This window comes from Granulicella sibirica (assembly GCF_004115155.1).
GTDB classification, from domain to species: Bacteria; Acidobacteriota; Terriglobia; order Terriglobales; family Acidobacteriaceae; genus Edaphobacter; species Edaphobacter sibiricus.
Genome location: NZ_RDSM01000006.1, coordinates 1 through 111,315 on the forward strand (window position 1 = coordinate 1; position 111,315 = coordinate 111,315).

General features: G+C 56.2%; 121 protein-coding genes (1 of these 121 only partly in view). 68 read left to right on the top strand and 53 right to left on the bottom strand.

The window, feature by feature from the left end:
• From GRAN_RS25945 to GRAN_RS25820, 4 genes are all read left to right on the top strand, one after another.
• Positions 1-284, top strand: a 284-nt coding sequence (locus GRAN_RS25945) for a hypothetical protein (protein WP_206662838.1), incomplete at its 5' end; no start/stop codon positions are given.
• A gap of 219 nt (positions 285-503) precedes the next feature.
• Positions 504-2,294 carry a methyl-accepting chemotaxis protein gene (locus tag GRAN_RS23295; RefSeq protein ID WP_128915480.1) on the top strand — a complete coding sequence of 597 codons (1,791 nt, stop codon included), beginning with the start codon at positions 504-506 and terminating at the stop codon, positions 2,292-2,294.
• Between the two features lie 29 nt (positions 2,295-2,323).
• Entirely contained in the window at positions 2,324-2,821 is a 498-nt protein-coding gene (locus tag GRAN_RS23300; protein ID WP_128915481.1) for a hypothetical protein, read from the top strand.
• A gap of 248 nt (positions 2,822-3,069) precedes the next feature.
• Positions 3,070-3,462, top strand: coding sequence for an ATP-binding protein (locus GRAN_RS25820; RefSeq protein WP_192898062.1), 393 nt, complete (start codon positions 3,070-3,072; stop codon positions 3,460-3,462).
• A 137-nt stretch (positions 3,463-3,599) separates the two neighbouring features.
• Here the strand turns inward: GRAN_RS25820 and GRAN_RS23310 are convergent, their stop codons facing one another.
• On the bottom strand, positions 3,600-4,118 hold the full coding sequence (locus GRAN_RS23310; protein WP_128915482.1) for a hypothetical protein: 519 nt from the start codon (positions 4,116-4,118) through the stop codon (positions 3,600-3,602).
• A gap of 179 nt (positions 4,119-4,297) precedes the next feature.
• Between GRAN_RS23310 and GRAN_RS23315 the strand changes: the two genes are divergently transcribed.
• Entirely contained in the window at positions 4,298-4,576 is a 279-nt protein-coding gene (locus GRAN_RS23315) for a hypothetical protein (protein ID WP_128915483.1), read from the top strand.
• Between the two features lie 912 nt (positions 4,577-5,488).
• Here the strand turns inward: GRAN_RS23315 and GRAN_RS23320 are convergent.
• Positions 5,489-5,971, bottom strand: coding sequence for a diguanylate cyclase (locus GRAN_RS23320; RefSeq protein WP_128915484.1), 483 nt, complete (start codon positions 5,969-5,971; stop codon positions 5,489-5,491).
• Positions 5,938-8,385, bottom strand: coding sequence for a ligand-binding sensor domain-containing protein (locus tag GRAN_RS23325; protein ID WP_128915485.1), 2,448 nt, complete (start codon positions 8,383-8,385; stop codon positions 5,938-5,940). The genes GRAN_RS23320 and GRAN_RS23325 overlap by 34 nt, the downstream gene beginning before the upstream one ends.
• Before the next feature lie 932 nt (positions 8,386-9,317).
• On the opposite strand from GRAN_RS23325, the gene GRAN_RS27160 reads away from it, so the two are divergent.
• The 9 genes from GRAN_RS27160 (at position 9,318) to GRAN_RS23370 (ending at position 16,972) form a co-directional block, all read left to right on the top strand.
• Positions 9,318-9,671: an NADPH-dependent FMN reductase gene (locus GRAN_RS27160; RefSeq protein ID WP_421800881.1), complete on the top strand. Its 354-nt coding sequence runs from the start codon at positions 9,318-9,320 to the stop codon at positions 9,669-9,671.
• A gap of 255 nt (positions 9,672-9,926) precedes the next feature.
• A complete protein-coding gene (locus GRAN_RS23335; protein WP_128915486.1) occupies positions 9,927-10,238 on the top strand; it encodes a hypothetical protein in 312 nt (103 codons plus the stop codon).
• Between the two features lie 269 nt (positions 10,239-10,507).
• Positions 10,508-10,954 carry a GntR family transcriptional regulator gene (locus tag GRAN_RS23340; protein WP_128915487.1) on the top strand — a complete coding sequence of 149 codons (447 nt, stop codon included), beginning with the start codon at positions 10,508-10,510 and terminating at the stop codon, positions 10,952-10,954.
• Entirely contained in the window at positions 10,951-11,865 is a 915-nt protein-coding gene (locus GRAN_RS23345) for an ABC transporter ATP-binding protein (RefSeq protein WP_128915488.1), read from the top strand. Before GRAN_RS23340 ends, GRAN_RS23345 begins: the two co-directional genes overlap by 4 nt.
• Positions 11,862-12,899 (top strand): hypothetical protein, encoded by a 1,038-nt coding sequence (locus tag GRAN_RS23350; protein WP_128915489.1) that lies wholly within the window; start codon positions 11,862-11,864, stop codon positions 12,897-12,899. The genes GRAN_RS23345 and GRAN_RS23350 overlap by 4 nt, the downstream gene beginning before the upstream one ends.
• Positions 12,900-12,970: 71 nt before the next feature.
• Positions 12,971-13,786 (top strand): hypothetical protein, encoded by an 816-nt coding sequence (locus tag GRAN_RS23355; protein WP_128915490.1) that lies wholly within the window; start codon positions 12,971-12,973, stop codon positions 13,784-13,786.
• A 485-nt stretch (positions 13,787-14,271) separates the two neighbouring features.
• A complete protein-coding gene (locus GRAN_RS23360; protein WP_128915491.1) occupies positions 14,272-15,303 on the top strand; it encodes an IS110 family RNA-guided transposase in 1,032 nt (343 codons plus the stop codon).
• A 166-nt stretch (positions 15,304-15,469) separates the two neighbouring features.
• The gene (locus GRAN_RS23365; protein ID WP_277751252.1) at positions 15,470-15,694 is read left to right on the top strand and encodes a LexA family protein; all 225 of its coding nucleotides are present in this window, start codon (positions 15,470-15,472) and stop codon (positions 15,692-15,694) included.
• Between the two features lie 3 nt (positions 15,695-15,697).
• A complete protein-coding gene (locus tag GRAN_RS23370) occupies positions 15,698-16,972 on the top strand; it encodes a Y-family DNA polymerase (RefSeq protein ID WP_128915493.1) in 1,275 nt (424 codons plus the stop codon).
• Between the two features lie 97 nt (positions 16,973-17,069).
• Here the strand turns inward: GRAN_RS23370 and GRAN_RS23375 are convergent, their stop codons facing one another.
• Positions 17,070-17,582: an ATP-binding protein gene (locus GRAN_RS23375; protein ID WP_128915494.1), complete on the bottom strand. Its 513-nt coding sequence runs from the start codon at positions 17,580-17,582 to the stop codon at positions 17,070-17,072.
• 21 nt (positions 17,583-17,603) lie between these two features.
• On the opposite strand from GRAN_RS23375, the gene GRAN_RS27165 reads away from it, so the two are divergent.
• From GRAN_RS27165 to GRAN_RS23390, 3 genes are all read left to right on the top strand, one after another.
• Positions 17,604-17,777 carry a DUF4113 domain-containing protein gene (locus tag GRAN_RS27165; protein ID WP_128915495.1) on the top strand — a complete coding sequence of 58 codons (174 nt, stop codon included), beginning with the start codon at positions 17,604-17,606 and terminating at the stop codon, positions 17,775-17,777.
• A gap of 225 nt (positions 17,778-18,002) precedes the next feature.
• Positions 18,003-18,299, top strand: a complete 297-nt coding sequence (locus GRAN_RS23385) for a response regulator (protein ID WP_338323469.1) — start codon at positions 18,003-18,005, stop codon at positions 18,297-18,299.
• Positions 18,300-18,485: 186 nt separating this feature from the next.
• Positions 18,486-19,085: a YciE/YciF ferroxidase family protein gene (locus GRAN_RS23390; RefSeq protein ID WP_128915496.1), complete on the top strand. Its 600-nt coding sequence runs from the start codon at positions 18,486-18,488 to the stop codon at positions 19,083-19,085.
• A gap of 135 nt (positions 19,086-19,220) precedes the next feature.
• Here the strand turns inward: GRAN_RS23390 and GRAN_RS23395 are convergent, their stop codons facing one another.
• Entirely contained in the window at positions 19,221-19,733 is a 513-nt protein-coding gene (locus tag GRAN_RS23395) for a YciE/YciF ferroxidase family protein (protein ID WP_128915497.1), read from the bottom strand.
• A 184-nt stretch (positions 19,734-19,917) separates the two neighbouring features.
• Here GRAN_RS23395 and GRAN_RS23400 point away from each other — a divergent pair, with 184 nt between their 5' ends.
• Positions 19,918-20,136: a hypothetical protein gene (locus tag GRAN_RS23400; RefSeq protein WP_128915498.1), complete on the top strand. Its 219-nt coding sequence runs from the start codon at positions 19,918-19,920 to the stop codon at positions 20,134-20,136.
• Positions 20,137-20,150: 14 nt separating this feature from the next.
• Here GRAN_RS23400 and GRAN_RS23405 read toward each other — a convergent pair whose 3' ends face one another.
• Positions 20,151-20,909: a hypothetical protein gene (locus GRAN_RS23405; RefSeq protein ID WP_128915499.1), complete on the bottom strand. Its 759-nt coding sequence runs from the start codon at positions 20,907-20,909 to the stop codon at positions 20,151-20,153.
• Between the two features lie 394 nt (positions 20,910-21,303).
• On the opposite strand from GRAN_RS23405, the gene GRAN_RS23410 reads away from it, so the two are divergent.
• A complete protein-coding gene (locus GRAN_RS23410; protein WP_128915500.1) occupies positions 21,304-21,504 on the top strand; it encodes a cold-shock protein in 201 nt (66 codons plus the stop codon).
• A gap of 372 nt (positions 21,505-21,876) precedes the next feature.
• Entirely contained in the window at positions 21,877-22,101 is a 225-nt protein-coding gene (locus GRAN_RS23415) for a hypothetical protein (protein ID WP_161571136.1), read from the top strand.
• Positions 22,102-22,136: 35 nt separating this feature from the next.
• Here GRAN_RS23415 and GRAN_RS27170 read toward each other — a convergent pair whose 3' ends face one another.
• Together GRAN_RS27170 and GRAN_RS27175 are read right to left on the bottom strand one after the other, a co-directional pair.
• Complete coding sequence (locus GRAN_RS27170; RefSeq protein WP_421800882.1) at positions 22,137-22,799, bottom strand: SEC-C metal-binding domain-containing protein; 663 nt, start codon at positions 22,797-22,799, stop codon at positions 22,137-22,139.
• 128 nt (positions 22,800-22,927) lie between these two features.
• Positions 22,928-23,284: a DUF3892 domain-containing protein gene (locus GRAN_RS27175; protein WP_128915502.1), complete on the bottom strand. Its 357-nt coding sequence runs from the start codon at positions 23,282-23,284 to the stop codon at positions 22,928-22,930.
• Positions 23,285-23,451: 167 nt separating this feature from the next.
• On the opposite strand from GRAN_RS27175, the gene GRAN_RS23425 reads away from it, so the two are divergent.
• Genes GRAN_RS23425 through GRAN_RS23435 form a run of 3 tightly spaced genes read left to right on the top strand, consistent with a single transcriptional unit; the run spans position 23,452 to position 25,357 of the window.
• Entirely contained in the window at positions 23,452-24,057 is a 606-nt protein-coding gene (locus GRAN_RS23425) for a hypothetical protein (protein ID WP_128915503.1), read from the top strand.
• Positions 24,054-24,506: a hypothetical protein gene (locus GRAN_RS23430; RefSeq protein WP_128915504.1), complete on the top strand. Its 453-nt coding sequence runs from the start codon at positions 24,054-24,056 to the stop codon at positions 24,504-24,506. Before GRAN_RS23425 ends, GRAN_RS23430 begins: the two co-directional genes overlap by 4 nt.
• Before the next feature lie 2 nt (positions 24,507-24,508).
• The gene (locus tag GRAN_RS23435; RefSeq protein ID WP_128915505.1) at positions 24,509-25,357 is read left to right on the top strand and encodes an ImmA/IrrE family metallo-endopeptidase; all 849 of its coding nucleotides are present in this window, start codon (positions 24,509-24,511) and stop codon (positions 25,355-25,357) included.
• Between the two features lie 63 nt (positions 25,358-25,420).
• Here GRAN_RS23435 and GRAN_RS23440 read toward each other — a convergent pair whose 3' ends face one another.
• On the bottom strand, positions 25,421-26,512 hold the full coding sequence (locus GRAN_RS23440; protein WP_128915506.1) for an HNH endonuclease family protein: 1,092 nt from the start codon (positions 26,510-26,512) through the stop codon (positions 25,421-25,423).
• Positions 26,509-27,618 (bottom strand): adenine-specific methyltransferase EcoRI family protein, encoded by a 1,110-nt coding sequence (locus GRAN_RS23445; RefSeq protein ID WP_128915507.1) that lies wholly within the window; start codon positions 27,616-27,618, stop codon positions 26,509-26,511. Before GRAN_RS23445 ends, GRAN_RS23440 begins: the two co-directional genes overlap by 4 nt.
• Before the next feature lie 248 nt (positions 27,619-27,866).
• Here GRAN_RS23445 and GRAN_RS23450 point away from each other — a divergent pair, with 248 nt between their 5' ends.
• The 3 genes from GRAN_RS23450 to GRAN_RS23460 all read left to right on the top strand — a co-directional run bounded on the left by GRAN_RS23450 (position 27,867) and on the right by GRAN_RS23460 (position 29,759).
• The gene (locus tag GRAN_RS23450; protein WP_479680606.1) at positions 27,867-28,418 is read left to right on the top strand and encodes a recombinase family protein; all 552 of its coding nucleotides are present in this window, start codon (positions 27,867-27,869) and stop codon (positions 28,416-28,418) included.
• Positions 28,415-28,807 carry a P-loop NTPase family protein gene (locus GRAN_RS23455; protein ID WP_128915509.1) on the top strand — a complete coding sequence of 131 codons (393 nt, stop codon included), beginning with the start codon at positions 28,415-28,417 and terminating at the stop codon, positions 28,805-28,807. Before GRAN_RS23450 ends, GRAN_RS23455 begins: the two co-directional genes overlap by 4 nt.
• Positions 28,808-28,985: 178 nt before the next feature.
• Positions 28,986-29,759, top strand: a complete 774-nt coding sequence (locus tag GRAN_RS23460) for a CPBP family intramembrane glutamic endopeptidase (protein WP_161571137.1) — start codon at positions 28,986-28,988, stop codon at positions 29,757-29,759.
• 177 nt (positions 29,760-29,936) lie between these two features.
• On the opposite strand, the gene GRAN_RS23465 is transcribed toward GRAN_RS23460, so the two are convergent.
• The 4 genes from GRAN_RS23465 to GRAN_RS23480 all read right to left on the bottom strand — a co-directional run bounded on the left by GRAN_RS23465 (position 29,937) and on the right by GRAN_RS23480 (position 33,532).
• Positions 29,937-31,061 (bottom strand): hypothetical protein, encoded by a 1,125-nt coding sequence (locus GRAN_RS23465; RefSeq protein ID WP_128915511.1) that lies wholly within the window; start codon positions 31,059-31,061, stop codon positions 29,937-29,939.
• Positions 31,062-31,093: 32 nt separating this feature from the next.
• Positions 31,094-32,575, bottom strand: a complete 1,482-nt coding sequence (locus GRAN_RS23470; RefSeq protein WP_128915512.1) for a hypothetical protein — start codon at positions 32,573-32,575, stop codon at positions 31,094-31,096.
• A 136-nt stretch (positions 32,576-32,711) separates the two neighbouring features.
• Positions 32,712-33,119, bottom strand: a complete 408-nt coding sequence (locus tag GRAN_RS23475) for a putative quinol monooxygenase (RefSeq protein WP_128915513.1) — start codon at positions 33,117-33,119, stop codon at positions 32,712-32,714.
• Positions 33,116-33,532: a VOC family protein gene (locus tag GRAN_RS23480; protein ID WP_161571138.1), complete on the bottom strand. Its 417-nt coding sequence runs from the start codon at positions 33,530-33,532 to the stop codon at positions 33,116-33,118. Before GRAN_RS23480 ends, GRAN_RS23475 begins: the two co-directional genes overlap by 4 nt.
• 52 nt (positions 33,533-33,584) lie before the next feature.
• Between GRAN_RS23480 and GRAN_RS23485 the strand changes: the two genes are divergently transcribed.
• Positions 33,585-34,031 carry a MarR family winged helix-turn-helix transcriptional regulator gene (locus GRAN_RS23485; protein ID WP_128915515.1) on the top strand — a complete coding sequence of 149 codons (447 nt, stop codon included), beginning with the start codon at positions 33,585-33,587 and terminating at the stop codon, positions 34,029-34,031.
• Positions 34,032-34,448: 417 nt separating this feature from the next.
• On the opposite strand, the gene GRAN_RS23490 is transcribed toward GRAN_RS23485, so the two are convergent.
• From GRAN_RS23490 to GRAN_RS26800, 3 genes are all read right to left on the bottom strand, one after another.
• Positions 34,449-35,114, bottom strand: a complete 666-nt coding sequence (locus GRAN_RS23490) for a DUF4386 domain-containing protein (RefSeq protein ID WP_128915516.1) — start codon at positions 35,112-35,114, stop codon at positions 34,449-34,451.
• A gap of 125 nt (positions 35,115-35,239) precedes the next feature.
• Complete coding sequence (locus tag GRAN_RS23495) at positions 35,240-35,833, bottom strand: DUF4386 domain-containing protein (RefSeq protein WP_128915517.1); 594 nt, start codon at positions 35,831-35,833, stop codon at positions 35,240-35,242.
• 206 nt (positions 35,834-36,039) lie between these two features.
• Positions 36,040-36,171, bottom strand: a complete 132-nt coding sequence (locus GRAN_RS26800) for a hypothetical protein (protein ID WP_277751250.1) — start codon at positions 36,169-36,171, stop codon at positions 36,040-36,042.
• Between the two features lie 167 nt (positions 36,172-36,338).
• On the opposite strand from GRAN_RS26800, the gene GRAN_RS27180 reads away from it, so the two are divergent.
• On the top strand, positions 36,339-36,572 hold the full coding sequence (locus tag GRAN_RS27180; RefSeq protein WP_421800883.1) for a cupin domain-containing protein: 234 nt from the start codon (positions 36,339-36,341) through the stop codon (positions 36,570-36,572).
• Positions 36,573-37,020: 448 nt separating this feature from the next.
• A complete protein-coding gene (locus GRAN_RS23505) occupies positions 37,021-38,625 on the top strand; it encodes an ISL3 family transposase (protein ID WP_128915518.1) in 1,605 nt (534 codons plus the stop codon).
• A 965-nt stretch (positions 38,626-39,590) separates the two neighbouring features.
• Here GRAN_RS23505 and GRAN_RS23515 read toward each other — a convergent pair.
• The 3 genes from GRAN_RS23515 to GRAN_RS23525 all read right to left on the bottom strand — a co-directional run bounded on the left by GRAN_RS23515 (position 39,591) and on the right by GRAN_RS23525 (position 40,993).
• Positions 39,591-39,986, bottom strand: coding sequence for a LysM peptidoglycan-binding domain-containing protein (locus GRAN_RS23515; protein WP_128915520.1), 396 nt, complete (start codon positions 39,984-39,986; stop codon positions 39,591-39,593).
• A 23-nt stretch (positions 39,987-40,009) separates the two neighbouring features.
• Positions 40,010-40,396: a YidB family protein gene (locus GRAN_RS23520; RefSeq protein ID WP_241655127.1), complete on the bottom strand. Its 387-nt coding sequence runs from the start codon at positions 40,394-40,396 to the stop codon at positions 40,010-40,012.
• Between the two features lie 120 nt (positions 40,397-40,516).
• Positions 40,517-40,993, bottom strand: coding sequence for a DUF3761 domain-containing protein (locus GRAN_RS23525; protein WP_128915522.1), 477 nt, complete (start codon positions 40,991-40,993; stop codon positions 40,517-40,519).
• Between the two features lie 340 nt (positions 40,994-41,333).
• Here GRAN_RS23525 and GRAN_RS23530 point away from each other — a divergent pair, with 340 nt between their 5' ends.
• The 6 genes from GRAN_RS23530 to GRAN_RS23560 all read left to right on the top strand — a co-directional run bounded on the left by GRAN_RS23530 (position 41,334) and on the right by GRAN_RS23560 (position 46,597).
• Complete coding sequence (locus GRAN_RS23530; RefSeq protein ID WP_128915523.1) at positions 41,334-42,083, top strand: YsnF/AvaK domain-containing protein; 750 nt, start codon at positions 41,334-41,336, stop codon at positions 42,081-42,083.
• Positions 42,084-42,117: 34 nt separating this feature from the next.
• Entirely contained in the window at positions 42,118-42,621 is a 504-nt protein-coding gene (locus GRAN_RS23535; RefSeq protein WP_128915524.1) for an OmpA family protein, read from the top strand.
• 46 nt (positions 42,622-42,667) lie between these two features.
• Entirely contained in the window at positions 42,668-43,480 is an 813-nt protein-coding gene (locus tag GRAN_RS23540; protein WP_161571139.1) for a YsnF/AvaK domain-containing protein, read from the top strand.
• Between the two features lie 79 nt (positions 43,481-43,559).
• A complete protein-coding gene (locus GRAN_RS23545; protein ID WP_161571140.1) occupies positions 43,560-44,138 on the top strand; it encodes a YsnF/AvaK domain-containing protein in 579 nt (192 codons plus the stop codon).
• A gap of 382 nt (positions 44,139-44,520) precedes the next feature.
• Complete coding sequence (locus GRAN_RS23550) at positions 44,521-45,087, top strand: hypothetical protein (RefSeq protein WP_241655128.1); 567 nt, start codon at positions 44,521-44,523, stop codon at positions 45,085-45,087.
• Between the two features lie 1,045 nt (positions 45,088-46,132).
• Positions 46,133-46,597 (top strand): hypothetical protein, encoded by a 465-nt coding sequence (locus GRAN_RS23560; RefSeq protein WP_128915527.1) that lies wholly within the window; start codon positions 46,133-46,135, stop codon positions 46,595-46,597.
• A gap of 204 nt (positions 46,598-46,801) precedes the next feature.
• On the opposite strand, the gene GRAN_RS23570 is transcribed toward GRAN_RS23560, so the two are convergent.
• Both GRAN_RS23570 and GRAN_RS23575 read right to left on the bottom strand, forming a co-directional pair.
• On the bottom strand, positions 46,802-47,197 hold the full coding sequence (locus GRAN_RS23570; RefSeq protein WP_128915528.1) for a response regulator: 396 nt from the start codon (positions 47,195-47,197) through the stop codon (positions 46,802-46,804).
• Between the two features lie 199 nt (positions 47,198-47,396).
• Complete coding sequence (locus tag GRAN_RS23575; RefSeq protein ID WP_128915529.1) at positions 47,397-48,140, bottom strand: Crp/Fnr family transcriptional regulator; 744 nt, start codon at positions 48,138-48,140, stop codon at positions 47,397-47,399.
• Between the two features lie 228 nt (positions 48,141-48,368).
• On the opposite strand from GRAN_RS23575, the gene GRAN_RS23580 reads away from it, so the two are divergent.
• The 3 genes from GRAN_RS23580 to GRAN_RS23590 all read left to right on the top strand — a co-directional run bounded on the left by GRAN_RS23580 (position 48,369) and on the right by GRAN_RS23590 (position 50,744).
• Positions 48,369-49,988: a PAS domain-containing sensor histidine kinase gene (locus GRAN_RS23580; protein WP_161571141.1), complete on the top strand. Its 1,620-nt coding sequence runs from the start codon at positions 48,369-48,371 to the stop codon at positions 49,986-49,988.
• Between the two features lie 167 nt (positions 49,989-50,155).
• Entirely contained in the window at positions 50,156-50,392 is a 237-nt protein-coding gene (locus GRAN_RS27185; protein ID WP_128915531.1) for an SOS response-associated peptidase family protein, read from the top strand.
• Positions 50,358-50,744 carry an SOS response-associated peptidase gene (locus GRAN_RS23590; protein ID WP_128915532.1) on the top strand — a complete coding sequence of 129 codons (387 nt, stop codon included), beginning with the start codon at positions 50,358-50,360 and terminating at the stop codon, positions 50,742-50,744. The genes GRAN_RS27185 and GRAN_RS23590 overlap by 35 nt, the downstream gene beginning before the upstream one ends.
• 58 nt (positions 50,745-50,802) lie before the next feature.
• Here the strand turns inward: GRAN_RS23590 and GRAN_RS23595 are convergent, their stop codons facing one another.
• From GRAN_RS23595 to GRAN_RS23605, 3 genes are all read right to left on the bottom strand, one after another.
• A complete protein-coding gene (locus GRAN_RS23595) occupies positions 50,803-51,018 on the bottom strand; it encodes a hypothetical protein (RefSeq protein WP_128915533.1) in 216 nt (71 codons plus the stop codon).
• A gap of 926 nt (positions 51,019-51,944) precedes the next feature.
• Entirely contained in the window at positions 51,945-52,919 is a 975-nt protein-coding gene (gene ligD, locus GRAN_RS23600) for a non-homologous end-joining DNA ligase (protein WP_128915534.1), read from the bottom strand.
• 84 nt (positions 52,920-53,003) lie between these two features.
• Positions 53,004-53,498 (bottom strand): hypothetical protein, encoded by a 495-nt coding sequence (locus GRAN_RS23605; RefSeq protein WP_128915535.1) that lies wholly within the window; start codon positions 53,496-53,498, stop codon positions 53,004-53,006.
• Positions 53,499-53,641: 143 nt separating this feature from the next.
• On the opposite strand from GRAN_RS23605, the gene GRAN_RS23610 reads away from it, so the two are divergent.
• A complete protein-coding gene (locus GRAN_RS23610; RefSeq protein ID WP_128915536.1) occupies positions 53,642-54,586 on the top strand; it encodes a DUF72 domain-containing protein in 945 nt (314 codons plus the stop codon).
• A gap of 152 nt (positions 54,587-54,738) precedes the next feature.
• Here the strand turns inward: GRAN_RS23610 and GRAN_RS23615 are convergent, their stop codons facing one another.
• Positions 54,739-55,482: a cyclase family protein gene (locus GRAN_RS23615; protein WP_128915537.1), complete on the bottom strand. Its 744-nt coding sequence runs from the start codon at positions 55,480-55,482 to the stop codon at positions 54,739-54,741.
• Between the two features lie 234 nt (positions 55,483-55,716).
• On the opposite strand from GRAN_RS23615, the gene GRAN_RS23620 reads away from it, so the two are divergent.
• Entirely contained in the window at positions 55,717-56,304 is a 588-nt protein-coding gene (locus GRAN_RS23620; RefSeq protein ID WP_128915538.1) for a DUF4136 domain-containing protein, read from the top strand.
• A gap of 172 nt (positions 56,305-56,476) precedes the next feature.
• Here GRAN_RS23620 and GRAN_RS27190 read toward each other — a convergent pair whose 3' ends face one another.
• Genes GRAN_RS27190 through GRAN_RS23635 form a run of 3 tightly spaced genes read right to left on the bottom strand, consistent with a single transcriptional unit; the run spans position 56,477 to position 58,037 of the window.
• Positions 56,477-56,839, bottom strand: coding sequence for a cysteine hydrolase family protein (locus GRAN_RS27190; protein ID WP_421800877.1), 363 nt, complete (start codon positions 56,837-56,839; stop codon positions 56,477-56,479).
• A complete protein-coding gene (locus tag GRAN_RS23630) occupies positions 56,797-57,105 on the bottom strand; it encodes a cysteine hydrolase family protein (RefSeq protein ID WP_128915539.1) in 309 nt (102 codons plus the stop codon). The genes GRAN_RS27190 and GRAN_RS23630 overlap by 43 nt, the downstream gene beginning before the upstream one ends.
• 26 nt (positions 57,106-57,131) lie before the next feature.
• Positions 57,132-58,037, bottom strand: a complete 906-nt coding sequence (locus GRAN_RS23635; protein ID WP_128915540.1) for an SDR family oxidoreductase — start codon at positions 58,035-58,037, stop codon at positions 57,132-57,134.
• A gap of 220 nt (positions 58,038-58,257) precedes the next feature.
• Here GRAN_RS23635 and GRAN_RS23640 point away from each other — a divergent pair, with 220 nt between their 5' ends.
• Positions 58,258-59,181: a manganese catalase family protein gene (locus tag GRAN_RS23640; RefSeq protein ID WP_128915541.1), complete on the top strand. Its 924-nt coding sequence runs from the start codon at positions 58,258-58,260 to the stop codon at positions 59,179-59,181.
• A 93-nt stretch (positions 59,182-59,274) separates the two neighbouring features.
• Here the strand turns inward: GRAN_RS23640 and GRAN_RS23645 are convergent, their stop codons facing one another.
• The 5 genes from GRAN_RS23645 to GRAN_RS23665 all read right to left on the bottom strand — a co-directional run bounded on the left by GRAN_RS23645 (position 59,275) and on the right by GRAN_RS23665 (position 65,304).
• A complete protein-coding gene (locus GRAN_RS23645; RefSeq protein WP_128915542.1) occupies positions 59,275-59,838 on the bottom strand; it encodes an inorganic diphosphatase in 564 nt (187 codons plus the stop codon).
• Positions 59,839-60,129: 291 nt separating this feature from the next.
• Complete coding sequence (gene malQ, locus GRAN_RS23650; protein ID WP_128915543.1) at positions 60,130-62,268, bottom strand: 4-alpha-glucanotransferase; 2,139 nt, start codon at positions 62,266-62,268, stop codon at positions 60,130-60,132.
• The gene (gene treZ / locus GRAN_RS23655) at positions 62,265-64,145 is read right to left on the bottom strand and encodes a malto-oligosyltrehalose trehalohydrolase (RefSeq protein ID WP_128915544.1); all 1,881 of its coding nucleotides are present in this window, start codon (positions 64,143-64,145) and stop codon (positions 62,265-62,267) included. The genes malQ and treZ overlap by 4 nt, the downstream gene beginning before the upstream one ends.
• 358 nt (positions 64,146-64,503) lie before the next feature.
• Positions 64,504-64,890: a response regulator gene (locus GRAN_RS23660; protein ID WP_128915652.1), complete on the bottom strand. Its 387-nt coding sequence runs from the start codon at positions 64,888-64,890 to the stop codon at positions 64,504-64,506.
• A gap of 198 nt (positions 64,891-65,088) precedes the next feature.
• Entirely contained in the window at positions 65,089-65,304 is a 216-nt protein-coding gene (locus tag GRAN_RS23665) for a cold-shock protein (protein WP_128915545.1), read from the bottom strand.
• A 530-nt stretch (positions 65,305-65,834) separates the two neighbouring features.
• Here GRAN_RS23665 and GRAN_RS26515 point away from each other — a divergent pair.
• From GRAN_RS26515 to GRAN_RS23755, 19 genes are all read left to right on the top strand, one after another.
• A complete protein-coding gene (locus GRAN_RS26515) occupies positions 65,835-66,206 on the top strand; it encodes a Crp/Fnr family transcriptional regulator (RefSeq protein ID WP_277751254.1) in 372 nt (123 codons plus the stop codon).
• Positions 66,207-66,514: 308 nt separating this feature from the next.
• Entirely contained in the window at positions 66,515-67,228 is a 714-nt protein-coding gene (locus GRAN_RS23675) for a Crp/Fnr family transcriptional regulator (protein WP_128915547.1), read from the top strand.
• A 342-nt stretch (positions 67,229-67,570) separates the two neighbouring features.
• Positions 67,571-68,986, top strand: a complete 1,416-nt coding sequence (locus GRAN_RS23680) for an MATE family efflux transporter (RefSeq protein WP_128915548.1) — start codon at positions 67,571-67,573, stop codon at positions 68,984-68,986.
• Between the two features lie 22 nt (positions 68,987-69,008).
• Positions 69,009-70,283, top strand: a complete 1,275-nt coding sequence (locus tag GRAN_RS23685) for a bifunctional PIG-L family deacetylase/class I SAM-dependent methyltransferase (RefSeq protein WP_128915549.1) — start codon at positions 69,009-69,011, stop codon at positions 70,281-70,283.
• Complete coding sequence (locus GRAN_RS23690; RefSeq protein ID WP_128915550.1) at positions 70,280-71,002, top strand: glycosyltransferase family 2 protein; 723 nt, start codon at positions 70,280-70,282, stop codon at positions 71,000-71,002. Before GRAN_RS23685 ends, GRAN_RS23690 begins: the two co-directional genes overlap by 4 nt.
• Complete coding sequence (locus GRAN_RS23695) at positions 70,999-71,922, top strand: acyl-CoA/acyl-ACP dehydrogenase (protein ID WP_128915551.1); 924 nt, start codon at positions 70,999-71,001, stop codon at positions 71,920-71,922. Before GRAN_RS23690 ends, GRAN_RS23695 begins: the two co-directional genes overlap by 4 nt.
• 169 nt (positions 71,923-72,091) lie before the next feature.
• Entirely contained in the window at positions 72,092-73,429 is a 1,338-nt protein-coding gene (locus tag GRAN_RS23700; RefSeq protein WP_241655129.1) for an MFS transporter, read from the top strand.
• 307 nt (positions 73,430-73,736) lie between these two features.
• Entirely contained in the window at positions 73,737-74,318 is a 582-nt protein-coding gene (locus tag GRAN_RS23705) for a DUF4136 domain-containing protein (RefSeq protein WP_128915552.1), read from the top strand.
• Positions 74,319-74,450: 132 nt separating this feature from the next.
• Positions 74,451-75,092: an SRPBCC family protein gene (locus GRAN_RS23710; protein ID WP_128915553.1), complete on the top strand. Its 642-nt coding sequence runs from the start codon at positions 74,451-74,453 to the stop codon at positions 75,090-75,092.
• Between the two features lie 59 nt (positions 75,093-75,151).
• Complete coding sequence (locus GRAN_RS23715; protein ID WP_128915554.1) at positions 75,152-76,372, top strand: zinc-dependent alcohol dehydrogenase; 1,221 nt, start codon at positions 75,152-75,154, stop codon at positions 76,370-76,372.
• A 1,076-nt stretch (positions 76,373-77,448) separates the two neighbouring features.
• The gene (locus GRAN_RS25650; RefSeq protein WP_161571143.1) at positions 77,449-77,592 is read left to right on the top strand and encodes a hypothetical protein; all 144 of its coding nucleotides are present in this window, start codon (positions 77,449-77,451) and stop codon (positions 77,590-77,592) included.
• Positions 77,593-78,046: 454 nt separating this feature from the next.
• Positions 78,047-78,973, top strand: a complete 927-nt coding sequence (locus GRAN_RS23720; protein ID WP_128915555.1) for a glycosyl hydrolase — start codon at positions 78,047-78,049, stop codon at positions 78,971-78,973.
• Between the two features lie 13 nt (positions 78,974-78,986).
• On the top strand, positions 78,987-80,156 hold the full coding sequence (locus GRAN_RS23725; protein WP_128915556.1) for an NAD-dependent epimerase/dehydratase family protein: 1,170 nt from the start codon (positions 78,987-78,989) through the stop codon (positions 80,154-80,156).
• A gap of 41 nt (positions 80,157-80,197) precedes the next feature.
• Positions 80,198-81,301 (top strand): GDP-mannose 4,6-dehydratase, encoded by a 1,104-nt coding sequence (locus GRAN_RS23730; protein WP_128915557.1) that lies wholly within the window; start codon positions 80,198-80,200, stop codon positions 81,299-81,301.
• Entirely contained in the window at positions 81,298-82,629 is a 1,332-nt protein-coding gene (locus GRAN_RS23735; protein WP_128915558.1) for a TIGR04295 family B12-binding domain-containing radical SAM protein, read from the top strand. Before GRAN_RS23730 ends, GRAN_RS23735 begins: the two co-directional genes overlap by 4 nt.
• Positions 82,614-83,732: a glycosyltransferase family 4 protein gene (locus GRAN_RS23740; RefSeq protein ID WP_128915559.1), complete on the top strand. Its 1,119-nt coding sequence runs from the start codon at positions 82,614-82,616 to the stop codon at positions 83,730-83,732. Before GRAN_RS23735 ends, GRAN_RS23740 begins: the two co-directional genes overlap by 16 nt.
• Positions 83,722-84,834 (top strand): CgeB family protein, encoded by a 1,113-nt coding sequence (locus tag GRAN_RS23745; RefSeq protein ID WP_128915560.1) that lies wholly within the window; start codon positions 83,722-83,724, stop codon positions 84,832-84,834. Before GRAN_RS23740 ends, GRAN_RS23745 begins: the two co-directional genes overlap by 11 nt.
• The gene (locus GRAN_RS23750; protein WP_128915561.1) at positions 84,831-85,910 is read left to right on the top strand and encodes a CgeB family protein; all 1,080 of its coding nucleotides are present in this window, start codon (positions 84,831-84,833) and stop codon (positions 85,908-85,910) included. The genes GRAN_RS23745 and GRAN_RS23750 overlap by 4 nt, the downstream gene beginning before the upstream one ends.
• Positions 85,907-86,974: a CgeB family protein gene (locus GRAN_RS23755; protein ID WP_128915562.1), complete on the top strand. Its 1,068-nt coding sequence runs from the start codon at positions 85,907-85,909 to the stop codon at positions 86,972-86,974. Before GRAN_RS23750 ends, GRAN_RS23755 begins: the two co-directional genes overlap by 4 nt.
• Before the next feature lie 6 nt (positions 86,975-86,980).
• Here the strand turns inward: GRAN_RS23755 and GRAN_RS23760 are convergent, their stop codons facing one another.
• The 6 genes from GRAN_RS23760 to GRAN_RS23785 are packed head-to-tail and all read right to left on the bottom strand — an operon-like array spanning position 86,981 to position 92,546.
• Positions 86,981-87,661 (bottom strand): HAD family hydrolase, encoded by a 681-nt coding sequence (locus GRAN_RS23760; protein ID WP_128915563.1) that lies wholly within the window; start codon positions 87,659-87,661, stop codon positions 86,981-86,983.
• On the bottom strand, positions 87,658-88,581 hold the full coding sequence (locus GRAN_RS23765) for a glycosyltransferase family protein (RefSeq protein ID WP_128915564.1): 924 nt from the start codon (positions 88,579-88,581) through the stop codon (positions 87,658-87,660). Before GRAN_RS23765 ends, GRAN_RS23760 begins: the two co-directional genes overlap by 4 nt.
• Positions 88,582-88,620: 39 nt before the next feature.
• Positions 88,621-89,397 (bottom strand): TIGR04290 family methyltransferase, encoded by a 777-nt coding sequence (locus tag GRAN_RS23770; RefSeq protein WP_128915565.1) that lies wholly within the window; start codon positions 89,395-89,397, stop codon positions 88,621-88,623.
• Positions 89,369-90,157, bottom strand: a complete 789-nt coding sequence (locus GRAN_RS23775; protein WP_128915566.1) for a sugar phosphate nucleotidyltransferase — start codon at positions 90,155-90,157, stop codon at positions 89,369-89,371. Before GRAN_RS23775 ends, GRAN_RS23770 begins: the two co-directional genes overlap by 29 nt.
• The gene (locus tag GRAN_RS23780) at positions 90,054-91,268 is read right to left on the bottom strand and encodes a CgeB family protein (protein WP_128915567.1); all 1,215 of its coding nucleotides are present in this window, start codon (positions 91,266-91,268) and stop codon (positions 90,054-90,056) included. The genes GRAN_RS23775 and GRAN_RS23780 overlap by 104 nt, the downstream gene beginning before the upstream one ends.
• A gap of 12 nt (positions 91,269-91,280) precedes the next feature.
• On the bottom strand, positions 91,281-92,546 hold the full coding sequence (locus tag GRAN_RS23785) for an NRAMP family divalent metal transporter (protein ID WP_128915568.1): 1,266 nt from the start codon (positions 92,544-92,546) through the stop codon (positions 91,281-91,283).
• Between the two features lie 1,332 nt (positions 92,547-93,878).
• On the opposite strand from GRAN_RS23785, the gene GRAN_RS23790 reads away from it, so the two are divergent.
• On the top strand, positions 93,879-94,172 hold the full coding sequence (locus GRAN_RS23790) for a hypothetical protein (protein ID WP_128915569.1): 294 nt from the start codon (positions 93,879-93,881) through the stop codon (positions 94,170-94,172).
• A 655-nt stretch (positions 94,173-94,827) separates the two neighbouring features.
• Here the strand turns inward: GRAN_RS23790 and GRAN_RS23795 are convergent.
• The 4 genes from GRAN_RS23795 to GRAN_RS23810 all read right to left on the bottom strand — a co-directional run bounded on the left by GRAN_RS23795 (position 94,828) and on the right by GRAN_RS23810 (position 97,423).
• On the bottom strand, positions 94,828-95,196 hold the full coding sequence (locus tag GRAN_RS23795) for a hypothetical protein (RefSeq protein WP_241655130.1): 369 nt from the start codon (positions 95,194-95,196) through the stop codon (positions 94,828-94,830).
• Between the two features lie 432 nt (positions 95,197-95,628).
• Positions 95,629-96,291: a BON domain-containing protein gene (locus GRAN_RS23800; RefSeq protein ID WP_128915570.1), complete on the bottom strand. Its 663-nt coding sequence runs from the start codon at positions 96,289-96,291 to the stop codon at positions 95,629-95,631.
• Between the two features lie 230 nt (positions 96,292-96,521).
• Positions 96,522-97,085 carry a hypothetical protein gene (locus tag GRAN_RS23805; protein WP_128915571.1) on the bottom strand — a complete coding sequence of 188 codons (564 nt, stop codon included), beginning with the start codon at positions 97,083-97,085 and terminating at the stop codon, positions 96,522-96,524.
• A gap of 113 nt (positions 97,086-97,198) precedes the next feature.
• A complete protein-coding gene (locus tag GRAN_RS23810; RefSeq protein ID WP_128915572.1) occupies positions 97,199-97,423 on the bottom strand; it encodes a hypothetical protein in 225 nt (74 codons plus the stop codon).
• Between the two features lie 393 nt (positions 97,424-97,816).
• Here GRAN_RS23810 and GRAN_RS23815 point away from each other — a divergent pair, with 393 nt between their 5' ends.
• From GRAN_RS23815 to GRAN_RS23850, 6 genes are all read left to right on the top strand, one after another.
• A complete protein-coding gene (locus GRAN_RS23815) occupies positions 97,817-98,287 on the top strand; it encodes a hypothetical protein (protein WP_128915573.1) in 471 nt (156 codons plus the stop codon).
• Positions 98,288-98,451: 164 nt separating this feature from the next.
• The gene (locus tag GRAN_RS23820) at positions 98,452-98,967 is read left to right on the top strand and encodes a manganese catalase family protein (protein WP_277751251.1); all 516 of its coding nucleotides are present in this window, start codon (positions 98,452-98,454) and stop codon (positions 98,965-98,967) included.
• A 574-nt stretch (positions 98,968-99,541) separates the two neighbouring features.
• Positions 99,542-99,823, top strand: a complete 282-nt coding sequence (locus tag GRAN_RS23825) for a hypothetical protein (RefSeq protein ID WP_128915574.1) — start codon at positions 99,542-99,544, stop codon at positions 99,821-99,823.
• Positions 99,824-99,919: 96 nt separating this feature from the next.
• Positions 99,920-100,438, top strand: coding sequence for a YciE/YciF ferroxidase family protein (locus GRAN_RS23830; protein ID WP_128915575.1), 519 nt, complete (start codon positions 99,920-99,922; stop codon positions 100,436-100,438).
• 218 nt (positions 100,439-100,656) lie between these two features.
• Entirely contained in the window at positions 100,657-100,869 is a 213-nt protein-coding gene (locus GRAN_RS23835; RefSeq protein WP_128915576.1) for a cold shock domain-containing protein, read from the top strand.
• A 573-nt stretch (positions 100,870-101,442) separates the two neighbouring features.
• Positions 101,443-101,748: a hypothetical protein gene (locus GRAN_RS23850; protein WP_128915579.1), complete on the top strand. Its 306-nt coding sequence runs from the start codon at positions 101,443-101,445 to the stop codon at positions 101,746-101,748.
• On the opposite strand, the gene GRAN_RS25655 is transcribed toward GRAN_RS23850, so the two are convergent.
• The 3 genes from GRAN_RS25655 to ligD (GRAN_RS23860) are packed head-to-tail and all read right to left on the bottom strand — an operon-like array spanning position 101,745 to position 103,113.
• Positions 101,745-101,915 (bottom strand): hypothetical protein, encoded by a 171-nt coding sequence (locus GRAN_RS25655; RefSeq protein WP_161571144.1) that lies wholly within the window; start codon positions 101,913-101,915, stop codon positions 101,745-101,747. The two genes, GRAN_RS23850 and GRAN_RS25655, sit on opposite strands and share 4 nt — an antisense overlap.
• Position 101,916: 1 nt before the next feature.
• Positions 101,917-102,138, bottom strand: a complete 222-nt coding sequence (locus GRAN_RS23855) for a hypothetical protein (protein WP_128915580.1) — start codon at positions 102,136-102,138, stop codon at positions 101,917-101,919.
• Positions 102,139-103,113: a non-homologous end-joining DNA ligase gene (ligD, locus tag GRAN_RS23860; protein WP_128915581.1), complete on the bottom strand. Its 975-nt coding sequence runs from the start codon at positions 103,111-103,113 to the stop codon at positions 102,139-102,141.
• A gap of 86 nt (positions 103,114-103,199) precedes the next feature.
• On the opposite strand from ligD (GRAN_RS23860), the gene GRAN_RS23870 reads away from it, so the two are divergent.
• On the top strand, positions 103,200-103,376 hold the full coding sequence (locus GRAN_RS23870) for a DUF3606 domain-containing protein (RefSeq protein ID WP_128915582.1): 177 nt from the start codon (positions 103,200-103,202) through the stop codon (positions 103,374-103,376).
• A gap of 171 nt (positions 103,377-103,547) precedes the next feature.
• Here GRAN_RS23870 and mobF read toward each other — a convergent pair whose 3' ends face one another.
• From mobF to GRAN_RS23900, 6 genes are all read right to left on the bottom strand, one after another.
• Complete coding sequence (mobF, locus tag GRAN_RS23875; RefSeq protein WP_128915583.1) at positions 103,548-107,108, bottom strand: MobF family relaxase; 3,561 nt, start codon at positions 107,106-107,108, stop codon at positions 103,548-103,550.
• Between the two features lie 6 nt (positions 107,109-107,114).
• A complete protein-coding gene (locus tag GRAN_RS23880; protein WP_128915584.1) occupies positions 107,115-109,148 on the bottom strand; it encodes a type IV secretion system DNA-binding domain-containing protein in 2,034 nt (677 codons plus the stop codon).
• The gene (locus GRAN_RS23885) at positions 109,145-109,537 is read right to left on the bottom strand and encodes a hypothetical protein (protein WP_128915585.1); all 393 of its coding nucleotides are present in this window, start codon (positions 109,535-109,537) and stop codon (positions 109,145-109,147) included. The genes GRAN_RS23880 and GRAN_RS23885 overlap by 4 nt, the downstream gene beginning before the upstream one ends.
• A gap of 299 nt (positions 109,538-109,836) precedes the next feature.
• Positions 109,837-110,133 (bottom strand): hypothetical protein, encoded by a 297-nt coding sequence (locus GRAN_RS23890; RefSeq protein ID WP_192898063.1) that lies wholly within the window; start codon positions 110,131-110,133, stop codon positions 109,837-109,839.
• Between the two features lie 81 nt (positions 110,134-110,214).
• Positions 110,215-111,222 (bottom strand): TadA family conjugal transfer-associated ATPase, encoded by a 1,008-nt coding sequence (locus tag GRAN_RS23895; protein ID WP_128915586.1) that lies wholly within the window; start codon positions 111,220-111,222, stop codon positions 110,215-110,217.
• Positions 111,219-111,315, bottom strand: the end of a protein-coding gene (locus GRAN_RS23900; RefSeq protein ID WP_128915587.1) for a VirB8/TrbF family protein. It continues 680 nt past the right edge of the window; only the last 97 of its 777 coding nucleotides appear in the window; its start codon lies beyond the right edge, outside the window; its stop codon occupies positions 111,219-111,221. Before GRAN_RS23900 ends, GRAN_RS23895 begins: the two co-directional genes overlap by 4 nt.

A 111,315-nucleotide genomic window follows, 5' to 3' on the forward strand; every position in this document is an offset into this window, starting at 1 on the left:
AGCCTGAAAGGAAAGACACCCAATCAGGTCCACCTCAACCGCCTGCCAGAAACCATGGCAGCCTAACCAAGACAGACCCTCCACCTAAGAATCACCGGAATCTGTTCAAACAAACCGAGCCACCTCTTTGGCTGTTGACGATCGAATTACCGGCCATTTCAAAAGGGTCCGTGGTAGCAAGTGGAGCGCTGTTAATCACTTTAGGCTTTGTACAAGCGTGCAAAAGCTGCTACGAAAGCGTTCGCCGCACCGAGGGCAAGGTGACGCAGGAGGTCGCTGGCTAGGGTGGAGGAGCGATCGAGTTCAGTTAAATGCGAGTAGACCAACAGCCGAAATGCGAATATCGGGCGGGACAAGGCGTCCGGATATGTAAGGTTGCGGACAGATAAACCTACCTAAGGTGTAGAAATAAATATGTTTAAATTTGAACGAATGATGACTGCCTGCCGATAGTTATTGCAGCTAACTATATCGGCGATTGAACGTTCCTAGCATAAGCAAGGGTGTTCTGTCTTAACTCTCTCGCTTTTTGCTTATCTCCTCTGACCTCTTGTTGCGCTGGGCAGTCTTTTTCGCGCTCATCTCTTCACTACGAACGGCGTGACCGGCCTAAACGGGTATCGTTTAGCGCTCGTAGAGAAATTCATCTTGACCGTCACAATGCGTCCCAGTGCTCGCAAGTAGAGGAAATCATGACCATTAGCAGGAAGTTGTACTTATCCTTTGGCGCCGCGCTCTCTTTCACCCTCATTCTCGGGATTACAGCATGGGCCTCACTCAGTCATATCGGGAGTCAGATAAAGGTCAGTTCCTCGAGCACGCACAAGCTTGGGCTCGCCGGTGAGATTGCAACCCTGACCAGCAACATGCTCTCTGCGGAACGCGGAATGGTCTCACGCACTCTATTGAAGGATCAGGACAAGGTCGAGGAATACAACTCCCAATTTCATGACGATGTAGCAAAGCGGCAGGAGATCCTCAAAGAGTATATTTCCGTGTCGACGAGCGAAAAGGCCAAAGGGCTGCTCCAGGAGCTGATCGATAGCTACGATGCGAGGGTTCAAGCCCACGAAGCTCTCTATAGGCTTGCCAAGGCAGGAGATGGTGTTGGAGCTGGCGCGCTGCAGGCCAGCACATTGACTGAGATGGCAAAGGCTACCGGTATCAAAGTTCAGGAGCTCAAGCAGATCGCAACCGGGCAGGTCGCCGAGATCGCCGCCAGCAATCAATCAACAGTAGCGTCCAGTGTGTGGTTGGTCCTGGTGCTGATCATTCTCTCGGCCTGTATTGGTGGGCTTGTTATTCATATCGTGAGAGGCATCAACGAAGCCCTTACGCAAACTGTCGTCGAACTTTCAGAGGGGGCGGAGCAGATAGCAGCCGCCTCCTCCCAGGTCTCCGCCTCGAGTCAGTCCTTGGCACAGGGGGCATCGGAACAAGCAGCATCTCTCGAAGAGACGTCCGCCTCCGCCGAAGAGATCAACTCGATGGCTCACAAGAACACAGAGAACTCGACGCACATGACTAAGCTGGTGGGAGATTCGGCCTCCGAGTTTGTGAAAGCGAACCGTCAACTCGCTGAGATGATGACAGCGATGAATGGAATCAACGAATCGGGCGGAAAGATCGCGAAGATTATCAAAATCATCGATGAGATCGCCTTCCAGACGAACATTCTGGCGTTGAATGCCGCAGTTGAAGCGGCCCGGGCGGGAGAAGCAGGCATGGGATTCGCTGTCGTGGCCGACGAAGTTCGCAGCCTGGCACAGAGAAGCGCGCAAGCTGCCAAGGATACTGCAACACTGATCGAGGACTCCGTGACGAAGGCGGAGGCAGGTAAGACAAAGCTCGGTGGGGTGGTCGCGTCCATCCAACGTATTTCGGGTGAGTTCGCAAGTCTTGGCACGCTGGTGGATGAAGTGAGCCACGGGAGTAAGGAGCAGTCCACCGGCATTGACCAGATCGGCAAGGCTCTCTCGCAGATGGAGAAGGTGACGCAAACTACGGCTGCAAACTCGGAAGAAAGCGCCGCGGCAGCTGAGGAGTTGAATGCACAATCGGAATCGATGAAAGAACTTACGGGACGCCTTAACGGAATGGTTGGCGCCAGGATGAGCTCCAGTATTAATCCCGTCATCTATCGTACAGAGTCACGCTCGAGGGCAAACTCCCCTGCCAAGCGCGCCCCTGCATTGTCTGGACATCTCGCAGCTAAGCTCTCTCCTGCCAAGACAAAGCTAAAGCCATCATCGTCTAAAGAGTTCCCGCTTGAGAGCAACTTTAGCAGCTTCTAGGACCAGAGCTGAGGGTTTAGTAGAACCCCATGAACAGCGAGCCGATGAAACCGCCTGAGATGACTATGAACAATGATCCCATCAACTCGTTCGATAAGCTTGGCGATTTCCTCGCCGAGTCGAGGGATCTGTCAAAACAGGCTCTCGGATTTAGGAAGACGACTGAGTACAAACAGGTCCTGTTCAATGTGAGCCCGCGATTCGTTATCGCAGACCTCTCGCCGCTCGCTTATCTGGATCTTGTTCAGGAAGTTTCTAACGGTCAAGTTCAAGCCGCTGTTGTCATCCTGTATGAGCGTTTACGTCCCTTGCTTGAATGCAAACACAAATGGCTTCCCCTTGGTCCGGACGCGGATAGCCGGATCCTCAGCCTGAACCTTGGTCTATCGCTCGGCACCACAATACACACGTGTAGGTCATGTACGGCATACGGACTTGAAACTGTGGAGGCGTCGCTCCCATTTATTGGAAGAGATGTGGATATGACTATGGGTTCGAGTGGACGGTTGGATCGTAAAGACCCGTAGGGCGCCAGCGCATGGGTCGGCAATAACATTTTTGACGCTCGCAACCAAGTTTTTTTGTCTGTCAGGCCGCGCCACGGAAGTAAAATAAACTTCCTGTTCGCCATCTTCTACCGTAGGCAGACCTATTACGGCTTAGCCGTTCGCGCAAAGAAAGAGGTCTCGATTTGCCGCCCCACAAGACGATTAGGTTGCGGTCAAAGATCTGGCGCGAGTTCGTTCCAGAGCCCAAGTTATGGCAGTGCTGCGCGATGTTTGTGTTCATCACCATCGTGGTTTTTGCATCAGAGATGCTCTTCGTCCGCATCGCGTTTTTCGAAGATCGATGGGCTGTGTGGTGGCCAGGCAACGGCATCGCCATGGGAACGCTATTGTTGATTCGGCGTCGCCACCGGCCTTGGGTTTTGACAGAAGCTCACGAATCGCTCGGCCTTTGGCTCAGTCGTGAAATTATGAAGAGGTGTGGCTCGTCAATGCAGGTGCGGAGCGCCGTGCAACGCGGCACCGTCTTTCATCTTTCTCTCGAGCGTGTAGACCCTGAAAGCAGTGACGGGGAAAAGGGAAAGGGTATCAATGCAGCAAAATCTCATTTGGCCAAAAGTTACCACTTGACCGAGAACTCATCCTTTACCTTGGTCCGCTGATCGCAGGGGCACTGCAGCCAGTCAATCTTATCGAGTATTCGCGAGGCAGAATCAGGATTCTTACCGCGAAAGACTCAAAACCGCCGCGTCCGATTGCCACCGCAGCAAGGACCTCGCCACGAAGTTATACGGCTATCCTATCTAGGGCCGGTGATGACAGCACCATGGTGCAGGGTTAGGCTCACGCTTGCGGTCTGTCCGGCGACCACATGGACCTGCGGCGGCGAAGCGATGAGGCTCTCAAGCCGCTCTTCGGAGAGAGAGAAGTCCATGGCTGCCGCTGCGCCGGGAGTGATGTAGCCAGGTTTGAGCGCTGCCACGAGGTAGTCTCCTTCCGGAGCCTCCATGTGGAAGCTGCCATCCATCCCGGAGGTTCCGTAGACGCGCTGGACGCGCCGATCCCGTTGCGGTGAAAAGCCAAGCGGAATTGGCTGGTTCTGGGCTGGTTTTACATCCGCCTTCGACGGAATTGCAACAATATTTATCTTTGCAAAGCGTACGGGCAACCGTGTCTCGCCGTCGTAGACGAGCCCTGTGACGGAGCCGGTGAGTGCGACAGAGCTTTCGGGAGCTGCCGCTGGCGATTGGGGATGCGCCGAGTCCACGGAGAGGGTTGCAAGAAAAGCGAGCACGAGAATTGGCTTCGAACGGCTCATCGAAGGAGAGTGTACATCCGGCTTGGATTCCGGGTTTCTACTTGCCTGCCCGCTGGACGTACATTCCTGGAAACGACGTGAATCGAGGAAGGGAACTGCGGACCTGCCGAGTCGGTTACTACAACATAAAGGACGTTATGTTGTAGTACGTCCACATGCCGGCTTGGTACCCTGAAGCCATGGAATACCATCTTCTGATCACAAGCGTGATCGAGACCACCAAAGAGGGCCGCGAGCTCAGAAGCAACATCACTTCCGTCTTAGCCGAAGCAGAACTGGGCCAGCAACTCTACACCGGGCAGGCCGATCTGTTTTTCGGCCAGCTTCTCGATGCGTCAGCCGAGCAGATTCTCTATTTCAAGTTCGCCCCCGGAGTGGAAGTTGTTTTCAGGGGCTTACGCTATCAGTTTGAAGAGCTCGCAGAGAGTGGAGCGTTTAAGCTCGTGCGGAGGGTCTGACATGGATTTGGTTCCGGGATCGGCGAGAGTCGACGGGCTTGTCACTCCCGCGCTGATTGCCGGGGCAGAGAAGTGCGCCGCCTGGCGATTTTTCGAGTTTTTCACCTTGAACATCCGCAACCCGAATACGCTGGCAGCGTACGGTCGCGCCATCAGATCGTTTCTGCGCTGGCGTGAGGACCGAGGCATCTCCAAGTTGCACCAGATCCAGCCGGTTCACATTGCCGGCTATGGAGTTCCTGCTGTTCGTTTTCTTCGAATAAACGAGCAAGGCGGATGTATAGGACTGCAGTTCCCGTACCCGGTGGCGAGAAACTTTCTCCACTGCATCTGCCGCTCTCATGCGGGTTCCTTCGTCTGTTTCGAACAAGCAGTGCACCAAAGCAGGGACAAGCCTAGGTATGCGAAGCACCGTCTCAACTACCTGGGCGACGTTTCCCACAGTACGGTGATCTCCTTCTCGCAGGCGAACAAATATGCGTTGAAGTCCGCATGGTAAACATGCTTAGCCCCAACCGCAGCGTAAGTCCTCAGAAATGTGTTCCTTACCATTCAATCCAAGGGCTTCCACTCGCTAGCCTTTCCCTAATTTTCCTAAAGGCAGACCTGCACGGCTCCGGATGCAAAGGTTCTGAAGGTGCAGCCTCGGGAACAACGAGAGCGCCTCGTTGGGGTCACCACACCAAAGTTCAAAATCGCACGGCAAGGCCCGTCGCCCAAACCTATCGCCATCGAAAAGCAATCGCAATAGGCTTTTGCAAGCCCTTTAATGCTGCGTTGTCATCGGCAAGCCTTCCACAAACGTTCGATGCTGTTGAAGACTCTTCGTTTGAAGTGGCTTTGCGGGGGCGAGTCCACCCGCTGAACATCAGCCATCTTCTGGCCTTTACGCCGACAAGCTCTTGGTACCAGTTAATGCGACAGTTCCAGATTTATCTCTTCTGCCAAAATTGATTCGACCGTCGCTGCCACTACGCGATTCCTTCCGCTTCGTTTGGCCGCATACAAAGCTTTGTCCGCCGCGGCCACCAGTGCGTCGGGGGTCATCCAGCCTCCTATTGTTGCCGTTGCGATGCCGATGCTGACGGTGAGAAAAGGGGCGACTGGAGATGCTCGATGTGGCAACTGAAGCGTTTCAATGGCTAGTCGTACTGACTCTGCAAGCTGCTCGGCACTCTCGGCTGAGGTATCCGCGAGGATGACGGCAAACTCCTCACCACCGTAACGCGCGGCCAAGTCCGTCTGCCGTTTGGCCAGGCGTGTTAGTTCTACCGCAACAATGGTCAGATATTTATCGCCTTGCTGGTGTCCCTGCGAATCGTTGAGTGCTTTGAAGTGATCCACATCCAGCATCAGAAGACTCACAGGGAGATAGTTCTTGTCATCCGCGCGCATTCCTCCTCCAGTTTGTGGTTGAACACACGCCGGTTGGCCAACCCGGTGAGCGTATCGGTGAAGGAAAGCCGCTGCAATTCCTGATTTGCCTTGAGTAACTCCTGCGTCTTTTCGTCGACTATTCGTACTAGTTCACGCTCACGCTTCTTCGCGCGCGCCATGCGCCAGCGGATCATCGTCGCTACCACGGAGCAGGGCATGAGCGCGCAAATACTAAGGAACCACCATGACAAGTACCACGGAGGGAGAATGACAAACGGGAACTCGGCCCGATTTCCCTTCCAATCGCGATCGCCGTCCTTGGCTTCCACTTGCAGCCGGTACGCGCCTGCGGCCAATCGGGCAAACTGCAGCTTTCTTTCGGTCGTCTCCGTCCATGCCTGACCGCCACTAAGTCGGTAGCGGAAGAGAACTGCCGTCTGTTTTTGAGCGCCTGGTGTTGCATATTGGGCAGTCAGTGAGTTGGACGCAGCGCCAAAATGTGGGTCGCTCAGACCAGAGACATCCGTCTTCCCCATGATGAGATGGGTAAAAACGACTTCAGGCGGCATCTCGAGTGAATTGCGTGGATGCGACTTGAAGCTGGAGAGTCCTCCGGAGGTTCCGATCCAGACAGTACCGTTGGCTCCTGCGGCAAATCCATGCAGATCGCAGTCGTCCCAGCTCAGCCCATCACGAATGTCATAGTGGCCCCAGCGGGTTCCGTCCCAGGTGTCTACTCCCCGCTCCGTGCCGGCCCACAGCCGCCCCTGTGCGTCAAAATCGAGGAAATAGATTAGGCCGGTCGTACCGGGTCTTTGTATACCCTTGTCGATCTTCATGCCACCAGCGGAGGGTTGCAGACGGTCAATGCCGCCACCAAGGCGATACCCTACCCAGATGACACCATTCCCACCGGCTCCGAGTGCCGATACCTCCTTGTTGCTCAATCCATCGGCGGCAAGGCTCTTCCAAACACCGTTCACGCAATCAAACAGCCCGCCGTCCCCGCCGGCCCAGATGGTACCGTCGCTTGCCTCGGCAATTGCCCAGAAACGGTTCGCGGGCAGTCCAGTGATGCGCGCAAACCGCTCGTAGGGAGCCGTTGACACAAATAACCCAGCTTCTGTAGCCACCCAGAGCCGATGCAGCCGATCAAAGCGCAAGGAGTAAGCGTCTTTGGCGCTAAATCCTTGCTTTTCATCGAACCAAGTCACTCTGCCGTCTGCAGATCGCATACGAGCTGCGCCATGGCCTTCCGTACCAACCCACGCGTCGCCATTCGGAGCGGCCTGAACGCTATGGACGGCGGGACTGCCGAGACTCGCGACTCTTGTCCACGCCATGGCGAAACCCCGCGTCCGACCTAGAAACATCCCCCCTTCCGTGCCGACTAACAGCGATCCGTCGGCGCGCGGCAGTATCTCGTAGACTAGATCGCTACCCAAACCACTGGCGCTGGTATAAGATGTCCAGTCCCCATATCCGCGCCACTGGGCGAGCCCGCGACCCGCCAAACCAACCCAGAGGGAGTGTTGACGGTCCTCGAGGACTGAATAAACGGTTCCTCTGAGGCCATTGGAGCGATCGATCTTCTGCCAGCCGTCATTGTCTCGGAGCAGAAGTCCTTCTGCGGAAGGAAGTAAGATTCGCCCTTCCTCGTCGGTACCGGCGATACCACCAAGGGCATCGACAGGAATAGGCAGATCCGGCCTGCGAAACTTGGTTTTCCCTACTTGCAACTCAAACGCGCCAAGCTTTCGTTCCCACACCCAGACATTTCCGCCGTGATCTTTTCGAATCGTGAGAGTAGAGCGTTCCGGAAGTCCAGAGTCTTTCCCAAAGATCGTTGTACTCTTCGAATCCATGCGACAGAGCTCCAGTCCGCAGCCGTACCAGACTGTGTCGCCATCCACGAGTACTCCAAAAGCGCCCGTCCCTCTAACCTGGGCTGGCTGCGGGATCACTCTGGCCTCAAATCCATCATTGTGGACGGCGATCGAGAGCACCACAAGACCAGAGTCCGTTCCGATATAGGTGTGGCCTTTACCATCCGCTTGGATACCTTGCGCCCAACTCACGGACTTGAAGGCGACGTTGAGCTTTTCGAAGTGGTTGCCGTGCAGATTGTAGAGCCCAAACTTGCCGCCAACGAGCAAGGTGCCGTCGGGAGCCTCGCCCAGTCCTGCGGCTGAGGAGGACGGTATCCCCTGATTGGGTCCGAACTCTTCAAACCGCTCTCCGTCGTAACGAAATATCCCATTTTCAGTGCTGACCCATATAAAACCAATGCGGTCTTGATAGATTTCTCTGATCGTAAGGTTCGTAAGACCTTCGCTGGCTCCGAGATAACGAAAGCCGTATTCCTGAGCCTGCATTATTCCGGTAGCGAATATAAGCAGTGCCAGGACGATCGCGTTTTGGATGAAATTCATTGTGAAATCACTATCGGCTTGTGGGGTTTGGGGGGCTATACGGTCCAGTAACTTTCGTAAGCGCGAACCGCGGGACTGGAACTGAATACTTCTAGTTGCCGGTCCCAAGAAAATTGGGATAACAGCGGCCGCGGAAGATGTCTTCTCCGGCACCCGCTGGCTGAGCGCATCGATCCCCTCCTCTTGAGTCCCCAATGCGATAACATTTAACGCGAGTTGTTAGGGAAGAAGGAGCAGCTCGACGCCTGCGCTCAGGAAGAAGCGCAACGCGATCCGAGACCGAATAAGACAGTGGACTCCCTTCAAAACACAATGCGTGTTCTCCTCGCAGAGGAGAACCTTACATAAGGCGTCTCTGTTATCAGGCGGCTACGGATCACGGGCAGCTTGGCTTTTAAGAAGTATTCGGGACCGCACTGTAAAGGTAACCGCTTCACATGAGTTGGTCTGTCCCTAACATGACTTAGGCATGTACAACTTTATGGGCGAGTGCAGTTCAGATCGGAAGATATCTTTGAGATCACTCTTTGCGCTCCGTCACCCTGTTCCAAGCAAGACCTTTAGTGGAAGAAGCGGTACGTTGATGTCCAAATGGCTTCTCGTTGTTGGCGGAGGCCGATCCGATCGACGCAAGGGTTCTCAAGTATTTTGCGGAACCAGCTAATCCGCCCTGTCGGTCCGGTAAAGGCCCCAAACTGGCGAGCTATCATGCTTGGAACCGAGTCGAGTGGATATACTCGGAGGCCTGCGACTGAAGTCGAATCCGATAACGATATCGGCAATTTCAGGAAGCCTTCCGTGCTCAATCACAAACACTGCGCTCCTGCGGGCGGCGGCGCTTATCGCTCCGTCGCAAATAGATATTATTCTGCACGAAGAGATGGAACAAGTCCCAGCTTTCAATCCTGATCTCGACTTCCCCCCGGTCCCTAATCCCGGTTGAGCGCTTCCGCACCGCATTGCAAGAGGCTTCGGCGGTACTTTTTCCAACTCATGAATATGCCCATGGTCTTCCCGGATCTCTCAAAAACACTTCGGACTGGGTTGTTGGAAGTGGAGAACTGTCCGGTAAGCCAGTCGCACTGATCAACGCTTCAACTCGTGCGGAACTTGCGCAAGCATCCTTAGGAGAAGTCTTGAAGACGATCAATGCTTGTCTTCCTTCGGATACGGAGACAACGCGTACCCTCTTGGGTAGGACCTTCGATGCCTCTGAGATCGCCGAAAATCCCGAGGTTGCAGCTCTCATCGAGTTGTCAATTCAGAAAATTGCAAGCAGCTTGTAGAGCACCCGGATTCCACGACATCGCTCCTTTTGTTGTGAGGCCATATCTGCCTCTTGGGTTCATAAACCAAAGAGCACCCCGGATCGCATTAGAAGATGTATGGAATCAATCTCCAGGGTGCGTCGCATGTAGTCCCGGTAGGGCATCCCCAAATCTTGAGCGTCTGCCTGTTCTTCAATGTGAATGAGGTTGGTTAGCTGCTCAATCGCCCGTCGACACTTCGGTGGGCTCGTCGCTTAGTCATCTCCAGAGGTTATGTTCGCGCGGCCGACCTCCCATCATGTACATACCCGCCGCCAAGCCGAGCGCCTGGAAGATGGAGCGGACGGCGTCGAAGGACGCTACGATCTGGGGAAGCGCTGGAGAATGAGCCCAGAAGACGAACTCGCAAAATCCCTGTGCGATCATAACCAGGATTGTAGGCAGGAAGAAGGCCAGGACAAGCCAAATGAAGCCAGGGTCGTGTGTCTGGCGGTGTTTGCGCGCAGCTACGAGACCGACCAATACGTAAGCGAATACTGTCAACCAAGAGAAAAGATCGTGCAGCATAATCCACCCCGCGTGTAGAGGTTACTCCAAACCGATCTCCCTACGGCAGTGGGCGAGCGGTGCTCCCATCATACTGACTAATTCGATCGTTTCCTTTGCACCGTTAGAGCCTGGAAAGTCCATATAGGCGACGTCGAGGTTTCCGAATCAACGGAACGCTGTCGTATTCGGCTGAAACGGAGGTTTCAGAGAAACAGCCCATAGATCCGGCCAAGAGAACTTGGTTGCCATGAGGACAAACATGCAACCATTTACAAGCGGTACCGTACTGGTGTACTAATACGGTTATGTTGTCGTTGCACATCTCGGCAAGCTCCGGTGTACCCGTCTATTTGCAGCTGGAGCAGCAAATTAAACATAGCATTTCTTCAGGACTTCTCCAGCCGGGCGATCAGCTCCCATCCACGCGCCGCACTGCTGCCGAACTTCGCATCAACCCGAATACCGTAGCGCGCGCTTTTCAGAACCTGGAACGGGACGGCGTGATTCGAACGGTTCCCGGAGGCGGTACTTTCGTGGGGGAAGCAGCCGCAGCAGGCCAAGGTCTTCTCAAGTCTGAGAAACTGCGCCGCTTACGTCCTCTCGCGAACCAGCTTGCTGTCGAGGCAGCGCAGCTCCGTGTTGTTCGCGAGGATGTTGCGAGATTACTGAACGAAGCTTTTGATGCCCTGCACTCTTCAACTGATAGAAGCCGAAAGCCAAAATCAAGCGCTACTGCGGAGACGGATTCATGACCAGCTTTGCTATTCAGACTCGATCCCTAACAAAGACCTACGGACATGGCACCCGCAAAGTTTGTGCCGTCGATGACTTGTCTCTTAATGTGCCAAGCGGTTCTATTTACGGGCTATTAGGCCGCAATAGTGCGGGCAAAACTACTACCATCCGCATGGCTCTCGGACTCGCCCGCCCTACCTCCGGGTCGCTTGAGGTCTTCGGCCTGCACCCTTTTGACGACCCCGATCGAGTGACAGTGCTCCAACAGGTCGGCTATGTGCCTGAAGATAAGGGACTGTCTGTGGGAACCCCACGTCGACTGTTTGAGACCAATCGCGCCTACTATCCTAATACCTGGTCCGACGCGCTGGCTCGCACCCTTATTGAGCGGCTGGAGCTTCCACTTGATACGCCGGGGTTAAAACTCTCTCTGGGAAACAAGACCAAGGCCGCACTGATATGCGCTATTGCTCAGCGCTCTCCGCTCCTGATCCTTGACGAACCCACGATCGGCCTTGATCCCGTCGTCCTTGACACTTTGCTCAGTATCCTTGTGGAAGAATGTACGAGTGAAGGTCGTACGGTCTTCCTTTCCAGTCACCAACTGCACGAAATAGAACGGATCGCGGACTGGATTGGCATCATGGATTGCGGCCATCTTATGCTGGAAGGCCGGCTTGACGATATTCGCGCTCGCTTCCGGCGCCTTACAGTATCCGGCACTTCTTTGCCACAGAGCGGCCCATCCATTGTCTCCACTCGTCCGTCCGGACGTGGCACCGAATACATCCTTCAACAAGATCCTGAAGCATTTGCTGCCGATCTCGCGAGCAATGGTGCCACCATCCTCGACAGCGCCCCACTCTCCTTGAATGACATCTTTCTCGAGCTCTGCCGTACACGAGACGGTAAGGAGGTTGAGGCATGAGCCTTTCGCCACATTTGTTCACCGCAATCGCGCTCTTCAGTCCCATGTACCTATTCATTTTCATCCGCCGCGTGCAGCTGCGGCGGGCCATCCGCATGCAGGAGCTACAGGGCGATAAAGAAACACGTCCATTCACGCCAGGGCGCACCACATCTTCTAGTCGTCTGCTTCACCGATTTACTTTGCCGGAACGCGCTTATCTAAGCGCACAGCGCAATCTGCTGCTTTGGGTCTATGGAGTCATGGCCTACGCATCCTTTGTAGTCCTAGCTAGCAGTCTGTTGCCTGGGAATGTCGATCGTTATGGCCTGCAGCAAAGTCTTCCCGAGCGCGTCTGGTACAGCTATCTCACCGCCTATGGGAGCGCAAGCACTTACCTGAGGATTTTTTCGTTTATCGCGGCAATCGTGGCAATCTTTGGTTTCGTCACGAGCGGACCAGCCTTTCTGCGCACGCGCCCTGTATCGCTACGCTTCTTGTTTTGGGGTCGAGTGGGCGGCATCTATGTAGCTTTACTCTTCGGCATCGCAACTGGAGCTTTGGGCTCTTTCCTAACTCTGCTTGTGGTTCACGGGCCCGTTTGGAAGCATCTGTTCGACGCTGCCCGCGATGTGGCTCCGAACAGTCAGCATCTACCCGCTGCCGTCCACCTCAATGGGCTTCCCGGCACGATGTATATGACGGTCGAGGAAAGCCATCACCTGATGCTTTCGCTTCAGACCTCGGCTCTGCGCCTCGGTCTCGCTCTTATTACGGGAAGTGCGGTGGTGTTCAGTTTTATCGTTGCGGCCTTCGCGCTGCCGCCTCGCTTGTTTGGCACAGCGGCTTTGCGCTCTTTCATCCTTATCATTGCAGTGATCGGTGTACAAGTTGCCGCGATTCTCTCGCCACGTTTGGCTCGTGTGACTTGCACTTTGTTCCTTTCCACACAGCTCGGCCATCCTCCACCATACTTAGGTTTCGTCTTCACCATCGCGCTCTCGTTTATGTTTCTCGTTCTTGCGCAGCAAGCAGCCAAACGTCGTGAATTGTGACTGATCGATGCCTATAGCGGCGTGAAGCTCGCACGCATCGTGCTTCACCAAACATCCTATCGAGGCCTTCCATGCGGATTTCTCCATTTCTGCTTCCCGCTTACAAACCGTTTCTGGTGGCAGCCGTCGTCTGCCTTGCATGCGCACTCTTTGGCATACTCAGCACATCTGCAGGAAGCTTCTGGGATCTTAGCGTCCTCTGGCATACCGCATCTCACCGCAGGGTCACCCCGGCCGACACCCATCTTCTGCTTGGCTCATTGTTTGTAATGGAAGTTCTCGCTGCCCTTATCCTCGGAGGCAGTTCTAGCATCGGTGTCACTAATCTTCCACCGGATACCGCCCGAGCACGCTTTTTGCTCACGCGTCCGAAAAGCCGTTCGAGTGTGTTCCTCGCTCCATGGCTCCTAGCAACGGCAGGCCTCTGCTGCATTCCGGCATTAATCGTGCTCATCACCATTGGTTGGCTCGCGCTCGTGCATGCTCCCGTGCTGGATCATCTTGTCGCTATTGCCCAGATCATCCCGCCCTATGTAGCTCTGAGTGGAGCGCATCCAGGCCTTATCCCCCTGCTTGCCTCATTACACATGGGGGCACGTTACCTCGCTGGCTTTTCACTCGGCATATGCATTGTTTCGCTCTTTCATGCTAAACGCTGGCTCATCTTTAGTAATAACGCGGCGATCAGATCGTGTGCTTCCTTCAGCACCTCACTTATCTACTTCATTCCGGCGTTGATTATGTTTTCTAAACCTGTAGCTTCCGTGCTTCTACTCTTGCCGGGCAGCTTCACTTTACCCTCAGTCCTGAACATTACCCTGCATCTCGGCTTTGCCGTCGTCTTGTGTGTCTTCACGCTACGCTTCATCCACAAGGTTGAGATTTAAGCGCTGCTAAACTTCAATGCCTCTTACGTCCCTTGATCAAGGCGAGCGCGCGGCGCAGCTGATTATGGCTCGGTGCATTCCGGAAAAGTAAGTGGCAACGCCATTCCCATGGGGCTCTTTTCCATATCCTCGATACAGCTGACCGGCCCGGTGGATACTTGATCTGAAGTACGACATCCCCACTAAACGTTTACTGCTGTCGACAATCAGCAGTGCGGAGCTTCAACGTCAGTTTCAATGGAGTTTGGGGGCGCCTCGCCCCGAGAAGATGACGGTCGTGATGCGCAATACTTCCTGCGTGTCGGCAATTGGGAGCCAACGATGAACTGCGGGAAGAAACGAAGAAACAGTCCATTGGGTCATAATCCACAGGGGCAGGGAACAGCGTACTGAGTGAAACGGTCGTTAATGAGATGGTCCGCCGCTAGATTCTCTCTGGGGGGAAGAACGATCTTTGGCAGATTTAACTGAGGAGGATCATCGACATGCAGATTCACTCGATAGGGATTGATCTTGGCAAGACGAACTTTCACCTTGTGGCACTCGGTATTGATGGCAAGGTGCTGATCCGGAAAAAGTTCAACCAGAAGCAACTCATCACGTTCACGGCGAACCTACAGACCACTTTGATCGGGATGGAAGCTTGCTCCGGAGCGCACTTCCTGGGACGAGTGTTGCGGTCGCAAGGTCATGATGTGAAGCTGATCCCGGCCCAGTTCGTGAAGCCATTTGTGAAGGCCAACAAGAACGACTTCCTGGATGCGGAAGCCATTGCAGAGGCGGTCGATCGGAAGAACATGCGCTTTGTTCCGATCAAGACGGACGATCAGCTCGATCTGCAGGCGCTGCATCGGGTGAGAGATCGGTTGATTGCGAGGCGCACGGCAGTGATCAATCAGCTGCGAGCCTTCCTACTCGAGCGCGGGATGACGTTTGCCAAGATGCCGGCCAAGCTCAAGATTGCGATGCCCGAGATCCTCGAAAACGCAGAAGCTAACCTAACCCCTCGCATGCGGAGCCTCGTCAGTCTTCTTTGGAGTGAGTGGAAGGAGCTTGATCAACAGATTACCGTGATGAACACGGAAGTCGAGCAGATCGCCGCCTCAGACCCGGCCTGCGAGAGGTTGCGCAAGATTCCGGGGATCGGGCCGCTGATCGCCACCGCAGTTGTCGCTTCGATCGGCAACGGTGCTGCTTTCCGGAAGGGGCGAGACTTTGCATCTTGGCTCGGCCTGGTGCCCCGGCAGTACTCTACGGGAGGCAAGGCCCGGCTGCTTGGGATCAGTAAACGCGGCAACCCATACCTGCGCAAGATCCTCATCCACGGTGCGAGAGCTGCTGTCGTACGCATGAAGCGAGAACGGTCGTCTTTTGGCCCATGGATGGATGCCCTTCAGACAAGAGCACCCTTCAACGTTGTCGTTACCGCCACGGCCAACAAGCTGGCACGCATTGTCTGGGCGGTACTGTCAACCGGCGAGGAGTTCAGGCCTGGTGGTCGCCTGCTCGTTTCCTAACAGTTTGCAGTTGAACGCTCATCGCGTCCAACTCTAACCCACTCTTCCTCGAAGTCTGCAGCGAACAGCAAAGACGAAAGAACAGTCACAACGGCGTGCTTCAAACCTGATCACTGAAATGGCCATCAAGGCCGTGACGTTTATAAGGTAAGCACGCAGCGGAATTCTGGACGGTGATCTCCTGGTTGTGGATCGAGCAGCAGCACCCGATAACGGCTGCATCGTTGTGGTCGCCGTAAATGGCGAGTACACCGTAAAACGCTTAAGGCGTGGACCTGACTGCATATGGCTCGATCCGGCCAATCACCTCTACCAGCCGATCCGCGTCTCGATTGGCGAGGACCTACACGTCTTCGGCGTTGTGAAACACGCCATCCACACCCTGCGATGAGTCATGACAGAGGTCTTCGGGATAATCGACTGCAACAACTTTTATGTCTCCTGCGAGCGTGTGTTTCGGCCCGACCTCGAAGGCGTGCCCGTCATCGTGCTTTCAAACAACGATGGCTGCGCAGTAGCAAGGTCGGCGGAAGCAAAGGCCCTCGGGATAAAGATGGGAGATCCCGAGTTCAAGATTCGCGACCTCATCAAGCGCGAGAATGTGAAAGTCTTCAGCAGCAACTATGCCTTGTACGGAAGCCTGTCCGGAAGAGTTACGGATACGCTGCTCTCGATGGTTCCGACTATAGAGACCTACTCGATTGATGAAAGCTTCCTGAACCTGGGCGAGTTCCGCGAAAGGGAAGTGGAGCCTCTTGCGCGAGAGCTGCGCGAGCGCGTTCGTCGCTGGGTAGGTATCCCAACGTGCGTCGGCATCGGCACGACCAAGACGCTCGCCAAGGTCGCCAATTTCATTGCAAAAAAACGTCCGCAGTATCTCGGCGTCTGCGATCTTCGTTCCAGCCAAGTGCGGGAAGAGCTGCTTTCGACGGTGCCGGTCGATGAAGTGTGGGGGATCGGTGCAGCGTCGGCGGCGAAGCTCGCCAAGATAGGAGTCCAGACGGCTGCCGATCTCGCTGCTCTCGACCCGGACAATGCGCGGGCGCTGATGACTGTGATGGGGGGCCGTACCGTCTACGAGCTGCGCGGGATCTCCTGCCTGCCACTGGAGCTAATGGAGCCGACCAGAAAGGGAATTGCCGTTACCCGCAGTTTCGGGGCTCCGGTCACAACCAGGCGCGAGATGCGCGAGGCCATAGCAAGCTACGCCACACGAGCAGCAGAGAAAATGCGGCGCTACAAGGTCGCCGCCGACAACATCTTCGTCTTCATGCACACGAACAACTTCAATAATGACCCGTTCTACTCGAATGGAGCCTCGGCACGGTTCGCAGAGACGACCAACGACACCGGGGAAGTGGTCGCCCTGGCCGTGCGCCTGGGCGAGAGACTCTGGCGAGACGGCTTCCGCTATTCAAAGACAGGCATCATGATTACCGAGTTGCTGCCCGAAACCATCCGGCAACCGGCTCTCTGGGGCGATCTCGACCGAGAGAGAAGGGAACGGGCCTGGAAAGCGATGGACAAGCTCAACGCGACCCTCGGGCGCGATACCGTCCGTATCCTCGGTGCCGGTCCCAAGAGTGCCGCCTGGAAGCTCAGGGCAGAGCATCGCTCGCCTCGGTGGACAACGCGGTGGGATGAACTGCCAAGAGTCCGGTCACACTGATAAATGGCTAAATGGATATCCGTTTATGCGGATGATTGGTCAGGGTTTAGGGGGAGGAAGGAATCACCAATAGTTTTTCTTCTTCCGACTATGTGTCTTAAAAATACCTGAGCACATGGGAAGTGCTCTGTTCAATGGAGAGAGAGGTTGTATCCAGGATCTCGTGCCCAAACTCCTTGGCCTCGAGATGCAGGTAGCGGCTCCAACCCCGCATCTGCTCATTTACCAGCTCGGGATGTCCTCGCTCAACGAGCCTGTCATCGCGGCGTGCATCTAAACACTCAACTAAGATTATGCGAGCGTTCTCGATGCCGTGTAAGGTAAGCGCCTCGTGAATGAATTTGATCCTCAATTGAGCCTCAAGAAGTACAGCTTTTCCGGCCTTCAGCTCTTGAGCAATCACTCCGAGCCAATGGAGCGCGAAACCTCTCTGTAAGGGTCCACCAGGTTCGTCCATCGGACCGTAACCTGCAAGGATTTCGTCGGAGGGCAGGCCTATGCGGTCCCCTTGATAAACAGCAATTTCCGGGTGCGATTCTCCGATGGTCTGCGCGATGGTAGTTTTACCCGCCCCAGAAGCGCCAGTCAGAATTACGAACGCCGTCGGCATTGCTCTTCTCCTTGCGCTTGGATGCGTAGCAAAAACAAAGGGAAGGGAAGTGAGATTCGCATTGCGTCCACAAGGATCTACCTCCGCATCCTCGGTGCCGGTCCCAAGAATGCTGCCTGGAAGCTCAGGGCAGAGCATCGGTCGCCACGATGGGCAACGCGATGGGATGAACTGCCGAGGGTTCGTTCAAACTGATAAAACGATATCCTAATATCCGTTTATGCGGATGGGCTTGTCCGTCCCAACAGGCGGCGGTGTAGCGGTCGTTCATCGAGACTAGAATCTGAGCGACCTCGAACTCGATGAACTTCAGGCAAAATACGAAAAGATCAAGGCCGGGTGCATGACTAGAGGCTCGAAAACTGGCCCCAAACAGCCGTAGAATCCACCAATATACTTACGATTGATCCGAGGAGAACGATGAACGACCGGAAAGAGGTGAGGGTTTTCGTGGTCGACGATGAGACGGTGATTGCAACGACACTCACCGCGATTCTTAAACAGACCGGATTTGACGCGGTTGGTTTTACGAACCCCCTCAAAGCGCTGGCCGCCGCCGATGACAAGAGTCCAGATCTCCTCATCTCGGATGTCGTTATGCCCCAACTTTCCGGCATCGATCTTGCGATTCAGCTCAAAGAGAAAGCTCCCGCCTGTAAGGTTCTTCTCTTTTCGGGGCAAGCATCAACTGCCGACCTGCTTACCTCGGCCCGCTAAGGAGGACATGATTTCGCACTCCTATCCAAGCCCGTCCACCCTACTGATCTCCTAAATGCCATTCGAACGCTGAAAAGCTAGGCTCGGTCCGATTGACCGCTTCCTCGGGCGGTTGTTGCGAGAGACAACCCGTCCTTTGTGGTCAGCATATGATGAGAAGGCTTCTAACATCATGGAGATAGACCAATGGCATTGAAGACAGTTTTGATCGACGAATTGCGCGATATGTACAGCGCTGAAAACCAACTGGTGAAGGCACTCCCAAAGCTCGCGAAGGGCTCGAAGAACCCGAAGCTGAAGGCCATCTTCACCGCACATCTGGCCGAGACCAAGGGCCAGGTCGAGCGTTTGAAAAAGGTGTTCGCTGAGCTGGGCGAGAAGCCGACCGGCCAACACTGCAACGGGATGGAAGGCGTGATCGAAGAGGGCAAGGACGCCCTGGAGAAGGACGAAGAGGGCTCCTCTTTTGAAGCTGGGCTCATCGGAGCCGCGCTCCGCACCGAGCACTACGAGATCGCAGGTTATGAGGCCTGCATCTCGATGGCGACGGCTCTGGGATTGCCGAAGATCGTCAAACTCTTGAACTCAAATCTGAAAGAGGAACTCGCCGCAGCCAAGAAGATCACCGCTGCTGGCGCCCCGATTATGAAACTGAGCGCCAAAGAGCCTGAGACTCCGAAGGAACCGAAGTCGGGCAAGGAGAAGTATTCCGCCAAGAAGAGCAAGGAAGACGAGGCGAAAGCGGCACCCGATCTCGTCGGTGAACCTGAACCCTCGGCGGTATAAGCCCTCTGCAGGTCTCTAGCGAACGAATCCAGCAGGACTGAAGTCGTTCATAAACATACAAGCCTCCCGCCCCGGACAGGGCGGGAGGCTTTTGGTTTGAGAAGCAGGCTGTCTTCCTTCGTCGCGGCTGGTCGCCTAAACGGTAGCTGCGACTGCGCTCGCCCGTTGGGAAATCTCTGAAAGGAGATGGTCGGCGTGCTTCTCCTCTGCCAGGGTCTTCTCCAAGGTGGCCGCGTGGTTGGAAAGACCAAGCTGGATGGCCCAGTCGCGGGCGCTGCCGTACGAAGCTATCTCGTAGTGCTCAATTTTCTGAGCCGTGGCGATCAAACCGGCGTCGCGAACAGCACCGGGATCAGTTTCCTTGGTGATGTTTTCACCGGAACCGACGATCGCGGTGAGAATGGGGTCCTTCTTGTCATCCACATCGCCCTCGTTCACATCCCCGATGAGGTCTTCGAGCCGTGAGACGTGAACCTCTGATTCCTGAAGATGAGATTGAAATGCTTGCTTGAGCTGGAAATCATCAGCGTGTTCGATCATGTCAGGCAGACCTTTAACGATCTGCTTTTCGGTTGATAGAAGATAACGGAGTTGGGCCGTATAAAGCTCGCGAAGGCTTTGAAAATCGTTCGGGGTAATGAGTCCCATTTTGTTTCACCTCATTCAGTTTTCGGCATGCTCGTGCCTGCTCTTGAGAAGTGACAAAACGGGGTCAGGTTGTATCGAAAACGCCCAAATGCTTCGTGACACCGTGGGCCCGGCAGCGGCGAGGACACCTTCGTAAAGACCGTTGCATCGAACTGCGAGGAATGTACAACCTGGAGGATTTCTTATGGCCAATGTGTTCGTGGAAGCGCGTCCCAAAGGACGTCCAGAAGGTTCGGCGATCGAAGGTTACGTCGTCGAGGATCACACCGAAAACGTGCTGGGCTCGTTCAATACGCAAGAGGAAGCTATCGCCTGGGCTAAAGCGCATCATCATTCTCCCGTAGTGGCTCGCGTGCGTTATCTGAACGACAAAAAGAAGCCGGATCACTGGCGACCGGCCTAAAACGGCCTACGCACTCAAACAACCGGCGCCTTGCCTGAGAAGATCGGACGCAGGGCTGGCCCGAGAAGGGCGCGCCTGACTTCACTAGCAAGGGGCTCGAAGAGGTTCGCGGTCTCGGGGGAGATGTGAACACAGGAGAACATGAGGATACAGAAAAGGTCCCCCGAGGGAAGGAGACCTCCGAAACCGAGCACGGAATGAATGCCGAAGGGAACGACGAAGCTGGACTGTGCGGGAATGAAATCGCTGTCGAGAGCCTCCTCTACGTGGAACACGCGGAGGGTTTGAGGGGTGGAGGAGCGGCTAGGATTGGGCTCGGGGTTAAGAAAGCTGTGAGGGTCTAAGCCGAACTGAACAACGAGGCGGGCAATCATGGGAGCGCGGGCCAGGATAGCCGTGGAGGCTAGGGGGATAGCCTTATGACCTCGAGAGCCGAAGCGAGTATTCCATTCGGGTTGGTCGCCACGGGTTGCGAGCAGAGTGAGGCACAACACGTCCTCGTCCGATGGGGATCCCCCCAGAGGCCGGAGGGCCACCTCACGCAGGTCGGCCGGAAGATCGCCAAGACGGTGGGTCTTAAAGCAACGGATGAGTGCACAGGCGGGTTTTCCGAAGGGCGTCTGGAAGCTGCGGTAGAGGTATTCGACCACCTCGTTGGCGGCTTCTTCCATGGAGGTGCTTGCCTGCCCGAGGAGGCGGAGCGCGGTGGTGGCGCGAGTTCGCTCGCAAACATCGAATGTGTCGAACTGGAATGTATCTGATAGGCTATGCACGACGAAAAGCTCCAGGTGATAACTGAAAGTCTTCGAGGAGCGAGATTTTATGGTGCCACATCGAACGGCGTTTGGCGAGACTGCGGCGGTTGGATCGTACGATACGAGCCAGGATCGCATCTGACCCGCCCCGTGCCCCTGAACGATCTGAGAGGGAAGTGATTAGCTAGGGATGGTGCGGATTTGCTCAGAATGACGACCGTGATGGCGGCTAGGTTTGATAATTCATTCGGATGATGGTCCTCATAGGCGCACGGCCTGGGCGAAATCAACTTCCGCTCCTTTGCCTCGATGCTATTCTTTCCTCACCTAAGCAGAGAACTGTTGGCCCTGTACAAAACGTTCGGGCCTCAACTCGATCTCGCCAGTAATTTGAACGACCAAAGGACAAGACATGGAGCAGGGAACAGTGAAATGGTTCAATGATGCCAAGGGGTTTGGCTTCATCAGCCGTCAGAATGGCGAGGACGTATTCGCTCATTACTCAGCGATCGTCTCCAGCGGCTTCAAGAGCCTTCAAGAGGGGCAGGCCGTCCAGTTCAACGTGGTCAAGGGACCCAAGGGCTGGCAAGCCGCAGACATCCAGCCGCTCTAGCGTTGATCCGCCTGTCAGCATGAACTGATAAGCCGATATCCATTTATGCTGATAACACTTTGAAGAGAAGGTCCGCGAGTGATTTCTTATTGACGGAACCGTCAAATAAGGCCGATACTTGAAGAGTCAGCGTATGAGCGGAGCGGCGTAAGCCGTGGCGCTGATCCCGCCAGTAATGGTCCCTTCCACAGTGGAGGGATAATCAAGAGGCCCGAGCAGATTCACCCAAAAGCCCCGTTTGGGGTTTTTGGCGTTTTAGACGTGGATTGCTCGATTATTCAGCGTGTTGTGCAGAATGACGTAGAAGTCGATAACCATCCCTTTTGGTCTGCTGCTTCCGTAATTTGCCTCGCGCACATAAGCGCTTTCTACGTGGAGGAAGATCCGCCCCCTGCCTGGTTTCCAGACGCGAAAAAACACTTCATACTCGATTTTGCTCCCATCGCCAGCGATCATTTCGATAGTGAAGAAGTTGCCGTATCCGGTCTGTTGGCACCGGCTCGTTGGCAGTTTCGCAATGATGTCAGGAAGGAGTTTGGAAAGCTCCCAGCGCCCAGCGTCAAATATGCGGCGGTCGCCCTCATGGTCGAAGCCTAGTCATGGATAGCCGTCTAGGTGAGCACTCCATGACGCTAAGTCACTGCACCGGTGAGCTGGAGTTCTAGGGGCCGGTGGCAATCACCGTAAGCCTTATTCAAGCCACACCAACACCTCTGGGTCGGGCTGATCTGCCACAGGTGTTCTACCGAAGTCATCGCTTTCGCAGGTTTTCCAGGCCAATAGCCGGACCAGAAATCCTGCGCTTGGACCGGCCCTTGTGGAAGCTGCACCCAATGAGTGTACGGGGCCTGCTCAATGATTTGCTCGCCAGGCCTGGGCTGGTAGAGAACGATCGTTTGGCCCGCGAACTTTCGGCAAAGCCGTCGCGTTCGCAGCCAGATGAGGTGTTTGGCTACATATTGTGTTAGCTGGTCGAGAAATTGAGTGTAGAAATCATACTCATCACTGAAGACCATCTCAGCGCTTGAAAAGACACATAGGCCCGGTAGAGGTCTACCATTGTGCAATATCGCTTGGTCTCCGCGTGGGTGCGGATGAATTGTTGTATCTGAGTAGTAGGGCTGGAAGCGGGGTTTCAGCAGGTAGGCTCGGGGCATCGCATTGTCCTGGATGCAGAGCATGACCTCACATCGGACATTCATGTTTACGAGAAGCGGATCTGCCCAATGCGTGCCTCGTTCCTGGGATGGTCGAATCACGCCTTCAGATATCCACAGAGGGCGCTCTGCTTCCATGTCACGCAGAATAGAGCGAGCTGGCGAATCGCTCTCAAAAGGTCTTAGAAGGCCACCCCAAGCGACCGCGGTCAGCCCATCTGCTGGCGCATCCACTGGAGAGAACTGTGGATAGTCGGTTGTAAGTGTCACCGATTACCCTTCCACACTTTGCTGACGGCATGTCCTCGGTGGACAGAGACCGGTCGGTATGGCTGTGGAGGTGGTGTTGGCAGGTGATGACACACCGGCAGGCGACCGAGGTTATCGGACTTCACGCCATCACGATGTGTTTCGAGGAACTTGTGATTACCGTGATGCGCAACTCGAACATCCGCCTCATGTCCGCTCGCATCTCGGACCTTGAAATGGAGAGCGCCAGCGATGATGGCTGCAATTGCTTGCTCCTCGGTGTAGTGTTTTTGCGTTCCGGAGACACCATCGGTGCCACCAACCTCGGCGATACTTCCATTTGAAGCATGTTTAATGCAGTTTAGATAGATCATCTGTTTCCGTCCTTTTCGCTGTAGATTTGCATATAGTTCATCGCTGTATGGCAGTTCATCCGGCTTGCCGGTTTGCCCTCACACATAAAGCGGGCGAGCCTCTCCCTTTTCGCCGATGCTCGGCGAAAAACTTCACTTTCGTTCGCTTTATACGTAGGTCGCCTCGCGTGAATGTTGCTGGTACCCAGTCCGTTGACTACAACCGTCTCGCCCAGAGATTGGCAATCCATGCCTGTCTTTTTTTGCGTTTTCTCGCTGTCGACGCTGAGACGAGAGTGATCGATGGGATTGGCAAGTCAGCAACGGACTTTGCTGCCGACACGATCCTCTTGTTTGTTGATGGCCAAGTCACATGCGAAGGCGATGAAGAGGCGGTCTTTGCCTGCCTCCGTCGTGTCATGGAACGGGACATCCTGGATGTGAAACGCCTGAAAACCGTAAGAACGGTCTCGAAGGTGGAGCCCATCTCAGGTTCGGCGTCAAAAGACGGTACTCTGCTCGTTGGTTTGGATGATTTCGCCTCCAAGGATGACGTCGGTGGAACGGTCGAGGACAGTATTTACAAACAGCATCTATATCAACTGCTGGAGAAAGACGAACCCGAACTATTTGAGCTGGTGTTCGCGGTTTGTGACATGAACGCGCTCACTCCGAAAGAAATTGCGGAGGCTATTGGAACCACTCCAAGCGACGTCCAAAACAGAAAGAAGCGCCTGCGCACTTTTGTTGCGAAGAACACGCTATTGAGAACGACCTTGAAGGCATCCGTATGAAGAATCTGAAAACGATCTCCGATCAGGATCGTGCTCTACTAGACCAAATAGACGCGCTCATTGGAAATTCTGAGGTGTCACCGGCAGCTCTCTCGTCTGAAATGACGGCTCTTGGCATAGATCCAAGTGAGCTTCAGCAAGCTGTGTTCCAACGCCTTCGTAAGGTTGCCACGCAGAAGTACTCCTCAATGGGCAATGATGCACCACCGCTAATGAGTGAGGCGCTGAAGCAAACGCGCCCGCTTACAGTTCAAGAAGAGCAAATCGTCCGCTCCGAACGGGCCGCGTCGCGTGTGCAAGATTTCTTGTCGTCTCTCAAGAATGGCGGTCTGTTTCAACAGCCTCTCGCTTATGCCCCTGCCTATCGTAATAAGCAAGAGGACGCGACGGACGATGACGAGCTCTTGCGCGCACAGCAGGAAGATCTCGACAACGAAAGCGAGCGCTAGGTATGACGGAGGAGGCATTGATTGCTGCGGCTCTGAGGAAAGAACTGCAACTGCCTCCTCGGATAGACCTCGATGCGCTTGCAAGAGACTTGAGGCTGAGAATCTTTGAAGTTGATTCCAAGTCGTTTGACGGCGCGTTGCTTCGAAGTTCGCGAAAGCGGGCCGGGAAAATTCTACTTCGAAGAGGGTTCCGAGAAGATGGCAGACGTCGTTTTACGATTGCCCATGAGATCGGGCATTATCTGCTGCATGCAGACATGCAAAAGCCCTGCTCGCCTCTCGTTATTGAAAGCTGGAGGGACAATCAGCCGAGGGCGGAACTTGAGGCTGACACCTTCGCTTCGGAACTTCTTTTACCGACAAATGATGTTGTTGGCTGTGTCGCAAAACGGTGGCCGTCCCTTCAAGTCGTAAGCGACATTGCGAGAACGTTTGGCACAAGCATGATGGCAGCAGCCCGCAAATTTTGCGATGTTGCCCCACAGGCATGCGCCGTGGTTTGGAGCACGCAGCGTCAGATCCGGTGGTTCCATCCGTCCCCGACATTCACGCATTTCATCCGACCTGGGAACGAAGTAGGCTTTGACACCCAAGCTTTTCGTGCTTTTCAGGGCAATACACTTCCGGACGAAATGGAAGAAGTGCCTGCGGAGGGCTGGATCAGCAGCACTTGGCTCCGAAAAGAAGCCGTAGTCTCTGAGCAGTCGCAGTCCGTCCCTTTTTACGAAGGATGCCTATCGCTTGTTTGGGTACGCAGGCCGATTGAGGATCGCCCCACGGAGGAAGATGAACTTTTGCCCGAGTTGGAACCAGAGGGGTTCACTATTTGGCGCTCGAAATGGCCAAGATAGAGGTCCATAAAAAATTTCGAAAGATCTTGCGTACCCAGTCCATCAAAACCCTGTACCTTACTGTTATTTACCGCTCTTTGTTCTGTTGTCGAGCTTGCAGAGCATTTGGCAATTTGCAGACACCGTCTTGCCTCCCTTGCTCCACGGGACTATATGGTCGGCTTCCATCCCGCCTATTTCGAAGTATTTGTTGCAGACAGGACAAATGCCTTTCTGCTTCTCGTATATCGTCACCTGCGTCTTCTGGTCAAACCCACGCAAGTTGAGCGTTTTGTCATTGCCCGTCAGCAGGTACTCGTAAATACCCCTCTTATTGTCCACCTCGTCGTCGCTGATTAGCTCGATGATGCGTTGCTCCAGCGAAGCCGCATTCAGCTTATCGCCCCTGTGCCGGTTGTAGAACGCTCCCCAGTCAAGCCCCTTCATGAGTTTTCGATAAGTCGGGAAGATGCGCTTCACCCACGCGATCACCTCCTGAAAATATTGCCACAACTCCTGTGAGTCGGAATCGAGCTGGTGAAGGCTCATGTAGCCCTCAATCTTGCCCTTAGAAATCCACTCCAGCGCTTGTTCTAAGTAGTCCTGGCGTAGAGGGGTCCCGTTCACATACTTCTCACCAATTTGGTAGGCAGGTCCCGCAGAGCGCGAAAACCACCTCTTCGCGTCTGAGAGCCAGGGACCCGTGTAAATTGCGTTACGCAATTCCTGATCGGTCAGTTTCTCGCCCGCAATGTTGATGATCTTGAACCAAGAAAGCTTTTCGTCCTCCGTTCCATCACACACATAGACGGAGAGTTCGTAGTCGAGAACCTGCTTTTTCTTCTCAGGCGTCAGGTTGTTAAAGAACCTTGGCGAGCCATCAATTTCGACTGAATAGTCACCCATAACGTATTGGCAAATGCTTACGGTACGCTGTTGACCATCCATAAGCTCGAATCCATCGCCTGCTACAGCCCAGTACATCGTATTGAGCGGAAAATCTTTCCTGACGGTGTGGATAACTTCATTCCGCTGGCTCTCTTTGTATATGAACTCGCGCTGGAAGGCCGGGCGAATGTTTAGGAGACCACCGTAGCCGACCACGCCACCTTCAGCGTTGTCCTGGTATCCGTCGGTCAACTCACGGACGGGAATGCCCTTGAGACGAATGTTCAACGTGCGGCCTTCTTTCTAATAACTATTCGGTCAAAAAGGCACCGATAGGTGCCATCACCATTGGGGAGATAGAAACTTCCGCCGCCGCGTTTGGTGTAGGTATTTCTCTTTGCAAACTGATGCATTGGTGATCCAAGCGCGTGGCTCGCGCCGATGATTTCGAACTGATCGGGATTGTACTTCGCAAGAAACGTGATCGGGACCCCCATGGCTCCTTCATAGTCTTCTGGGATATCGCTCACCTTTCCGACCTCGATCGCATCGTAATTTACATAAGTTGGATATGCCTCAGAGCTGTATTTCTTAAAGAGGGCCATCTCTTCATGGCGCTTTGCCAAGTCGAGGTTGGTAAACCAACAAGCATTACCCAAGCTCCGCCATTTTTTGCCGTCTCCATCCACCCAATACCGTGTTTCTCGCGCTTCATAGTGATCGGGAACCTGGAATGCCATGTCTCCGCTTTTATTCCCTAGCCAAAGCCTGTTCCCCTGGATCAGTTTGAAGACTTCCGCGTAGCTGATCGCATTTTGACTGCCGACAATCAGAAACTTCTTGTCCAGGAGAATGAGTTGTGCCAGGAATTCGCGGAACAACGAGAACGGCGGATTGGTGATGATAATGTCCGCCTTCTTCATGAGCTTTATGCACTCGGCGCTTCGAAAATCGCCACCGCCATAAGCGGCGTCGCCTTTGAGTGGGCGCGACGTATTAGCGTCGTTCTTGAGGAGGTATTCCACGTCGGACAAGTCGATCGCTCCATCGCCATTCTGGTCCGGGACTTGGTTAATCTCAATCGCGTATGGTTCGCGGCCTTCCGGCTTGAGGCCTTCTATATCGAAAAGCGGCAAATGAGCGCCAACTATGGATGATTTTGTATAGCTGGTGACGATTAGCTTCTTGAGGCCCAGCTCGTTGAAGTTGAGCGCGAAATATTTAAAGAAGTTGCTTTCGAACGGGTCATCACAGTTGCAAAGGATTGTCTTGCCGCGTAGCTGCGACCTGTAGTGCTTGAGTTCGTTGCTGATGTCTCCAAGCTGAGTGTAGAACTCATCCTGCTTGGCGTCCCGAGCCTTGCTCAGACTTCGATTCTTGATTTTCTCTGCCATTCAGGACTCAGTATAAGCGAACCAAGTGGAACAACTTTGGCGACAGGATGTGTCGAGTGCATGGAGATCGCCGGTGCTTGCTGAAGCGAGGCAATGTCGGACTGCTTCGTTGAGGTATAGCCCAGCATTACGCCGCTCGTGTGACAGATTAGCGTCTCACAAGGGTTCCATTCCTGCTATTGTGACAGAGGATGGTCAGAGCCTTAGAACCTAACGCGACAAAAGGGAAGCGGAGAGCTGGTCAGTTGGTGGGCTACCTTCGTGTCAGCTCATTGGACCAAAAAGAGCTTCGTCAGCTTGAGGGGCAAAAGCTCGACAAGCGCTTCGTCGATAAAGCCTCGGGCAAGGATCTGCATCGGCCACAGCTCGAGCAGCTCATGGGGTACGTGCGCGATGGTGATACCGTCATCTGCCACGCCATGGACCGGTTGGCCCGGAATCTGGATGATCTGCGAAAGATCGTTCTTGGACTGACGGAGCGCGGCGTCCACGTCCGCTTCGAGAAAGAGAACCTTACGTTTACGGGTGAAGATTCTCCTATGTCGCATTTGCTCCTGAGCGTGATGGGTGCTTTTGCCCAATTCGAACGCGATCTAATCCGCGAGCGTCAGCGAGAGGGGATCGCCCTGGCAAAGCTTCGCGAAGGCGCCTATACCGGGCGCAAGCACTCCCTCACGCCGATGCAAGCTAAAGAACTTCGTCGTCGCGTCGTAGCTGGCGAATCGAAGACGGCGCTTGCAGGCGAGTTCGGCGTCAGCCGGCAAACGCTTTACAGATATATAGAAGGGGCGGGGAAGTGACGCGACTGCTGATTGGGAAGGACGGCTTCACGCTTCCGATCGAACTGGTCACGTCGACGCAGGCGATTCTGGCCCGCAAGCGCAGTGGCAAAAGCTATACGGCGTCAGTCCAGGCTGAGGAGCTGCTTCGACACAAACAGCAAATTGCTACGATCGACCCGACGGGGGCCTGGTGGGGCTTACGATCCTCAGCTGCAGGCGATGGGCCGGGATACCCGGTCGTCGTCTTCGGCGGGGATCACGCCGATGCTCCGCTCGAACCGCATGCCGGTCGAATGCTGGCTACAGCACTCGTGGAGCACGGTTTCTCGGCGATCTTCGATGTTGGTCTTATGGTGACGGAAGACCAGATTCGGTTTACCTCTGATTTTTCGAGTGAACATCCGTAAGGACGCTCACAGCCTAACCCACGGTCGGCGCATCGGCGCCGGTCACTGCATACTGACTGTTAGCGGCAGTTGAGTGCGGTATGAGGGGCGAGACCTACAGTAGACGAGACGCAGCTCCCCTTTGTGAAGACTTTCGGTGATGGGCCACGTTAGGTGCTTGTGCGAGGACGAAGTGGAAATGCCAGGGCGTGGACGGGTGCTCCGAGAAGTAGGATGGTTCTACGCGCTGACCTTCGCGTTGAGTTGGGGTGGATGGATGCCGGCATTGCTCCGACAGTGGGGTGTGCCGGGATTCCAAAGTGTCCTTTGGCTTGGGCTGACTGCGCTTGGAGCCGCTGGACCCGCAATCGCAGCGTGGATTGTGGACCGAAGGACGTTCGATAGCTTTCGTCGAGGAGTAGGTTGGCGCTGGCTGCTGACTGCCGCACTCATCCCGGCTGGGCTACTGCTGACGACAAACGGACTTAGCTGGGCCCTTCTGGGCTTGCATCCTCGAAGTGGCGTGCAAGGTTGGCCAATTGTTTGGGTCACGACGATGGCGGTCGGAGCAAACGTATGGGAGGAAGTGGGTTGGAGGGCATATGCGCTGCGACGGCTTGAGACTGTCATGCAGCCGTGGATGGCGGCGATGGTTGTCGGCGTCTTTTGGGGGGGGTGGCATGTGCCGCTTTTCCTATCGGACTGGAGCGGAATGGTGCAGATTCCGTTTGGGTGGTGGGCGTTGCGGATAGTGGCAACATCCGTGATCATGACGTGGATCTTCAACCGTACCGGCGGCAGTCTGTGGGCTGTCACCGTATTTCATGTCGGATCGAACGTGTGGGCGGCTTGGACCGGAGTGTGGTCGCATTGGATGGAGGCGGTAGTGGTTTGGGTGGTGGCGGGTGTCTTGCTTTCGCGCACGGGAGGATGGCTAGGTCGGTCAGGGCATTGCAGAGAGCTAAGCGGGTAGAAAGACAATCACGCTTCTCGGAGGGAGGCTTCGACTGGCGCGAGAATCGCCAATGCGCGTTTCGAGCCCTGTCTAAGTTGGAAACGCCCATTATCCTGCTCTCGCTCGTTGACTCTAACCACCCATATGGAGACCAGAAGAAGCTGACCCTACCTTCAAGAGCGATCAATGGAGACCCTACATGGGCGCGATCGCAAGTCGGCCACTTTCGGTCAACGCACCACAGCGATAGACATCATATGGCCGATCGCCGATCCAGGAATAATACAAAAGCCCCGTGACCCTCTTTTCCTGTGCGAGTTGGCGGAAATCCCCCATCATTTCCTCCACGAGCAGGCCGCGCGCTTTTTCATCCGAAGGACAAGCTTTACTGTTGTTGGCGAATCCCCATTCCGTAATCCAGCAGGGTTTGCTGCCCGGCGAGCATACTGGTTTGACCAATCCCTGAAAGCGCCGCTGCCGATGGACTGCAGAAGTCTTCTCGCCCGGGCCATCTGCCCAAGGATAGGTGTGCAGGTTGTAGGCATCCACCAGTTTGTCTAAGCCATTTGCACGAAAGAACGCAATGGTCGCGCCTACGCTGACCCCGTCATAATTCTTCGGCGTTGGCCATGGTCCTTCCTGCTCGATATCGACCAGGCTTGTGGGAAGCAGCGGCGTGTGCTGGCTGAGCTTTGAATGATCGCGGACCTGCTTAAGCGCAGTTAGCTCCTTTAGGTATTGCAGGTAGCCCTTGGCAACTTGCTGTCCTTCAGGATCGTGATAGAGTTCGTTCAGACCGAGGACTCTGCCTTCGCCGGGCAAACGGAAGTCTGGGTTATTTCCAGCCATATTGATCTCATTCTCTAATTCCAACCCGGCGAGAACAATTCCATTGGCGTCGAGCTTATCCATCACCTGCTGAAAATATTGCCGGGAAAGATCAGGATCGAGGTAGGATAACGGCGGACCTTCCCACATGCCCGGAAAATCCTTCGGACGATAAAGTCGCACGGGAGCATGGGGTGCATATTTTCCGTGGAGGATCAGGACAGTCGCAATATTCTGGGCATAGGCCCGCTTCATAAAATCTATGTTCTTATCCAGATCCTCTTCGATCCCAAACCTGATGACGCGGATGCCTGCGGATTTGAGGTGAGCAAGGCCAGCATCCTGGTCTGCTGCGCTGAATTGCAAGGGATGAACAAAGTTGACGCCACGGACGACGTTCTGAGCAATGGCCGAGCCGAATCCGGACAACAAAGAAAGAGATGTTAGGGTGCAGAGAACTACTGAGAGATCAAATCGTTTACCTGTAGGCACGAATCTCTCCTCCATTTTAACGGTCAGTTTGCTTACTGCTCCAGGACATAGCCAAGTAATCGCTCCGAAGCTCCAAGCTTCTCGCAGTCCGGTTCATTGGAAGCGAAATGGGACTGATCGTTGGAGTTGTAGCAGCGGTAAAGCGGGATCGTTCCTGGTTGCGCTTTCGCGTACACCCAACCCGCTGTGCGCAGGCGTTGATAGTTGTTAGCCTCGCAAAATCCTTTCTCTGCGAGCAGATGGTCGGGATGCCCAGGTCGCTGACTGACGCAATCTTCCAGTTCGACGGAAGGTGTGGCTGCATCGGCAACCGTCATCAGATAGCCGGACTCTTTTTCGAGTGTGTAAGCGATGTAATTGCCGGGAACGGCCGCCGTGGTAGACCAGCGATCACGCAGGGCTGCGTCATACCAACGAGCTAACAACACACCGACTTGCGGAGTCACAGGTTTGCTCGACACCGACACGGTCACATCGCGAAAGACAAGATACTTCTTATCGGCTCCTTCATAAGGGGGCCAATAGGCATAGACCAGCATCCAGGAGTTCGATAGTTGATTGCCGCCTGTCTTGGCGTCGAGCACAACGGGATAGGCATAGACCTCGGATGGATCGGGGCGCTTCCAGATGCCAGGATCCAGATCCAAAAGCGGCTCGGGCATAGGTGTAAAGGTGGTGTGATTGGCAGAGAAGAAAAGTCCTATTCCGCCACGGACCCATCCTAGCAACATCGTCTCGCCGCTAGTCGTCCAGCGGGCGGCGCTTGTGCCAAGACCTCTGCCAAGGGATGTCGCGTCGCCGCCAAGTCCAGGCTGATCCCAGTTACCTTGAAAGAACTTCTTCCAGTTGCCAGGCCCCGGGCTGGAAACTGGAGCCCGGGCCACAATCACCGCGCCATCTCTGGGACGTCCACAGTAAAGATAGTAGTAGCTATCGAAACCGTTCAGTGTAGTGCAATCACCTTCGCCTGTGTTCTTACCTACAGCCGGGGCGTCTGTGCCAGTGATGATCTGTCCTAGGTTTTTCCAGGTCAGGCCATAGTCGGTCGAGGTGGCAAGTGACATGGATTTGTGGGTCTGGCCGATCTGATAGCGGCACGTCGTCTCATCGTGAACGAAGCCGAGGATTACGTTACTGGCAGGTTCCACATGCTGTATCCATTGTCCGCAGGAGTAGTGTGTTCCGGGCTTGCCCGGAGAGAGTACGGTTCGCTCAGGGCTACCCATGTCCCATGGATAACGCCCATCGATAACGCGAGTATCGCCATGGGCATCAAATCCCCGATAGCCTCCGTTCGGAAGTTGAATCTCCGAAAAACGATTGTCGGCGATATCAGCCGCCGGGCCACGCACAACACGCGGAAGACCAACACGAACACGGAGGCACTGCATGCAGAGAGCAGGGACCGGCTGCACATTTGCTGTGCTCTGTGCACAGACGGCGCCGGACAGTAACGAAAGAACTCTCAAAGTGCAGAGAACTCCGAGAACGTAAATCGGCTTGTTTTTCCGCATGCAGTTTATTAGACCCCATCAAGTTGTCAGAGTTTTGGTTGTATTGCAACAAGGGGTCCCTACACCAAACGTCAAAAATCGTACGCTAGCGAATCGAGGCAGAACGGGCAAACTGGCGTGAGCGGCGTTCACAGGACTAATCCTGCTTGAGAATTTGCATTTCTGGAAATTCGATACCGGCATGACCATCCCTGCTCTCGACCATTTGGTTCATTTGATCCCAATAGCGCTGGATCGATGGTGGAACGTGCTCCGGTGCATCGTGGTCTTTCCATCTGAAAAGTTCAACAATGATCGGCTTTCCGCGTTCCTCTCCCTGCATGACAACATGTGGTCCATCGAGAACAAGGTTCTGAGCACGAAGCGCGGCCCAGTACTGAGGCATCAGTTTGAGGAAAGCAGGCACTTGCTCGGGCTTTACCCTGAATGTCGCGAGCACGGTTTCCGGCTGCGTTGACGAGGATTGCGCGCCAGAGTACGCGGGAAGTGACAACGCCGCTCCGACCAAGAGCACCAGATATCGAATTGTCCGATTACAAATCATTTGTTGCTCCTTTCGGCAGTCCTGACCATCTCGCTCATCAGCCCGAGCGTGTTGCCAGCGGGATCTTTGAGAAAGGCCATCCAAAGATCGTGGCTCTTCATCCTTGCAACCAGGTGCGGCTCTTGGGCAAAGCGGACACCACGAGATGCCAAGGTTTGCGCGGTAGCCGTCAGGTCCGTAACGCGAAAGTACACGATGGTGCCGTCTGACGCGGCAGAGTGTTCTCCTTCTCCGATCATGAGTCGTACTGGACCACATTGAAAGAACGACATCTTTCCCGCGTCGAAAAGAAACTTCAGTTCCAGCACATCGCGGTAAAACACTTTTGCTTCTTCCAAGTTCAGAACGGTAAATGCGATCTGCGCAACGTCTTGAAGCACCACAGGTGCGTTTGTTCCCAGTTCTATTTCCATCGCCCCTCCAATCGTTAGCATTGCTAATGAATTATGATGAGAACCGGAGAAGATGTCAACGTTGAAAGAACACGATTCCGACCATCTCGCGGAGCAGCTTCACTCAACGGCTATACGCCTGTTGCGAGCTGTCAGGCGAGCAGACCACTCCAGTGGCTCGACTGCGCCTCGCCTGTCCGCTCTGTCCGTTATCGTCTATAGCGGATCGATCACTCTTGGCGACTTGGCCGAAGCTGAACAGGTGCGACCTCCAACAATGACGCGGATCGTCAACGCCTTAGAGGAGCAGCAACTCGTCGTCAAAGCCAAAGATACGAAAGATGGAAGGATCATTCGGATTGCTGCAACAACAAAGGGCAAGAAGCTGCTTCTACAGGGTCGCGCACGACGAGTCCGCCTCCTGAGTGAGCAGCTTCAGCTTTTGGGAGTGGATGAACAAACGAGGCTTGCTGCTGCTCTTAAGACGCTCCAACATGTGGTCGAACTGATACGTGAATGATTTGTCTCGGCAAGTCGCAATATCGGAAGTTCGGGTGCTGCGGCGACCGAAGACGTTCTTCGGCTTGCACAAACGAACGTATACGCACAGGTGAGGGCAGAAGCCGTAATCTCAGCGATTCGAGTTGCAAAATCCTATCGCGATAGTCTTTCGATCGGTCCGCTTGGCAGTCACTCGATCTACCTCGCTGACCACGCACACACCGATAATCAGCCATCATTCGCTATCTATGTGCCTCCTGCTGCATCTATCGATTGCTGACACACTGATGGTCCCTTCCTGGAATCAGCTCTTTGGAAATAATCCAAAGGGCCGGGGCAGCGTACTGCTCTGAAACGGTGGTCAGTGAGTACAAAAGTTCGGTCTAGGCTTGAACAGATGTGAGCGTTATTCCTCTGATGCGATTGTCATTACTAATCATGCTGTTGCTCCTACGCCCTTGCGGATCAGCCATACTCCCAGAGGAACCTCGTACAGCAGGATCGGAAACCAAAGCCAGTTCACGACTCTTCCCGGCAGAAGGGTGGCCACGTACAGAGGCACACAAACCAGCTGCAGCCCTATCGTAACGACACCGGTCCATGCCATCCAGCGAGGAATCAGCCGTCCCGCGAGTAGAAGGTAGGCGAAAAGGAAGCCACCTACGACAAAACAAAACTGACCAAAAAGATCATCCGGCCGGTTGAAAATCTCACCCGCGATCGCGAGACACCCGGCGCTGCTTGCGCACAATGGGTTCCAGGCCGTCGCCAGCTTCATCAGTTCCAGTTTGCCGAGGAGCGGCACAAAGCCGGCGAGCCCTTCGCCGAAACGGAAAGCCATCGCAAGCAATGCAACGGTTACGTCGACCGTCCGGGATAGCCGGTACAAGGTCACGGCCAACACCACAGCACAGACAATCTGCAGCAGGTCGAGAAGAACGGTGACCTGAGCGATGGCGATCGTGCGGCGCAGGGTGGACAGCATTTGCGAAGTGTCTGCTCCCGCAGTGGTCTTTCCGGAGAGAACCGCGGCCGACATCGCGAAGACGATGTAAGCGAGGTAGGCATAACCTGCCAATTTGCCTTCTGCACGTTGCGTCATCGCCGCTCCTCAGTCAAGAACTCTGGGTCCTGTATGCGCCATCCCCACCCGAGTAGCCAAACCATAAATATCAGCTCCGCCGCGAAGACCGCTTTGAGGGAATGCAAGTTTGCATCCGGGAACAGTTAGATGGAAACGCTGTCGACGACCCACGCCCAACCGTCAACGAAGAGCAGCCAGCCAAGCCATCGCGGAAGGTAAGACGAGCGAGCAATCAGCCACCCGGTCAGCACGAGATGCAAGCCAAAGAGGATCAGCGAGAGCCCCGATCCGGAGCGGTAGGCTCCGAGTAGTTCCGCAATCTGTAGTGGAAGGCCGGCTGCAGAGGTATGCCGCGAATAATCGGGAACGGCTACGAAACGGTAAATCAGTCCGAGGTTCGCAATCGCAGCCAGCCACACCGCCGCATACACGAGTTGCAGCAAAGACCCGAGCACCGCTAAAGCACGATTGACTGGTCGTAGCAATGTGTATAGTGCCCAAGCCATGACCACGTCGCCGATCGCGCTGACGACGTACGACAGCACCGCTGCCGAAAACAGGTGCGGGTGAATGGTCAGGTTCTTAACGGTCTCAGCCGGATCTGCGGATATCAACCGAGGCATGACATAGGCTTCGGCGAAGGTCACCGGGTTCAGCAGGTAGGTGAACCCCGCGACAAGAGCAGCTTGCTTCAGGCTCAGCGGATCAGCCCAGATTGCCTCTTTGGAAGACTGCATCGTTGCCTCTCAGGAGATCCCGCGCGGAGCATTTTCAGGTTGGTTGCTGAAAGCGTATACGGAATCGAGAGAGCGCGAGTTCCCGCGAAGTTAATGCTCGGGACAGCTGAACGATATGAGTCGAGGCGGTGGGTTTTGTGGAACGAGCGTCCTTGGCTCGTTCCACGTTCGCAAATGCGGTGGAATCTTATTGTGGGATGAAGATCCTATCCGTCATAGGCGATGATGCCGCGGAAAACCTCTTCGGCATTCTGCTGCTCTATTACCCCCGACAACTCCCGGTTGTGCTTGATATGCCACCGAAGGTCCAGCATACTGTTGGCAACGAGGACCATCATGAATCGAATTCTCACGACCATCTGTGCCTTAGCTCCATTCGCAGCAGGAGCCGCAGCATTTTCGATATCTGCGCCCATCGGCTTAACGCGGACTGACCTTCAACGGCACGATCTTTCCATCGAAGGTCACGAGGCAATCCAGACACGTGTAGATTTCGCCAGGGGCCATCGCGCCGTGGCATAGCCATCCGGGAGAAGAGCTAGTCTATGTCCCCCAGGGTGAGCTGGAGTTTCAATTTGAAGGCGAAAAGCCTGTCACGCTCAAGACCGGCGATGTTCTCTTCGTTCCTCCTGGGAAAGTACACATGGCACGTAATCCCGGATCAACCCCGGGCGTCGAGCTAGCGACCTATATCGTCGAAAAGGGTAAACCACTCCTGGTGCGTGCTCACAATCCGTAACAGAAACAGGCTGGCGTTAGCTCATCGGTAAAGAGAGGACTATATGGACCGGCGTCAATTTCTCGCGGGGTTTGCAGCCCTGGCTACCACCCGAACCGTTCGTGCCGCAAGCGGTACTCGCCGGTCAACAGCACGACGCGATGTACACCGCGCCAGAACTTCTGGCACGAGAGTTGACAGCCTATTTCCTGGTTTGATCAAAGATGCCTGCCTTGCATCTGCACCAGCTTGACCGTCAGTCGCCTATGGGGTTGCTCTGCGAAGTGTACTGCCTCGAAAATCGGGTTGTCGGCAACTTCACATTTATCCCGTCGTCGAGGCTGTGGGTTTGTGGGACGAGCGCTCTTTGCTCGTTCCAGGTTCATGCGCACATTTGGTGATTCTTTCCCCGATAGGCTTTTGGGTATAGACAAGAAGGTAGCTCTGGGGATCTTTGCGGCGCAAGCCGATGAGACAAGCCCTGTTACCGGATCAAGAAGAAGTGACGCTGGAGTCGTTGACGACGACCGCGAGTAGCGGTGTGCTCATGATGCTAAGAGCCTCACGCCCAGGAGTGGCCTGCCCGAGCTGCGGAACAGTGTCCCGGCGGGTCCACAGCCGTTATCTCCGTGCGATTGCAGATCTGCCGTGGGAAGGCATCTCGGTCATGATCCGGCTGCGGACGCGACGGTTCTTTTGTACAGACGACGGTTGTCCCAAGCGCATCTTCGTCGAGCCCCTGCCCCAGACGGTGAACCGCTATGGGAGACGAACCTGCCGCTCCCGCCAAGCGCTGGACTCGATTGCCATGGCACTGGGAGGAGCTGCCGGTGCAAGGCTGGCCCGCCAACTGGGATTGCTTGTTCATCGATCAACGCTGCTTCGGGTTCTGCGGCAAGGCCGGAGTTTGGCCGTCCCTACTACACCCCGTGTCCTCGGCATCGACGATTGGGCCTGGCGCAAGGGCCGAAGGTATGGAACGATCCTGTGCGACCTCGAGCGTGGCGGCGTCGTGGATCTTTTGCCCGACCGCGAACGAACAACCGTCGAGCACTGGCTGCGCGTTCATCCGGGCGTTGAGATCGTCAGTCGCGACCGCGATTCGGCCTACTCCCAAGCCGTGCGGCAGGCGGCTCCACGGGCTATTCAAGTTGCCGATCGCTGGCATCTGCTGCGAAGCTGCAGCGAGACGCTCAGGAGATCCCTGGCCCACTGGGATACTGTGCTTCAGCAAGTGGCTCAGACCAGTGTTCGAGAGCGGAAGCCTGCCAGACCCGTCACCGTCCAGCCATCGCTCAAGGTAGGTCCCGGTCCTATCTCCCCAGCCAAGATCGACGCCAGGTGCCGCAACCGCGAGCGGCGTCACGCACGCTACTTGGAAGTGATGGAGCGCGTGCATCAAGGCTATTCAGATAACAAAATCGCACGCGAACTGGGCCTGGATCGCAGCACCGTCCTGCGCTGGCGCCTGGCAGGCCAGTTTCCGGAGCGGCAGGATGTCCCTCGCTCACGCCAGGTGGATACCTTCTCTACCTATCTCCAGCAGCGATGGGATGAAGGATGCCGCACCGGAATGGAGCTCTGGACAGAACTACGTCAGCAAGGGTTCACGGGAGGCTTAGACCTGGTACGGATCTGGATCCGTCGCCGCTATGGCCTGCAGTCCCGTCGCACATACGAACGACGGCCGAGACAGAGGCGAGCGAGCGCAAGCCAGTGGCTATGGCTGCTCCTGAACGAGCCCGCTCGTCATCGACTCCTGCTGGCCGATCTCTACCGCCAGATGCCGGAACTGGCCGCCAACGCGCAGGCCGCCCGAGAGTTCTTCCGCATCGTTCGAAAGCGCGACATCGCGGCCTGGCCGCGATGGCTGGAACAGGCACGTCACACGGCACTCGCCGGCTTCGCGCTCTCTGTTCAACGAGACGAGGCCGCTGTCATGGCTGCCCTTCGCCTGCCCTGGAGTAATGGTCCGGTCGAAGGTCACGTCCACCGGCTCAAAATGCTCAAGCGCCAGATGTATGGTCGTGCCGGATTCGACCTGCTGCGCTTGCGCGTCCTCCACGCCCACTAAACCACACCGCGCAGGTGTCCGCTTAGACTGGATCGTCCTTCACCAAATGTGCGCATGAACCCGTTCCAAGCGCTTGCGCGTCAAATCCATAGCCTGCGTTTAGTGCTGCCCATGCTTCTTCCCGGCCTGCGGAATCGGGGCGTGGGTGTCCGCTGCAGCAGGTGTGGGGGCAAGGAGAAGATGGGTCGGACCCAACAATACTGTCACTGAAGGCAATCTGTGAGACTCTTTCCGGCCGTTCTGATCTTCGGCGGCGCTCTGTAGGTCCCCAAAAGTCTGACTTATCGCAAAACTTGTAAGTTTTGCGACGATTCTTGCTCCTCCAGATATGAGCCACACGCGTGTCGCGGAAGTTGGTATCGAGCGAACTCTATTGCTATATGTTTTGCGACGGATCAGAGGATCCTGTCCGGTTTCAGGATCAGCGGCGGCCAATCTGTCCCGCCAGATTGCCCCCAGTGACAACGTTGTTGGGTCTGCCCCGTATTCTTTGGCACGAGCAACACCCGGAAGCGCACGAGCAGACCACCCTCGACTTCAAAGTGCGAGGTCCCGCAGCCGCAGCCATTCCCTTGTTCGAGATCAAGGTTTCGCAGAAGTGAAGTCCCGCTATCCGGTCACTCCGGACGGACGATATTTTGTAGTCAAAGGGCGTCTCTGGCGATGCACAAACCCTTCACTTCCGTCCGAAGCAAAGCAGCTCCTGGTCAAAGAGTTGACGGAGGCGCGAAGGGCAAAGGGCGCAGCTATGCGCATTCGGGATTTGGTCGGTCGCGAAGCAGCCCGGAAGAGGGTTGATCGAGCCAAACATCAATTGGGTGAGCGCGGGCCGGTTTGGTGGACTGACGGTGCTCCGGACTGGAATCGGCATATGGCAGTCAACACGCCATATGCCGATTGGTTTATCAGTTTATCCGTTTAGCAGTGTGATTTTTTAAGGCCGAACAGGTCTGCCGTACGCCGGTTTAGGACTTGATGAGTGGGATGTCGAGGAGCTGGCCGACCTGAATCTTGTTCGCGTCGGCCAGGTGATTGGCCTTGGCGATCTCATTGTACTTATTGGCGTGACCGTAGAAGAGATCGCTCACTTTGCTGAGATTGTCGCCTGATTGAATGGTGTAGGAACCGTCCTGACCGCCGGTGTTGCTGATCTCATGCTTTAGATCAGCGTACTGTGGGTCGACCTGCTTGATGATGTCCCAAACGCGTTCCAGAACTACCTGCGATGGAACCTGAGCAACGAGATGGTACTGCTCACCTACCAGGTCGGAGCCTACAAACTTGGCACCGTAGGGCTCGAACTTCTTAATCATGTCGACGACGGGAGCGTATTTCTGCTGCAATGCCTGAAAATCAGCCACTTCGGTTCTCCTGGAATATGGGTTTAGAGGAACTTGCTGAGAAGCTGTGATGCCATGCCACCGTAGCCACTCTGTGGCGGAGCCTGCTGGCCCCCATTGGTGAAATGCGCGAGGACCATGGGAAGCACCGTTGCCATGGCTAGCTTCGCGATTTCAGGCGAGACACCGGCCTTCGCAGCAACGTTCTCGATGAAACCGGTGTTTCCGAGACCTTGTTCGATCTGGCCGGGCGTAGCGGCGGGTTCCTGGCCGTTGGACCAGTTTTGGACGTGGTCGGCCATACCGTTGTTACGGAAAGAGTCGATGACGCCGGAAAGGCCGCCAGGATGCTGTTCAAGAGCCTGCATCATGCCGCTAGCGACATTCGCGTTGGTGCCTGGATTTGTGCTCTGGCCCTGTTGACTGGCCATTCCTTCAATTGTGTCTAGTAGTCCCATACATGACCTCGGGTGTGAGATTGCGGAAAGCTGGTTGAGCTGAATGAGGTGCATCTCAGGCTTCTCCTCGGCCTGAGACCTTGGGGTGAAACGCTACTTGGGGCAGGGCTTTCCGGCGTCAGGGCGTGCGCCTTTGGCAATGGCGTCAGACTCGCTCATGTAAGAACCCTTTTTCGTCTTGCCGTAATACCGATCGCCGCTGCAATGGTAGACCTTGGTGGAGGTATTGACCCAAACCTGGCCCGGTCCGCCCCCGGCTGCGGGCTGGCTCGGCATAGTTGACGGGCTGGAGGTCGCAGACGGGCGAGATGCGGGCGCAGAGGTCGGGGCCGGAGGCGGCGTTGGAGCTGCGCTGGGCGTTGCCGCTGGGGCCGGTGCCGGTGCTGCCGAAGCTGTTGCGTACCAGGTCTGCACGCCCTTGTGTCCGGAGCAGGCTCCGCTCTTAGCCTTGGCGGTGGAGTAGGTGCCGTCTTTACACTGTCCCGTCGCCCCGGCGGGGGCCTGTGCGTGAGCAAGGGTACAGACGGACATAAAGAGTGCGGCGAAAACAGCGATGGCGCGTTTGGTCATAGATCCCCCATAGATCCGGCTCAAAGGTCTTGTTCGCAGCCGGTTGCGCCATTGGATGCGCGCTCTAGCCTTCCCCTATCGCGACCAAGGTGTTTCCATGAAATTGCCGGGATTTATGTCGTCTCCCAGACTCACATTTCAAAGTTTCAGGTACAACCGAAGCCAAAAAGTAGGCAACTCAATACTGGGAACTAGGGGCTGCAGGTATCGATCCGAAGGCCGCTCTCCTCTCCATCAAGCACGAACAATAGCCCACGTAGCACCCTGAAATCGCGGCCCAAGCCGACGTAGAGCTGTGCCTGCAGCCGTAAGATCTCGCGACTTCACCTATGGAGGATTCATGGCAATGACCGACGAGCTCACTCATCTTGTGTGCCTATTCCATCATCAAGATCAGGCTGCCGCAGCAACGGAAGATCTTTATAAGCAAGGCATTCCTCCCTCGTCCATCGCTGTCATCGGAAAGGAAGGACCTGAGCATGCCGCTGGTTCCACTCTCGATGAATTTGGAATTCCAGCTCGTGACCGCGAACATCTTCTGGAAGGAATACGCAACGGCGGCGTTGTCGTGGCGGTTTCGAACGTGCAAGGGCATGTTTCTGCTGTTGAGAAGATCTTTGGAAGCCACAAGGCTACCAAGATTGATGATGCTGTCGTGACGCCCAAAGCTGCTGCACTTCCGGTTGGAGCGGAGGATGAGACAACTATTCCCCTCGTTGAAGAGGAGCTCGCCGTGGGCAAGCGAACGGTGGATCAAGGTGGCGTCCGTGTTTATCGGCGAGTCATCGAGATTCCTGTAGAGGAGTCGATCGACCTCCGCGAGGAGCATGTCGTTGTCGAGCGAAATGCCGTGGACCGTCCGGTCACGGATGCAGATCTGGCACTTCAGGGCAATCAAGTGTTCGAACTCACCGAAACAGCCGAAGAAGCCGTAGTCGGAAAGACAGCGCACGTTGTAGAAGAAGTGGTCGTGGGCAAGACCGCATCGGAGCGTACGGAGCATATTCACGATACGGTCCGCCATACCGAGGTTGAGATTGAAGAGATTCAGCCCGAGAGCGAACTGAGAACGCCAGTCAAAACGAACTAATTTGTAGGCCCATCCGGTATCCCAGGAGCAATTCATGGCTGAACGCGTCAAAGTCTACGAAGAGACCAAGAAGGTAATTCCCGTCTGGGCTTGGCTCCTGCCACTCCTTCTTCTGCTGGCTCTCCTCGCCTATTTCCTCACCCACCGCCATCCTGCTGACGGCGCACCAGTTGTCAGCTCAACGGCTGCCGCGCCTGCATTTCCGGACCTCGGTTCTGTGCATTTCGACACAGACAAAGCCACTCTGACACCGGAAGGCCAGGCGACTCTACAGCAAGCTGCAGCGGCGATGAAAGCAAATCCCTCCGCCCATCTCCGGATCGAGGGCTTCACCGACAGCACCGGTTCAGCACCCCACAATGCAGATCTTTCGGAACAGCGGGCACTCGCAGTCGCTGGCTACCTTAAGGAACAAGGTATTGATGGAGGTCGATTGACTGGCGGAGGCTTTGGAGCTCAGAAGCCCACCGACACCAATGCGACTCCGAATGGCAAGGCGGACAATCGCCGCGTCGAACTCTTCTCGCAGCCGCAGTAAGCACTGCAAACAATTCAAGCATCTAACTCACACCAGGAGAATATATATGTCGAAGACAGTCGTAGGGCTTTTCAGCACAATGGCGGAAGCGAACAAGGCGAGGCAGGAGTTGATCACGGACGGCTACGAATCCCATAACATCCACGTCATGGCCAATGATGAGGGTCCAGCTTCATCGTCTGCGCCAACTGCAAACGAATCAGGCTATACAGATATCGGGAGCGGGGGCGGCACGGGGATCGGAGAGAAGATCAGCAGCTTCTTCCGTTCACTCAGCGGCGGCGATGACCACGCCCATGATCATTACGCGAAAGGGGTAAACGCGGGTGGTGCGCTCCTCGCAATCACGGTACCGGACGAAGAAGCTGCCGAGGCAGCCACTTTTCTAAAGCAGGTTGGAGCTCGCGATATCGAGGGCGGGTCGAGCAGTCAGTACCAAGGTTCCGCGAAAACCGCAGCAGAAGGCGTAGCGATCCCAATCGTCGAAGAAGAGCTCGTAGTCGGGAAGCGCGAGGTTGATCGCGGTGGTGTCCGCATCTACTCCCACGTTGTAGAGCGTCCGGTCGACGCGGACATCAACCTCCGCGAAGAGCAGATCAACGTGGAGCGCCGCGCGGTCAACCGGCCTGCAACCGCAGCTGATTTTGCTGCCGGTAGCGGATCCGTCATCGAGTTGAACGCAACTGGAGAGGAAGCCGTCGTGGGCAAGACGAGCCGAGTCGTAGAGGAGGTTCTCGTCGGCAAGCAAAGCAGCGAGCGCACTCAGGCCATCCATGATTCCGTTCGCAAGACAGAGGTGGATGTCGAGGAGGTTCCCGGCGAGACCACTGGAGCCGGCATCTCGAAGGATCGCTACTAGACGATCACGTATTTCGCTCACCACGCAGGCCGGACATCAACACGTCCGGCCTGTGGCATTTTGCCCGATAGGAGTTTCTATGACTGACACTGAATCTGCCACGTCAACAGTGGATGACCAGTCCACTACCCGGCCCAATGTCCTTGCCGTCTCTGGGCAATTCGACGCGACTCAACCATTTACTGAGATCTGGATGGCCAACGGTGAAGTGGTTCGCCTACCGACCAGTGTGCTTCTTCAGACCTCTGACGTATGGAAGTCCGCTGACACGCGGGCGGACGTTCTCTCCTCGAACAACAGCGTCACAATCCCGTTGGTTGAAGAAAGACTGGAAGTAGGGAAGCGGACTGTTGCTACGGGCACGGTTCGCCTGAACAAAACGGTCCAGGAATACACCGAAGCCCTAGATGAGACCCTCGCGGTCCGCACATTTGATGTGGAACGCATCGTTATTAACCAGCCTGTAGATGCTCCTCCGCCGGTCCGCCAAGAAGGGAACACCACCATCTACTCGCTCGTAGAGGAGCGATTAGTTCTTACGAAGGAGCTTGTTCTCAAAGAGGAGATTCGCATCATTCAGCGTGATACCGAGCGACACGACACTCAGGTCGTCACCCTACACAAAGAACACATCTCGGTTGAACGCGTTCCGGGATAAGACGATGTGGGTGCACCGTCTGTGTCGCCGCAAACATCATCAACTTTGAGAGGTACGGCTACTACAATCTGGGTTGGGGGCAGGCGGACTAGAGGCGACGTGAAGAGAGACGCTCACCATCTCGTTTCCGTTCATCGTGGCCACGAGGATGCAGGCTTGCTCAAGGTCGTCGGCAGCTTCGATCTGCCATGGCATCAGGTTGATGCCGTGTCTTTCGGTGTGAGTATGCCCCTGCATGATCACCTCGCTGGGAATTTTCGGTTCCTGATCTATACAGTCGCGCGGAATCCTAGGGTATGCAATCCAACGGACGGGTTATCGGCCGTATCTTTGCTGGTTCGTTAGGGCCACGGCAATCCTGTAAGCATCGAAAACAAGAGTTATGGACCAGATGGTAGGTACACCCGTACATCTTCGACAAATACTGCGCAACATCGTGCGCGAGCCTGTAAAGACTCTGGTTCCCCCGTGGAGCTGGAAGGCCGCGGCCTTTGCTGCAGCGGTGCGTGGAGCAGCCTTTTTCTTTACGAATCTTCAGGCTGGGCGAGGAGAAGCGACAAAGGCACTCATTGTCGAAGCAGTATTTGCTTTCGTCACGGGAGGATTGATTGGAGCGATTTCACAGCAGTTGCGGAATGCGGAGCCTCTTTGGGCGACCGCTGCCGTGGTCTGGATAGGTTTGCCGGGCATGATGCTCCTGGCTCAGTCGGGAGTTCATCGACTCGCGCACACGCCTCACCTTAGCGGCGGACTTGTTCTTTCATTCTTAGTGTCTGCAATCTCAGCAGCCTTCAGTTGGTACGCCATGCGTCATGGTGCGATGTTGGGTGGCTCTCAAGAGACCACCATTCTTCACGACATAGAAGTGTTGCCGAAGATCCTGCTTAATTTCCTTCTCGCTGGTCCCACCGTGTTGGCTTCGTTTCTGCAGACAAAACGCCATGGCTAGATTCCGGAGCCCACAAGCCGCGCAGGTCTCAGTACCGTTATCCTTCTCCGCGCAACCGAACATTAAGTCTTGGGTTTAGGTTTCAGGCAGCCTTTTTAGCTCCGCTTGCGGTCCAACTTCATGGATCTGCTAACTAAACACCAAGGAGCATTACCATGCGTTTCTGCGCCAATGCGCTCGGTCTTTCGACCGTCTTAAGCTTTCTCCTTGCTGCTTCGTTGAAAGCAGAACCTATTCCAGTTCGGTACGGACAAGGGTCGAGTCATGGCTTTCTCGCGCTCAAAACTCTCGACGGCGTGACAATCGCGACAGGCGAGTCAACTCAGATCGTCAGCAGGGGCAAGGTAACATCTCGGTTGATATTCCGCTTCAAAGATGGGTCCGTGGATGAAGACGTAACGGTCTTCACGCAGGATAAGGTCTTTCACTTGTTGACCGACCATCACATTCAGCACGGTCCTTCATTTCCTAAGCCGATCGACTTTCTCATTGACGTGACAAGCGGCAACCTTACATTCAAGGCTGAAGACGGAAGTGTTTCGACGGAGCATATGGATCTGCCTCCGGACGTGTCGAATGGGCTTCCGCCGAATTTGCTTTTGAACATCTCTCCTTCCACACCTGAGACCAAAGTCTCCTACGTTGTGCCTGGCAAGAAGCCACGCCTCATCCATATTGCAATCAAGCCAACGGGAACTCTCTCATTTCGAGTCGGTGCTTTTCGGAGGAAAGCGACAGACTTTACCCTCCATGTCGAGCTGGGCGGGGTGACGGGATCGTTGCGCCCATTATCGGCAAGCAGCCTTCTGACTACCATATCTGGCTCCAGGCTGGAGATCCCCCCGCATTCGTTCGAGAGGAAGGACCTCTGTACGAAGAGGGACCTATCTGGAGGATGGAGCAGATCAGCCCGTCCTTCAGGTGACTGCGAACAGGGAAGGCCGACGAGTTCTTGAGCATCTCCCAACCGCTGTCGAGCAGATGTCAACCGATCGGCCTAGTGGACCTGGTAGAAAGTTCTGGACCGCTCGTGGAAGGGTATCGTATGAATCCTGATCTGACAACGTATCTACACGACCATCTTGCCGGTGCCAACGCAGCGTTGGAGGTCATCGGCCTGCTCCAAAAGCATTCGGGCGAGCCTATGCTAGTTAGCTTTCTCAACTCTCTGTCAAGTGAGGTTCAAGAAGACAAGCAGACACTTGAAGCATTCTTGTTGACCTTGGCTCAGGGCCCCAGCACCATCAAAGACTCCGCCGCCTGGGTGAGCTCTCGACTTGTTGGGTTCAAGGTTAGAGAAGGGAAGAGGGCTTTTGGTGCTTTTGAAGCGCTCGAATTTCTTGCGCTAGGAGTACAGGGCAAACTTCACCTCTGGAAAGCGCTTGAACGTAGCGCCGCCTGCGGCAACGTTCGGGACAAGCCTAATTTCCGATTGCTCATCGAGAGGGCTGAGGCACAGCACCGCAATATTGAAGACCTCCGCCTGGCCCTGGCGACCATCGCTCTGTAACGATATCTGCCGGGGCTAAGATGCCTTCAAGTGTGGAGGCTACGGACGTCGCTCGGACAAGGGGGCTGGTATCCCACTATCGAACTGTGTGTAGTTGTCCAAAATGGTCGTTGATGACGTGGTAACACTCGCAAGCCTTGGCTTCCAATCCGATCACGTCGAGAATGTGAATCACTCCCCGGGTGACTGAAATGAGATCGAAGATTAGACTCTCATGCCAGCTTCCGAGTCTTGCCTCTGGATCTCCTTCAAGAGGTCGCTCGGGTGAACCGGCTTAGTAAGCAGATGGAAGTCATGCCCTTGTTCCCGAGCAGTTTGGAGCAGATCCGCTGTTGCTGCCTGGCCTGAGAAGAGAAGGATCTGACAAAGTGGCCACATCGTCTTCATTTGAACGGCCAACTCGACACCCGATAATTGCGGCATCATGACGTCGGAGATGAGCAAATCAGGAGCATCGGACCGGGCCGCATACAGCGCCTCTAAAGGATTAAAGAAGCACTGCGCTGAAAACCCGCTTTTTTCGAGGATTGTGGCGAGGGTTTCCGCGATGACTCGTTCATCATCGACCACAAAGATTCGCTTAAGTGTCTGATCTGCCATGGATCTCCTTTCGTTGTGTTTCCTCTGTGTTGAAGACACAGGGCTTACAAACGAATGAACGGTCCACAATTATTTTTTCATGTGCGGGCAACTCAAAGCTTGTCGAGCCAATCTTACTGATTTCACCCTACAGCTTAATCTTTCAGTCCAGTGTTCTCGAGAGAACATACAGAGCTTATTTGCGGCATCAGATCTCGGCTTACGAGAGAACAGGATCGGGTCGCAGCGGGGAGCAGCCGGTTCCAGCGTCGTATTCTGCAAAATCGGCTAGATGATTCCGAACTACGCTATAGCACTCACAAGCCTGGGCTTCCAGCCCCTCAATATCCAGGAGGTGGATGCTGCCCCGTGAATACTCAATCAGCCCTTGGGCTTTGAAGACCCCCGCCGCCACCGTGACCGAAGTTCTCCTGGCACCAAGCATATCGGCGATACATTCATGCGAGAACGGAAGATTCCGGCCACCATTTCGGTCCGCACAGAGAAGAAGCCACCGCGCTAGACGCTGCTCAAGCGAATGGCGGGCGTTGCACCCGGCCGTCTGCGCTGACTGGATGAATTGTGCCTGCAAGTATCGTAAGGTGAGGTCTTGAAACATCTCGCACCGTCTGAATTCGACGGCCGCCACCGCCGCCCGTACAGAGTATCCATGTCCCGGTACCTGCATAAAAACGCGGTTTAGGCTGAGTTTGGTGCCCATCAGGACCGACGCGCCCAAAACGGCCTCCGCGCCTGCCAAGGCCACCTCTACTTGACCGCCATCGCTGAAGGTTGTGGTCATCGAAGCCATTCCCTCTTCCAGAAAGAAGAGATTATCGATGCGGCTGCCAGGATTTTCAATCTCGCGGTTGAGAGGGAGGTCGACGGGACGAAGTTCGAGCCTTTCAATGAGCTGAGCATCGAACTTACTTAAGAGAACATTCTTAAAGGGCAGATGCGCCATGGAACCCCGCGTTCTGCGGAACATGAATGCTCCGCGCCGAGCACCAAAGACGGCGTGAAATGAGAGCATTCCGTTTGTCTGGCTTGATCTGGTTCAATGATACTCTCTTATGTCTGCTAAGTGGCAGACGAGCAATATACGGTTTCGATGTTGGTGCATCGAATTCGATCGGCAGGCGAACGGGTTGCGGTTGCATGAGAGGCCCGGAATGCGGGAATGTGTAGTGAGATGATTCGCCAAGAGACTGCCAACCTGAACGGCGGAAAGCGAGCCGAACTTTCAACCCGCCGCATTCACGGCTCCAGTGAGATGGCGGATGCGATTCGGCGTCATGCCTGGGAAGGGACCGCTCTTGGAGCGATCCAAGACTGGTCTGCCGAGCTGGTTGTCGCGGTCAACCTGATGCTGGGATCAAAGCTGATTTCTTGCCTAATCTGGGGGCCGGAACGCGTTCTGCTTTACAACGACCTCTACAAGCATCTTCTCGGGACAAAGCCCGCCAGCATGGGCGAGCCGTTCCTTGATGTCTGGGATGAAATCAGAGACCAAGCTGCAGGTATTATCGGCGAGCCCTGGAAGACAGGCGAAGCAAACATCTTCGAAAGGGTTCCGTTCCGCATTCTGCTCAATGGAGAGTTGGTCGAGCGTATCTGCACTCTTTCCAACAATCCTGTTTGGGGCGACACTCCCGAAGGTCCGAGGATTCTGGGCCTCTATCAGTCAATCATCGACTATACGGACGCAGAGTTGGTAGAGAGGAAGTTGCGCGAGAGTGAAGCGCAGCTTTCCGCTATTTACGACAGCGGCGCGGTGGCCGCAGCCCTTATCGACGCCAAGACTTTTCGCTATCTCCGAGTCAACTCAAAGCTGGCGGAGATGCTGAACCAATCTATCGAGACCGTGACCGGCACAAGCGTCTTCGACCTGGCTGCGGACGTTAAAGCCTTGCGGAATCAATTGGAATCGGTGGCGCGAGGGGAGGCCCTGATAGGCGTAAGTGCAGAAGGCGAGCTGGCAAACAGCCCAGGAGTGCATAGACACTGGCATAGCAATTATGTGCCGGTTCGCTCTGAAGATGGTGAGGTAACAGGCATCGCAGCAGCGAGCATTGAGACGACGCAGCAGAAAAAGGCAGAGGCCGCCCTCATTCAAAACGAAAAGCTGGCTGCCGTTGGAAGATTGGCGGCATCCATCGCTCACGAGATCAACAACCCTCTCGAATCGGTGACGAACCTGCTCTACCTCGCGAAGACGACAGAGGAAAAATCTGAGATAGCCGAGTATCTGGACACAGCGGAAATAGAGCTGCGCAGAGCATCAGCAATTACCAGCCAAACCCTGCGGTTCTACAAGCAATCGACAAATCCTGTGGCAATGACGGGAGAAGCGCTTTTTAAGAGCGTCCTCTCCGTCTATCAAGGGCGTCTCATGAACTCTAACGTAGCGGTTCAAGAACGCATGAGAGCCCAAAAGACTGTCGAGGTCTTTGACGGTGAGATCCGTCAAGTGTTGAACAATCTAGTTGGCAATGCGATCGATGCGCTACTCCCCAACGGTGGCCGTCTTCTCCTGAGAAGTCGTGAAGGCACAGACTGGAGCAGTGGCGACAAAGGCGTTATCTTCACCGTCGCAGATACGGGCTCCGGTATGCCAAGCCACGTTCTGGAAAAGGTATTCGAACCGTTCTACACGACCAAGGGCTTAGGTGGAACTGGTCTTGGACTTTGGTTGAGCAAAGAGATCATGGACCGCCATCGAGGACGGATACGAGTCCGCAGCTCTCAAACGCCCGGTTCAAGCGGAACGGTGTTTGCAGTGTTCTTACCTTTTGAAGCAGCGACAAGATAGCCCAGGCACATCAGTACACATTAGACAATTCCGACTAAGATGTTCCCATGTGTGGACGCTACGGACGCCGTTCCGACAAGCAACATATCGCTGAGCACTACCGGCTACGCGATCTTGGGGAAGTACCGCTATAGGCAGCGCCGGACTGGAACATCACCCCTGATTCCATGCAGCCTGTTATCCGGCTCAGCAGAGATTCCGGCGAGCGTGAACTGGCGTTCCTGAAATGGCGGCTGGTTCCTTTCTGGTCTAAGACCCCTAAGCCGACCTTTGAGAGTATCAATGCCAGGGCGGACAAGCTAGTGACCAGCGGCTCATGGCGAGAACCGTTCCAACGGCGCAGATGCCTCATCCCCGGCGAGTTCTTCTATGAATGGGAGCCAGCCAATCGACAAGAAAACTAAGCAGCCCTATGCAGTAGCTCTCACCGATGACCGGCTGTTCTCCTTCGGCGGGATCTGGGACCGGTGGAAGGATCACACAACCGGCCAGGTCATCGAGAGCTTTGCCATGATTACCTGCGAGCCAAATGACACGATGAAAGCGTTCCATGACCGTACTCCGCTCATTGTCGAGCCGAAGGACTACGATCGGTGGCTCGCCGATGTGGAGCCTTCCCACTTGCCTATGGATCTTGTGCGGACCTATCCAGCTGAAGGGATGAAAGCCTGGAAGATCGCCAAGCTGAATGGAAACGGTCCTCACCTACTGAATCCGCTTCCTGAGTTACCTACTGGGCCATTAACCCTCTTTTAGGTTCAAGCACATGCGCCGTTTAGCTGCCCACGAGAATCGGCTCAGAGAGATTCGCCGTCTACTCCGGTTTTTTAGGATGAATTCGACGGAACTCGTCAGGATGCTTATCTCCGGCGATGTGGCGCACGCGCTGAGCGACAACAGCCGCATTTGGACGATTCTGTAGACCGTTCCATGCAGCTTCATTCTGATTGTCGCCCGTTCCTATAGTCCTGCCATTATGCGTGGCTTTGAAAGTGCCGTCCGGCTTCTTCACAACAATGGTGTCGTCCATGGCTTACCTCTCAATGATGATGCTTTAGGAGCCGACTAATCGACTAATCGCAAGAAAAACTGCCTTCCGAACCAATCCGCAATTCACTGTACATAAAAGGCGTTATCGGACATAAGTCCTTTATTGTGTTACAGATAAAGCTAATCCTGATTGACGTCAAGATCAAGAGAAAAAGGCCACAAGGGTCTCACTCCTTCGGCTTGCTGCTCTCCAACATGATCGTCCGCAGTTCGGCGATCTGTTGCTCCGCGTGTTCGGCGTAGAAGCGAACTTTATCGGCGTGCTCGCAATCATGCAAAATTAGCCAACTAAGATTGGCAAGAGCTTCTACCGGTGGGGTCAGCCGATGAAGCAAGTCCGCAACCTGAGAGTTGTTTGAGCCTTCCATAAACCCTTAGACCCCGCGTAAATTGCAGTCTTCCTCGTGCGCTTGCGAAGGCTAAACGATTCGATGCAATATTGTGGCGCGTGCGCTGCCGATCGCGCCCTAAGAGGTCACGAGGCTTCGCACGGAATCGATGAACGCATTAGGACCGGAAAGAGGGTTCACGGTCGGATAGGGCGTCTCGGTAATCGGTGTGGTCGGCCCAGAGATCAATAGAAGCTGCCCGATGTTGGATTTTTCGCTGCGGGAAAGCGCGATAGCGCTTGAAAGCTGATCAGGACTGAGGGTGTGGCAAAGAATGAGCAACTCCACAGTGCGGGTCGTGCTCAGGCTCTCAATCTCATTTAGGTTCGTGGCCGTGTCTACCTCAAAGCCAGCGGTTTGCAGTACCCACGCTCGCGTATTAAGGAGAGTCCTGTCTTGGCCGTATACGATTATTTGTGGGTTTTGGACCATGGGTGGATGCGTTACAGTCCCGGTTATAGCAGAGAATATCCGATAGTCATGTGATCGTCTGTCGGCCAAATGACTCAATTCAAAATCAGGTTTCTCTGACGACCTTCTGCGGGTCTTTGTCGTCCCGTAGGGCGACAAATTTAGTGTGACGGAGATGATCGGCCCCGGTCCACTCAAGAAAGTCGAATCGCCCTACCGCCTCGGGCCGCAGCCACACGCACTCCTTCATTTTTGCCGCCGTAAGCCCTTGCCCCCAGCGGCCCGCTCCTGTCTCTGGAAGATTCACAAAGGGGCACCGCTCAATCTTCAAGTCTTTAATTTGAGCGAATACCTCGCGGCGAGTGGCCGGGACGAAGCCTGCACGAACCCTCGCTGCATAGATGAGTTCCTTACCCCGGTAGAAGCCGATGATGAGCGCATCAAATCCCTGCGTTCCCTTCGTGTAGCCGCCGATGACGAATTCTTGGCCGAGGTTGATGCGGTGCTTTGCCCATAGCCCTGTACGCTTGCCGGGTTGGTAGACGCCGTCTGTACGCTTTGCAACTAGGCCCTCTAGCCCATGCTCGCGCACAAATGTGAGCATCGCTTTCGAATCATTCTGAACCACCGAGAGGCCGATATGGTCATTGACTGTCAAGATCTTCTCAAGGATTGCTCGACGCTCCGCCAAGGGAAGATGTGTGAGGTCTTTGCCCTTTGAGATCAGGATGTCGAACGCATAGTAGTGAATCCGACATTCTGCCGATCGAAAGTTTTGGAGCAGGTTAAAATCGGTACGACCTTCATCGTCAAGGGCTACCAATTCCCCATCGATGACCGTATTTGCTGGAAGCCATTTCAACGCTTGAGCGATGTAGGAGAACTTTTGATTGAGAACGTTGCCGCGTCGTGAAAAGAGTGTTGTCTCGGAGCCATCCTTGACCACTTCCAGCCGAAAGCCGTCTAGCTTGATCTCATAGGTCCACTCGGGACCCTCGGGGAGCGATGGCACTGCAAGACATTCCATCGATTCGATGAAGCCGATATGGCTGGGGGCTTGTCTCTTCACCGCTGCACTCATGAGAACTCCGGGTCTTCCTTTAAAGAGCCACTTCGATCCTGGATGTCGAGTGAGTAGTGATGTCCGAGCTTCATGCTCGCGGCGCTAAGAATGGTTCGGATTCTTGCCGTCCTTGATCTGGTGGAATAGCATGCGCGATTGTGCAGGGTCTATTCCGATGACGATGATGTTCGGCGATGCTGTCGTGTAGGCGATCGCCATGACGCTGCGAGCTTTGCGTACAGGATCGTGGACACTCGTGTCAAAACCACATACACGGTAGAGAGATTCTGCGGGCTGAAGGTGCAGCAGGTCCCTCACAGCGACAAGTGTCACTACACAGACGTCTACCGCAATATACCAGGGAATACGCCAGAGCTGGATGAGGTCACGAGGTCGAAAGGTGAGCTCCTCGTTGCTGGAGCGACATACAAAAGTAATGAAGACTACAGTGGCCAGACTCGCGACCGCTCCGATAATCAGTTCATGCAGGTTGGAGCTGCCGACGAAGACGATCCATAACGTGGGAGCAAGGATCAAAGAAAGGGTAAAGAGGGTAGGATGCCGCAGACTACGTCGAATTGACTTAGGCCACGCCATGTTGCTGTGAGGCTCGACAGCCACCGAAGGATGCCTGCAGCGTGCGACGACTTGGTTAGCCCGCGCCCGTCATCCCTCGCCATTACCTCTCCTAGAACAGGCGAACGCAGGCGAACGGCCTAGGTCTAGCATCCAAAGAACCTATGGGAGAGGCATCTCAGACAGGCACGGTCCGCATTGGCATATCGGGATGGCGATATGCCAGATGGCGCGGGCAGTTCTACCCGAAGGGGCTGGCACAGCGGCGTGAACTGGACTTTGCTGCGAAGACATTCTCATCCGTGGAAATCAATGGAACGTTCTATTCGCTGCAGCGGCCGAGTTCTTTTCAGCAATGGGCAAGTGAGACACCGTCTGACTTTGTCTTCGCAGTGAAGGGCGGACGCTTCATCACGCACATGAAGAAGCTGGTCGCCGTGGAGACGGCGCTGGCGAACTTCTTTGCGTCAGGCGTCTTAGCCCTCGGGACGAAACTTGGACCCTTCGTGTGGCAGCTCCCGCCGATGATGAAGTTCAACGAGGGCGCTTACGACGCAGCACGCTATGAGAGCTTCTTCAGGCTGCTTCCGCGCACTGTCCGTTCCGCGGTGAGGCTAGCGAAACGATGCGACGAGCGGATGCTCACACGGGCTTTTCTCAAACCTACGCTGAAGAGGGGTGAAGATCCGCAGTTGCGGCATGCAATTGAGATCCGGCATGATTCGTTTGTTCAGCCTGCCTTTATCGAGCTGTTGAAGAAGCATAACATCGGGCTGGTAGTGGCTGACACGGTGGAGTGGCCTCTCTTGATGGATGTGACCTCAGATTTTGCATACCTGAGACTGCATGGATCCGAGCGTCTCTATCTCAGTGGGTATGAGGCGGATGCGATCGAGGTTTGGGCGCAACGTGTGGTGTCTTTTGCCACCGGGAATGCGGCGGAGGGGCGGTACGCAGCAACGCCAGTTCAAGACGGTCAGGCCCGCGATGTATACGTCTACTTCGATAACGACGCAGAGGGGAGGGCACCAGTGGATGCCCAAGCCCTGATGCGAAGGGTAAAGGACTTGATGAGGGGCCAGTCAGCCATTGTGCCCAAGGCGGTGTAGCCTCCTGCCGCCCGGGGATACACTCATGCTGTCATCTAGTCGCGACGCCTTTCCACCTTCGAATAGCTGCCGCTCAAGTCACAGAAACTTTGTTCTTTCCAATAATCAATAAAGAAAGAGACCACTCCAGTCCTGCCTTTATCTGGCAGTCCTTAGAAACCGGTTCTTTCCAATGAGATCAAGCTCGCTACGTTGAAGGGCAGTTCGGTGGGTCTTTCCTCAGCTGGCTGATCTCCCTCGAGGTCTCCCGAGTCCCAGACGATGGGACGCACCCAAGAGCCGCTTGCATTGGCAATGAGGATGGGAAATGCGGCAAAGTATCGTCGCTTGCCATCGAGAAGGTCGTCCGGAATGTGGATGTCTTCGAGCAAAAGCTTTTGCTGCCCGAGCAGTTCGAGGTGCGCGTCGGATTCAGCGTGCTCGTCTGGGTAGCCGCCCGTTGAGAGTACGTCAATTCCAAATCCCTTAATGCCGCGCGCGACCAGGTAGCGGGCACCGTCGCCGGACATGTAAGGCCAATCAGTGAGAAATTCCTTTGTGTTAGCGCGGCGGTCACCCCACCCGGTTTTCAAGAGGAGGAAGATCCCTTTGGAAATCAGGGCTTCGTGCTGACGCAGGTCGTTGGCGTTGATCGGGTGGCACGCATCGAGTGGACGAAGGTCAAGAGCAACGCAAGGACCGTAGAAGTGGGAAAGAGGAAGTTCGCTGATGGTGGGCAGTTCCGGCTTGTAGTGAAAGGGTGCGTCGATATGCGAGCCAGAGTGCGTCATGATCTCAAGCCGCTCCACCGTCGCGCCTTGGACCACGGCACGCTGCTGGTAAAGAATCGAATTCGGCGGTTGACCCGGAAATTGGGGACCATTGTTATAGAGGGGCTGGGCGAGATCGTAAATCATAGGGTGCTCCTAGTTTGAATGTGAGCTAGTGGTCTGAGTGTAAAAATGGATGCGCATGGGAGGACAAGCTGTGGGCTTAGTCCGCAGCCGCTTCGGGATTACTGGTGATTCTCTATCTATTCTTTGCCTTGACGCGTGAGGCCCTTTTGACATCTAAAGGCGGATTGAGCGGCACCAGCCGACTTGTTTCTATGCAGCACACCTTTCGCCGATCTCTGTCTAAAGGATGTTCAGATGCCCAGATACAACCACACGCAATCCACGGGGCTGAAAGCCGTCTGTCTCAGCGCCCTGTTAGTCTTGTCCTCCAGCTTCGCAACCGCCCAGAAGGTCAGCACCGACTACGATCACCAGGCCAATTTCGGCAATTACCACACTTTCTCGATCTATAAATTGCAGGCCTCAAGCAGCCTGTTTGAGCAGCATTTGCGAGACGATCTCACCCGGACCCTCACCTCCAAGGGCCTCCAATTAGTTCCCGAAGGGGGAGATTTAGCGGTGACGGCCATTGGATCCCGCAAGAACCAGCAGGAGTACAACAGTTTCTATGAGGGTCTAGGGGGCGGTGGATTTGGCTGGAGGGGACGCGGCTTTGGCGGATTTGGGGGCGGATTCGGAGATGAGGGTGTTACCAACACGCAGGTTATCAACATTCCTGTCGGAACTTTGGTCGTTGACATGTACGACGGTCCGAAGCATCAACTGGTCTTTAGGGGAATGGCGAGTGACACACTGTCTGGTAACGAGGAGAAAAACAGTAAGAAGTTGGCCAAGTCAGTCGACAAGATCATTGCGAAAGTCCCAACAAACGCTGCGCGTTGAGAGACGCAGAGGGTGCATCGTGGTGGTGCACCCTTGCTCTTTGGCTGACAGAAACATTGCCTTGAGGTGCTGTACCAAGCAGGCCTCATCCTATTTGCGGCTGCTACATTCGCGTGTCCGGTTTAGAGTCAATGACTGCAAAGGCATATGAAATCTTGGAAAGGTCATCCGGTCAGTCTAGCAACGTTTTATCTACATGCTGAGACATCTGCGCTGCACGGATAAGCCCCGGGAGAACGAGGGAAGTCGAACGTCTCAGGTTCGCCCCAGCCATCGCTTCGAGTTGCGTAAGTGCATCGGTATGCTCCTTCGGATTACGCGCACAGGAGCAATCTGGCGGGACGTAGATATCGAATCCTCGCATGTTCGCGTCGTGTGCCGTAACGGTAATGCAGCTGTTCGATGTTAGTCCCGTCAGAATCAGCGTCTCTACTTGGAGGTGCTGTAGAAGCACTTCCAGTGGAGTCATGTAGAACGCCGAGTGCATGGGTTTCAGTACAAAGTAGTCTTCACTGTCGGGCAGCAAAGGTCGCACAATTCTGCCCCCTTCGCTTCAAGACAACGGCCCATCAGCACCTGCTTTTCGCTGCGCCAATCACCGAAGTTGTCGTTCACATTTAAGACCGGGACGCCTCCCTTACGAGCCCGTACTTTCAACTTGACAAGGGACTCTCGAATGGACAGCGCGCTCTTCAAAATAGCGTCACCATCCGGAAAGTTAAAGGTGGTCAGTACGTCAATGAGCAACAGCGCAACAGGTACTGGGGATGAGCTCATCTGCGCATGCTTCCGAGATTTCATGATTCTCCCGTAACAAGAGCCTTGTACTAGAAGGGCGTCTTTCCGCCTGTCGCACCATAGATCTCACCTGTGATGTAGCTTGCATCATCGGAGGCAAGGAATACAAACACTGCAGCCTGCTCCACTGGCATGGCAGGCCGTTCGAAGGCTGTCTTGCTGCCAAAGGTTTTAACCTCCTCCTCAGGCATCGTTGCGGGGATCAGGGGTGTCCAAACGGGACCGGGCGCAACGCCGTTTACGCGAACACCTTGCTTGATGGCCAGCTTCGCGAAACTCTTCGTCAGGCTCACAAGACTGGACTTTGTAGCGGCATAGGCGACGAGCGACTCATCGGGCTGATAGGACTCGATGGAACACGTGTTGAGAATGACTCCACCTGGCTGCATTTTAGGGAGTGCAGCTTGAGTCAGGAAGAACGTTGCATATACGTTGGTACGAAAGGTTCTGTCGAACTCCTCTTCTTCTATGTCTTCGAGGAATTCATGGGTTCTTTGGAAGGCTGCGTTGTTGACCAGGATATCCAACCGTCCAAATTCTTCAACGGTTGCGTCAACGAGTTCCTCGCAAAACTGCTTCTGTTGGATATCACCCGGATGCGCAACCGCCCTTCGGCCGGCAGCTTCCACTAGCCTCACCGTCTCATCCGCGTCTTCCTGTTCCTCTGGGAGATAGGTGAAGAGAATATCTGCGCCCTCCTTCGCAAAGCAAAGTGCGACGGCACGGCCAATCCCGCTGTCTGCCCCCGTGATCAGCGCGGCTCGGCCCCGCAGTTTGCCGTGACCGACATAGGTGTTTTCGCCGTATTCAGCTTTGGGGTCAAGTTGCTCCGAGCTTCCGACACCAGACTGCTTACCTTGTGGGAATGGGGGTTTCGCAAAACGCTCCCTCGGATCGTGTAATTCCTTTGTGCCTTGCTGTGTTGTGTCTGCCATTTCCACCCTCCAAGTCTCACATGTCACTCAGCCGACACAACTTGCCTAATGCCGACGATGTTGAAGGAGAGATGCGTGCAAGGTCTGGAGAGTGGCCCTGAATTATGTGGTGTTGGGCAACGGGAGAGCACCCGCACATCTCTCACGAGAGAACCTTTCCGAACTCCGCTCGGCGAGTGTCGGCACTCTTTCGAACGCCTTAAACCTATTTGGAGATCCTATGTACTACACAGATAAAAAGCTTCAATTCCCCGTGACAGTTGAAAAGCCAAACCCGGTTTTCGCGCGGATGCTTCAGCAGGCAATCGGCGGCGTCGAAGGCGAGATTCGCGTTTGTATGCAGTACTTCTTTCAGGCATGGGGCTCGCGTGGTCCTGCCAAATATCGTGACATGCTCCTGAATACTGCCACGGAGGAGATTTCACACATCGAGATGCTCGCCACTGCGGTGGCCCTCAACCTTGAGAAGGCACCCGTTTCTTTTCAGGAGGAGATGGCAGCCGATCCGATCGCCGGAGCCGTGATGAATGGCATGGATATGCGTCATATCCTTTCTACTGGTCTGGCCGCCATGCCTTCCGATGCGAATGGCGTATCGTTCAACATGTCGCACATCTATGCCAGCGGAAACATCGCGGGCGATATGTACTGCAACGTGGCCGCGGAAGCGACAGGGCGCGTGCTTGCTGTTCGGCTTTATAACGCGACCGATGATCCTGGTATGAAGAAGATGCTAGCCTTCAACATCGCGCGAGACACGATGCACCAGCAACAATGGCTTGCTGTTCTGGAAGAGCTTGGTCCTTCGCACCTTCCGGTGCCTAACTCCTTCCCCCAGTCACAGGAAAATCAGGATTACAGCTACAAATTCTTCATCACCACAACTGACAAGCAGGTCGGCAATCAGGAAGGACAGTCGTGGACATCAGGCACCGCGCCGGATGGGCATGGACAATTCGAACCTTTCATTGCAGGTCCGTTGGAGGGGGCCGGCGAGCCCAACCTTGGGTTTGGCCGTCCTGATACTTTTGGGCAGAAGGAACAGGCTCTGGGAACCGCTACCGGCGTTCTGGAAAAGGGCAAAGATCTTCTGTCTCGCATGACACACCCCAACCTGCTCAGTGAGAAAGATCAGATCTCATGATTCAGTCGTTTGCCCGGAACGGGTGGATCCCGCTCCGGGTAAACGCCGTTTTTACAGGTCACTTTCTACAGATCACAACACTGAATTCTGGCTTTAGTGAGCCGAGGGACGATCAGAATAGAGGCGTTGGGCCGATTTAATAAGTGTATTTGCCTCCAGTATTCCCTTTGTTCCGAGGAGGTTGTAAGCCTTTCCACTCAACACCTTGGGATAGTTTGAGAAGAACTGCTCGATGCTCCGGAGCAGTTGAGCGGGAAGATCGGCAACAGAACCGACATCTTCATAAGCATCGCTCATCATGGCCACTGCAACCAAACGGTCATTCCTCTGTGTGCCGCCCCCTTCAAGGACGTCTTCTCCCTCGATAACACCGATGATGCGAGCTTCAAGGACACAGCTGGGAAAGGCTGGTTCATCCATGAGCACTAGAACGTCGATTGGATCACCGTCTTCGGCCAAGGTCGAAGGAACGAAGCCGAAATCGAAAGGGAATACCATTCCGGAGGGGAGAACCTTCTTGAGCACAATCACGGCTCGTGCGTGATCGAACGCGTACTTGTTCCGGCTGCCTTTGGGGGTCTCAATGACAACCTGGAGAGTTCCGGACTCATCGTACGGCTGAATCCGGGAGGGATCTGCTAAAGCTTTCTTTTCCATCTAGGCCCCTTCTATAGGTACGTCTTGTTGTCCATCAGCTGAGAATCCATGATTTCCAATTCACCCTCAAGTTTTGACAGCTCTCTCCCAAGAGCACGCATCGTATCGGTTCCCCCAAATTGACCAAGCATAGACTCAACGAATTCAGTCTGTTGACGTCGGTTCGAACGGATGCTTCTAACATGCTCTTCTCTAACGGTGCTGAGGGCCATTTGCTTTCTCCGTCTTCAAGCCTTCACGGATCTGTAAGCAATTAGGTTGATTGAATAGGTCGTACAGGGAGGCTCACTCTTACGTAGTAGCGACTGCAGACTGCATCAGAGACGACAGTCTGCTCAGGCTCTCATCTTTGTCCATTTGCTCCAGTGTGCGAGACAGCTTTCTCCTCCAGTTTGGGTTCTCATTGGAGGTTCCTGGGACATTGACCTGCTCGGGTTCGCGCATGAGGTCGTCAAGCTGAACGATAGTCAGCAGCGATCGCGTGCGTGCCAGGAACTCGTGAGATGCCTGGCAAAACTCGGCAGAGGTGATATCCAGCTGATCACTGAGAAGTCCCTCTTTCGCGAAAGCCCTCATGAGAGCGGCACGGTCCCGGCTGCGCATCTCTCGCGCCTGCTGAGCGCTGTCCGCATCGGGGAAGAGCTTGAGTCTCTCGCGCAGTTCAATATCATTTCCGCACCACCAACCTGGAAGGGTGGGAAGATCGTGGTTGCCGGCTACGCTTAAAGCCAAATGAGGGTATTCGTTAGGTGTATGAAAAGACTCCTCGCCACGTTCGAATGCGAGTACCCGGTAGGATAGGATGTTCGCTTCCGCCATGCGCTCTCTAAATCCGTCAGGAACGCCCCCAAGATCTTCGCCGATGACGACGCAGCAGTTGCGTTGGCTTTCCAGTGCAATGATGCCGACCAGGTCGTCGATCGGATAGAACACATAGGCGCCATCTTTGGTTTCACCGTGTGGCGGTATCCAGTAAAGCCTTCGCAGAGCCATGACGTGATCGATCCGGAGTGCGCCCGCATAGCGCATGTTAGCTCGAAGAAGCTCGATGAATGTCCTATACCCATCCCGCTGCATGGCTTGAGGATTGAGAGGCGGCAGCCCCCAATTTTGTCCTGCAGGGTTGAACTGATCTGGAGGCGCTCCTATTTGAACATCGGCCGCAAACAAGTCTGGCCGACTCCAGGTTTCTGCTCCCGATGCGTGAGAACCAACCGCCAAGTCGCGATATAAACCAATCTTCATTCCCGCCGCAGCCTCGTGGGCCCTTTTGAGTTGCCGGTCTGCCGTCCACTGAAGCCAAAGCTGGAAGCGGATTCGTTCAGGTTCTCTTCGCGTAAACTCCTCTACGCCGCTTGCTTTTGCATCTCGATACTGCTCAGGCCATACTTGGGATTCTCGGAAGCCTGAGTCAGTCTCGGCGACGTACATCCGAAGAGCCTGGAAGAGGCAGGACCGATCGAGTACGTCACTTCGCTCCTCGTGAAAAGAGGTGAAGGCTTCCTTCAACTCTGAATGTCCTTCTGTGTCGAAAGTGGAGAACAGAAGCCTGAGGATTGGTAGTTTTGTAGCGGCTACCTTCTCGTAATCGAGGAGGTTTGCTTCGCGGCATTCTCTGAGCATCGTCTGAAAGGCCGCAGACTCGATGAGCGTCCGAGCTTCCGTGGAGTGTGCGAGCTCAGGGATATCGTTGAGGTCAATGTTGAGCACGTTCAGAAGCATACGATCAGAGGGTGAGTAGGGACTAGCGTCTCCAGGCTTGTCGAGAAACATGGCATGGAGTGGGTTTACTCCTACAATGTCAGCGCCTTCCTTCTTTGCAAGTTCGAGTAGTTTTTTGAGGTCGGAGTAGTCACCAATTCCCCAGTTCTGCTCTGAGCGAAGAAGGTAGAGTTGCGTCGCCACCCCCCAGATCCGACCACTACCTTCCTGGACCGTGGGAAGCCAGCAAGTTTCAGGCGTAACAATGAGACGGCAAACTGCCGGAACCCCTTCCATGCGAAGGTCATGGTAGCCATCAGGGATCTCAGCGGTAAGAAACAGATTGCGCCGTTCCAGTGTGCGCCTATTGAGAGTCTTCTGGTCGATCAGCTCGAGATCCCTAAACGACACTTCACTAAAATGCTCCCGATGATCTTCCAGCGTCACAGACCAACGTAAAGTTTCGGTGTCATGGTCCAAGGTGACCGGAACCATGATCCCTCGCTTGCCGCGCTGAGTCACGAGGACGGGTGGAAGAGGTTGCGTCCAGGATGAGTCCTCGAGGGTCAGCAAGGAAGCTTGCGCCTGATCTTCATCTTTTGCGTCGATCCCAACACTCTTCAGTAGTGACCTTCGGGTCGCGTCCGAGATTGGTTGCTCCTGACCATCTCGTGTGGGAATGACATCCTGGATGCCGAGGAGCTGCGCTAGTTTTACAAGGTTGCTCATCGTTTGTCCTGCTGAAGGAGGGACCAGCGAACGGACCAGGGTCTCATACGTCTTCCCTCAGGTTCAGGGCCTTCTTGCCAAACTGAACTTTCGCCGGGTTCCGGAAATCCTTCATTCGAGGTGTCTGAGAGGTTCGCCGCAAGAACGAGCTGCATGTCATCTTCGGTATTTGAGAAGCGAACAACGACCGCCCCTGTTGCCAAGACCTCGTAGGCTGCTGCATGTCCACCCAGATGGCTGGCAAATGGAATGATTTCTTTGCGACGAACACGGAGGATGCGCCTGTACCAAGCAAGCCACTCGGCGTGCACCTCCTCCTTCGCCTGTGCCCAATCAAGCTTACCCGCCAGAAAGGTCTCCTCTGCTTGGGGATCGGGAATCCGTTCTCTCTGCTCCGGGTCCTGGAACTCGGGGAAACTGGCAAATTCCTCTCGTCGACCTTTCCGAACCAGATCTCCCAGTTCTCCTTCAAAGTCGCAGAAGAAGGGAAATGGCTGCGAGCTGCCCCACTCCTCGCCCATAAAGAGCATGGGGACCTGCGGAAGTAACAGATAAACTGCGGCAACCGCGTGAACGGCTTCAGGCGATGCGATCGCATTGATGCGCTCGCCAAAGGCGCGATTTCCAATCTGATCGTGGTTCTGCATGAAGGCCACGAATGCTGACGGTGGAAGGAATGCCGAAGGCTCGCCGCGCTCGGAACCGATGCACTCCATCACCTCTCCCTGAAAAGCGAAGCCCTGCGCGAGAGCACGGCCCAGCTTCTCGGCGTCATCTTTGTAATCTCCGTAATACCCTTTGGTTTCGAGCGTAGCCGCCGTGTGCAGTACATGATGCATGTCATCATTCCACTGTGCCGTGTAGGTTTTGGGCTCCCCGATCTCATTCCGAGTAAGGCGAGACGCCTGATTGCTTTCATTCTCAAGGATGAGGTGCACGGGCCGGGTTGCGCTTTCCCTGACCCGCTCTGCCAGTTCATCCAGCAAATGCTTGGGACCGTCGTCCTTGATCGCGTGGACCGCGTCCAGCCGGAGGCCGTCCAGGTTGAACTCCTCGATCCAGTAGAGAGCGTTGTGGATAATGAATTCGCGAACGACCTCGCTCTGTTCGCTGTCATAGTTCACGGCATCTCCCCAAGGGGTTTTGTGATGGTCCGTGAAAATTTGAGGAGCATACTTCGGCAGGAAGTTGCCATCCGGACCGAAATGATTGTAGACAACATCCAAGATGACCATGAGTCCGCGGAGATGTGCCGCTTCGATCAACCGCTTGAAGTCATCAGGCAGGCCATAGGTGGAGTCGGGCGCATAGAGCAAAACTCCGTCGTAGCCCCAGTTTCTTCGCCCAGCAAAGTCGGCAACAGGCATAATCTCGATTCCCGTTATGCCAAGGTCGACGAGATAATCCAGCTTCTCGATGGCTGCTAAAAACGTTCCCTCAGTAGTGAACGTGCCGACGTGTAGTTCATAAAGCACGGCCTCTGACCATGGGCGGCCTCGCCACTCATCGTCTTCCCACGCAAATGTGCAGGGATCCATGACTTCGCTGGGTCCATGGACATCCTGAGGTTGGAATCTCGAGGCGGGGTCTGGAACGCTTTCGCCGTCCAGCACTTTGAATTTGTAGAGAGCGCCAGCCTTGGCCTGATCTGTAGTCAGTTCATGCCAGCCGTTCGCCTTCCGATGCATAGGAAGGGTAAGACCTAACCCTTGCAACTCGACAAAGGTCGAGGTAGAGGCGGGTGCCCAAAGAGAAAAGCGAACCCTCCCATCTGACTGAATATGAGCTCCGTGAGGACCGAAATGAGCCCTCTGAACTAAGGAAACAGGCTTGTCTTCGCCTTGTGCGTATGTGCTCTGTAAGGTTGTGGTATTCATGGCTCTTCCCGCTATAACGTAAGCACCCATAAATGAAGGTGTTCGTTAGATCGCTTTGTCCGCTTCTCAAAGGAACGCGCGTTCGTGAATATGACATGCTTTCCGAGCAGCATGTCTTGGAAATGCGATCTGGTCGACGGGGCAATCGAATCCGTGGGCAGGCTCACGGCGATAACTTCCAATCCGCGAGCAAACGACTGTATGTATTTATCCTGATCCGAGGTGTTTGCTTTATCTGCCGCCGCGCCGACACATGGAAGGGCTATTCTTATGTCGCCTAGACAACACTCTGAACTGACGCACTGCTGACGGAGAGATGCGCTCCAGCGCTACAGCGTCGTGTTCTGATTCCGATTCGTCAGCTGATGGCGACGGTCCGAAGCTTTGCAAGTAGTTCAGTGGGGTGAACCGGCTTAGCAATCATTTCGAAGTCGTACCCCTGCGCCCGCGCCCCATAGAGAAGATCAGCGGTAGCCGCCTGTCCTGAAAAAAGCAACACCTTACAATCCGGCCGCAACGTGCGAATTGCAATGGCCGCTTCAACTCCCGTAATGCCATTCATGACAACATCACTGATGAGCACATCGGGCCTGAAGTTGCCGAGGATCTCGATAGCAGCTTCTCCGCTGTAAACGGCCCGCGCTTCAAATCCAGACCGGTTGAGGATTAGCGTTAAGCTATCGGCGATGATCTGTTCGTCATCCGCTACAATCACCTTCAGTTTAGGACTGCCATCGGCCTTCATTTTTGCTGCATATCCGGCCTTTGAAGCCATTTGATATGCAGAATCGTTCGTAGGACACGCAATTGTCCCACGACAAAGAGGCTGATCGTGGATTCTGACGTCTGCGTCGGGAAATGTCTCTGCGGAGATCATGGCGCGTGGCTCCTTTCCTAGTGCTCCGATAGGGATAAATCCGCTGTTGAGGGCAGGACGAACATACTACAGAGTGCTGACGCGTCGTACTTGGTCTGCCTGGGGGCCTTTTTCACCTTGAATAATGTCGTACTCGACTGTCTCGCCCTCTTTGAGTGACTTGTATCCGTCACCTTGGATGGAGCTGTAATGGCAGAAGACATCTGCGCCATTCGCACGGCCAAGGAAGCCGAAGCCCTTCGCGTTGTTAAACCACTTCACCTCTCCGTTATATTGGGCCATTGCTCCTCCTTGTCTGATCTCGGTACACCACCAACAATGACTAACGCCACTATGGTCTATCTGCTCTCCTGCCGACATATGGGAGGATTAATTGAAACCAAGCGGCAGCTTCTTCAGACTAAACGGACGCTGTAGGCTATTTGGAGGCTTCACGGAGGGTTCTCATGCCTTACCCACTTTCAAACATTCTGATTGACGCGCTACCAGAAGACTCTCGCAAGAGGCTTGTCGGCCAACTCAAGAGAACCCCAGTTCCTGTTCGGACCTCTCTCTACGAGCCAGGGGATGCCCCTAAATACGTACATTTTGTTACCTCAGGGATCGCGTCCATCGTAACGCTGATGGCCAACGGTGACACAACGGAGGTAGGGACCGTAGGTAGGGAAGGTCTCCCACAAGCATTGCACCTCATGGGATCGTCACTTGTTCCCACCCGCTGCTTCATGCAGATTGGGGGTACCGCGCTGCGAATGGAATTCAGCGCTTTCGAAAAGCTATTTAACTCAGACGAAGCAATACGTCGAGGCGTAATGAACTATGCGCAGTATCACTCTGTGCTGCTAAGTCAAATAGCAGGCTGCAATCGGCTTCATGACGTGGAAGCACGGTTGGCGCGATGGCTTCTTATGATCCAGGATCGAACATCTGCAACTCTACTGAAGCTGACGCAGGAGTTTCTTGGACAGATGATTGGAAGTCAGCGTACGACGGTGAGTGCAGTTGCGGGCACGCTGCAAGCTCGTGGCCTTATTGAGTACTCCCGGGGAAATGTCAGAGTTCTCGACAGAACCGGATTGGAAAACGCAGCCTGTGAGTGTTATCCGATAACACGGCAACTCCTGGACGGTCTATATCGTCAGGCACATGAGCGGCTTTTCGACGACTGCCCCGAAGAGGAGTGAACCACGCCTGCGCCATACGTCCTTAACTAATCGATGGTCTAGTTGGGTTAGAAGTTGCTGACCCCGGTCGTTCGATGGACTGTAGAGATGAGCCTGGGATCCATTTAGGATATGGAACACTTCTCTGATCACGATGAGGTGAGATCCCGAAGCGCCGGTCGCCCCAATGTGCTCTAGCGGACACTCAATCGCGACCATGGTCCGTAGTATCAGTTCACGGGTGAGGTAGGGAAGCGCCCATTCTAATCAGAGACGTGACGCGCTGCATGCCGCAGCGATTCTTTGCGAACTGAAGCAAAGGATCAGCCATGCCCGTCCAGGCAACGAATCGCCTCCTGTCTGCACTGTCTCCCGAATCTCGGGAACGCTTGATGAACTCTTCGAGTGCTGTAACCCTACCCCTCAAGACAGCCCTTTACGACATCGATGACACCCCAACGCATGCGTATTTCATGACCTCAGGCATGGCCTCGATCGTGACCTCCATGGAAGATGGTGGCACTGCGGAAGTCGGTGTGATCGGGCTTGAGGGTGTAGTGGGTGCTTATCACATCCTTGGCCCTTCCAAGAACTCCACAAATTGTATGGTTCAGCTTGCCGGAACGGCGCTCAAGATACCACTTCGAGAACTACGTCATGCGTTCAGAAGCTCCGAGGACATCAGAGACCGCATTCTTGAGTTTGTCCAGTCACAGAGTCTAACCGTGAGTCAAATAGCCGGCTGCAACCGGCTACATGAAGCGGAAGAGCGTTTGGCCCGTTGGCTGCTGATGGCACGGGACCGCACACAATCGGACGAGATGTACTTCACTCAGGAATTTCTCGCGATGATGGTAGGGGCGCGCCGTACCACCGTGACCCTCATCGCAGGAGCACTCCAACGAGCCGATCTGATTGAATATTCGAGGGGTCGAGTCACAATTCTGGACCGGGAAAGACTAGAGACAGCCGCCTGTGACTGCTATCGGATTAGCAGAGACCTGTTCACAAACCTATACGCTTATCCTGCGCAGACGTTCTAGGCTTACCGTGGACTGCCGAGTTCTGGACTGAGTAAGCTCCGCTGAACGCAGGTTTCGCAGGAGGAACATCAGTTTTGACTGACTCTGCCTCTCCACCACTCCAGGGTTAGCCTGGACTAGGGTCGTGGTTTTCAGACGCAGCTGCCATTTCTAACCGGCGCTAACGACCCCAACTATACCTAAGTTGTAAAGGGCGCCGTATTCACTCATCGCCAGATGAGTAGCTTTGATCGGCTGAATGCGCCCGATGAAAATTTGCCCATTGTTGTTACACGCCTCCTTTCCAGAACACAACCCTTCCTCTACGCCTATGCACTAAGTTAGTGACGGGATTGAGAGCAAATGGAGGAGATCGCAGCCGACAGAGAGCAGCGCTTTGCCCTCTGGGAACTACTGAAAAAGTCTCTAGCTGGCGCCAAGATCGACTATGCAGTGTTTAGCCTTAACCAGGCCATCGCACTGCTCGCGATTCCGATGATGCTAGAGATGGCGCTCGAGTCGGTGTTTGGTATCGCTGACTTGTTCTGGGTCAGCAAACTTGGCCCAGACGCTATCGCCTCTGTCGGCCTAACGGAATCATTGTTGACGGTCGTATTTGCCATCAGTTCCGGGCTCAGCACGGCGGCAACCGCCATGGTTGCGCGGCGCATCGGCGAAGATGACGAGGATAAGGCTGCAATCGATGCCGTGCAGGCGCTCGGAGCGGGTCTATTAGTTAGCGTTGCGCTTGGAGTTCCGCTGTTCTTTCTTGCTCCCAAGCTGCTGAGCCTCATGGGAGCCACATCGTCGGTGCTCGCCATCGGCACCAACTACGCTCATGTAGCGCTTGGCACATGCGGCGTCATCATTATGATCTCGCTCTCGAACGCACTATTCCGCGGGGCTGGCGACGCCGCGATCGCCATGCGGCTGCTGTGGGTCGCCAACATCATCAATCTCGTGCTCGATCCTCTGCTAGTGTTTGGCGTCGGCCCGTTTCCCAAGCTTGGCGTCACCGGCCCTGCGGTGGCGACGCTGATAGGCCGAGGCTGCGCCGTGCTGTACCAGTTCTACAAGTTAGCTCGCGGGAACGAGCGGCTCCGCATCCAGGCGAAACACCTGCGGCTCAACGTCCAGGAGATGCTGTCTTACCTGAAAATTTCCGGTGCCGGCGCTCTTCAATTTGTTCTGGAGCAGGGCCGCTGGCTTGCGCTCGTTCGCATCGTCAGTCTTTTCGGACCAATTGCGATTGCGGGTTACACCATTGCCTTTCGCCTGTCGGGTTTTATCCTGCTGCCCACGTTCGGCCTGAGCAACGCGGCCGCTACACTGGTTGGTCAGAGTCTCGGGGCGAAGGCACCGGATCGCGCCAAAAGTTCCATCTGGCGGACCGGCGTGCTGAATTTCGGGTTCCTGGGCGGTCTCAGCCTGCTCTTTATCCTGCTCGCTCCCAAGCTGGTTGGCCTTTTCACTCATGATCCATCCGCGATTCCAACCGGAGTGATGGCTCTGCGCATCTTCTGTTACGGCAACTTCTTTTTTGCCTTTGCTGCCATTTTTCTGCAGGCGTTCAACGGTGCAGGAGACACGGTCACGCCCACATACCTTAACCTCGTTGGCTTTTGGGTGATTGAGATTCCTCTGGCCTGGTTTCTCTCCACACGCACGACCCTGAAGCTAAACGGCGTCTTTGTCTCGATCCTGGTTGCACAGGCGCTCGCTTTGGTACTGAGCGGCACATTCTTTTTGAGAGGAAAGTGGCAGGAAGCCCGCATCTGAAGCACCCGGCCCGACCGTACGCATGCCCACCATTGTCCCAATCACCACCGAATACGACTGGCTCTCATTACTTGCCGCAACCCCTGACTGGACGCCGTCGCTGGTGCCGACGATCGTCCTAGCTCCGCATCCGGATGACGAAACACTGGGTGCCGGCGGTCTCATTGCCCGGCTGAGGGCGCACGGGGTTTCGGTGACGGTACTCGCCATCACAGATGGGGAAGGTGCCTACGCCGACACCTCCGGGCTGGATCGCGTGCGTGTGCCGGAGCAAACGGAGGCACTCGCGAGGCTCGGTGTCGACGAAAGCATGATCCAGCGGCTCGGCATCCCGGATCGCTTCGTCTCTGAGCACGAAGAGGAGCTCGCTGCGGCACTCCGCCTGGTCGCGCGGGCGGGCATGCAAATCATTGCGCCATGGCCGTATGACTTCCACCCTGACCACGAAGCAGCCGGACGCGCCGCCGCGCAAGTCGCCGCCGAGGCCGACATTCCACTCTTCTACTATCTTTTCTGGACATGGCATCGCGGAACTCCTGAGACGCTGGCCGGCGTGCACCTGACCTCCGTTTCACTGACTGAATCAGAGCGTGCGACTAAACGACACGCGCTTTCCGCCCACGCCTCTCAGCTCTCCCACGGAGATGGCCAGCCCATTCTCTCCGCTCGTTTGCTCCAGCCGGCCGAACGCCCCTTTGAAATATATATTCCTGTCACGAGCGTCCCCAGCTTCGCGTCGTCTCCAGCCTTTTTCGAAGCGAAATACCAAAGGAAGGTCGATCCCTGGAGCTTTTCGTCGAAGCCTTCGGAGCTCTTCCGCTATGACCACATCCTGGGCGCGCTGGCGGGACGACGCTATGCGAGCGCCTTTGAGCCCGGTTGTTCTATCGGGGTGCTGACAGAACGGCTGGCCTCCTTGTGCGACCACGTCCATGCTCTCGATTTCTCCGCAACCGCTGCTGAACGGGCAGGCGAGCGTTGTGCTCGCCTGCCCAATGTGACGGTGGAGTGCGCCTCCATCCCCGATGTCCTGCCCAGCGCGACAACCGACCTGCTGGTCCTGAGCGAGATTGGCTATTACCTTCCGCTTGCTGAGTGGACGGCACTCGCTGAAGCCATGATTCAGCCACTGCGGCCCGGTGCCACCGTTCTCGCCGCCCATTGGCTCGGCTACTCGGAGGACCACACGCTCTCTGGCGACGAGGTTCACTCCGCACTACTCGCCCTGCCGTCACTAAGGCTCGATTACTCCGAGCGTCACCCCACCTTTCGCCTGGATCGCATGGTGCGCCGATGAACCCCTTGAGCAATGCAGCCTGGCACATAGCCGTGCTTATCCCCGCGCGGAACGAAGAGGCTCTGTTAGAGAGATGCCTCCATTCCGTTCTTGCGGCGCAGCGTCGTCTTCCGCCCAACGTCAGCTTCGACCTTGTTGTGGTTGCGGACAGCTCGATGGATGACACGTACCGCATTGCCTCCGCGTTGATCCGGCGGGTTGGCCTAGTGATCGAAACGGATGCGGCCTGCGTGGGAGCCGCGCGCGCTCTCGCTGCTGAAGCAGCTCTCAGCCGTGCCACAGTCCCAGCAGAGCGCTGCTGGCTGGCCAACACGGATGCTGACTGCGTGGTTCCCGAAACCTGGCTCGTCGACCAGCTCGCACGTGCCGTTGAGGGATACGTCGCTGTGGCCGGTGTCATCGATGTGGACTCCTTTGCCGAACACGATCCTGGAGTCTCGACCCGTTTTCGCCTGACTTACCTTCTGAACCCGGACGGCACCCACCCTCACGTCCACGGGGCCAATTTGGGCGTGCGTGCAGACGCTTACCTCACAGCGGGCGGCTGGAACCCGTTGCGTACCGCGGAAGACCACGATCTGTGGAATCGCCTCAAGGCGGGTCGGCACCGCGCGACTGCTGACACACGACTGTCGGTGGTGACCAGCGGACGGCGTGTTGGCCGTGCGCCGGACGGTTTTGCGGACGCACTGGCCGCGCACAATGGAGGTGCCGCTTGAACGTTTTGGCCGAACGCCTGCAGCAGATCGTCTCCGAGATCCTGCCGCTACCTGCAGCCGGCCGAACCGCCGCTCGACATCGGCGGCTGTTTGAGGTCGCCCGCGAAGACCTTACGCTGGCCAAGTTGGCCGAGGCCCATTGGGATGCGATTGCAATCCTAGCCGAGGCCGGCCGCAAACCCGTGCCGAACTCGCTCTACGCTGTTTGGGCTTCTGAAATACCTGGTCGCGCACTCCAGCTTAGCCCTGAAGCCGACGGCTATACGATCTCCGGCCAGAAAGCATTCTGTAGCGGCGTCGGTCTTGTCGACCGCGCGCTCATGACCACGGGCGGGACGGATCCACTTCTGCTTGACCTCGACCTGCGCGCCAATTCCGACCGATGGGATGCCGACCTGACTACCTGGCAGGTCGACGCCTTTCGCGACACGCAAACGGGCGGTCTAACGCTGAATGCAGCCACGCTCTCAGCCGATTCCATCATCGGTAAGCCCGGCTGGTATATCAAACGTCCCGGTTTCTGGCACGGCGCGTGCGGCCCGGCCGCGTGCTGGGCCGGCGGCGTCGCCGGATTGCTGGACGCCGCCATGGCGAACAAGCGTGATGACCCCCACACGCTAGCCCACCTTGGCGCGATGTATGCCGATGTCTGGGCCTTGCAATCGCTGCTGACACAGGCCGCGCATGAGATGGACGGAGAGCCAAACGACATCTCCGCAGCGCAGATCCGCGCGCTTGCCCTGCGCCACACCGTCGAGCAGCTCGCCACGGACGTTTTACGCCGCTTCGCCCGAGCCTACGGCCCGCAGCCTCTGGCCATGAACCAGCCCATTGCCCGCCGCTATGCCGAAGCCGACCTGTACCTGCGCCAGGCTCACGGCGAACGGGACCTGCACGCCCTGGCGCAATTGATCCGCTAACCGATCTGCTTTGTCCTAGACTCTAGGATCTGCTGTGATCTCGACGCCTTTGTTATCTGCACCATTAGCATCACTGCAACTTAGGAGCCCGCACATGCCGAGCACCGAACAGGTCATCCAAACCAATATGCCCCTCCGCCTGGATCGCCTGCCCTGGAGCCGGTGGCACATGCGTATGGCGCTCGCGCTCGGCATCACGTTTCTGTTGGATGGATTGGAAGGCGGCGTTGGCGGTTCGATCTCCGGCGCGCTTAAATCGGCCACCACGTTAAACTTCGGTGATCGCCAGCTCGGCTTTGCGTCCACGGGGTATCTCGCGGGGACTGTCATTGGAGCGCTCGTCTTCGGCTTTCTGGCTGACCGCTTTGGCCGCAAGAGCATCTTTTTCTGGACGCTCGCGGTCTACGCCTGCTCCACGGCGCTTACCGCATTCTCCTGGAATCTGGCCACCTTCACCCTCTGTCGGACGATCACGGGCGCAGGGATCGGCGGCGAATATACGGCCATCACCTCTGCCATTGACGAGCTGATCCCTGCCCGCGTGCGCGGCGCCACAAACCTGATCATTGGCTCTACCTTCTGGATCGGCGTCATCCTCGGGTCACTCGTGGCCGTCGGCTTTCTGTCGGATCACGGCTTCGGCTTGCGCCTGGGCTGGCGCGCTGCGATGCTGTCCGGCCTGCCCATTGCAATCGGAATCCTGTTCTTGCGTCAGCACATTCCGGAAAGCCCCCGTTGGCTACTTGCCCATGGACGCGTCGAAGAAGCCGAAACGATCGTAGGAAAGATCGAAGATGCTGTCGCCGAGCAGCACGGCCCACAACCCGCCGTTGCCGAAACGATTGAGATCCATCGCAGCACTGGAAATCTCTTCAGCCGCGTCGCGCTGCTTCTTGGCCCGCGCCACCGCGGCCGTGCGCTACTTTGCCTCGCCCTGACCATGGCACAGTCGTTCTTCTACAATTCCGTCTTTTTTTCGAGCACCCTCATCCTGCTTCGCTTCTACGGCGTCTCCGCAGCCCATGCCGGCGTTCTATTCCTGCCCATCGCATTCACAAACTTCGTAGGTCCTGTGTTGCTCAGCCGCCTCTTTGACTCCGTGGGACGCCGCACCATGATCGCGCTCAACTTTTGCATCACCGGCGTCGTCTTTGGCACGTCCAGCCTCCTTTTCCTGCATGGCCACCTTTCGGCCGTCTCGCAGGTGGCGTGGTGGGCCGTATCGTTCTTCTTCGCTGCCTCAGCTGCGGGCTCCGCATATCTCACTACCAGTGAGCTGTTCCCGCAACAGATTCGTGCCTCCGCGATTGCAATCTTTTACGCCGCCGGCACGCTGCTGGGCGGCGTGCTTGGTCCTGTGATCTTTGGATCGCTGCTTAACCGCAATGCTCGCACGCCCATCTTTTACGGCTTCATGGCGAGCGCCATAATCATGATCCTCGCGGGAATCGCTCAAGCTATTTGGGGCGTAGCCGCCGAACGTAAATCACTCGAGGAAATCTGCTGACATGTAGCTAGATAGCTAAATGATCATTCTCGACTTTTACACAGGCGCCCAGATCGGCTCAGTTATCTAGGACCGGACGATCCGCGTGCGAATCGGATCAATGTCCTATGCGGCACACCTCATTCGAGATAGCTATAAACCGGCTTTAGCTGCGACACAACTGTGACAGTCCACCGCCGTGAATACAGCATCATAGCTCAAAGGCTCGATCTGACGCCGAAATGTTTCGCGCGTACAGCTTCTCGGGACCGAACAGCAAAGCTACTGCCGGTGCTAAAGATTGCCCCACAGCCGCGCAAAGGAAATCATGACAAGTTCTCTCAGATCGAATGTTCTTACGGCGATCATTGCCGCTTCGCTTTCAACCGTTATGATCGCGTCTGCTGCTGCACAGCAGGTTTCAACCGATTACGACCACAAGGCCAATTTTCAGCAGTACCACACCTTCAGCATCTTCAAACTGCAGGCGTCCAACCCGCTGGTAGAGCAGCGACTACACGACGCTCTGGTGCATGATCTCACCGCGCGCGGCCTGACCATGGTGCCGCAGGGTGGTGATTTGGCGATTACTGCTATCGGATCTCGCAAGAACCAGCAGGAGTACAACACCTTCTACGAAGGTCTTGGTGGCGGGGGCTTCGGTTGGCGGGGGCGGGGCTTTGGCGGATTCGGTGGCGGCTTCGGGGACGAAGGCGTGACGAATACGCAGGTAATTAATGTTCCCCTTGGTTCGCTTGTTGTCGATGTGTATGACGGGTCCAAGCATCAGCTTCTCTTCAGAGGAGTCGCAAATGACACCCTCTCTAACAAGGAAGAAAAAAACAGTAAGAAGCTTCAGAAGGCCGTTGATAAAATCTTCGACAAATTCCCGACCAAAAACGCTGGTTGATGCGGACGCCAGCCCGACATCACGTTAGTCGGGCTGGCAGGGCACCCGTGTTCACATTTGAGTGTAGGTGCTACTGCCGAGTATTCCACTTAAACCTTAGCCGCCGTCTGTGACAAGAAAATAGAGGTAGCAATGAGCAACTCGCCAAGCTTTCCCAATGCTGCGTTTCCGTTGGCCAACCAAACCGGTAACCGCTACTTCACCCCTGCAGACAAGACGGACGACGGCGAGATCATCGGCCGCTCGGTCCAGATTATCCGCCGAGACGCTAAGACTCTCTTCAGCATGTGGAGCGATCTGGAAGCAATTCCCCTTTGGCAGGAGAATGTTATTTCTGTCACACCGCTGAACGATCGCGTAAGCCATTGGGTGATGGGTGATCCAGACGACTCGGACGGGAAGCGTATTGAGTTCGATTCCGAGCAGATTGAGAGTGTTGACGCCAAACAGATATCGTGGCGCTCTATTTCAGAGGACGTCACGCAGAGCGGTGTTGTGACCTTTGAGGAAGTTGCCCGTGGGACGCGCGTGACACTAGTTCAAACCGGGAAAGTGCCAGCTGGCTCCCTGGGCAATGCCATCGCAGCGACGGCGAAACGCGGCCCTCGACAGATCGTGACAGAGGATCTCCGTCACTTCAAGCAATTCGCCGAGACCGGTGAAATACCGACGGTCAAAGGGCAGCCCCATGGGAATCGCGGCGTAAGCGGAACGATCAAGCAATGGATGTACGGCGAGAACAATCCAACCCCGCCCGGTAGCAGCGAGCAGTAATCCGGAAACTTCCTCGTAAACAGTTTGTACAGCTCGCGACAAGACACAAGGAGTAGGTCATGAAAGCAGTCTGCTGGATGGGCAAAGAGTCCATGGAGGTCCAGAATGTTCCGGACCCAAAGATCATCAACCCTAAAGATGCGATCATTCGCATCACTCGTACCGCAATCTGCGGAAGCGATCTCCATCTGTATGGCGGCTTTATCCCTTCCATGGAGTCCGGTGACATCATGGGCCATGAGTTCATGGGAATTGTTGAAGAGGTAGGCAGCGATGTGAGGAAACTGAAGCGGGGTGATCGGGTTGTTGTACCTTTCACCATTGCATGCGGCAGCTGCTTCTTCTGCCAGAATGATCTTTGGAGTGTCTGCGACAACTCGAATCCCAATGCTCAGGTGGCGGAAACGATGTACGGTTACTCGGGTTCAGGGCTCTTCGGCTTCTCGCATCTCTACGGTGGATATGCGGGCGGTCAGGCACAGTACGCTCGTATTCCGTTCGCTGACGTCGGGCCTATCAAGATCGAGAGCGATATCTCGGATGAGAAGGTACTGTTTCTCTCAGACATCTTCCCGACAGGCTACCAAGCGGCAGTCAATGCAAACATCAAGCCAGGCGACACCGTCGCTGTCTGGGGTTGCGGGCCTGTGGGTCTATTTGCTATCGCCAGCGCTTACATGCTGGGGGCTGAAAAGGTGATCGCCATCGATCGCTTTGCAGAACGTTTGAGTCTTGCCGAAGGATATTGCGGCGCAACCATCATGGACTACACGGATGAAGGGCTCAACATTCAGGAAGCCCTTCGCGACATAACCGGCGGCATGGGCCCTGATTGCTGCATCGATGCTGTCGGAATGGAAGCACACGCAGCTACGACGGCTGGCTTGTATGACACTGTGAAGCAAAAGCTGATGATGGAGACTGATCGTCCGATTGCCTTGCGCGAAGCCATTCAGGCCGTGCGCAAAGGCAGCACCATCTCGATTCCAGGCGTGTATGGAGGAGTGCTTGACAAGGTCAACTTCGGCGCCGCATTCGGTAAAGGAGTTCACATGAACATGGGCCAAACGCATATGCAGGCTTACCTCGGACCCCTTTTGGAGCGGATCGAAGCTGGTCAAATTGACCCAACCTTCATGATCTCGCACCGCATTGGCATTGAACAGGCCCCTGAAATGTACAGCAAGTGGCAGAAGAAGGAAGATCAGGTCACAAAGATCGTCATCGATCCATGGGCCGATACTCTTAACGAGGCGACGCACGGCAAGGTGGTCGCGTAGCGGCAAAGAAGACCCGGCCTCTAAACTTCGTGGGGGCCGAGTCATCTCAAGACGTTTGAGTGAAATCTTTTACGGAAAAGCCCTATGTCTGATAGTGCCATTCTCCCCCTATTGACTATTAGTAATTGCGGTCAACAACATGAACCCCTTGAAAAGGAGCAATATAGCCTTGTCGACAACTGCCTCTTGAACAATGGTAACGAGCCGCTAAATCGAAAGACGATGCTTCCGAGAATCCAGTTCTCATAGACCTACCAATTGCCGATACGTACAACGCGACTCTCAATTCGGCCAAAGCAACCCGGCTACGGGGCAGCATCATCCGCCGCCATCAGAGAAACCTGGGCTGACCGCCATCAGTGGATGGTCTGGGCCGAGAGGCTGGAGCAAAATACTGCTGAAAAGCAGGAGATCCTGCACGTTACGTGATGCGAGCTTCATTTTGTGGGAGGAATCAAACCTTGTCGATGTCGAGATCGAGACAGGCCAGCTCGTCGTTTGGTGTGACTCTCATAACCTCGAGTGGAGTGCACGCGAAGGGAAAAGAGGCTTCTGGGTCCGCAAAAGCGCGCAAGTTCACGGTTTGGCTACGGAAGCCAAAAACGCTCTTAGACGCTATGCCTTCAAAGTATTGAGTTGTTCGCCGACTCGATTTCACCCACTCAGCCGGGAATCACGCTAGCTGCCGTGTGATCGAAAAGTTCGGGTTTATTCCTGAAGGCATCTCAACGGCAAGCCAACTGGCTGCCCGACGGCCGTGTAGCAGACAGGCACCTTTACGCACGTTTCGATGCACACAACTGCCAGATTTAGACGTGAAATGGAGTGAGGCTTCGGCCACCTTCCCGTACCTTACTTAGTATGGGAAATGTGGGTTGGTTGAATTAATGATCGTTCCGGCAACAAACGGGCCACGGAAATGTCGTGTCCACGGGCATCGTGGAACGGTGAGGTTGTCCCACTCTTCCCACCGACGCTTGGAAGTGGCCAAAGAACCGGCACCTCCCACCATTGGAAATGGTCCGCCGCCTGTACCTACCCGGAACGGAGTATCTTGATCCGCATGGAATTTCAACATGCAGAGTTCGACGATCGGCATCGACCTGAGCAAGGCCACCTTTCACCTGATTGGCCTGAGCGAACGTAGAGAGACTGTGCTTCGCAGGAAGCTGTCCCACAAGCAGTTGCTGATCTTCACCGCAACCGGACGCCGATTGTAATCGATGCGGCGCAGAGGCCAGCCTGGAGAAATCGGCAGCATGGTGGCGTACCTTGCGAGCCATGCTGCGGGGTTTTATCACCGGCCAGAAGTTCTCTGTAAACGGTGGGAATAAACTTGCGTAGAGCAGGGCGGTCCTGAGGTGCGACTCGGGCAGGAAAGCGGAGTTGGCGCGGAGGATGAACCACGTCGAGTGGAAAGATCTCTGAAGATGATTTACAGGGCTAACCGAACGGCTGAACTATCCTGCTGTGCCGCAGAAAAGCTGAAACTCTAAGCGCAAGGTTCTTGCACAAAGCAACCTTCAGCTTCTACATGGATTCCAACGGTCATCTGTAGAATGGATTTCGGTAGGATGACCTGACGGGCCGGTCCCTTGTTTGCCTGATCCCTGACAAAGTTTTCTGAACTGACTGCCCTTATTTTACAAGGGGAACGTCGAGGGTGCCTGCCTGATGGTAGAAGCGATTGTGCTTTGGAACGAGCCGAATAACCTTTCTCACTGGAACTTCAAGCTTGATCCGGATTGGACGCGCTTCGCGGAAATGGTCAAGGTGACGTCTGCTGCGATTCGCAGTGTGCATCCGGAGCTGACCATTGTGCTCGGGGGCGTATCGTCCTGCGACTGCGATTTTCTTCGTTTGATGGTTCAGCACGGAGTGATGGATCACGTCGATGCAATCGGCGTACACGGGTTTCCTCTCGACTGGAATCACTGGCAGATTGACGAATGGCCCGCCCGCGTTGCTGAGGCGCATGAAGTGACGGGCAAGCCGATCTGGGTAACTGAGGTAGGGGTCTCGAGCTTTGGGGCCGAAGAGGTCCAGGACTTCGGCATGCGGCGTACGCTGGCGCTGCTGAAAGATCGCGTGGAACGCATTCACTGGTACAGTCTGTTCGATCTACCGCCAAGCTGGCCGGCTGAGACGCGGCACAAGGAGGCGGAAGGTTCTTCGTACTATCGTCATTATTATTTGGGCCTGGTTCGATCGGACGGCGAGCCGAAGATGTCCGTGAAGCAATTTCCGACAGATGGCAGTGTCGGATTCTGTCAGTGGTTTCACTTCGAGGACCCGAGGTTGAACGATGCCGCACAGTGGATGAGCGACCATGGTGTCGAGTATCTTCGCACTGGGCTCAGCTGGGCTGACTCCTATCGTCCTGACGCGACTAAGTGGTTTGACCGCCAGATGAAGGTACTTGAGCCGTTTCGCGTTGCGTTGACGTTGTGTTTCACGCCGGCACATCTGGGCTTGGAGGAGCACCATACCAGCCCGCCGAAGGACAATCAGCAGTTCGCCAATTTTGCAGCATGGGCCGTTTCACGTTACGCGCCTTCTCCACTGAGACAGTCCCTTACCGCGACTGAAGTAGAAGTATAGGAGACGATGCGCTATGAAGATCCCCTTGCAAACGGACGTCCTTCAGCCTGAGCTGAAGGTATCGAAGCACATTTTGATCACTGGGGGCGCGGGCTTTGTTGGCTCGCACCTAGCGGACGGGCTACTGGCAGCAGGTCATCGTGTTCGCGTGCTGGATGATCTGATCCCTCAGGTTCATCAGAACGGACCGCCATCGTACCTCTCCGCTGAGGTGGAGTTGGTTGTTGGAGACGTGCGTGACCCGAATCTGCTGCGTGAGGTGCTGAAGGGTATCGACGTGGTCTTTCACTTTGCCGCGACTGTAGGTGTCGGGCAATCCATGTATGAGATCAGTCGCTACATGAGCGTTAACACGCAAGGCACGGCAGAGCTTCTGCAGGCGATCCTCGATACGAAGTCTCCGCTCCAGAAGCTGGTTGTGGCATCTTCCATGTCGATCTACGGAGAAGGCCGCTATGTCTGTGGTGGCTGTGGCCAGGCGGCTTTTCCGCCAGTGCGTCCGGTCTCACAGCTGAAGGCCGGGCATTGGGAGCTTCACTGCGATGCGTGCGGCGGCGTGCTTCAGCCGGAGCCGACGAACGAGACAAAACCTTCAGAGATTAACTCTATCTATGCGCTTTCCAAGCGCGACCAAGAGGAGTTATGTCTGATCTATGGCCGCACCTACGGTCTTCCTGTGACGGCACTGCGGTTCTTCAATATCTATGGGACTCGGCAGGCACTCTCCAACCCTTACACGGGCGTTGCGGCTATCTTTGCCTCCCGGTTAATTAACAACCAGGCCCCCCTGGTCTTTGAGGATGGTGAGCAGCAGCGTGACTTCGTCAGCGTGCATGACATTGTTCGCGCGAATATGTTGGCGATGGAGCGGCCAGAGTCTGACGGCGAGGTGATTAATATCGGTTGCGGCAAGCCGATCAAGATCCAGAGAGTAGCGGAGATACTTGCCGAGGCGCTGGGCAAGCCGGAGTTGAGGCCGGTCATCAGCCAGAAGTACCGGTCCGGCGATATACGGCATTGCTTCGCGGACCTGACGAAGGCGCGGCGGTTACTGGGATATGAGCCGCAGGTAAGCCATGAAGAAGGCTTTCGCGAACTGGCTGCGTGGCTTGCGCATCAGGAGGCGGAGGACAAGGCCGAGACGATGTTGCAGGAGTTGAGCACTTATGGCCTGACCGCCTAATGAGTGAATGCCGGACGCAGATGCAGAAAGGACATGGAGCCATGAAGAACTGGAAGCGACGCACGATCCTGATTACCGGAGGCGCCGGCTTCATCGGCTCGAACCTGGCGGAGCGCCTGCTGCAGGAGCCTGATACCCGGGTGCGGGTCTTCGACAATCTTTCGCGACCCGGCGTGGAGCATAACCTTCTCTGGCTGCAGGGCCTTGCGGACAGCGACCGGCTGGAGTTTGTGCAGGGCGATGTTCGGGATCCTTCCGACGTCTACGCGGCCTCTGCGGATGCCGACGAGATCTTTCATCTGGCGGCGCAGGTCGCGGTCACCACATCGATCGATGATCCGCGCATGGACTTTGAGGTGAACGCGGCAGGCACGTTCCATGTGCTTGAGGCCGCGCGCCGCGCCGGCAGGCGTCCATTCGTTCTGTTTACCTCAACAAACAAGGTGTATGGCTCCCTGTACGGAGTGCCGGTGAAGGTATCAGGAAGCCGGTACGTTGCGGAGAGTCCTGGTTTTCACGGCGTGAATGAGAGTGAAGCGCTCGACTTCCACTCGCCCTATGGATGCTCCAAGGGAGCGGCGGACCAATATGTGCGTGATTATGCACGTATTTACGACCTGCCGACGGTGGTGTTTCGCATGTCCTGCATCGCGGGTCCACGGCAGTTTGGCACCGAGGATCAGGGATGGGTTGCGCACTTTCTCTACTCGGTGCTGGAGCGCCGTCCGATCACCATCTATGGCGACGGCTTCCAGGTGCGCGACATTCTGCAAGTGCACGACCTGGTGGACGGCATGATGGCGGCTCGCAGCGCGCAGGGCCGCACGGCCGGCGAGGTGTATAACCTGGGCGGCGGACCGGAGCGGGCTGTATCGATCGTCGAGATGCTGGACGCGATTCAGGAGGAGACCGGGCTTGCGCCGGTACTGCAGTATGACGACGTTCGGCCGGGAGATCAGCCTCTTTACATCTCAGACACGAGCAAGCTCACCCTGCACACAGGATGGAAGCCACGACGCTCCTGCCGTGAGACCTTGAAGGCAATCCATGATTTCTGGAGCGGCAATCGTGCTCTGCTGCAGCATCAACGTCAGGCTGCGATCCAGGGCGAAGTCTCAGATCTTGTGGCGGAGGAGGTTGCATGAGATACGCCCTCGTCAATCCGAAATGGAGCTTTGAAGGCTCTACCTACTTCGGTTGCGCGGAGCCCCATTTTCCGCTGGAGTTGCTCTCCGCGCGAGAGGTTCTACGCGGTGCTGGGCAGGAGGTGTTGCTCATCGATGCGTGGATGGAAGATCTCACACCGGAGCAGGTCCGCAAGCGGCTGGAAGGCTTCCATGAGGATTTTCTGGTGATCCCGACAGCGCCTTCCTATCTGTTCTGGCGTTGTCCCCAGCCTGAGCTTCGGATTCCGCAGCAGTGGATTGCTGCGCTCAACCGATCATCCCGGAAGGTTGTGATCGGGCCGCACGGATCCGTCACGCCGCTGGCGACGCTGCGAAAGACGGGAGCCGATATTGTGCTGCGAGGAGAGCCGGATCAGACGCTGCCGCAACTGGCTTCCATACCACGGGAGATGATTGCCGGGTGCGTCTGGCGGGATGACGCCGGTCGCGTCAGCGCGACTCCCGGGCTGGGCGCAACCGACATGCGAGCGATTGGGATGCTGGACTACTCCGATTATCCCGTAGAGAAGCATGCGCATCTGCATCACATCTTCGCGGGCAATGGGGCGGACCACCTGCATCGCGGGGCTGAGGTGGAGTTTGCTCGTGGATGCCCGTACAGCTGCACGTTCTGCAATAAGACACTGTTCAGGAACAAATATCGTGAGCGTGAATTGAGCGCCGTGGTGGCGGAGATCGATCAGCTCATCGCGCGAGGGGTCGAGTATATCTACTTTATCGACGAGATCTTTGGTGTCGGCAAGCAGGTGCGTGCGTTGCTGGAAGAGATTGCGAAACGGCCGGTGTCCATAGGTTTTCAGACGCGCATCGACCTGTGGGATGAAAAATCGATCGAACTTCTGGCTCGGGCGCACTGTGTCTCCTTTGAATGCGGGGTGGAGTCGATCACCGACGAAGGTCGCGATGCGATGAACAAGAACTGCCGCATCACAACGGACCGCATTACGGAGCTGCTTGTGTATGCGCGGCAGCGGATTCCATGGGTGCAGGCGAATCTGATCAAGGTACGCGAAGACGACCCCGCCCAGGTGGCGGACTGGCAGGCAAATCTGAAGGCGCAGGGCGTATGGGTCAGCGAACCGGTACCGATGTTCCCGTTTCCCGGAAGTCCTGAGTACGTCACCACCTTCGGTGAGCAGCCGGATGAGAACGCCTGGGAGCGGGCGCATGACTTCTACCTGCAGCTGTTCGCAGATAAAGGCTTCAGCGACATCCAGGATCAGCAGCCTTTGACCCTGCGCGAACTGGAACAGGCGGATGAGGAGTTGGCATGCGTGTCCTGCTGACCACGGACACGATCGGAGGAGTATGGACGTTTGGCACAATCCTGGCGCATGGACTGATGGCGCGTGGTCACTCCGTGGCGCTCGTGAGTCTTGGCCGTGCACCCTCGAGATCGCAACTGGAATGGACTGTCAGGACCAGCGCGCAATTTGGAGCGGCGTTTCGCTACAAAGCATCTGAGGTTCCACTGGAATGGATGGCTGAGAATCAGTTCGCTTACTCTGACGCGGAGGGTTTGTTACTTCAGACCATCGGAGACTTTCAGGTGGAAGTTGTGCATGCAAGTCAGTTCTGCTTTGGAGCGCTGCAGGTCGAGGTGCCGAAGGTTCTGACAGCTCATAGCGATGTGCTGAGCTGGGCTGAAGCGTGTAGACCGGACGGGCTGGAAGACTCAAGATGGCTGAGGACGTACCAAGAGTTGGTCTCATGTGGACTTCAGGGAGCGGATCGTATTGTTGCTCCGACACAATGGATGCGCGATGCCCTGACGCGCAATTTTGCGGCGGCTTCGGGAGCGCGGGTGATTCTGAATGGCCGAAGCCTCACTCTTGAGCAGGAAAAGGAGTCGCGCACGTTGACTGCGGTGACCGTGGGGCGTGCCTGGGATGAGGCGAAAGGAATGGCAGTGTTGGACGAGATTGAAGCTTCTATACCGGTTCAGGTCATCGGAGAAGAAAGTTTCGCGGGGACCCAGGCGCCGCAGTGGGGAAAGGTGGAGTTCCTCGGCAGACGGGATGACGGCGAGGTTTTCAAAGCCCTTCGCCGCAGCAGCATTTATCTCGCGACTTCGATCTATGAGCCGTTCGGACTGGCTCCGCTCGAGGCGGCGCTCTGTGGGTGCGGTGTTGTTGCTCGGGATATCGAGAGTCTGCGCGAGGTCTGGGGCAGCGGCGCTGATTATTTCAGGGACGCCGACGGCCTGAGCAGGGCGATGCTGCGTTTGCGTGACTCCCAGCCGCAGCGCGAGGCTCTGCAGGCCCGGTCTCTGGCCCGTGCCCAGGAACTCTCGGCTGCACGGATGGTCGACGCATACATTGCTGAGTATGAAGAGATGCTGACCGCGCGGAGTGTGTCGCAGGAGGATGTGGCCGCTTATGCCATCTAAGCTTCGCATTGCTTACGTGGCACACACGCTTCGTTCGGACTGGAATAACGGCAACGCCCACTTTCTGCGGGGATGGATGCGAGCGTTGGCTGCCATGGGGCACGACGTTACCGTTGTGGAGCCCGAGACGGAGTGGTCCATAGAAAACCTGAGGACCGAGGCCCTGGGCGAGCACTCGCTTTCTCAGTTTGCAGCCCTGTACCCGGAACTGAACGTGAGGACCTATGCGCGGGGCGCAGGCGAAGACTGGTGGCGCGCGACGCTGAAGGATCAGGACATCGTCATCCTGCATGAATGGAATCCACCTGAGTATGCACAGCGACTGCTCAGCTTTCGAGATGAGCTTGGGTTTCTTCTGCTGTTTCATGATACGCATCACCGAGCCTCTTCAACGCCGGAGCAGATGGAGCGGTTCGGGCTTGCGCGGTTCGATTGTGTGCTCGCCTTTGGAGAAGCGCTTCGAACGATCTACCGGGAACGCTTCGGGCTTACACGGGTGTGGACGCTGCATGAAGCGGCGGATACGACGGTGTTCCGGCCTGAACCGTCTGCTATGAAGATCAGAGACGCGGTCTGGATCGGCAACTGGGGCGAGGGCGAACGATCCCATGAGATTCGGGACTATTACCTGAAACCTGCTGCCGCGCTGCGCGATGAAGCCAGGTTTGCGATCTACGGCGTGCGTTATCCGCCGGAAGGCCTGGACGCTTGCAGCCAGGCCGGGGTAAGTTACGGTGGCTACCTGCCCAACCTGGATGCGCCTGCGGTATATGCCGGCGCGCGGCTGACCGTTCATATTCCCAGGCAGCAGTACAGCACGGCGATGGCGGGCATCCCGACGATTCGAGTGTTTGAGGCTCTGGCTTGCGGGATACCATTGATCTCCGCGCCATGGCAGGACTGTGAGGAGCTGTTTCGACCCGGTGATTTCACGATGGTGCACAGCCGTGCGGAGATGATCGCGGCGATGCGCAGGCTTTGGAACGACCCGGCAGCGGCTGAAGGGCAGAGAGCCCGCGGGCTGAAGACCATCCTGGCGCGTCATACCTGCGCTCATCGCGCACAGCAACTAACGGATATTTGTGAGGAGTTGAACGGGTGAAGATCTTTGCGTTTGGATCGAGTATTGTGTCGTCTTACTGGAACGGCGCGGCTACCTACTACCGCGGCTGTTACAAATACCTCTCGAGACGAGGTCATCAGATTACGTTTGCCGAGCCGGATGCGTATGGGCGGCAGCAGCGTCGCGACTCAGATGATTTCTCCTATGTGCGTTCTCTCGTATACCAGCCGGAAATCGATCTGGATGCGATGCTGAAGCTGGCGGGCGAAGCGGACGTCATTGTGAAGCACAGCGGGATCGGGGTGGATGACGAGACGCTGGAGCGTCGGATCCTGGAGCGTCAGGGCAGCGCGGCCATCACCTTCTGGGATGTGGATGCGCCTGCGACGATCGCGCGCATGCACGCGGATGGGAATGACGCCTTCAGGATCTCCATGCCGCAGTATGATGCGGTGCTGACGTATGGCGGCGGTCCGTGGTGCCGCGAGCAGTACCTTGCGCTTGGCGCGCGGGCTTACTTCAGCATATATAACGGGCTGGATCCGGAGACGCACCATCCCGTGCCGCTGGATGTCTCGCTACGCTGTGACGTAGCCTTTCTTGGGAACCGGCTGCCGGACCGTGAGGCGCGGGTCGAGGAACTGTTTCTCAGAGCGGCTGATCTGGCGCCCGAGAGCAGCTTCCTGCTTGGCGGCGAGGGCTGGGGAGATAAGCAGATTCCGCCGAATGTGCGGTACATCGGTCATGTACCGACCGCCGATCACAACCGGGTGAATTGCTCGGCCGGCATGGTCATGAACATCAATCGGGCGTCCATGGCATCCTCCGGCTTTTCACCGCCGACGCGTGTGTTTGAGGTCGCGGGCGCCGGAACGTGCCTGCTCTGTGACGACTGGCCGGGGATCGATGATTGCTTTAAGCCGGGATCTGAGATCCTGGTGGTGAAGACGGCGGAGGACGTGGTGCGTGCCCTGGCAGAGCACGATGATGCCAGCCGCCGAAGGATCGGCGAGGCCTTCCATTCGAGGGGTCTGCGGGATCATACCTATGCCCAGCGTGCAGCGCAGGCGGAGGCGGCCTTTGAGCACTGTCTGCGGGAGCGCGCGCTGGTATGAGGATCGTTGTGTATGGATTGACGGTTACGTCGTCCTGGGGTAACGGACATGCGACGACGTATCGGTCCTTGCTGAAGGCTTTAACCCGGCGAGGCCATCAAATTGTGTTCGTCGAAAAGGACGTGGAGTGGTACCGGAGCAACCGCGATCTTCCGCGTCCCGCGTTCTGCACGGTTGAGCTGTACGATGACTGGGCCGCAGAGGAGACACGCCTGGTTCGCTTGAGTCTGGACGCAGATGCGGTCATTGTTGGCTCGTACTTTCATGACGCAATCGCGGCTTCGCAGGCTTTGTTCGCCCAGGTACGATGTCCCGTGCTGTTCTATGACATCGACACGCCGATTACCTTGAACCGGCTGCGGGAGAACGGTGGAACAGAGTATCTGGATGGACGGCAAATCCCGGCCTACTCGGCTTACTTGAGCTTCACCAGCGGGCCCGCACTTCAGGAGATTGAACAGAGGTTTGGAGCTCGGCGGGCTGTCGCGTTCTTTTGTTCGGTCGATCCCGAGATCTATCATCCTACCGCGATCCAGGCAGAGTTTCAGTGCGCGCTCAGCTATCTGGGCACGTATGCCGGGGACCGGCAGGGTAAGCTGATGGAGCTTTTGAACCATGCCGCCGGTATGCTGCCGGCAGAGCGGTTCGTGGTCGCGGGACCGCAGTATCCGGACACGCTCAGCTGGAATGCGAACGTCGAACGCATCATTCATCTTCCACCTCCGGATCATCCGGCCTTCTACTCTTCCTCCCGGTTTACGCTCAATCTGACGCGGAGCGACATGGTGGCAGCTGGGTACTCTCCTTCGGTTCGTCTGTTTGAGGCCTCTGCATGTGGAGCCGCTATCCTCTCCGATTCATGGCCCGGTCTGACGGAGTTCCTGACGCCCGGCGAAGAGGTTCTGCTTCCTGCAAACGGTGAGGAGGTTGCACGGATGGTGACCGGCATCTCTGAAGAAGAACGTACGCGCATGGGAGCGCGGGCGCGGGAGAGAGTGCTGGCCGCCCACACCTCAGAGCATCGGGCGATTGAGTTTGAGCGGATTGTGAGCGAGTGTGCGTGACCCGGCTCAGAGCGGGTGAATGAGCAGCTCAGCCAGGCTGGACACGGCGCGGGTGGGTGACTCAGCCTGAAGGGTTGCAAGCGGAAAGATGCCGGTGGCAACGGCAATAATATCCAGGCCGTTGGAGTGTGCGGCACGAACGTCAGCCGGCGTATCGCCTACGACGCAGATGCTTGCGTCGGCGCGGGTGAGGCTGCGTGCCGTCTCAACCGCTGACTTGAAGACTTCATGACGGAATTCATGCGCATTGCTGTAACCGCCGAAGTGAAAGCGATCGAGCAGGCCGGCGTGCGCAAGCTTGACGCGGCCGATGCCCTCCAGGTTTCCTGTCGCGACGCCGAGGATGGCGCCCTTCGCGCGAAGGTGATCGAGTACCTCAGGCACCTGCGGCAACACCTGCAGCCGAAGGTCCGCCTGATCGCGCGTCACGAATGCGCACATGCGTTGCTGCATCTCAGGGAGGCGAGGTCTCCATTGATGATCGGGAACACCGGCCAGGGCCAGCGCATCGCGCAGAATGCCGTTATCCACATTGCCCTGCGCGGTCACGCCATCGAGGTTCAGAGAGCGGCCGGCCAGTTCCGTCAGGGCGTCGCAGAAGGCGAAGTAGTGCACGGCATCGGTGGCATTGAGCAGCGTTCCATCAATGTCGAACAGGTACACATCATAAGCATCCCAGGGCGTCATCTTCTAAGGGTACCTAAAGTCTGATGGATGGATGCGAGCGGTTGAGACCAGTCTCCCGGCCGCGTCTGGCGAAACAGGCGCAGCGATGGATACCAGGGACTATCCTCGCGGTCGGTCATCCATCGCCAGTCCGCGGCATGCTCCAGCAGCACCCACGCGGAAATCTGGAGTGCGCCAGCCAGATGCGCGGCCAGGGTATCCACCGTGATGACAAGATCAAGACCCGCTATGGCGGCGGCCAGTGCTGGCAGTCCTGGCTCGGCCACTTCCATGCGGCGGTCTGTTTCATGGTTCGTACCACCCTGCAGGTTTACAAAATCAAACCCGGCAGTGCTCAGGAGGGAATCAAACGCTGCCAGCGGAATGGAGCGGCCCTTGTTCCACTCGCCCGCCGCCCAGACGAGGCCAACACGAGGCTTGGAGCGCTGTACGGGCGGAACCGGCGCGCTGAGGTACCGGGTGGCGATGGGCAGATGAGCGAGCGTGGTGCGGAATAGGTAGGGAAGCTCCGTGATCTCAACCTGCGCCTCCCAGACGCAGGGCTGCTCCCAGGTAATGACCTGGTCCACGCCATCGAAGCAGGGGGCCAGCCCAAGCAGGTTGGGCGGAACCTGCCAGGTCACGGATCGCGCCAGCGCCTTGAGTTGAGGCGCGTAGCGGAACATCTGAACGGCATCGCCCAGCCCATGCAGGGAGCGAACGATGACATCCTTGCCGGCCAGTGATTCCCCCGACCAGAAGCGGTGGGGATCGGGGGTATGGCCGGCGCGTATGCGGTCGCTTGCCTGCCACGCCGGTTCAAACTCCCCCGCAAGCATGTGTACCTGCCACAAACCTGCGTCGATGCGATCCGCCGAGCATGCGTACTGGCGGGCCAGATCGAAGTGCTGAAGTGCACCCGGAAGATCACGCTGGCTCAAGCAGTGCTCGGCTTCTGCTAAGTGATTCATCGATGCGGTCTAATGTTTTGGGTAGACGGAGTGAGGGCCATCCGGCGGCACCTGGATGGCGTGAGCGCGGCACAGGTAGACCTCTTCTTCTGGTTGAGCCTCAATGCTGAAACCCGCGGACCGAAGCATGGCTTCCGCGCAGGCGCGGTTGGGAACCCACCAGTTGGTCTCATCGTGAGAGTAACGATGCTCAATGAAGTGCATCTTGGGATACCCGGATTGGTCGAACGGCGCGGGAGCAGAGAAATCATAATCCTCTTCTACGACAGCAAGCTCTCGGCTTCCACGCTGCATGGACTGAAACAGGAGCAGGTCATTCGCCACATGCTCGTGGATCAGGTCCAGCGCGAGCAGCGGATGGCGAAGGTGGTAAAGCACTCCCATAAAGATGACCAGGTCGAATCGCTCGCGCAGCGAGGCCACGTCCCAGACGGGAAGACGTTCAAAGCAGACGTCGAGCCCGGAGATCTCGGCGGCAAAACGGGCCTGCGCAAGGTATCGGTCATCGGTATCGATGCCAAGTACACGGTCCGCGCCGCGGCGCTTCATCTCCAGCGAATAAAATCCTGCGTTGCAGCCGATATCCAGCACGGTCAATCCGGTCATGTCGGCTGGGAGGGTCGTGCGGAAGCGATCGTATTTCACCTCTGGGTAGTCGCCCAGAAAGTGATCCGGCGCCGTGGCGATCCCACCCAGGCGGAGGTTATGGAACCAGGGACCAAGGTCACGAATTCTTCGTTCAAGCTGCTGCTGGTCTTCAAGCAAGGGGTGTGGCGTAGCGTGCATGCGTGGTGATTTCCTCAGTCATTGGAGTCGCTGGAGTTGATTCTTCCACAAGCAGGCTGATGGCCCTGCGGTATCCGTGCAGAGTTCCTACATCGACATAGGCCTCTCCAGCGTGGACGCCCACGGCCTGGCCACCCTCTGCGATGTAGGCATTGACCAGCGTCCCAAGGTACTCATCCCCGCGTTCCGGACGCAACCAGAGCTGATGAAGCGCATGGAAGATTGTGCCGGGCATCCGAATCGCTCCCCAGATCCAACCAGATGTAGCGTTTTTCTGCTTCACCTCAATGTGCTGGACGGAGCCATCAGTTTGCGTAACGACCGCGTCGAAAAACTCCGGATGCTCGGACGGGAACAGCAGGAAGGCAAGCCGGCCTGGCGGAAGCTGAGTAAAACCGTTCTCCGGAGTCCAGATGGTGTCCGGCAGGCCGATCAGTACCTCTTCATCCGGCCGCACGAACGGAATGGCACGGAAGACCGCGTCGCAGAGTCCTCCTGGTGCAGGTTGCACCACATACGCGATGTCCGCTCCCCACAGGCGTCCGCCATAGTACTCCAGGATGTCCGTCTTACCGGGCGAGATCACAAAGCAGAGGCGCGTCGCTCCGGCTGCAATCATGCGTTCCACAAGATACTCCGAGACAGCGCGCGGACGCTCATGATCGCCTTCGATGCGGCTGCCCACAGGGAGCAGCTCCTTGGAAAAGGCCAGTGGCTGGATGCGGCTGCCCGCACCCGCGGCCGGAATGATGCCCCACATGCAAGACGCTCCTTTTGCTAGCTGTTGGCGTGAGATGCGACTTCGATCGAACGGAGTTGCAGATACGCTCCAGTTCCCCAACGCGGCAGAGACCGGTGTGATCCTGAAGGGTACGGGCACGTGCGGCAAGGGCGATCTGCTGGAGTTCCTGATCCGACAAGGAGAGGGTTTGCACCACCTGCTCTGCGCTTTCAACAGGAAGAATCTCTTTGCCGGGAACAAAGAAGCTTTCCAGACCCTCCCAGGTGTCGGTCAGAAGCGGAGCGCCGCAGGCGGCTGCTTCAAACAGGCGGCCGGAGGGACAGAAGCCATACGCGGCCATCACGCCCCGTGTCACATTCAATGTAGCCCGGCAGGAGGAGAAGAACGCGGGATGGGTCGCGGGCGGCACATGGCGCACAAAGAAGACGTTTGGCAACCACGGGAAGGTCTCGGGATACTGGGCACCGCCAATCAGGAAGCGCTCTTGCGGCAAAACAGAGGCTGGATCCAGGAAGAGCGTCTTAAGCGCCTGCTGGCGGTCCGCCGCATAGGTTCCAAGGTAAGACAGATTGGCGCGCAGCTCCTGCTGTGGGGGTACGGGACGATGATGATCTGGATCGACCGAGCCATAAAGCGGGAGCGCAAGACGGGCTCCCAGGCGGGTCCGCAGCTCATTGAGGGCACGGCCGCCCGTGTAGCTTAGCACCAGGTCAAAGTCACCGAGCCCTTGCGGCGGCAGGTACTCGACGGTGGATTTGGCGCTCAGCGCGTTCAGCGTAACCGGCGTGTCCAGGTCGTAGAAGCTCTTGATCGACGCGCGGCTCTCCAGCATCAACTGAGCGGCAGCCCGGCCGTCAGGACAGAAGCTGGTGGAGAGTGCCAGGTCAGCGTGGTCCAGATCCCGCCGTGCTGCTGGAGCGATGTCTTCAAAGTGACGATAGAGGATGAGCCTACCGCCGGGAGGAAGCTCCATGAGATCCCGCGTGTCCGCATAGTAGGAGACATCGCGCTCATAGAAGGAGACGGTGTGTCTTCTCTCCAGCAGCGCCTTGACCAGCGAGCGCCAGAGCGTGGCATGGCCGTTTCCCCAGGAGGATGAGATGGTCAGGCCGAAGATCACAACATGCATGGGCGGATTTCCTTAGTGTTTGAACAGTGAGATCACCAAAGCGATGGAGGCGGAGAAGATCACGGCGGTCGTCACCCAGCCAAGCGCATTGACGACAGGGCCGTTTACCCGGTCTCCCATAATCGCAGGCCGGTTTGTCAGGATCATGATCAGCAGCATGAGCGGCGGAGTGGAAAAACCTTGCACGATTCCGGCAAAGACAAGCGCGCGCATGGGGTTGATGCCGGCAAAGTTGATGGCCATGGCAACAAGCGTGAAGAGAGCGATCGCGCCATAGAACTTCTTCGCCTGCCGCGGCTTGTAGGACAGGCCATTCTTCCATCCCATGATCTGGCATAGATCATAGGCCGCGCCAGTCGTCATGACGGGCACTGCCAGAAAACCCACCACGACAAAGCCCAAGGCGAACAGCAGGCTGGCAGCCTTGCCGGCGAGCGGACGAAGCGCTTCGGCAGCCTCGGTCGCAGAGGCAATCTGGTGATGGCCGCGGATAAACAGGGTCGCGGCCGTGGAGAGGATGATGAAGTACATGACGGCATTGGAAAACAGCATGCCGAACAGCACATCCCATAGCGATGACCTCAGCTCCGCGGTCGTCGCTCCGCGGCGCGTGACGGCCGTCGTCTTCCCGGCTTCGACCTTCTCTTCCACCTCTTCGTTGGACTGCCACGTGTAGAGGTACGCGGACAGCGAAGTGCCGATGATCGCCACGAGGATGGCCAGCGTGTCGCGGTCAAAGTGAATGCTGGGAACGAACGTCCCGCGCACCACCTGCGGCAGGGAAGGGTGGGCTAACAGCGCGGATCCCACATAGGCGAGCAAAGAGAGCGCCAGCACACGCAATACATTCCGGATAAAGGAGTATGTCCCCCAGATCTGAAAGACCAGCGCGAGCGCGGAGATACTCATCACCAGAGTCCAGCCAGGAAGGTGGATCAACAGCCCGAGCCCAGCCGCCATGCCTCCGATATCGGCTCCCGCCTCAATAATGTTGCCAATCAGAACGCCGATCAGGATCAGGTAAACGAGCGCGCGCGGCGCCTGGTTGCGCAAGACTGAGAAGAGTCCCTGTCCCGTCACGAGGCCGAGCTTGCCGGACAGATAAACGACGGCCACCATCATCGGCAGCGTGACGGGCGCCGTCCACAAGGCTGCGTACCCCAGTTGAGCCCCAGCCTGAGCGTAGGTGCCGATGGCCGAACAGTCATCATCCGCGGCGCCGGTGATCAGGCCCAGTCCGACAGAGCGCATTATGGAACGTTTGGATAGGTTTGCCATGGTCGTTTCAAGCCACGGCGTTCGGGCCTTCCGAGAAGTAGATGTGAGAGGGCGATGGAAAGTTGGGTGGCGTTTCGAATGGAGCAACCATGCGTATCGAACGGGTTCCTGCACCGGAATCATCGACGAAGCGATGATAGTGGAGGAAGCGATCATCTCGCGGCGTCCTGCTGCTCTGGGGTAATGGGATGGTCCGTCGTCTTCAAGTCAGGTATGGCAGCATGGAGACCAGTACAGGAGGATTCTCCCATGAAGGTACACGTTTGCGGCGTCGACATCGGCAAGACGGTCTGCTACACGCCCAACGCGTCCAGTTGAAGAGCCTTGTTATAAACGGCCACTGCGGCGGCAAATGCCTTTACGCCGCTGCAGGGCTGGTAGTTCATCGGACAGGAGGCAATCACTCCGGAAGCGAAAGGCTTAAACAGCCGCTCTCCGCATAACAGAACGGCATCTAATCTCATATTCACCCGTACGAGCTCCTGGCAACCCCCTTGTACCAATCTTCATCTCCGGGAGCAACATTTTATGCGCTTTGCTACGATCGGTTTCTGCCTTGCTGCTCTTGCAAGCTCCGAATATTCTTCAGTCTTGACGGCCGAACCAATTCCCGTCCGCTACCCTCAGGGATCAAGTCATGGTTTCGTCGCTCTGAAAACCCTCGACGGTAAGACCATCGCCACGGGAGAGTCGACTCAGACTGTAAGCCGTGGCAAGGTTACCTCTCGGTTGGTGTTCCGCTTCAAGGACGGCTCCGTTGATGATGACGTTACCGTCTTCACCCAGCAAGGTTTTTTTCGTCTCCTTAGCGACCATCACATACAACGAGGTCCATCATTTCCAAAGCGATCAACTTCCTGATCGACATGACGAGCGGCGATCTCACCTTTCAAGTCAGAGGACGGCACCATTTCGAAAGAGCATATGGATTTGCCTTCTGACGTGTCCAACGGTCTCCCACCGAACCTGCTGCTGAACATATCTCTCGGCACACCCGAGACGAAGATCGCCTATATCGCCCCTGGGAAAAAGCCGCGCTTAATTCACCTGTCCATCAAACCGTCAGGAACGCAGCCGTTCCGCGTGGGTGAATTCCGCCGCAAGGCTACAGACTTCACAATCCACGTAGAGCTGGGTGGAATTGCCGGAGTTGTCGCACCCATCATCGGAAGACAGCCCTCGGACTATCCCTTTTGGCTTCAAGACGGAGTGCCGCCGGTCTTTATTCGAGAAGAAGGCCTCTGTACGAAGGTGGACCGATCTGGAGGCTCGAACAGATCAGTCCGTCATTTAGATAGAAACCCAGCTACACAAGCGCCATGAAGGCCTACGATGCTTTGCACTCTCGCGGTAACAATTACCCGAGAGGGGACTTACATGCTGCGAATAGCCGGCAGCACAGCCTCGGGAGCATCTGGAACAGGCGGTAGGGACTTAAAGCACTACTCGACGGCCGATGCGCTCTTCGTCGATCTTCATGCGTTCGGACTTGGCCGCGATGTGGTCGCTGCAGCCGCTCTAGAGTTGAAGAATCCCGAGGTTAGAAAGCGTTTTCGAAAATTCGCCGACAATGTGCAAATTCCATTCAATCTGCTGGAGCAGGATGAGATTCATCTTTTCGATTAAGTTGTTGCCAAGCAGGGCGCAAGTCGAATGGTGTTTCATCGCGGAGGAAAGCCATGGATAAGCTTACGGACCAAGGGACCAGCGATCGAAAGGCATCGTTGCGGACGTACTTGCGGGATCACGTCGCGGGTGCGGCACCACGCCGTTGAACTTCTTGAGGCGTTGAAAGAACTATATGCAGGCGGGACCCTTGGAATTATTTGCGAGTGAACTGCTCCAGCAGGCCGAGGAAGACCTAGCCGTTCGTAAGCAGCTAGCAGCAAGTGCTGGAGCGGACGACTTTCAATTGAAAGAGATTGGGGGATGGATCGGGAAAGGTTAGTCGCCTAAAGCTGGCACATCTCGGTGACCCGTTCAACAGTTCGAGGCTCTGGAGTTCCTGTGTCTAGGCATACTCGGGAAGCGAGCTCGGTGGAGAGCGTGAGTTCAATTTCACACCAATACCCTGAACTGGCAAGCGTCGAGTTCGCTACTCTGATCGAATCAGCAGGAGCCCAATATGCAGCACGGAGAACATGCGACTTAAAGCAGCTGCTCAAGTGCTCGGAGAGGATGTTCAGGCCCTGGATCTAGCCGCTGGATAGGGAGAACACTTCGAAGCCTCGGAGGCGATCTTCTCCGACAGGCGTTCGAGCCACTATCGGTAGCTGTCGCGTTACTTGAGCCTGGCTATTACATGACGTGGGGCCAAAAGAAGAAGATCCAGGGAGATGCGCGGCAGCGACTGAAGATCATGCCGTACGGTGGTAGCTTCGGCACCGCCCAACATCGCTCCGTGGCGCATGGCGTACCAGCTGTAGAAAGCCGTTGGTGCCGCAAAGCCAAGGGATACAAGGAAGCCGGCACTTTGATGTGGGGTTCCGGAATAGTGGTGGATGACCGCTTGCGCGAGAGTCATCAGCCCGGGGAGACCTATGCAGAGAATTAGTGCCGTAGCCCAAAGGGGCTTTGCGGCCCGCAATTGCTGTGAGACTGCTCCGATGAGGCCACCAGCGAAGACAGCGTAGACCGCTTCAACGAGCATGGCTTTCGTGGCAGCAGCGTGCCCAGATTGAAAGTTGGTTGCGAAAAAAGCGAGGGCCCGAACCACTGCGCTGCAAGCGGCCGCCTTCCAACTCCAAGGCGGAACTATCGTTCGAATTGGATCCCGAATAATGACGGAAAGAGCCTGCCGAAGATCTTCGGGTGGGTTTAGATGTCGCATCACAACAACGTTTGATGAGCAACGTGGATGCCAAGGCGATTAAAGGATCAAATGTCAAATTCCCAGTGTTCCGTCATTCGTCAGGTCACATGTTCGTCACGGTTGCGCTTGAATGAAAGTCGTATCTCCACGCGTCTGAGAAACGTGGGCGGCTAGTCACCGGCGAAAGGACGTAGCAGACGATTCTGCAGCTTAGAGCGCACACCTTCTGTCCGCTTCTAAGATCGCGGGAGGCTCGACGCAATCCACCGGCTACCTATCCTTCTGCGTCGTGCCCGGGAACATCAATTCGTTGTCCACGCTGAACGCACCCGGCGTCGAGTTCGCCTGCATGGATGCGATGTTGGCATCGCTCTCCTGGTCCACCACACCGGTCAGCGTCACGTGGCCGTTGTTCACGATGATGTGGATCGCGTGATAGCCGCGCGGCGGATCCTGGGTAATGCCGCCCGCCATGCGTGCAACAGAAGGGAAGTCTCCAAAACCCACGGGGCTGCCCGAGTACTTCCGTAGGGCAGGCTGACCGTAGATACGGCGGTACACCCCTATGCGAATGCGGTCATCGTTAGGCGAATTCGGCAGCACAACAATCTGATTGTCCACACCAGCTACGCCAGAGATGCCCTTCACTGTCTTCTCGGCGTCGCTCTTCAACACCGGCTGCGAAGCGTAGCCGCGCAACACGATCGTCTTGCCCTGGATGCCGAATGACAGCGAATCGAACACACTGTAGTTTGGCAGGCTTAGCAGCTTGTGCCGGACCTCCTGCACGATGCGGGTCGCATCTTCCTGTGACCACGTATTCGTGTTGTAAGCCTTGTCCTCGGTCTGTGCGGCAGCAGCATTCTGCGCAGTCGCGCCCACGCACGGCATTAGTAGCGCCGCGCCCAACAACATCGCTCCAGTACGAGTCATGATCGCTATCTCCAATGAAATAGACCCAAAACACCAGAATGAGTTGCGTTGGAGGGATCCTGTGGCTCTCAACTATACAGAAGGAAGCTTATCGGTGCCGGGCGTGCTCATGACAGCGATCCAAGCGATGCGCTGACATTGGGTCAGACTGTGAGCGTACTCACAATTGATGGGCCAACCACTATAGGGCAGCTCGGCATCTGGCACATAAAACTGAGCGCCGCAGTCTTCTATGAAATCACACGTTGATCCGACGTTCCTGAGTTGGGGAAGTACCTGGTCGTAAAGATTCCGCTCTGAATGTGTACTTCACTTCGGTGTTCCTCTCCAAAGGCAGAGAAATAAAAGAACAGCAAATTGACGTCGCCCTCGCTTGCCAGAGTTCCGGTGAACACTGCTCCAGGACCAAGAACAAACGTCTGTGAACCAAACTGGTGTTCGGTGTTCTGGTTCCACGGCATCTGCCAGCGAATGTCGAACGCAGCTCCGCCACCCTGATTCTGCATCGTGAACCGTATGAGCCCCTCAACTGCTTCAAGAGAGCTCATTACCAAGATCGGTCTCATTTGCTCTCGGGTATGGAGCTCTGTAACCTCGATCTGGGCCTGTGAAATCTTGATCTGTGCTTGTGAGACTCGGATTTGCTCCTGAGAGATTTCGATTTGCCGTTCAGAGATTCGAACCTGGGTTTGCGAGGCTAGGACCTGCTCCTTGGCAGCCTTGGCGTAATCGATCAGGTACTTAAGAGAACCCAAGGCCGCCAATGCAGTGACCCACTCTGGCAGGGTTCCCATGGATATGAAATGCTCCAAGTTGCCTCTCCTCATGACAGTTTACTGATGTAAATAGATTTGAGAACTCCAAGTCACTCAACGGAAGTAAGCATACATGTAGAGTTGGGCATACTCTATGGAGAGCTCTCCTCACTGAATAACGGTTTCGAGCCTCGCCAATAGTTCGGTGGGATGAATAGGAGGCCTGCCGCGACCTCATGATCGTCATCGACCTTCAGACCTAAACCTCTAAGCAAGGCTCGCTTCGTCTCATCCTTGACCGGCTGCTCTCCGCCGTCGATGGTAGGAACAACTCCCTGAAGACTGACCACACGCGCCAATTGTTCTAGCTTGCTCATCCCCATCCTCGAGTTGTGTCATCGCAGGTTCCGGAGTCCTGATGGATTTGGAGTTGATGGAATTCACCGACTTTCACGAGCGTTGTGATGCGGGGGATGGAGGTGACGTAACCTGCAAGGGCGAGCTGCAGCTCGGAGGACCCCTGCAAACGGAAGGTAAGCCGCAACCCCGCGAATTCCTCTCCCATGTGTCGGCAGGAAGACAGAAGCCGCCTTATGGCATTTGTAAAAAGGTTTGAATGCAGCCTCCCACCCTAGCTCACCATCCAAATTGCGATGCAGTAGAAGCACTCACCATAAACCACCGCGAAGTCAGAGCCTGGGCGGACTCACAGGGAATCGTTCCTACGTGGATGGTTCTTGCTTTCAGAGCAACATACGCAAAGGAGAAAAATGCGAAAAGTCCTCCAACACGCCAGCATGCTTAGCTCACCCTCAGCAGGTCCAGATTGGATCGACCTGTTGAGTCTCGCGACTGCAGAACTTTCCTCTGAGGACCCGGCTTTCCCGGTTGAGAACGCTTTAGAGCCGGGAGCAACTAGAGGATTCCGCGCCGGAATGCCTGGTCTCCAGAGCATCCGGCTGACTTTCGATCATCCCAGGCCCATCCGCAAGATCCGACTGGAGTTTGAAGAAGAAACCACAAGCCGCTCACAAGAATTCACGCTCGCCGTGACCCACGCAGACGGTTCAAGACGAGAGATCATCCGCCAGCAATGGAGCTTCAGCCCGGGCAGTTCAACCACAGAGGTAGAGGAGTACACGGTCCAATTGGACAATGTACTTTCGTTCGAACTCATTGTTGATCCTGGGCGCCATGACAAGAATGTCTTCGTCACCTTGAAGACATTGAGGATTGCTTGAGAATCGGCGCCCTCAACAGAACGGCTACTCGCGCGTTTGGCTGCCTTAGATACCGAGCGCGAGCATCTGGGTCTTCGCTTAGATCTCCGCCCCCGCGCCCGGCTCGTAGTGCTAAGGCTTCGTCAATCCTGGGCAGCGAACGCTCAGACGCAACCCGCTTTCAAATGGAACATGTCCCATATCTACGCCAGCGGCAACATCGCGGCGGACATGTACTGCAATGTCGCTGCCGAAACAACTGGCCGCGCACTCGCCGTCGCCTCTACAACATGACCGACGACCCCGGCATGAAGAAGATGCTAGCCTTCAATATCGCCCGAGACACCATGCCCCAGCAGCAATGGCTTGCTGTCCTAGAGGAGCTCGGACCCTCTGCTCTACCCATCCCCAACAGCTTCCCGCAGTCAAAGGAAAACCAGGACTACTCCTATAAGTTCTTCATTACCACCACTGATGGGATCGGGAACCAAGCCAACCAGCCCTGGACTTCAGGCCCAACACCTGACGGTCTCGGTCAGTTCGAGCCTTTCATCGCAGGCCCGCTCGAGGGCGCTGAAGAACCAACTCTCGGCTTTGGACGTCCCGACACATTCGGCCAGAGCGAACAGGCACTCGGAACGGCTGCCGGTTTCGTCAGTAAGGGAAAGGACATCCTCGACAAGGTTAAGGACTCCTTCTAACGACTCTGCACCACGCATCTCAACTCGGGCGGCACTAACCATTGGTGCCGCTTCTTCATTGCAGCTGTCCGCACGACGCAAGAACGAAGCTAAGAGGGAAGTACGCTGCGTTCTTCCCTTAATGCCTGGCGGACGCTTTGATTTCGAGGATGCAACGATCAATCGCCTGCGCACTGGCCTCCAGCATCGTGATGGAGGTTGCGTGCCGGCTTCGGTCGCTGAGCTCCAGACGTCGCGCCTCCGAGCGGTAACCTTCGCTATCGTTGGTCCACTTCAGCATCAAGCTTTGTAGTTGGGTTGAATCAAGCATAAGAGCAATAATAACGACTATACGTAATTAAGGTTATCGGACCTAAATCGTTTGCTATCAATTATATACGAAACTCGTGCTCTCGAATATTTCGAGCAGATTGAGGTGGATGAAGCGGCTTCGCGAGAAGGTTGAAATCACGCCCGAGATCGTCGACGGTTCTTGAGAGATCGTCGGTCTGCGCCTGTCATGACAAAATACAGCGTTCCGATGCCTCCAATCATCTGAACCCAAATGGGACTGAAGGGACCAACAAGAGATCGCATGAACATCCGAGCATGGGCGGATGCGAAAGATATCCTTCCTGTAGAGCTGGAACCCCACCGCGTCGATGCAGAACCCGCCTCTATGGCTTTGCTGGCCCGCTCAACAGCGGAGACAACGGCCCGTGTAAGGGCGATTTCCTGGGAGCAGTTCTTCGAAAAATTCGACCAGCTCGGGCTGACGTTGGTATACGACGATGGAACTGCCTACAACGAGATTCTTCAGGTCGATGCTGAGTCTAAAACCATCCCACCGGCCTATCGGATTATCACCTCCAATTAGGCAGCCACGTCCGCAGGATTGGTTATATCGTCGGCAACGCAGGCCGTCCCTTTCGGCTCTAATCCGGCGTAAGTACCTCAACCAGGAGTTCCCGACATGGGTTTCATTACGCCGAATGACTACGATGATCTTCGCTCGCTATACACAGGCCAGTTGCAATATCTGCTGTCCACAGAAAACCAAATTGTCAAAGGACTGGAGAGCATGATCGACCATGCTCAGGACACTCAACTGAAGCAGGCTTTTCAGTCACACAAGCAGGAGACAGAAGTCCAGGTCCAACGCCTCGATAAGCTCATCTCTGAGCTGACCGGCGATTCGGACGATAAGAAAGATCCGATTGCCACAGCTCTGATCTCGTCCGGCGTAAACATTGTCCGCGAATCGAGCGAAGGCCCGGTACGAGACGCTGGGCTGTTGGCAACTGCTCAAAAGATTGAGCATTACGAGATAGCCTCCTATGGAGCTGCGATCGCGTGGGCCACGACCCTAGGCCTGACGGACCATGCCGCGCTGCTGGAGAAAACGCTTGAGGAAGAGAAACACGCCGACCATCTGCTCACAACGATTGCGCAGCGGGAGAACGTGGAAGCTGCCGCAGTGTCGGCTCAGTAAATGAATGACGCTAGGGCGATGGCTCGGCATCGAGCTGTCGCCTTCGCCATGGTCGTTGAGGTGACATTATCAGCAAATGGAAACCAGCTTCGTGGATGTTCGATTATCCCAATGTAGTCCCAAAATCAAACAAGTGTGGACATGTTTTGTGAGGTATCCGACAAACTTAAGCAACGTATTTGTTTATGCTTTCGTTCCAGCTACTTGGAGAACGTGTCATGGCGCAGTACAAAGGCGAGGTCAAATGGTTCAACAATGCCAAGGGATTCGGCTTCCTTGGGCGTGAGGGCGGCCCGGACGTTTTTGTCCATTTCAGCTTGATTAAGAGCGACGGCTACAAGTCGCTTAAAGAGGGACGGACGGTCGAGTTCGACATCATCCAAGGCACCCAGGGGCCACAAGCAGATAATGTAACGGCTTCGGCTCTTTAATCTGAAGGGATAGCATGCCCGCACTTCGCGACTTTATAAAACGTCTTGGTCCACTCGAAGAATCCATCTGCTCCAAATGCTGCCAGATTATTCGCCCAGGCCTAGACGGTTCTACACTTGACGCCGCCGAGAGCGAACATCGCTGTGGCGACTTCTCTCTTAACACGGTCAAGCGTGGGGAGTTTTCGCAGAGCCAGGAACAGGCAAGACGATAGTCGCTTCGAGAGTGCTTTGCACAACCTCATTGAGAAACGGAAGCGCGCTTTGGAGCATTTCGACTAGCTGTGTGACCTTTGCAGGATCTTGCGTCTGGAGGCTTATCAGGTAGACAAGGTTGTTGACGGACTCCAGCGAGTTCACCATTTCGCGAACGACCGAGGAAGCGTGCTGACGGCTTTTATCGTCAGCGGCAGCGTTCAGAGCCCGAAGGCGTGCGGACAGGTCTTTCATATCCATAGCCGTGACCCTTCCAGTCCGCAAACATCAATGAAATCTGTGCTTCTCTGAACATCAGATGGCCACGCTTTCCAACAAGTTTCCTATCCTGTTCGCAGCCGAGTGAGAGAATACAACGTGCCAGCGCCATCAAAAAACGAGCAAATTCTTATTTATGGGCTCGATCCCGTGCTGTTGGAGACCCGGCGATTGATTCTTGTACATGCCGGTTTTAAGGTGGAGCTTGCCCACAGCGCAGACGAATTTCAGGATCGCACCGCATCGAGCAGCTACGCTCTTCTGGTCATCTGTCACTCCGTTCCGGAAGCAGAGAAGCAAGTCATCCTGGAAGCGGTCAGCCCGAGTAGTTCTTCAGTCCTTGCGGTGCCCACCTTGCAACCGCCGAACACATTTCTAAGCCAAGTGCAGCAACTTCTGGCCTAATCCTCGGCATCAGCCCATCCTCGCTGCCACGTAAGTGATTTCGTTTCATCCAGCGGCTGGAGATCAACGCCTGTCTCGAAACCTGCCTTGTAATCAGCCGATGTTTCATCAACAGGGGGGAGACTATCGGCTTCCTGCATTTCCTTGGGAGAATTCTCTTCACTCATTTCAAACCTCCTTACAGTCATCACAGAGATCGCCGTGCTCCACCATTGCTGTATAGCTCGCCGTGATCTCGGTTAGCCGGTCGGCTGGCTCCTCTTCCCCGAAGCGATCTACGGCCTCGGCGCAACTCAAAAGGAAGGCTTCGGCGAGCTGCATCCCACCTTTACAAGCAGGCAGATCTTCTGTGTTCCACAACATCAGCAGCTTTTCCCGATTTAGACGCATTTAGGTCTCCTTGACGACCTTCCGAGGGTCTTTGTCGTCACGCAGTGCGACGAATTTAGTGTGGCGTAGATGATCTGCGCCGGTCCACTCCAGGAACTCGATCTGTGCGACTGCCTCGGGCTTCAACCAAACGCACTCTTTCATCTTCTCGGCTGTGAGCCCCTGGCCCCATCGCCCGCTGGCCGCTTCGGGCAGGTTCGCGAAGGGGCACTTCGGCGTGGTGAGATGTTTGATTTGCTCGAATACTTTTCGACGTGTTGCCGGTACAAATCCTGCACGAACCCGAGAGGCGTAGATGAGATCTTTGCCTCGATAAAAGCCGATGATGATCGAATCCAGTCCTAAATTGCTGGGCACGTAGCCGCCTATGACAAACTCCTGACCGAGATTGATACGGTGCTTGGACCATGCGCCGGTGCGCTGTCCTGGCTGATAAATGCTGTCGGATCGCTTTGCAACGACACCCTCCAGTCCTTGCTCACGGACGAAGGCAAGCATTTCCTTGGCGCTCATCTGAGACACTGCGGACAGATCAATGTGCTCTTGACGCTCTACGACAGACGCCAGAATGCCCCTTCGTTCAGACAGTGGGAACTGCGTGAGGTCGCGGTTCTTGTAGGCCAAGATGTCGAAGGCGTAATAGATGATCTGTGATTCTGCGGAGCGGAAGTTCTGAAGCAGATTAAAGCTCGGTCGGCCGTCCGGCCCTAGAGCAACAAGTTCCCCGTCCAGGATGGTGCCGCCTGGAATGCCGCTTAGTGCCTTAGCTATGTATGGGAACCGGTCATTCAGAATGTTCGCGTTGCGCGAGTAAAGGGTTGTCTCGGCTCCGTCACGAACGACTTCAAGGCGAAATCCATCCAATTTGATCTCATAGGTCCACGTCGCGCCCTCGGGAACGACTGTGACCGGCAGACACTCCATGGATTCAATAAAGGTGAGGGGCTTCGACAGCGGGACAAATTTGCTTTTCAAGGTTTATCGCTCGGATCGGCGCACAACGTAGCGCTCTAGTAGACACTCTCACCCTTGGACGCTATCTGCGCCTGGAGGAGACCACAATGGCCGACGACACAACGAAACGGGGGGCGGCTGACCGTCTCCGCATCAACGTTCACGAATCCTACGAATTGGAATACTGGAGCAAAGAGCTCGGCGTAACTCCAGAAAAGCTCCGTGTACTGGTCAAAGAGCACGGTGTCATGGCAGCAGATGTAAGGAAGGCACTCGGCAAGTAGAGCGGACCGTGGAAATGCCGCGTCCATGGAAAGCATGGAACGGTGAAGCTTTCCCACCCTTCGCACGGCTCCTTGGAAGACGCCGATGCTGCCGGCGTCTCCCACATTCCCCCAGCCCTCGACGGCGGATCTATTTATGTAAAGACACAAATACATAAAGGCAAGCGATGGTCAGAAGCCGATGCCGAAGTCGTGCTGCTGCCGGACAGGCTGTGCAAGTTCAGGCGCCGCGATTTCTTTGGAAGCAGAAAACTCCTGCTGCGGCTGGTTGGTGTACAAAGCGAGATCCGTTTTCGGAGGAACGCCCTGGAAGGTCTGTTGGGAAAGGCCATCGCCTGTGGCGATCACGCGTTCCGCGCGGAGGTTCTTCACGCCATCGACGGCGTAGCCGTAGTCGATGTTGCGGGATTTCTCTGAAGAGACCTCTGCGGTCTTGCCGGAATCGAGCTTCACCGTCATGGAGTGGTCCTGACCGATGCGAGTTACGGTGCCGAGGTCACCGGCGCGGACGCCGGTCTCCTTGTCATAGCTGGTAAAGCGAATGCGCTCACCCTGCGCGATTTCGCGGGTTTCCTCTTGGTAGGTCCGGCTCTCGCGCGTTTGCGTGCGGAGCTGCGCCGGGTTGTAGGAGATTTCCTCGCGCGTCGCGTCGAGCTGAACCGAAAGGACGTTGCCGCGCGGCTTCGTGGATACGACCGTGGCCTCACTGTCGTGGGGGATGCCATAAAGGCTGGGGCTGCCGGTCTTATAGTGGATCTTGTCTCCGGGTTGATAGCTCTCCACGCGCATTTTGCTGCCGGTGTCTTTCTCCACTAGGACCGGGACAGCTCGCGCGTCCCGGCCGAGTTTGCCCTGCGCGTAGAGGTCGGCACGGATGAGCTGCGTCAGCTCCTCGCGCTCCGTGCGATCGGGAGCGACGATCACGCTGCGCTCTGGACGGCTAACGTACTCGCTGGCAACGGCGGCGAGCCGTGAGTCGGCATTGTTGTACTCGTGGACCTGGACGGCCTTTGAAGCTTTGGGGGTCTGTACGACTTCGGCCTTTTCAACCTTGGTTGTGAAGTCGAGCGCGGCCGTCTTGGTTACATCCGTAGCGAGCCGCGCACCCAACGTTTCAGCGTCGTTCGTGTAAATCCTCGCGTCCTGGGCCGCGCGTGAGATGGCTACATAAGCGAGGCGGCTGTTGATGAGGCTGCGCGAAGAGTCGGTGTCGATATTGGCTATCACGCGGTCTGCCGTGAGTCCCTGGGAGCTGTGCGACGTGACGGCGTAGCCGTGGTCGAACTGCCGGAACTCTTCAGGGCTGAAGCTGACGGAACGCTTTTCCTTGCCATCCATAAGGACGGTCATACGGTCGGGCTCGATCCTGCTGATGGTGCCCATGTCGCGGTTCGAGATGCCGAGCTCTTTATTCAATGCAGAGAATTGCAGCCGGTCGCCCGTTGCGAACTCGCGACTGGTCTCGCGATAAACGTTCACGCCATAGACACGCCTTGGGTCGTACTCCACGGCTGCGCCGTTTGGAAACTCCACGGTCAGACGGTTGGCGGTCGCATCACTCGACCGCACAACGCCGAAGCTGTTGCGCTCGATCCCTTCGGCTTTGCTGCCGCGCTCGTACTGGACAACATCGCCGGGACGGTACATCGCCGCCCAGGTGCGGTCGGGGCCGGTCATATCCGAGCGATGAGAAAGTGTAAGGAACTGGCGGCCGTCCTCGGCGAGCGTTCCGGTCTTCAGCAGCTCGCCGCGCACAGCTTCATTGATCTGCTGGCGGCTGCGATTGTCTGGGGAGACGATGATGGTGTTCTCTGGTTTCGCAGCGTAGTCCCGCGCGATCGCCGCGATGCGCTCTGGCGCGTTGGCAAGCTGGGTGACCCGTCCTTGCTCGGAAAGCAGGGCGATTCCCTTCTCCGTTTCGTTCGTGGCGAGGTGCTGCACGGCGCGAAGCAGTTCGGGGTCTTTCTGCCTCATGATGGTGTCCAGCTTGGAAGTCTGCATGCCAGCTTCCTGCATCTGCTGGAAGGGTCGGCCCGCATCGACGCCCTGATGCTGGCGTATGTCACCGATTACGAGAACGCGGTCCTCCGGGCGTATCTTCTCCAGGAAAGCTCGCATCTGCTTGGTGCTGGCGAGACTGGATTCGTCCAGCATGTAGAGATGTTTGCTGGCAGGGTCGGGCTCCTTCTGCCGTGCAAGGAAGCTCTGAAGCGTATTCGCTTCGATCCCGGCTTCGCGGAGCTGGCCTGCCGCTTTAGAGGTCGGGGCGAAGCCTTCGACCTTGTAGCCGCCCTGCTCCGCACCCTCGCGGATGGCCGAAAGGGCGCTCGTTTTTCCGGTGCCCGCAAGCCCCTGAAATCCGTGTACCCGGTCGGTACTTGTCAGCACCTCGCGGATGGCCGTGCGCTGCGCGTCGTTCAGAAAATCGCGGGATTGGGCCTGCTTCTCGGCTGCTCGATCACTCAGCATCGGTTTTGCCGCGTCTCTTCCGTCCAAGACGTGTTGCACGTTCGCGCGCTCAGCCGCAATGGTCTGGGGAGTGGTGAAGCTGCGGCCGGAACTGTGCTTCTGGCCCTGGACAGAGCGGAACTCACCTTCCTCTCGTCGCCGCTGGAACTCGGTCTGGACTTCGGAAAAGCTGACTTCGCCCATACCTCGGCGCAGGGCCTCGCGCATGATGATCCGCTCATCGGCGACGGCCTCGCGCTCGAAAACCTTCTCCTTGGCGAAGGCCACGGCTCCGCGAGCATCGCCCTGCAAGCCGCTTCCTTGAGCCTGGCTTAATGCGCGTTCCCGCGCTGCCGCGATGACTCGTTCAGGCTGGTTGCCGAAGTCCGCGGCCATCTCCTTATGCGCGGCCAACACCTCGGCGGGCGTGAGGGTCTGCTTGCGATCGCGCGTCGCATGCGCGGCGATTTGCGCGGCCTCTGGTCCTTGGAACCCGGCACGCTCCATCTGCTCTTTGATCTGCTGAGAGCGTGGGCTCGACGCGTCAAGGTATGGCTGGGAGTAGCCCTTTACTTCAGGTGCGCCGCTCTGCCCTGGCTCGATCTCATAACCCAGCCTGCGGAGCTGGTAGGTGAGAGCCGACTGGTAAACAGCGGTGGCATAGTTCTGCGACTCGAAGAGAGCCTGGGGCTGTAGGGCGCGAGTCGAACCGTCCGCACGTTCGGTGACATTGAAGATGATGGCGTGCGTGTGGAGCTGGGGCGCTGCGTAGCCGTTCACTGGCCGCGCGGTGTCGTGCTCGAACTTCGCCGCGATGAACTTCCCGGTCTGTTCGGCGGGATTGTTGCCGCCGATCCGCGCGTGCGTGTATTTCTCCAGCTCTTCAAGTGCTGTTGTCACAGCGGCACGGTGAGCCTCCCTCACGCGGTCGTCGCCACCTACCAGAGCGGTCAATGAGACCGACTTGGGGGCGGAGAACGTCGCGTCCCATCCGGCCCGGTGCTCAACGGGCTTGGTAACGCTGCCGTCCGCGTTGGTGTACTCCTTCCCTTCCCGGTGCTTCACCATCTGTTCTTCAGTCTGCGGATGCTTGCCTTCCGTCAGACGGGAGAACTCCAGTGGCGAAACCTCTCCGGAGAGGCCGAGGGAGGCGGCAAGTTTCCCTTGCCACTCTCCCTTTACCGTGTCGTCCTGCTTGTAATAGCTCTGGGCGTCGCTGGTGTATTCCAGACTATGGTACGTCTGCGCCTGAGCCGGGCTGATGGCTTTAGAAATGGTGAGCATGGCAACCTAGAGATTCTGTGAAAGGGGCTGTTCCTGAAGCGGCGACGGGGGGACCACCTTTGGAACTTCCAGCTTGGGGACCAGGGCCTCGGCCTCTTTGACCGGAGCGCCCTTGCTGGCGGGTTTCTCCGGTTCGCTGACTGGCTTCTCGGGAGGCTGCGGTGCCGCTGCAGGTTCCGGTGCCAACGGATTGAACCACATCTTGTGTGGAGCGATCTTGCGAGGTTGCAACGCGTTTGCGATCTTTGGAAGGCTCATGGGTGGAAACGAGAAGCGCGAAACGTAGTTGTTGATCTTCACGAAGGCGTGGAGGTCGGGCAGACCTTCTACCTCAGACTTCATCACCAGCGGCTCGATCTGACGATCGAGCGTGAAGCTCTTGCCCTGGCGCTTCCCGTCCGCGACCGTCTCACGGACACGCTCGATCTCAACCTCGCCGATCATCTCGGCCGCCCACTTCGCGGCGTTCGGCTCGGCGGTGCGGAGGATGAACTTAGTGGTGGGCTGCGAAAGCATGACCTCGGCGAGATGGCCGTAGATGGTTTCGAGCTGGGCCTTGCCCTGGTAGCCGAAGACGATGGGATTGTCGCTCTTGCGACCCTTGGTCAGTGCCGTGTGGAACTGCGGGAGCCGCTGCAGGCTGGCCAGCTCGTCGATCACCAGCCACACCTTCTTCTGTCCCGGCTTTGGCTTCGTCAGCAGGCGCAACACCAACAGGTCGATCCAGAGCGAATGCAGCGGGCGCAACGCCTCCTGCTCGGCTTCGGTAGACGTGAGGAAGATCCACCCCTCGCGCTTGTCGGCCCATTCGGTGGCGCACCACTCGCGCCCCTGTGCCTCTTCGCGGGTGGGCAGGAGACGCAGGCTGTCGGCAACGAGGCCTAATGAACCGAGTACGCCGCTCCGCTGCTGCGGTGCATCCTTGGGTGCAAAGTTCGCAAGCTCGGTCCCCTTCAGACGCCGGTCGATCTCATCCTCGTTCGACATCCACTCCACCAATTCCTCCGGCGAGGGTTTGTACTTCAGAAGATGGGCGAAGATCTTTTGCGGCGTGTCGGTGAAGAACTCGCCGCGCTTATCTTCGCGTGGCTGATACATGGAGGCAGCGATCGTGCGCGCCTCAGCCGGGTTCCTCAGCTCACTCGATGGCGTCCAGTACGGCGTTCTCTCATCGAGCGGATTCAGAATCCAGTCCTTCCGGCTTTCTTTGTAAAAGCTCTCTGTGAACTCCCCTGCGGGGTCGTAGACGATGGCAATTTCGCCTCGGTCGGCGATCTGCTGGAGGAGCTGTTTTATCAAAGTTGACTTACCGGTCCCGGTGTCGCCCATGATCTGGATGTGCTTCGCCTCGGCGCTCTTGGGAATGCGGAGCTGCGTCGGTTTCCGAAAAAAGGAACGCTTTTCGGCGGTCTCGATTGCGAGCCCATCCGCCTGCAACGCCTTGTTGAAGTTGGCAGGCGTCGTCATGACCGGACCCTTCAGGCGGCGTCCATACTTCAACTCTCGAAAGCGTTTCACGTCCGCGCGGCCGGCAAAGACAAGGGCGATCACCAGGACGACAAACCCCTCGGCTAAGGACGTGCCGTAGATGTCGAGCAGCCCTTGACCGTCGAAGTAGACGGTGCGGAGCCACCGGCTGAGAGCGGCGTCGTTGTAGTCCTTTTCCGGTCCTTTGTAGAACACCGTGAAACCCTGATGCCGCGCGGCCTGAGACAGATCGACCGGGGAGATGGCACCGTTGGGCAGCTTGGTTTCGCCTGGAACAAAATCGGCCGGCAGGGCAGGCCTGGGCGCGGCTTTGCCGCCGCCCACATAGAGCAGCCGGTACTTGCCGTGCTGCTTGAACGTCGCCCCGACGAGCGACCGGATATAGGTCGTCGTATAGTCCCGCCTCAATGGAGTCTCAGAGAAGCGGAGAAACTGCCAAACGAAGAGGATCGTTACGAATACACCCAGAGCCAAGGCGATGAACGTATAAATGGGTGCGTGCGGCGGCCAAACAATAGTCTCTTTGCGGCCCCACTTCTGCTTGTCGTTCATTGTCCCGCCTCCGTCGCCGCGTACTGTTGCATCACCTCGGCTGCCGCCTTGTGCTTGCTGGAACGAATCCCTTGCAGCTCTGCCTGGAACGCTTCTGGCGTCATGACCGCGCCGCAGGCGACGCTTCGCAGAGTTGAGTTAAGGAGCTGTCGAATAGCCACGATCTCTGTAAAAGTCGGGTCAACAGAAAGCCGCCGCGCCTCACGGAGCAACACTTCCCTTGCCCACTCTCCTAGTGCGCGGCCATCGCTCTTAGCCGCCGCCTCTAATTCGTTGTGCTCCTCGCGAGTCATCTTCGCGGTAGCGCTGTATCGTCGCGCCTTGCGGCCCTGCGCGCGGCTAAGACGATCAGCGAATTGGGCGGGGCGTGAGGCTAAATCTTGATCCATGGAACGCTCCCAAGATCGGTTGCTAACTGGCACCCGGAAGGTGCCAGTTAGCACCCTTATTTGGCTATGTCTTTTGTTTTGAGCACGGTTGCCAACTAGCACCCTTGCTACTGCTTCACGACACCCTGGAAGGGGTGGAGTGTCTACGTCTCCCGGTGCGAAGCGCCGTTTTCGCTTTCTGCCACATTTGCATGTTGGAAACCACCTAATTGCGAGCTGCGGGTTGCTGCATTTGCTGGTGTTGTTCCGTGACGTGCAACGTCACTTCCTGCGCTGCAACCATGCAGCGCAGGAACGCACTAGAGAGAGGCGCTGGCCTTCGCGCTCGCGGCACCAGGCTTGGGGCCGCGTGGGGCACCTGTTGCACCCGCAGCAGGCTTCTTGATGCGCAGGGTGCCAGTGCCTTTGGGGTTGGCGCTGCGGAATTTCTGGAACTCAGAATCCTTCCCGAAGGTGTACTCCAGCGCCTTATTCACCACGTCATCCGGTGACGCAGTGACGAAGGCTGCATACTGTTCCACCTGAATAGCGGTTGACTCTTCAAGTGAGCAGATGATGGTGAGTTTCTTCGTCTGTTTGATCTCAAGCAGTGGCATGGTCAGTGTTCCTCCTGAACGACTTTGGGTTAGAGAATGCGTGAATGAAGCTATTCAACCGTGCAGGCCGTGAGATCAAACTCAGTGGCTCACTGTCGAGCTATTCGGAGCCTTGTAGAGGTCTTCCGTGAGAAACGCTTGTGTGGCAAAGTCATAGCCGGTGACGGCAATTAGCTCGCGTACGCGCCGTTTGCCGCTCGGTTGACGTTCGCAGTAGAGAACGAAGTCGATTGCCTCTGCGGTCTCGGAACGGATAAAACCGTGGTTGATGTTCGCGCGTGCGCTGAGTGCGAGATTCGATAGTCTGCTGAGTGCATCCCATGCTGATTTCGCGTGCAACGTGGTGAGGGTGCCGCCGTGTCCGGTGTTCATCGCTTGGAGTAGATCGTTGGCGCACTCGTCGCGAATCTCACCGAAGATGATCCGATCGGGTCTGTGCCGGAGTGCCGCTGCTAAAAGTGCGCTTGGCGGGATTGCTGCCTGACCTGGAATTGCGTCTACAGCCTCCCATCTCACTGCATTTGGCTGAAGAACTCGAAGCTCCGCAACCTGCTCGATTACGATCAACCTGTCGGTTGCGGGAACGTGGTCAAGGATGGCTTTCATCAAGGTCGTCTTCCCGGATCCGGTTCCGCCCGCGATGATGCCGTTCTTCTTATCCATCAGGAAGCTAACGACACGATCCCGCACGCCTGATGGCATACTGCCGCTCGCAATCAACTCATCTGTGCTGTACCAACGATTGAATTTTCTTATCGTGAGTGTCGGACCACCTATCGCAGAGGGTGCTCCGACCACGGCGACACGAGAGCCATCCGGCATACGCGTATTCAGGATCGGGTTTTGTTGAGTGAGATCCTGGCCCATGAGCCGGGCCACACGCTGGATCGCCGCCTCCAGACGCTCGACGCTGTATTCGTTCTTCAGCTCGATATGCTCGATAACCCCACCACGATCTGCATAGATTCCTGTCGTTCCGTTGATCATCAAATCGCTTATGGTCGGATCGAGAATGAGCGCCTGAATTTCCGCCTCAAAGAACGGCAACACCTTTTCCCATCCACTCTCAGGAGACTTGGGCTCGCTCATGGCTTCTCCTGGGCGCGATACGTGGAACCCTGCGGTGTCTGATCGACCGAGACGCGGTTTTCGTGGAACTCGGTGATGGTCACTCCAAGCGGG

Bases quoted from the DNA above. Each gene is read 5' to 3' on its own strand.
- GRAN_RS23300 (WP_128915481.1), top strand. From the start codon at position 2,324: ATGAACAGCGAGCCGATGAAACCGCCTGAGATGACTATGAACAATGAT.
- GRAN_RS25820 (WP_192898062.1), top strand. From the start codon at position 3,070: ATGTTTGTGTTCATCACCATCGTGGTTTTTGCATCAGAGATGCTCTTC.
- GRAN_RS23310 (WP_128915482.1), bottom strand. From the start codon at position 4,118: ATGAGCCGTTCGAAGCCAATTCTCGTGCTCGCTTTTCTTGCAACCCTC.
- GRAN_RS23315 (WP_128915483.1), top strand. From the start codon at position 4,298: ATGGAATACCATCTTCTGATCACAAGCGTGATCGAGACCACCAAAGAG.
- GRAN_RS23320 (WP_128915484.1), bottom strand. From the start codon at position 5,971: ATGCGCGCGGATGACAAGAACTATCTCCCTGTGAGTCTTCTGATGCTG.
- GRAN_RS23325 (WP_128915485.1), bottom strand. From the start codon at position 8,385: ATGAATTTCATCCAAAACGCGATCGTCCTGGCACTGCTTATATTCGCT.
- GRAN_RS23335 (WP_128915486.1), top strand. From the start codon at position 9,927: ATGTTCGCGCGGCCGACCTCCCATCATGTACATACCCGCCGCCAAGCC.
- GRAN_RS23340 (WP_128915487.1), top strand. From the start codon at position 10,508: ATGTTGTCGTTGCACATCTCGGCAAGCTCCGGTGTACCCGTCTATTTG.
- GRAN_RS23345 (WP_128915488.1), top strand. From the start codon at position 10,951: ATGACCAGCTTTGCTATTCAGACTCGATCCCTAACAAAGACCTACGGA.
- GRAN_RS23350 (WP_128915489.1), top strand. From the start codon at position 11,862: ATGAGCCTTTCGCCACATTTGTTCACCGCAATCGCGCTCTTCAGTCCC.
- GRAN_RS23355 (WP_128915490.1), top strand. From the start codon at position 12,971: ATGCGGATTTCTCCATTTCTGCTTCCCGCTTACAAACCGTTTCTGGTG.
- GRAN_RS23360 (WP_128915491.1), top strand. From the start codon at position 14,272: ATGCAGATTCACTCGATAGGGATTGATCTTGGCAAGACGAACTTTCAC.
- GRAN_RS23370 (WP_128915493.1), top strand. From the start codon at position 15,698: ATGACAGAGGTCTTCGGGATAATCGACTGCAACAACTTTTATGTCTCC.
- GRAN_RS23375 (WP_128915494.1), bottom strand. From the start codon at position 17,582: ATGCCGACGGCGTTCGTAATTCTGACTGGCGCTTCTGGGGCGGGTAAA.
- GRAN_RS27165 (WP_128915495.1), top strand. From the start codon at position 17,604: ATGCGTAGCAAAAACAAAGGGAAGGGAAGTGAGATTCGCATTGCGTCC.
- GRAN_RS23385 (WP_338323469.1), top strand. From the start codon at position 18,003: ATGAACGACCGGAAAGAGGTGAGGGTTTTCGTGGTCGACGATGAGACG.
- GRAN_RS23390 (WP_128915496.1), top strand. From the start codon at position 18,486: ATGGCATTGAAGACAGTTTTGATCGACGAATTGCGCGATATGTACAGC.
- GRAN_RS23395 (WP_128915497.1), bottom strand. From the start codon at position 19,733: ATGGGACTCATTACCCCGAACGATTTTCAAAGCCTTCGCGAGCTTTAT.
- GRAN_RS23400 (WP_128915498.1), top strand. From the start codon at position 19,918: ATGGCCAATGTGTTCGTGGAAGCGCGTCCCAAAGGACGTCCAGAAGGT.
- GRAN_RS23410 (WP_128915500.1), top strand. From the start codon at position 21,304: ATGGAGCAGGGAACAGTGAAATGGTTCAATGATGCCAAGGGGTTTGGC.
- GRAN_RS27170 (WP_421800882.1), bottom strand. From the start codon at position 22,799: ATGGAAGCAGAGCGCCCTCTGTGGATATCTGAAGGCGTGATTCGACCA.
- GRAN_RS27175 (WP_128915502.1), bottom strand. From the start codon at position 23,284: ATGATCTATCTAAACTGCATTAAACATGCTTCAAATGGAAGTATCGCC.
- GRAN_RS23430 (WP_128915504.1), top strand. From the start codon at position 24,054: ATGAAGAATCTGAAAACGATCTCCGATCAGGATCGTGCTCTACTAGAC.
- GRAN_RS23435 (WP_128915505.1), top strand. From the start codon at position 24,509: ATGACGGAGGAGGCATTGATTGCTGCGGCTCTGAGGAAAGAACTGCAA.
- GRAN_RS23445 (WP_128915507.1), bottom strand. From the start codon at position 27,618: ATGGCAGAGAAAATCAAGAATCGAAGTCTGAGCAAGGCTCGGGACGCC.
- GRAN_RS23460 (WP_161571137.1), top strand. From the start codon at position 28,986: ATGCCAGGGCGTGGACGGGTGCTCCGAGAAGTAGGATGGTTCTACGCG.
- GRAN_RS23470 (WP_128915512.1), bottom strand. From the start codon at position 32,575: ATGCGGAAAAACAAGCCGATTTACGTTCTCGGAGTTCTCTGCACTTTG.
- GRAN_RS23475 (WP_128915513.1), bottom strand. From the start codon at position 33,119: ATGATTTGTAATCGGACAATTCGATATCTGGTGCTCTTGGTCGGAGCG.
- GRAN_RS23480 (WP_161571138.1), bottom strand. From the start codon at position 33,532: ATGGAAATAGAACTGGGAACAAACGCACCTGTGGTGCTTCAAGACGTT.
- GRAN_RS23485 (WP_128915515.1), top strand. From the start codon at position 33,585: ATGTCAACGTTGAAAGAACACGATTCCGACCATCTCGCGGAGCAGCTT.
- GRAN_RS23490 (WP_128915516.1), bottom strand. From the start codon at position 35,114: ATGACGCAACGTGCAGAAGGCAAATTGGCAGGTTATGCCTACCTCGCT.
- GRAN_RS23495 (WP_128915517.1), bottom strand. From the start codon at position 35,833: ATGCAGTCTTCCAAAGAGGCAATCTGGGCTGATCCGCTGAGCCTGAAG.
- GRAN_RS26800 (WP_277751250.1), bottom strand. From the start codon at position 36,171: ATGATGGTCCTCGTTGCCAACAGTATGCTGGACCTTCGGTGGCATATC.
- GRAN_RS23505 (WP_128915518.1), top strand. From the start codon at position 37,021: ATGAGACAAGCCCTGTTACCGGATCAAGAAGAAGTGACGCTGGAGTCG.
- GRAN_RS23520 (WP_241655127.1), bottom strand. From the start codon at position 40,396: ATGGCCAGTCAACAGGGCCAGAGCACAAATCCAGGCACCAACGCGAAT.
- GRAN_RS23525 (WP_128915522.1), bottom strand. From the start codon at position 40,993: ATGACCAAACGCGCCATCGCTGTTTTCGCCGCACTCTTTATGTCCGTC.
- GRAN_RS23530 (WP_128915523.1), top strand. From the start codon at position 41,334: ATGGCAATGACCGACGAGCTCACTCATCTTGTGTGCCTATTCCATCAT.
- GRAN_RS23535 (WP_128915524.1), top strand. From the start codon at position 42,118: ATGGCTGAACGCGTCAAAGTCTACGAAGAGACCAAGAAGGTAATTCCC.
- GRAN_RS23540 (WP_161571139.1), top strand. From the start codon at position 42,668: ATGTCGAAGACAGTCGTAGGGCTTTTCAGCACAATGGCGGAAGCGAAC.
- GRAN_RS23545 (WP_161571140.1), top strand. From the start codon at position 43,560: ATGACTGACACTGAATCTGCCACGTCAACAGTGGATGACCAGTCCACT.
- GRAN_RS23550 (WP_241655128.1), top strand. From the start codon at position 44,521: ATGGACCAGATGGTAGGTACACCCGTACATCTTCGACAAATACTGCGC.
- GRAN_RS23560 (WP_128915527.1), top strand. From the start codon at position 46,133: ATGAATCCTGATCTGACAACGTATCTACACGACCATCTTGCCGGTGCC.
- GRAN_RS23570 (WP_128915528.1), bottom strand. From the start codon at position 47,197: ATGGCAGATCAGACACTTAAGCGAATCTTTGTGGTCGATGATGAACGA.
- GRAN_RS23575 (WP_128915529.1), bottom strand. From the start codon at position 48,140: ATGGCGCATCTGCCCTTTAAGAATGTTCTCTTAAGTAAGTTCGATGCT.
- GRAN_RS23580 (WP_161571141.1), top strand. From the start codon at position 48,369: ATGATTCGCCAAGAGACTGCCAACCTGAACGGCGGAAAGCGAGCCGAA.
- GRAN_RS27185 (WP_128915531.1), top strand. From the start codon at position 50,156: ATGCAGCCTGTTATCCGGCTCAGCAGAGATTCCGGCGAGCGTGAACTG.
- GRAN_RS23590 (WP_128915532.1), top strand. From the start codon at position 50,358: ATGAATGGGAGCCAGCCAATCGACAAGAAAACTAAGCAGCCCTATGCA.
- GRAN_RS23595 (WP_128915533.1), bottom strand. From the start codon at position 51,018: ATGGACGACACCATTGTTGTGAAGAAGCCGGACGGCACTTTCAAAGCC.
- ligD (WP_128915534.1), bottom strand. From the start codon at position 52,919: ATGAGTGCAGCGGTGAAGAGACAAGCCCCCAGCCATATCGGCTTCATC.
- GRAN_RS23605 (WP_128915535.1), bottom strand. From the start codon at position 53,498: ATGGCGTGGCCTAAGTCAATTCGACGTAGTCTGCGGCATCCTACCCTC.
- GRAN_RS23610 (WP_128915536.1), top strand. From the start codon at position 53,642: ATGGGAGAGGCATCTCAGACAGGCACGGTCCGCATTGGCATATCGGGA.
- GRAN_RS23615 (WP_128915537.1), bottom strand. From the start codon at position 55,482: ATGATTTACGATCTCGCCCAGCCCCTCTATAACAATGGTCCCCAATTT.
- GRAN_RS23620 (WP_128915538.1), top strand. From the start codon at position 55,717: ATGCCCAGATACAACCACACGCAATCCACGGGGCTGAAAGCCGTCTGT.
- GRAN_RS23630 (WP_128915539.1), bottom strand. From the start codon at position 57,105: ATGAAATCTCGGAAGCATGCGCAGATGAGCTCATCCCCAGTACCTGTT.
- GRAN_RS23635 (WP_128915540.1), bottom strand. From the start codon at position 58,037: ATGGCAGACACAACACAGCAAGGCACAAAGGAATTACACGATCCGAGG.
- GRAN_RS23640 (WP_128915541.1), top strand. From the start codon at position 58,258: ATGTACTACACAGATAAAAAGCTTCAATTCCCCGTGACAGTTGAAAAG.
- GRAN_RS23645 (WP_128915542.1), bottom strand. From the start codon at position 59,838: ATGGAAAAGAAAGCTTTAGCAGATCCCTCCCGGATTCAGCCGTACGAT.
- malQ (WP_128915543.1), bottom strand. From the start codon at position 62,268: ATGAGCAACCTTGTAAAACTAGCGCAGCTCCTCGGCATCCAGGATGTC.
- treZ (WP_128915544.1), bottom strand. From the start codon at position 64,145: ATGAATACCACAACCTTACAGAGCACATACGCACAAGGCGAAGACAAG.
- GRAN_RS23660 (WP_128915652.1), bottom strand. From the start codon at position 64,890: ATGAAGGCCGATGGCAGTCCTAAACTGAAGGTGATTGTAGCGGATGAC.
- GRAN_RS23665 (WP_128915545.1), bottom strand. From the start codon at position 65,304: ATGGCCCAATATAACGGAGAGGTGAAGTGGTTTAACAACGCGAAGGGC.
- GRAN_RS26515 (WP_277751254.1), top strand. From the start codon at position 65,835: ATGAACTATGCGCAGTATCACTCTGTGCTGCTAAGTCAAATAGCAGGC.
- GRAN_RS23675 (WP_128915547.1), top strand. From the start codon at position 66,515: ATGCCCGTCCAGGCAACGAATCGCCTCCTGTCTGCACTGTCTCCCGAA.
- GRAN_RS23680 (WP_128915548.1), top strand. From the start codon at position 67,571: ATGGAGGAGATCGCAGCCGACAGAGAGCAGCGCTTTGCCCTCTGGGAA.
- GRAN_RS23685 (WP_128915549.1), top strand. From the start codon at position 69,009: ATGCCCACCATTGTCCCAATCACCACCGAATACGACTGGCTCTCATTA.
- GRAN_RS23690 (WP_128915550.1), top strand. From the start codon at position 70,280: ATGAACCCCTTGAGCAATGCAGCCTGGCACATAGCCGTGCTTATCCCC.
- GRAN_RS23700 (WP_241655129.1), top strand. From the start codon at position 72,092: ATGCGTATGGCGCTCGCGCTCGGCATCACGTTTCTGTTGGATGGATTG.
- GRAN_RS23705 (WP_128915552.1), top strand. From the start codon at position 73,737: ATGACAAGTTCTCTCAGATCGAATGTTCTTACGGCGATCATTGCCGCT.
- GRAN_RS23710 (WP_128915553.1), top strand. From the start codon at position 74,451: ATGAGCAACTCGCCAAGCTTTCCCAATGCTGCGTTTCCGTTGGCCAAC.
- GRAN_RS23715 (WP_128915554.1), top strand. From the start codon at position 75,152: ATGAAAGCAGTCTGCTGGATGGGCAAAGAGTCCATGGAGGTCCAGAAT.
- GRAN_RS25650 (WP_161571143.1), top strand. From the start codon at position 77,449: ATGCAGAGTTCGACGATCGGCATCGACCTGAGCAAGGCCACCTTTCAC.
- GRAN_RS23720 (WP_128915555.1), top strand. From the start codon at position 78,047: ATGGTAGAAGCGATTGTGCTTTGGAACGAGCCGAATAACCTTTCTCAC.
- GRAN_RS23725 (WP_128915556.1), top strand. From the start codon at position 78,987: ATGAAGATCCCCTTGCAAACGGACGTCCTTCAGCCTGAGCTGAAGGTA.
- GRAN_RS23730 (WP_128915557.1), top strand. From the start codon at position 80,198: ATGAAGAACTGGAAGCGACGCACGATCCTGATTACCGGAGGCGCCGGC.
- GRAN_RS23735 (WP_128915558.1), top strand. From the start codon at position 81,298: ATGAGATACGCCCTCGTCAATCCGAAATGGAGCTTTGAAGGCTCTACC.
- GRAN_RS23740 (WP_128915559.1), top strand. From the start codon at position 82,614: ATGCGTGTCCTGCTGACCACGGACACGATCGGAGGAGTATGGACGTTT.
- GRAN_RS23745 (WP_128915560.1), top strand. From the start codon at position 83,722: ATGCCATCTAAGCTTCGCATTGCTTACGTGGCACACACGCTTCGTTCG.
- GRAN_RS23755 (WP_128915562.1), top strand. From the start codon at position 85,907: ATGAGGATCGTTGTGTATGGATTGACGGTTACGTCGTCCTGGGGTAAC.
- GRAN_RS23760 (WP_128915563.1), bottom strand. From the start codon at position 87,661: ATGACGCCCTGGGATGCTTATGATGTGTACCTGTTCGACATTGATGGA.
- GRAN_RS23770 (WP_128915565.1), bottom strand. From the start codon at position 89,397: ATGCACGCTACGCCACACCCCTTGCTTGAAGACCAGCAGCAGCTTGAA.
- GRAN_RS23775 (WP_128915566.1), bottom strand. From the start codon at position 90,157: ATGTGGGGCATCATTCCGGCCGCGGGTGCGGGCAGCCGCATCCAGCCA.
- GRAN_RS23780 (WP_128915567.1), bottom strand. From the start codon at position 91,268: ATGCATGTTGTGATCTTCGGCCTGACCATCTCATCCTCCTGGGGAAAC.
- GRAN_RS23785 (WP_128915568.1), bottom strand. From the start codon at position 92,546: ATGGCAAACCTATCCAAACGTTCCATAATGCGCTCTGTCGGACTGGGC.
- GRAN_RS23790 (WP_128915569.1), top strand. From the start codon at position 93,879: ATGCTTTGCACTCTCGCGGTAACAATTACCCGAGAGGGGACTTACATG.
- GRAN_RS23795 (WP_241655130.1), bottom strand. From the start codon at position 95,196: ATGCTCGTTGAAGCGGTCTACGCTGTCTTCGCTGGTGGCCTCATCGGA.
- GRAN_RS23800 (WP_128915570.1), bottom strand. From the start codon at position 96,291: ATGACTCGTACTGGAGCGATGTTGTTGGGCGCGGCGCTACTAATGCCG.
- GRAN_RS23805 (WP_128915571.1), bottom strand. From the start codon at position 97,085: ATGGGAACCCTGCCAGAGTGGGTCACTGCATTGGCGGCCTTGGGTTCT.
- GRAN_RS23810 (WP_128915572.1), bottom strand. From the start codon at position 97,423: ATGAGCAAGCTAGAACAATTGGCGCGTGTGGTCAGTCTTCAGGGAGTT.
- GRAN_RS23815 (WP_128915573.1), top strand. From the start codon at position 97,817: ATGCGAAAAGTCCTCCAACACGCCAGCATGCTTAGCTCACCCTCAGCA.
- GRAN_RS23820 (WP_277751251.1), top strand. From the start codon at position 98,452: ATGGAACATGTCCCATATCTACGCCAGCGGCAACATCGCGGCGGACAT.
- GRAN_RS23825 (WP_128915574.1), top strand. From the start codon at position 99,542: ATGAACATCCGAGCATGGGCGGATGCGAAAGATATCCTTCCTGTAGAG.
- GRAN_RS23830 (WP_128915575.1), top strand. From the start codon at position 99,920: ATGGGTTTCATTACGCCGAATGACTACGATGATCTTCGCTCGCTATAC.
- GRAN_RS23835 (WP_128915576.1), top strand. From the start codon at position 100,657: ATGGCGCAGTACAAAGGCGAGGTCAAATGGTTCAACAATGCCAAGGGA.
- GRAN_RS25655 (WP_161571144.1), bottom strand. From the start codon at position 101,915: ATGAGTGAAGAGAATTCTCCCAAGGAAATGCAGGAAGCCGATAGTCTC.
- GRAN_RS23855 (WP_128915580.1), bottom strand. From the start codon at position 102,138: ATGCGTCTAAATCGGGAAAAGCTGCTGATGTTGTGGAACACAGAAGAT.
- GRAN_RS23870 (WP_128915582.1), top strand. From the start codon at position 103,200: ATGGCCGACGACACAACGAAACGGGGGGCGGCTGACCGTCTCCGCATC.
- mobF (WP_128915583.1), bottom strand. From the start codon at position 107,108: ATGCTCACCATTTCTAAAGCCATCAGCCCGGCTCAGGCGCAGACGTAC.
- GRAN_RS23880 (WP_128915584.1), bottom strand. From the start codon at position 109,148: ATGAACGACAAGCAGAAGTGGGGCCGCAAAGAGACTATTGTTTGGCCG.
- GRAN_RS23885 (WP_128915585.1), bottom strand. From the start codon at position 109,537: ATGGATCAAGATTTAGCCTCACGCCCCGCCCAATTCGCTGATCGTCTT.
- GRAN_RS23890 (WP_192898063.1), bottom strand. From the start codon at position 110,133: ATGCCACTGCTTGAGATCAAACAGACGAAGAAACTCACCATCATCTGC.
- GRAN_RS23895 (WP_128915586.1), bottom strand. From the start codon at position 111,222: ATGAGCGAGCCCAAGTCTCCTGAGAGTGGATGGGAAAAGGTGTTGCCG.